This window comes from Bifidobacterium thermophilum (assembly GCF_037482445.1).
Taxonomy (GTDB): domain Bacteria; phylum Actinomycetota; class Actinomycetes; order Actinomycetales; family Bifidobacteriaceae; genus Bifidobacterium; species Bifidobacterium thermophilum_B.
This window is the reverse complement of record NZ_JBBHLY010000003.1, coordinates 173,014-288,356: the sequence shown is the minus strand read 5'-3', so window position 1 is coordinate 288,356 and position 115,343 is coordinate 173,014. Positions and strand designations below refer to the sequence as shown.

At 62.5% G+C, this 115,343-nt stretch carries 89 protein-coding genes, 1 tRNA gene and 2 pseudogenes (1 of these 92 running past the window's edge); 28 read left to right on the top strand and 64 right to left on the bottom strand.

Translation table 11 applies throughout. The features are described 5' to 3' along the window. From WD012_RS03860 to WD012_RS03845, 4 genes are all read right to left on the bottom strand, one after another. Nucleotides 1-1,076, bottom strand: the 5' portion of a protein-coding gene (locus tag WD012_RS03860) for an MFS transporter (protein WP_339562463.1). 427 nt of this gene lie to the left of the window's left edge; the window shows 1,076 of its 1,503 coding nt (coding positions 1-1,076); it begins with the start codon at nt 1,074-1,076; its stop codon lies beyond the left edge, outside the window. A gap of 236 nt (nt 1,077-1,312) precedes the next feature. Further along, nucleotides 1,313-3,385 carry a SpaA isopeptide-forming pilin-related protein gene (locus WD012_RS03855; RefSeq protein ID WP_339562462.1) on the bottom strand — a complete coding sequence of 691 codons (2,073 nt, stop codon included), beginning with the start codon at nt 3,383-3,385 and terminating at the stop codon, nt 1,313-1,315. 456 nt (nt 3,386-3,841) lie between these two features. Then, the gene (locus WD012_RS03850; RefSeq protein ID WP_339562461.1) at nt 3,842-5,680 is read right to left on the bottom strand and encodes a SpaA isopeptide-forming pilin-related protein; all 1,839 of its coding nucleotides are present in this window, start codon (nt 5,678-5,680) and stop codon (nt 3,842-3,844) included. Between the two features lie 225 nt (nt 5,681-5,905). Then, the gene (locus tag WD012_RS03845; RefSeq protein WP_339562460.1) at nt 5,906-8,671 is read right to left on the bottom strand and encodes a SpaA isopeptide-forming pilin-related protein; all 2,766 of its coding nucleotides are present in this window, start codon (nt 8,669-8,671) and stop codon (nt 5,906-5,908) included. Between the two features lie 410 nt (nt 8,672-9,081). Between WD012_RS03845 and WD012_RS03840 the strand changes: the two genes are divergently transcribed. Further along, nucleotides 9,082-9,546: a YbaK/EbsC family protein gene (locus tag WD012_RS03840; RefSeq protein ID WP_339562459.1), complete on the top strand. Its 465-nt coding sequence runs from the start codon at nt 9,082-9,084 to the stop codon at nt 9,544-9,546. 720 nt (nt 9,547-10,266) lie between these two features. Next, complete coding sequence (locus WD012_RS03835) at nt 10,267-11,559, top strand: FAD:protein FMN transferase (RefSeq protein WP_339562458.1); 1,293 nt, start codon at nt 10,267-10,269, stop codon at nt 11,557-11,559. Nucleotides 11,560-12,232: 673 nt separating this feature from the next. Here WD012_RS03835 and WD012_RS03830 read toward each other — a convergent pair. From WD012_RS03830 to WD012_RS03790, 9 genes are all read right to left on the bottom strand, one after another. Continuing rightward, a complete protein-coding gene (locus tag WD012_RS03830) occupies nt 12,233-12,937 on the bottom strand; it encodes an ABC transporter ATP-binding protein (protein ID WP_339562457.1) in 705 nt (234 codons plus the stop codon). Further along, nucleotides 12,930-13,805 (bottom strand): ABC transporter ATP-binding protein, encoded by an 876-nt coding sequence (locus WD012_RS03825; RefSeq protein WP_339562456.1) that lies wholly within the window; start codon nt 13,803-13,805, stop codon nt 12,930-12,932. Before WD012_RS03825 ends, WD012_RS03830 begins: the two co-directional genes overlap by 8 nt. A gap of 1 nt (nt 13,806) precedes the next feature. Next, a complete protein-coding gene (locus tag WD012_RS03820) occupies nt 13,807-14,898 on the bottom strand; it encodes a branched-chain amino acid ABC transporter permease (RefSeq protein WP_339562608.1) in 1,092 nt (363 codons plus the stop codon). Between the two features lie 2 nt (nt 14,899-14,900). Beyond that, a complete protein-coding gene (locus WD012_RS03815) occupies nt 14,901-15,824 on the bottom strand; it encodes a branched-chain amino acid ABC transporter permease (RefSeq protein ID WP_339562455.1) in 924 nt (307 codons plus the stop codon). A gap of 248 nt (nt 15,825-16,072) precedes the next feature. Next, nucleotides 16,073-17,269 carry an ABC transporter substrate-binding protein gene (locus WD012_RS03810; protein WP_339562454.1) on the bottom strand — a complete coding sequence of 399 codons (1,197 nt, stop codon included), beginning with the start codon at nt 17,267-17,269 and terminating at the stop codon, nt 16,073-16,075. 1,885 nt (nt 17,270-19,154) lie between these two features. Further along, nucleotides 19,155-21,029: an ABC transporter ATP-binding protein gene (locus WD012_RS03805; protein WP_339562607.1), complete on the bottom strand. Its 1,875-nt coding sequence runs from the start codon at nt 21,027-21,029 to the stop codon at nt 19,155-19,157. Nucleotides 21,030-21,134: 105 nt separating this feature from the next. After that, on the bottom strand, nt 21,135-23,042 hold the full coding sequence (locus tag WD012_RS03800) for an ABC transporter ATP-binding protein (RefSeq protein WP_339562453.1): 1,908 nt from the start codon (nt 23,040-23,042) through the stop codon (nt 21,135-21,137). A gap of 200 nt (nt 23,043-23,242) precedes the next feature. Beyond that, the gene (locus WD012_RS03795) at nt 23,243-23,863 is read right to left on the bottom strand and encodes a MarR family winged helix-turn-helix transcriptional regulator (protein ID WP_339562452.1); all 621 of its coding nucleotides are present in this window, start codon (nt 23,861-23,863) and stop codon (nt 23,243-23,245) included. A gap of 717 nt (nt 23,864-24,580) precedes the next feature. Next, nucleotides 24,581-25,105 (bottom strand): winged helix-turn-helix transcriptional regulator, encoded by a 525-nt coding sequence (locus WD012_RS03790; RefSeq protein ID WP_339562451.1) that lies wholly within the window; start codon nt 25,103-25,105, stop codon nt 24,581-24,583. A 238-nt stretch (nt 25,106-25,343) separates the two neighbouring features. Here WD012_RS03790 and WD012_RS03785 point away from each other — a divergent pair, with 238 nt between their 5' ends. Continuing rightward, the gene (locus WD012_RS03785) at nt 25,344-25,919 is read left to right on the top strand and encodes an NADPH-dependent F420 reductase (RefSeq protein ID WP_339562450.1); all 576 of its coding nucleotides are present in this window, start codon (nt 25,344-25,346) and stop codon (nt 25,917-25,919) included. Between the two features lie 1,153 nt (nt 25,920-27,072). On the opposite strand, the gene WD012_RS03780 is transcribed toward WD012_RS03785, so the two are convergent. After that, nucleotides 27,073-28,308, bottom strand: a complete 1,236-nt coding sequence (locus tag WD012_RS03780) for an OFA family MFS transporter (RefSeq protein ID WP_339562606.1) — start codon at nt 28,306-28,308, stop codon at nt 27,073-27,075. A 489-nt stretch (nt 28,309-28,797) separates the two neighbouring features. Here WD012_RS03780 and WD012_RS03775 point away from each other — a divergent pair, with 489 nt between their 5' ends. Continuing rightward, nucleotides 28,798-30,006, top strand: a complete 1,209-nt coding sequence (locus WD012_RS03775) for an ATP-binding protein (protein ID WP_339562449.1) — start codon at nt 28,798-28,800, stop codon at nt 30,004-30,006. A gap of 32 nt (nt 30,007-30,038) precedes the next feature. Here the strand turns inward: WD012_RS03775 and WD012_RS03770 are convergent, their stop codons facing one another. Further along, nucleotides 30,039-31,151 (bottom strand): aldo/keto reductase, encoded by a 1,113-nt coding sequence (locus tag WD012_RS03770; protein ID WP_339562605.1) that lies wholly within the window; start codon nt 31,149-31,151, stop codon nt 30,039-30,041. Between the two features lie 83 nt (nt 31,152-31,234). Next, nucleotides 31,235-31,708, bottom strand: coding sequence for a PhzA/PhzB family protein (locus WD012_RS03765; protein WP_339562448.1), 474 nt, complete (start codon nt 31,706-31,708; stop codon nt 31,235-31,237). A 471-nt stretch (nt 31,709-32,179) separates the two neighbouring features. On the opposite strand from WD012_RS03765, the gene thiS reads away from it, so the two are divergent. The 3 genes from thiS to WD012_RS03750 all read left to right on the top strand — a co-directional run bounded on the left by thiS (nt 32,180) and on the right by WD012_RS03750 (nt 34,239). Continuing rightward, entirely contained in the window at nt 32,180-32,374 is a 195-nt protein-coding gene (thiS, locus tag WD012_RS03760; protein ID WP_339562447.1) for a sulfur carrier protein ThiS, read from the top strand. Between the two features lie 158 nt (nt 32,375-32,532). Continuing rightward, nucleotides 32,533-33,246 (top strand): sulfur carrier protein ThiS adenylyltransferase ThiF, encoded by a 714-nt coding sequence (gene thiF / locus WD012_RS03755; RefSeq protein ID WP_339562446.1) that lies wholly within the window; start codon nt 32,533-32,535, stop codon nt 33,244-33,246. A 90-nt stretch (nt 33,247-33,336) separates the two neighbouring features. Next, nucleotides 33,337-34,239, top strand: a complete 903-nt coding sequence (locus tag WD012_RS03750) for a thiazole synthase (protein ID WP_339562445.1) — start codon at nt 33,337-33,339, stop codon at nt 34,237-34,239. Nucleotides 34,240-34,268: 29 nt separating this feature from the next. Here WD012_RS03750 and WD012_RS03745 read toward each other — a convergent pair whose 3' ends face one another. The 8 genes from WD012_RS03745 to WD012_RS03710 form a co-directional block, all read right to left on the bottom strand. Beyond that, a complete protein-coding gene (locus WD012_RS03745) occupies nt 34,269-34,391 on the bottom strand; it encodes a hypothetical protein (RefSeq protein ID WP_339562444.1) in 123 nt (40 codons plus the stop codon). Nucleotides 34,392-35,019: 628 nt separating this feature from the next. After that, nucleotides 35,020-36,570, bottom strand: coding sequence for an amino acid permease (locus WD012_RS03740; RefSeq protein ID WP_339562443.1), 1,551 nt, complete (start codon nt 36,568-36,570; stop codon nt 35,020-35,022). 38 nt (nt 36,571-36,608) lie between these two features. Further along, nucleotides 36,609-37,202: an HTH domain-containing protein gene (locus tag WD012_RS03735; RefSeq protein ID WP_339562442.1), complete on the bottom strand. Its 594-nt coding sequence runs from the start codon at nt 37,200-37,202 to the stop codon at nt 36,609-36,611. Between the two features lie 247 nt (nt 37,203-37,449). After that, the gene (locus WD012_RS03730; protein ID WP_339562441.1) at nt 37,450-38,952 is read right to left on the bottom strand and encodes a SpaA isopeptide-forming pilin-related protein; all 1,503 of its coding nucleotides are present in this window, start codon (nt 38,950-38,952) and stop codon (nt 37,450-37,452) included. Nucleotides 38,953-39,108: 156 nt separating this feature from the next. Beyond that, nucleotides 39,109-41,478 (bottom strand): DUF7604 domain-containing protein, encoded by a 2,370-nt coding sequence (locus tag WD012_RS03725; protein WP_339562440.1) that lies wholly within the window; start codon nt 41,476-41,478, stop codon nt 39,109-39,111. Nucleotides 41,479-41,712: 234 nt separating this feature from the next. Next, entirely contained in the window at nt 41,713-42,654 is a 942-nt protein-coding gene (locus WD012_RS03720) for a class C sortase (RefSeq protein ID WP_339562604.1), read from the bottom strand. A 153-nt stretch (nt 42,655-42,807) separates the two neighbouring features. Beyond that, complete coding sequence (locus WD012_RS03715; protein ID WP_339562439.1) at nt 42,808-43,281, bottom strand: HTH domain-containing protein; 474 nt, start codon at nt 43,279-43,281, stop codon at nt 42,808-42,810. A gap of 569 nt (nt 43,282-43,850) precedes the next feature. Further along, nucleotides 43,851-44,141 carry a DivIVA domain-containing protein gene (locus WD012_RS03710; protein ID WP_339562438.1) on the bottom strand — a complete coding sequence of 97 codons (291 nt, stop codon included), beginning with the start codon at nt 44,139-44,141 and terminating at the stop codon, nt 43,851-43,853. Between the two features lie 205 nt (nt 44,142-44,346). On the opposite strand from WD012_RS03710, the gene WD012_RS03705 reads away from it, so the two are divergent. Both WD012_RS03705 and WD012_RS03700 read left to right on the top strand, forming a co-directional pair. Then, nucleotides 44,347-45,075 carry a helix-turn-helix domain-containing protein gene (locus tag WD012_RS03705; protein ID WP_339562437.1) on the top strand — a complete coding sequence of 243 codons (729 nt, stop codon included), beginning with the start codon at nt 44,347-44,349 and terminating at the stop codon, nt 45,073-45,075. Continuing rightward, nucleotides 45,056-45,856: a hypothetical protein gene (locus WD012_RS03700; protein ID WP_339562436.1), complete on the top strand. Its 801-nt coding sequence runs from the start codon at nt 45,056-45,058 to the stop codon at nt 45,854-45,856. The genes WD012_RS03705 and WD012_RS03700 overlap by 20 nt, the downstream gene beginning before the upstream one ends. Before the next feature lie 446 nt (nt 45,857-46,302). Here WD012_RS03700 and WD012_RS03695 read toward each other — a convergent pair whose 3' ends face one another. Next, nucleotides 46,303-46,980: a TetR/AcrR family transcriptional regulator gene (locus WD012_RS03695; RefSeq protein WP_339562435.1), complete on the bottom strand. Its 678-nt coding sequence runs from the start codon at nt 46,978-46,980 to the stop codon at nt 46,303-46,305. A gap of 272 nt (nt 46,981-47,252) precedes the next feature. Between WD012_RS03695 and WD012_RS03690 the strand changes: the two genes are divergently transcribed. Next, nucleotides 47,253-49,376 carry an efflux RND transporter permease subunit gene (locus WD012_RS03690; protein WP_339562434.1) on the top strand — a complete coding sequence of 708 codons (2,124 nt, stop codon included), beginning with the start codon at nt 47,253-47,255 and terminating at the stop codon, nt 49,374-49,376. Nucleotides 49,377-49,497: 121 nt separating this feature from the next. Next, a complete protein-coding gene (locus WD012_RS03685) occupies nt 49,498-51,891 on the top strand; it encodes a hypothetical protein (RefSeq protein WP_339562433.1) in 2,394 nt (797 codons plus the stop codon). Between the two features lie 554 nt (nt 51,892-52,445). Here the strand turns inward: WD012_RS03685 and WD012_RS03680 are convergent. Continuing rightward, nucleotides 52,446-53,801, bottom strand: coding sequence for an ABC transporter substrate-binding protein (locus WD012_RS03680; RefSeq protein WP_339562432.1), 1,356 nt, complete (start codon nt 53,799-53,801; stop codon nt 52,446-52,448). 242 nt (nt 53,802-54,043) lie between these two features. Next, nucleotides 54,044-55,849 carry a glycoside hydrolase family 13 protein gene (locus WD012_RS03675; RefSeq protein ID WP_339562431.1) on the bottom strand — a complete coding sequence of 602 codons (1,806 nt, stop codon included), beginning with the start codon at nt 55,847-55,849 and terminating at the stop codon, nt 54,044-54,046. A 300-nt stretch (nt 55,850-56,149) separates the two neighbouring features. Between WD012_RS03675 and WD012_RS03670 the strand changes: the two genes are divergently transcribed. Then, nucleotides 56,150-57,193, top strand: a complete 1,044-nt coding sequence (locus WD012_RS03670) for a LacI family DNA-binding transcriptional regulator (protein ID WP_339562430.1) — start codon at nt 56,150-56,152, stop codon at nt 57,191-57,193. A 460-nt stretch (nt 57,194-57,653) separates the two neighbouring features. On the opposite strand, the gene WD012_RS03665 is transcribed toward WD012_RS03670, so the two are convergent. Beyond that, nucleotides 57,654-59,198: a cation:proton antiporter gene (locus WD012_RS03665; protein ID WP_339562429.1), complete on the bottom strand. Its 1,545-nt coding sequence runs from the start codon at nt 59,196-59,198 to the stop codon at nt 57,654-57,656. A 217-nt stretch (nt 59,199-59,415) separates the two neighbouring features. Here WD012_RS03665 and WD012_RS03660 point away from each other — a divergent pair, with 217 nt between their 5' ends. Beyond that, on the top strand, nt 59,416-60,924 hold the full coding sequence (locus WD012_RS03660) for an amino acid permease (protein WP_339562428.1): 1,509 nt from the start codon (nt 59,416-59,418) through the stop codon (nt 60,922-60,924). Between the two features lie 136 nt (nt 60,925-61,060). On the opposite strand, the pseudogene WD012_RS03655 reads toward WD012_RS03660, so the two are convergent. From WD012_RS03655 to WD012_RS03640, 4 genes and pseudogenes are all read right to left on the bottom strand, one after another. Continuing rightward, nucleotides 61,061-62,314, bottom strand: a pseudogene (locus WD012_RS03655) (AGE family epimerase/isomerase). A gap of 118 nt (nt 62,315-62,432) precedes the next feature. Then, nucleotides 62,433-62,684 (bottom strand): hypothetical protein, encoded by a 252-nt coding sequence (locus WD012_RS03650; protein ID WP_339562427.1) that lies wholly within the window; start codon nt 62,682-62,684, stop codon nt 62,433-62,435. Nucleotides 62,685-63,160: 476 nt separating this feature from the next. After that, nucleotides 63,161-64,906: an ABC transporter permease gene (locus WD012_RS03645; protein ID WP_339562426.1), complete on the bottom strand. Its 1,746-nt coding sequence runs from the start codon at nt 64,904-64,906 to the stop codon at nt 63,161-63,163. Beyond that, nucleotides 64,903-65,748, bottom strand: a complete 846-nt coding sequence (locus tag WD012_RS03640; protein WP_422614351.1) for an ABC transporter ATP-binding protein — start codon at nt 65,746-65,748, stop codon at nt 64,903-64,905. The genes WD012_RS03645 and WD012_RS03640 overlap by 4 nt, the downstream gene beginning before the upstream one ends. 245 nt (nt 65,749-65,993) lie before the next feature. Between WD012_RS03640 and WD012_RS03635 the strand changes: the two genes are divergently transcribed. Continuing rightward, nucleotides 65,994-66,653, top strand: coding sequence for a DUF624 domain-containing protein (locus WD012_RS03635; protein WP_339562425.1), 660 nt, complete (start codon nt 65,994-65,996; stop codon nt 66,651-66,653). Between the two features lie 230 nt (nt 66,654-66,883). Here the strand turns inward: WD012_RS03635 and WD012_RS03630 are convergent, their stop codons facing one another. The 4 genes from WD012_RS03630 to WD012_RS03615 all read right to left on the bottom strand — a co-directional run bounded on the left by WD012_RS03630 (nt 66,884) and on the right by WD012_RS03615 (nt 70,638). Further along, complete coding sequence (locus WD012_RS03630; RefSeq protein WP_339562424.1) at nt 66,884-67,918, bottom strand: LacI family DNA-binding transcriptional regulator; 1,035 nt, start codon at nt 67,916-67,918, stop codon at nt 66,884-66,886. 170 nt (nt 67,919-68,088) lie between these two features. Then, entirely contained in the window at nt 68,089-68,382 is a 294-nt protein-coding gene (locus tag WD012_RS03625) for a glycoside hydrolase family 2 protein (protein WP_339562423.1), read from the bottom strand. Beyond that, complete coding sequence (locus WD012_RS03620) at nt 68,322-68,990, bottom strand: hypothetical protein (RefSeq protein WP_339562422.1); 669 nt, start codon at nt 68,988-68,990, stop codon at nt 68,322-68,324. The genes WD012_RS03625 and WD012_RS03620 overlap by 61 nt, the downstream gene beginning before the upstream one ends. Nucleotides 68,991-69,267: 277 nt before the next feature. After that, the gene (locus WD012_RS03615) at nt 69,268-70,638 is read right to left on the bottom strand and encodes a GH1 family beta-glucosidase (protein WP_339562421.1); all 1,371 of its coding nucleotides are present in this window, start codon (nt 70,636-70,638) and stop codon (nt 69,268-69,270) included. Nucleotides 70,639-70,910: 272 nt separating this feature from the next. On the opposite strand from WD012_RS03615, the gene WD012_RS03610 reads away from it, so the two are divergent. Beyond that, nucleotides 70,911-71,669: an SGNH/GDSL hydrolase family protein gene (locus tag WD012_RS03610; protein WP_339562420.1), complete on the top strand. Its 759-nt coding sequence runs from the start codon at nt 70,911-70,913 to the stop codon at nt 71,667-71,669. Between the two features lie 551 nt (nt 71,670-72,220). Here the strand turns inward: WD012_RS03610 and ilvC are convergent. The 21 genes from ilvC to WD012_RS03505 all read right to left on the bottom strand — a co-directional run bounded on the left by ilvC (nt 72,221) and on the right by WD012_RS03505 (nt 99,738). Then, nucleotides 72,221-73,273 (bottom strand): ketol-acid reductoisomerase, encoded by a 1,053-nt coding sequence (gene ilvC / locus WD012_RS03605; RefSeq protein WP_044280421.1) that lies wholly within the window; start codon nt 73,271-73,273, stop codon nt 72,221-72,223. Nucleotides 73,274-73,644: 371 nt separating this feature from the next. Continuing rightward, nucleotides 73,645-75,000, bottom strand: coding sequence for an MFS transporter (locus tag WD012_RS03600; RefSeq protein WP_339562419.1), 1,356 nt, complete (start codon nt 74,998-75,000; stop codon nt 73,645-73,647). 1,318 nt (nt 75,001-76,318) lie between these two features. Next, on the bottom strand, nt 76,319-77,923 hold the full coding sequence (locus tag WD012_RS03595) for an MFS transporter (protein ID WP_339562418.1): 1,605 nt from the start codon (nt 77,921-77,923) through the stop codon (nt 76,319-76,321). Nucleotides 77,924-77,993: 70 nt separating this feature from the next. Then, nucleotides 77,994-79,505 (bottom strand): sucrose phosphorylase, encoded by a 1,512-nt coding sequence (gene gtfA, locus WD012_RS03590; RefSeq protein WP_339562417.1) that lies wholly within the window; start codon nt 79,503-79,505, stop codon nt 77,994-77,996. 185 nt (nt 79,506-79,690) lie between these two features. After that, complete coding sequence (locus WD012_RS03585; RefSeq protein ID WP_339562416.1) at nt 79,691-80,008, bottom strand: DUF1653 domain-containing protein; 318 nt, start codon at nt 80,006-80,008, stop codon at nt 79,691-79,693. A gap of 823 nt (nt 80,009-80,831) precedes the next feature. Next, nucleotides 80,832-82,166: a chloride channel protein gene (locus WD012_RS03580; RefSeq protein ID WP_339562415.1), complete on the bottom strand. Its 1,335-nt coding sequence runs from the start codon at nt 82,164-82,166 to the stop codon at nt 80,832-80,834. 152 nt (nt 82,167-82,318) lie between these two features. Beyond that, nucleotides 82,319-83,422 carry an acetamidase/formamidase family protein gene (locus WD012_RS03575; RefSeq protein WP_339562414.1) on the bottom strand — a complete coding sequence of 368 codons (1,104 nt, stop codon included), beginning with the start codon at nt 83,420-83,422 and terminating at the stop codon, nt 82,319-82,321. Then, nucleotides 83,419-84,222 carry a FadR/GntR family transcriptional regulator gene (locus WD012_RS03570; RefSeq protein WP_339562413.1) on the bottom strand — a complete coding sequence of 268 codons (804 nt, stop codon included), beginning with the start codon at nt 84,220-84,222 and terminating at the stop codon, nt 83,419-83,421. Before WD012_RS03570 ends, WD012_RS03575 begins: the two co-directional genes overlap by 4 nt. Nucleotides 84,223-84,423: 201 nt before the next feature. Beyond that, nucleotides 84,424-85,533, bottom strand: coding sequence for a LacI family DNA-binding transcriptional regulator (locus WD012_RS03565; protein ID WP_339562602.1), 1,110 nt, complete (start codon nt 85,531-85,533; stop codon nt 84,424-84,426). Between the two features lie 183 nt (nt 85,534-85,716). Next, the gene (locus WD012_RS03560; RefSeq protein ID WP_339562601.1) at nt 85,717-86,085 is read right to left on the bottom strand and encodes a fluoride efflux transporter FluC; all 369 of its coding nucleotides are present in this window, start codon (nt 86,083-86,085) and stop codon (nt 85,717-85,719) included. Continuing rightward, a complete protein-coding gene (locus tag WD012_RS03555) occupies nt 86,082-87,014 on the bottom strand; it encodes a fluoride efflux transporter FluC (RefSeq protein ID WP_339562412.1) in 933 nt (310 codons plus the stop codon). Before WD012_RS03555 ends, WD012_RS03560 begins: the two co-directional genes overlap by 4 nt. Nucleotides 87,015-87,312: 298 nt before the next feature. After that, nucleotides 87,313-88,554, bottom strand: coding sequence for an ABC transporter substrate-binding protein (locus tag WD012_RS03550; protein ID WP_339562411.1), 1,242 nt, complete (start codon nt 88,552-88,554; stop codon nt 87,313-87,315). A gap of 1,122 nt (nt 88,555-89,676) precedes the next feature. Next, on the bottom strand, nt 89,677-90,558 hold the full coding sequence (locus WD012_RS03545) for an ABC transporter ATP-binding protein (RefSeq protein WP_339562410.1): 882 nt from the start codon (nt 90,556-90,558) through the stop codon (nt 89,677-89,679). After that, nucleotides 90,551-91,639 (bottom strand): ABC transporter ATP-binding protein, encoded by a 1,089-nt coding sequence (locus WD012_RS03540; protein WP_339562409.1) that lies wholly within the window; start codon nt 91,637-91,639, stop codon nt 90,551-90,553. Before WD012_RS03540 ends, WD012_RS03545 begins: the two co-directional genes overlap by 8 nt. Next, entirely contained in the window at nt 91,632-92,615 is a 984-nt protein-coding gene (locus WD012_RS03535; protein ID WP_339562408.1) for a branched-chain amino acid ABC transporter permease, read from the bottom strand. Before WD012_RS03535 ends, WD012_RS03540 begins: the two co-directional genes overlap by 8 nt. Before the next feature lie 3 nt (nt 92,616-92,618). Then, nucleotides 92,619-94,046, bottom strand: a complete 1,428-nt coding sequence (locus tag WD012_RS03530) for an ABC transporter permease subunit (RefSeq protein WP_422614350.1) — start codon at nt 94,044-94,046, stop codon at nt 92,619-92,621. Between the two features lie 82 nt (nt 94,047-94,128). Next, nucleotides 94,129-95,679, bottom strand: coding sequence for a ClC family H(+)/Cl(-) exchange transporter (locus WD012_RS03525; protein WP_339562599.1), 1,551 nt, complete (start codon nt 95,677-95,679; stop codon nt 94,129-94,131). A 59-nt stretch (nt 95,680-95,738) separates the two neighbouring features. Beyond that, entirely contained in the window at nt 95,739-96,161 is a 423-nt protein-coding gene (locus WD012_RS03520; protein WP_339562407.1) for a fluoride efflux transporter FluC, read from the bottom strand. After that, nucleotides 96,158-96,742 carry a fluoride efflux transporter FluC gene (locus WD012_RS03515; protein WP_339562406.1) on the bottom strand — a complete coding sequence of 195 codons (585 nt, stop codon included), beginning with the start codon at nt 96,740-96,742 and terminating at the stop codon, nt 96,158-96,160. Before WD012_RS03515 ends, WD012_RS03520 begins: the two co-directional genes overlap by 4 nt. Before the next feature lie 172 nt (nt 96,743-96,914). Continuing rightward, nucleotides 96,915-98,216 (bottom strand): adenylosuccinate synthase, encoded by a 1,302-nt coding sequence (locus tag WD012_RS03510; protein ID WP_339562405.1) that lies wholly within the window; start codon nt 98,214-98,216, stop codon nt 96,915-96,917. Between the two features lie 277 nt (nt 98,217-98,493). Continuing rightward, the gene (locus WD012_RS03505; RefSeq protein WP_339562404.1) at nt 98,494-99,738 is read right to left on the bottom strand and encodes a polysaccharide deacetylase family protein; all 1,245 of its coding nucleotides are present in this window, start codon (nt 99,736-99,738) and stop codon (nt 98,494-98,496) included. Between the two features lie 130 nt (nt 99,739-99,868). On the opposite strand from WD012_RS03505, the gene fbaA reads away from it, so the two are divergent. Together fbaA and WD012_RS03495 are read left to right on the top strand one after the other, a co-directional pair. Beyond that, a complete protein-coding gene (gene fbaA / locus WD012_RS03500; RefSeq protein WP_339562403.1) occupies nt 99,869-100,945 on the top strand; it encodes a class II fructose-bisphosphate aldolase in 1,077 nt (358 codons plus the stop codon). Nucleotides 100,946-101,057: 112 nt separating this feature from the next. Further along, nucleotides 101,058-101,831, top strand: a complete 774-nt coding sequence (locus tag WD012_RS03495; RefSeq protein ID WP_339562402.1) for an SDR family NAD(P)-dependent oxidoreductase — start codon at nt 101,058-101,060, stop codon at nt 101,829-101,831. Nucleotides 101,832-102,164: 333 nt separating this feature from the next. Here WD012_RS03495 and WD012_RS03490 read toward each other — a convergent pair whose 3' ends face one another. Further along, nucleotides 102,165-103,028: a hypothetical protein gene (locus WD012_RS03490; protein ID WP_339562401.1), complete on the bottom strand. Its 864-nt coding sequence runs from the start codon at nt 103,026-103,028 to the stop codon at nt 102,165-102,167. A gap of 59 nt (nt 103,029-103,087) precedes the next feature. On the opposite strand from WD012_RS03490, the gene rpmB reads away from it, so the two are divergent. From rpmB to rpmF, 6 genes and pseudogenes are all read left to right on the top strand, one after another. Continuing rightward, complete coding sequence (gene rpmB / locus WD012_RS03485) at nt 103,088-103,327, top strand: 50S ribosomal protein L28 (RefSeq protein WP_339562400.1); 240 nt, start codon at nt 103,088-103,090, stop codon at nt 103,325-103,327. Between the two features lie 86 nt (nt 103,328-103,413). Continuing rightward, nucleotides 103,414-103,581 (top strand): 50S ribosomal protein L33, encoded by a 168-nt coding sequence (gene rpmG / locus WD012_RS03480; RefSeq protein WP_339562399.1) that lies wholly within the window; start codon nt 103,414-103,416, stop codon nt 103,579-103,581. Nucleotide 103,582: 1 nt separating this feature from the next. After that, the gene (rpsN, locus tag WD012_RS03475; protein ID WP_339562398.1) at nt 103,583-103,888 is read left to right on the top strand and encodes a 30S ribosomal protein S14; all 306 of its coding nucleotides are present in this window, start codon (nt 103,583-103,585) and stop codon (nt 103,886-103,888) included. Nucleotides 103,889-103,982: 94 nt separating this feature from the next. After that, nucleotides 103,983-104,234: pseudogene (locus WD012_RS03470) on the top strand (type B 50S ribosomal protein L31); the annotation flags it as partial. Between the two features lie 128 nt (nt 104,235-104,362). After that, entirely contained in the window at nt 104,363-104,485 is a 123-nt protein-coding gene (ykgO, locus tag WD012_RS03465) for a type B 50S ribosomal protein L36 (RefSeq protein ID WP_015449619.1), read from the top strand. After that, nucleotides 104,464-104,652 (top strand): 50S ribosomal protein L32, encoded by a 189-nt coding sequence (gene rpmF / locus WD012_RS03460; protein ID WP_339562397.1) that lies wholly within the window; start codon nt 104,464-104,466, stop codon nt 104,650-104,652. Before ykgO ends, rpmF begins: the two co-directional genes overlap by 22 nt. 135 nt (nt 104,653-104,787) lie before the next feature. Here the strand turns inward: rpmF and WD012_RS03455 are convergent. Continuing rightward, nucleotides 104,788-104,858, bottom strand: a tRNA-Gly gene (locus tag WD012_RS03455). 221 nt (nt 104,859-105,079) lie between these two features. On the opposite strand from WD012_RS03455, the gene WD012_RS03450 reads away from it, so the two are divergent. From WD012_RS03450 to yddG, 4 genes are all read left to right on the top strand, one after another. Continuing rightward, a complete protein-coding gene (locus WD012_RS03450) occupies nt 105,080-105,340 on the top strand; it encodes a type II toxin-antitoxin system Phd/YefM family antitoxin (protein ID WP_339562396.1) in 261 nt (86 codons plus the stop codon). A gap of 3 nt (nt 105,341-105,343) precedes the next feature. Next, on the top strand, nt 105,344-105,604 hold the full coding sequence (locus tag WD012_RS03445; RefSeq protein WP_339562395.1) for a Txe/YoeB family addiction module toxin: 261 nt from the start codon (nt 105,344-105,346) through the stop codon (nt 105,602-105,604). 56 nt (nt 105,605-105,660) lie between these two features. Continuing rightward, nucleotides 105,661-105,819, top strand: coding sequence for a hypothetical protein (locus WD012_RS03440; protein ID WP_339562394.1), 159 nt, complete (start codon nt 105,661-105,663; stop codon nt 105,817-105,819). A 345-nt stretch (nt 105,820-106,164) separates the two neighbouring features. Beyond that, a complete protein-coding gene (gene yddG / locus WD012_RS03435) occupies nt 106,165-107,187 on the top strand; it encodes an aromatic amino acid DMT transporter YddG (RefSeq protein ID WP_339562393.1) in 1,023 nt (340 codons plus the stop codon). 748 nt (nt 107,188-107,935) lie between these two features. Here the strand turns inward: yddG and WD012_RS03430 are convergent. The 5 genes from WD012_RS03430 to WD012_RS03410 form a co-directional block, all read right to left on the bottom strand. Next, nucleotides 107,936-108,346 carry a peptide deformylase gene (locus WD012_RS03430; protein WP_339562392.1) on the bottom strand — a complete coding sequence of 137 codons (411 nt, stop codon included), beginning with the start codon at nt 108,344-108,346 and terminating at the stop codon, nt 107,936-107,938. A gap of 111 nt (nt 108,347-108,457) precedes the next feature. Next, on the bottom strand, nt 108,458-109,468 hold the full coding sequence (locus tag WD012_RS03425) for a phosphatase PAP2 family protein (RefSeq protein WP_339562391.1): 1,011 nt from the start codon (nt 109,466-109,468) through the stop codon (nt 108,458-108,460). A gap of 409 nt (nt 109,469-109,877) precedes the next feature. Next, nucleotides 109,878-110,852 carry a zinc metalloprotease HtpX gene (gene htpX, locus WD012_RS03420; RefSeq protein ID WP_339562390.1) on the bottom strand — a complete coding sequence of 325 codons (975 nt, stop codon included), beginning with the start codon at nt 110,850-110,852 and terminating at the stop codon, nt 109,878-109,880. A gap of 315 nt (nt 110,853-111,167) precedes the next feature. After that, nucleotides 111,168-112,628 carry an FAD-dependent oxidoreductase gene (locus WD012_RS03415; RefSeq protein WP_339562389.1) on the bottom strand — a complete coding sequence of 487 codons (1,461 nt, stop codon included), beginning with the start codon at nt 112,626-112,628 and terminating at the stop codon, nt 111,168-111,170. Nucleotides 112,629-113,151: 523 nt separating this feature from the next. Continuing rightward, a complete protein-coding gene (locus WD012_RS03410; RefSeq protein WP_339562388.1) occupies nt 113,152-114,204 on the bottom strand; it encodes a RelA/SpoT domain-containing protein in 1,053 nt (350 codons plus the stop codon). 148 nt (nt 114,205-114,352) lie between these two features. On the opposite strand from WD012_RS03410, the gene WD012_RS03405 reads away from it, so the two are divergent. Further along, a complete protein-coding gene (locus tag WD012_RS03405; RefSeq protein ID WP_339562387.1) occupies nt 114,353-114,808 on the top strand; it encodes a Panacea domain-containing protein in 456 nt (151 codons plus the stop codon). Nucleotides 114,809-115,343 lie beyond the last annotated feature (535 nt).

Here is a 115,343-nt window from a genome sequence, read left to right as displayed (position 1 = left end):
TTGCCCACCCGGTTCGCGAGCATGTTCACCGGCACGTAGAACAGCACGGATACCGCGGTCATGAGCACGAAGTACACGGTCGTCACGGATTCAGGCAGTTTCAACAGGCTGGTCACGAAGAACGGCAGTCCGGTCTGGAAAGTGGTGATCGCCACCCAGTAGATCACGTCAGACCCTACGAAACGGCGGAATTGCACGTCTCCGAAGGTCTGCTTCAACGATTCCAGCGTCGATTCGCTGGTCGGCTGCGAGCGCACGTAGCGTCTCTCGTCGATGGCGAGCGGCGGGACGAGCATGCAGATGAACGCGACGACCGCCATCAATGTGAAGGTAAGCCGGATGGCGGGCACGCGGCCCATGGACGGCACGAACGCTCCCCAGATGACGGGCGCCACATATGCCAGCGCCGTGCCGGCGACCCATGTGAACGAGATGGCGGTGGAGATGGCGAGCTGTTGCTTGGAGTTGTGGCCGAGTTCGGCGATCAGCGCGTTGTACGGCGTGCAGTAGAAGGTGAGCGCCACGTAGTAGGCGATGACGGCGACGAACAGGAAGGCCGCGTTCAGCCAGCTGGTGCCATTGATCGGGCTCCAGAACACGAGCACGGTGATGATGGCGAGCGGCAGCGCAGCCAAACGCAGGAACGGCATGCGGCGGCCGCGCGGGGACCGGCAGCGGTCGGACAGGCTGGCGACTGCGGGGTCGACGAATGCGTCGAAGAACCGGGCGAAGGCGGTGATGCCGCCAACCACGGTCACGATGCCGAGAATGGCGAGGCCTTGCGGCACGAAGACGGTCTGGCCTTGGCGGATGGTTTCGGCATCCGGCTGGTAGAAGTACACGAGCCAGTTGGAGATGATGCCGGACAGGAGCGCCCAACCGAACTGGCCGATGGCGAATGCGCGGATCTTGGAGCCGGGCAGCGATTCGGGCGCGGTGTTGTGCGAGCCGGCCGCGCCGCCGGCGGCATCGTGCGACGTGCCGCGTGCCGTGCCGCGCGCTATGTCGTGTACCGCGCCATCGTGTGCCGCATCATTGCCGGCTGCCGCGATTGGCGAGAGTGTCGTGTCGTCCATGAACACACCTCCATGACAGATTCCGTCTTCCTGTAGTCTATCGCTGCTTTCGGGGAGCCACCCCGCATACGGACCGGTTACGGTCGGGGAGACGAACACAGCCTTCAACGGCAGGAGCCCCGTAGCCGGGGATGCGGGGATTCCGTATCCCGGGGCTGCAGGGCTCCGTATAAGACGCGGCACGGCTGCCGCCGGCGGTTCAACGCGCCGGACATACCTTTACCGCGCATACGTGGTCAGACCGTGAGCTTGGCGGCCTTACGCGCACGGGACGCGAACACGCCCGCCAACGCGACAACCGCCACACCGATCACACTGAAGAACGCGATACCCAAGGCACCGGTCTTCGGCAGCTCGGTGATGGACTTCACGTTGTCGACGGTCACACTCGAGGTGTTCTTGGCCGCGGTCACCAGACCGTTCGCGCTCGACGTGCCGTACGTATACTCCAGCTCCGTGAGGATGTGATCGCCGGATACGACATCTTCGTTCTCGTCGAACATAGCCTGGCTCCCGTTGCTGTTATCCGGCGTGTACGTGGGCTTGATGGTGATGTCGAACGCAGGCAGCGCATTCTGGAAGTACCCTTGCGGCGCCTTGATCTCGTGGACCGTGTACGTGCCTTCCTTAAGGCCGTTGAAGGCGATTTGGCCGTTGGAGTCGGTCAGGAAGACGCCTTTCGCGGCGAGTGCCACCGCATCAGGCGCAGCATCCGTGGCATAGGCGGTATCCACGGTCGGCTCGTTGTCGACGGTGCCCCACGTGCCGTCTGCCCCTGTCAGCCACTTCCCGTCGGAATTCTTGATGGTGAACTGGGCGTTCGCCAGCTTCGTGGAATCCTTCACGTACTGCTTGACGAGGTTGAATTTGAACGAGTACACGTTCACCGTCGGGCCAAGCACCTCATGATGGCCGGTGGCGGTGTGATCGGAGAAGTCGACCTTCACGCTGTTCGCGTTGCCGTTCGGGTCGACGCCCGTGGTTTCGGCGCCGGCCGTGTCTGTGACGAACGCGTCCTTGTTCAAGGTGGCGGTCAGGGTGATTACCACGCAGTCGTTCGTCTGCCACGCGACGCCTGCCGCAGTGGTACCGCTGCCATTGACCAGCTTGGCCAGGTCGATCTTCATGCCGTTGACCGTGGTATCGGTGTCACTGACCGTGGTGGTCGCCACCGTGTAATCGGTGTTTTCCGCCAATGCGCCATTCTTCAGTTCCTCGTAGACGCCTGTAGTATCGTTCGCCCGATACAGCTTGACACCGGTGACCTTCGGGTTGCTGAACGGGATCTTCTCGTTGGCATTCTTTTCGAAGGTGTCGGTGACGAGCAGCTTGCGCGCGTCCAGCGCCGTCGTATCGGTGTTCTTCGTGTAGCCGGCGTAGTTCGGGATATAGGTCTGCAGCTGGAAGGTCACGGTGTCGCCGATTGAATACGAGGGGGTCAGGTTCGGTGTGGTACCGTCCTTCTTCACCACCTGCTTGAGCACGGTGTTATACGTGCTCTTGACGTCGATGATGCCGTTGACATTGGTGTGGTCGCCATCGGAGAGCCACAGGCCCGGGTACACGGTGTTCGGCGCCTTGTACAGGGTTGAGGAGACGAGCATCGGCACGGAGCGCGTGGACGTCTCCGTGGTGTCCGTGGTGTCCTTCATGGTGTCCCACACGAGGTACAGGCCCGTCTTCGGGACCGCGGTGCCGTTATCGCTTGTCAGCGTGTCGGTGTCCTCCAACGCATCATGCCCGACCGGCGTGATCTTCGTGGATGTGAGACTGTCCAGCTCCGTGGAGCCCATCGCGTCGAGCGCCGAGCCGAGCGCGTCCGCGAACTTGCGTTCGGTCGCCACGCCCTTGCCCGGGTTCGCGGTGTCGGTGTAGCCGTATGGCGCGTCCGGGGATTGGGTGGCCACGGTTTTGAGCGCGGAGTAGATCGCTTCGGTGCTGGTCAGGGTCGAGCTGTCCACACCGGCGGCCGTGAGCGCCGTCTTGAGCATGTCATCGGAAAGGTCGCCCTGCGTGTACTTGAGTGTCTCGATATCGAGATAGCTGGCATTCGCCGCGGCGGGTTTCACGTTGTCCATGTCGTACGCCGCGACCAAGTACGCCTTGTACCGGTCGGCGTGGCTATCGTAGGAATCATCGCGTACGGCGATCCTGGCTGTGGTATCGGTGGTCGTTGACCCGAGGGGATTGTCGTCGGAGCCTCCTTCGCCGATGGCCGCCATCGCCGTACCCGCACCCAATGCGAATCCTCCAACGGTCATGGCCACGGCGGCCACACCCGCGAGGAACTTCTTCCATGAAGCCTTCATGATAGCTCCTTCGTTTTCATCTCTTCCGCACAGCCCAACAAACACCGCTGTGCCCGTCCGAACGTTCATCGTCGCGCGATCGGACAATACCTATTGCACCTGCGCCGCTGCCATCATCGGCACCGCCGTCAGGTATTTCCCATCATATGGGCATAGGGGGGGTATGAAGCATCAACACGCCGGGCGTTGTCTAATAAAGCGACGCTGTTGTCCACCTATGGAGGAAAGTACGTCTGTGTCGCCGGTTTGGGAAGATATTCGACCAGCTACGTTCAGGCCCGTCAGCGTAGCCGGTTCAAGCAAGAGGGCTGCGCAATATGGTTCCGGTCGAGAGAATGCGTGGAGCCCTGCGGCCGGGGGATGCGGGGTTCCGTATCCGGGGCTGCAGGGCTCCACAGGGGGTATGGCACGGGGGCGCTACACGGGCGCCGGGCGCGCCGCTACCGCGTCATACGCTCAGGCCAGACGGGAGGCCTTGCGCGCGCGGACCGCGAACAGGGCGGCCAGCGCGACAATCGCCACGCCGATCACGCTGAAGAACGCGATGCCCGCGGCACCGGTCTTCGGCAGCTGCGTGATCGACTTCACGTTCTTCACCGTCGCGGTCGACGTGTCCGGCGCGGCGGTGGACGTGGTGTCCTTGGTGACCAGCTTGTTCGCGTCCAGCGTCGTGTACGTGTACGTCAGCGTGGTCAGCCAGTCGTCACCGGAGCTGGAATCACGGGTACGGTTCGTCCCGTCGTGCGTGTAGTCCTCGGCGATCGTGACCGTGTAGGACGGCAGCGCGCCCTGGAAGAAGCCCGCCGGCGCCTTCGTCTCCTTGACGACATACGTGCCCGCCTTCAGGCCCTTGACCGCGATGGAGCCGTCCGTACCGGACACCAGGGTTTCGGTCGCGCCGGCGGTGCCGGCCTTGGCGGGCGTGTACGTGCTGCCGGACTTGGTGAAGTACAGCAGGGTACCTGCCTCGTTCGAGATCTGGAACTCGGCGCCGGCCAGCGGCTGGTTGTCCTGGTCGACCTTCTTCACGTTCAGGTTGAACGAGTACACGTTCACGACCGGGCCCGGCACCTTGTTCTGCTGCGAATTGTCCTTCGGGTTGTTCGAATAGTTCAGCGTGACCTTGTTGAAGTTGCCGTTCGCATCCCTGCCGGTCTTGTCGTCCGCGTTGTTCACGGTGTCGGTCGTGGTCGCGTCCGCGGACAGCACGCCCGAGACGACCACGTCGATCACGTCGCCGGCCTTCCAGCCGGTCTTCGCGCCAGCATACCCGTTGACCAGCTTCTTCAGGTCCACGGTCACCGTGTCCGTGCCCTCGCCGGTCGCGTCATAGTCCGTGCCCGGCACCAGGTCGCCGATCGCGGTCGTGGAATCCTTCACGGACACGACCTGCGTATCCGTGAACTTGCCCGCCTGGAACTCGTCGACCAGGTTCAGCAGGCGGGTATTCTGCTTGCTCTCCAGGGTCGGGTCGGCCTCGTAGCCGCTGTAATCCGGGATCTTCGTGGTCAGGTGGAAGTACACGGTATCGCCGATGTTGTACGACGGGGTGTTGTCCGCGGTCGCGCCGGTACCATCCGTCACGACCTCCTTGCCCACCGAGAGCGTCGTGTTCTTCATATCGACCTCGCCCACGCCGTCCGGCTGCGTCTTGATATCGGCGTTCGCGAACTTCGTGCCCACCAGCATCGGCACCGACTGCGTGCTGTTCGAATCGCCGGTCTGCGCATACGTGTCGACCACCAGGTACAGGCCCTCAGGATCCAGGTCCGCGGTGAACTTGCCGTCACCCTCGGTCAGGGTCTGCGCATTGGACGGCGTCCACGAACCGTCCTTGATCTTCGCGGCCAAAGCGTCCGCGAACTTGCGCTCCGCGGCCGAGGCCGTAGCCGTGCCAGCCGTGTAGCCGAACGGCTTGTCGGCGCTCTGGCCGGTCAGCTGCTTGAGGCCCTCCTCCGCGATCGTCGCGGAACCCGACGCCGAAGCCGTCACGCCCGCAGCCGTCAACGCGTCCTCCACGGCCGACTCGTCAGCCGACGGGACCACGTACTTGAACGTATCGAGATCCAGCGAGCCATCGGTCTCCGCCGTGTAATCGCCGTTATACGCGGCCACCAGATACGCCGTCAACGCATGCCCCGCGGTACCGTTCGACGCGCTCACCGTCAGGCTACCCTTCCGGGTCGAGGCCACCGGGCCCGCGGCCTGCGCGGACGTGGCGCCAAGCGCCAGACCGCCAACGGCCACGGCCGCAGCGGCCACACCCGCGAAGAACCTCTTCAAAGAAGTCTTCATGATCTTTCTCCTTCATTAATGTTCGTCTCTTCCACGCGGCCGACGTCCGGCCGCGCCAGTCCGGGCATGCAACTTCACGTGCCCGGGCAAAACCATTACGACTGTTCTGTTATCACCGACAGGGCGGGCGCGCATACACGCATCCCGTATCGGCTGGGGAACGGCAGCGATACGCCTGCAATCAGCGAGTGCCGGCGTGCCGCCCCGTCCTCCAAAGACTTCGGTTCACCAGCGTTTTCGCATAGCGAACCCGTAGGCGACTGCCGCGAGGGCCAACACGGTGGCGCCGATTGCCGCCATGGTGCGGGCGGTCCAGTCGGATCCGGTCTTCGGCAGCGAGGTGACGGATGTCTCGTTCTCGATGCTCCCGAGGTCGACAGCCTGGGAGAGCCCCTTGGATACGTCCACCGTGTCGGCGCTCTTGTCGCGCGCGATGGTGAACGTGTAGGTCTTCGAAGTGAGCACGTGCCCGGCCGGGGCTTTCGTCTCGGTCAGCGTGTACGTGCCCCATTCGAGGCCGGTGAGCGTGATGGTGCCGGAGGTCGGATCGGTGTCGCAGAACGATGTCGAGGTGTCGCAGGCCGGCGTGGCGGACGCGTCGGACCAGTCCACTACGGTCTTGGTGACGGGCGATCCGCCAGCGTCTGATGTGAAGGCCAGCGACCATTCGGATCCGGCCAGAGGGCCTTTCTCATCGGTTTTCTTCCAGGTGACGCTGCCGGTCTTGCGGGTGTCGGCGACCAGGTTGACGCCGTTCGCAGAATCGTACGTGTACGTATTGCCGTCGGCAAGCTGGTTGCCGTCGCCGTCGACGAAGCGGGCCGGGCCGTCGCTCACACCGATGAAGTAGAACGGCGTGGAAACGGTGTCATACCCTGTCGGGGCGTTGGTTTCGATGAGTTTGTATGTAGCGTCCGCAGCGATGCCGGCCACGGTGAACTTGCCGGTTGCTGAAGTCTGTGCGCCCTTATCGGTCCAGGCCGTGCATGCGGCGGGGGTGGCGGGCTTCGTGCTGCACTGGTACAGTTCCCAGACCGAGCCGGTCAGGTCCGCGCCCGCGACTGTGGAATCCTTTTTCGTCCATGCGACGGTACCAGGTTTCTTCGTGTCGAAGATAATGCCGTTGTCGGAGGCAAGGGTGGAGGTGCTGCCGCCAGCGCCCGTGTGAATGGTGTAGACGGTCGAATTCAAGCTGTAGCCGGCTGGCGCTGCGGTTTCGCGAATATAGTACGTGGCGTCCGGGTTCAGACCCGATACGACCAGGATGCCGTTGTCAGAACCGTCTTGGTCAGCTTTGCGCTGGTCGGATTCGCTTTCCGCGCTCGTGTCGCCGTCAGTGACGTAGGCGATGGCGCTGGCATCGCTGTTGGCGTCGGATTCGGACGCGTAGACGCCCCACTTCGAGCCAGGCAGCAGGGTGCTGGCATCGGTGAGCGTCGCGGTGCTTTGCTTCGCCACATCCGCCTTGCCCCACCGGATGGTCGCGCAGGAGCTCAGATACGTGCCGACCCATGGGAAGTTGTGGCGTTCGGAGTCCATGTCGATGATCGAGGTGGAGGGGCCTTCGCTGTATTGCACGGTCTGGTTTCCTAGCTTGACCACATCACTGGCGGAGTTGGTCATCGTGAACGTGTCTTTCACGTAGACGCGGCCGTTCGTGGTCACATGGTCGGTGAAACTGCCGTTGACCATGATGCTGCCGATCATGGCGGCGGCCGGGTCGTCAGTGGAGGATGCGGTGAACTGAGCGCCTTTCTGCCCCCATTTCTGGGCGCCGGACGCCGTCGTGCCGGAGACGTTGCTATCACCCTTGACGGTGGCATTCGTCGCCTTGCCGCCGAGGATGGTGAGGTCGCCTGTCCGGGCGAAGTTCCACATGACCGACTGGGCGGCCGTGGAATATGTTTTGGCGAGCGAGCTGCTCGCGTAGGAGTAGCCGTCGCCGATGTCCGTGCCGTTCCATATGAAGCGCCAGCCGTTGCGGAAGGTGAGGCCGGATGCGTCACCGGTGACGTTCACGACCACCGAGGCGCCATCCGGGATGTCCTCGAAATCCCAGGAGATACCGGTGTAGGAATCACTCACGCCCACTCCGCTGATCAGGCTCGCCGGAAGATCGAAGACCTGCAGGGACGACGTGTTGTCACCGGTGAGCTTGATGACTTTCTCGTTGACCGAGAACGTTGCCGTGTAGCCGCTGGCATTGGGCGATTGGCCGTAATCATACCGGTTGCGCGTGACGCTGCCCGAGTACGAGCCGCCATCGGCCGCCGTGCCATGGTACCTGCCGGTTACAGCGCCGGTGCTCAGCGCGTTCAGCGCGTTCATCATGGAATCGGCGTTCGTGAAGGTGGTGGCGGTGAAATCCGAATAGTCCTTGTTTACCGTGCCGTTGACATCATCTGGATCGGTCGCCTTCACATTGAGCGGGTCTGACCAGTTCCACCATGAGGACTGCGTACTCGGGCTTGAGCTGCCGCTCGTGGTATCGGTCCGCAAAGCGTTCTGGTCGGACGACCCGCCGACCTGCGCCTGGTACTCGTCTTTTGCGATCCATCCGCCATGGGTGCTGCCTTTGGTCACGGTCCCGCCGACCGCGACCGCCGTGGCGCCTTTGTAAGCCACCGGGCGGTACTGGGCGCCGAAGCCGACCGTGCCGAACCGGAAGCCACGGCCGCCCCAGCTGGCCTTCTGTTGGTCGATGACCATGTTGCCCGGCGTGGCCATCAGACCTTCCGATTCGACGACATAGCCGGTCAGGTTGATGTTGCCGCCCGCATAGGTGGCGATGCCGTAATCCGTAGTGGCGTGCGCGGTATCACTGCCCATGGTGATATCGCCAATGGTTTTCGCCGACGACGTACACCAGCCGGCGGCGCCGGCCGCCCGTGCCGATGCCGGCGACATGGCACGCACACCGAACGGAACCACGCAGCACACCAGCGCCAACGCCGCGACAAGACGACGGACAAGCTGGCTGCGCGATGCCACACGTCGCCGCACAACCATGCCGGCACCGTTGCCTGAGGCATGCTGTGCGGAAGCATATCCGCCGCCGTTTCCCCCAGCTACCTCAGCCGAGGCTGAAAGTGAATACCCCCCCCCGTTCGCGTTCAGCAGGCTCGCGCGACCCGCGAACCCGCTGCTATTTGGTGTGGACATCCCAACTCTCCTCAATTCCGTGGTTTTGGCATCACAGCCAACTTCTAGCACCAGTCTACCAGCACGGGAGACCCTCCCCCGCCCGCATACCCTCCACGCCTTGCGCCATCCCCCGAGCGACACCCCCGCGACACAACCAACCGTGCCGTTACATGCGGCGTGTACACCTGACGGAAGGCATCATCGCGATCTGTGCGATGAATGGGCCGGGCAGACCCCACGACGAGAAAGAGGCATACATGTCATTCGCCAACGCGCACGATTTTCTGGAGGCCCGTGGATACGCCGACCGTATCATCGTATTGGAAGCCGCCAGCGGCACTGTCGCGGAAGCGGCCGAGGCGCTCGGCACGCAGCCCGAACGTATCGCCAAATCCCTGTCGTTCCTGCTCGACGGCCAGCCGATCATCATCGTTACCAAAGGCACCGCGCGCGTCGACAACCGCAAGTACAAGGCCACCTTCCACAGCAAGGCGAGCATGATTCCTTTCGGCGAAGTGGACGCGTATATCGGACACGAGCCGGGCGGCGTGTGCCCCTTCGGCATCAAGGACGGCGTGCGCGTCTACCTCGACCGCAGCCTGCGCGAATTCGACACCGTCTACCCTGCGGGCGGCGACGACCATAGCGCGGTCAAGCTCACACCCGACGAGCTCTACGACGTCTCCGGCGCCGACGAGTGGGTCGACGTGTGCAAGGAGTAACACCAACGGCAGTGCTACGCGACCTGCCGACACAAAACAATCCCCAGAGAGGTGTCGGTGTCATCGTGTGAGGATTCGCTCACACACCTAGGCCGAAGCGCAGACGGAATCAGCCGCCTGACCGTCCCAGAGACGTCATCGTGTGAGTATCGGCTCACACACCCACGGTCGAAACGACCGAATCCAGCCACCCGGACCGCCCGACCGGCGACAATGCGAGGATTCGCTCACACAACGCCACCCACAGCTCCCGCGCAAACCCAATCCAGCCCACAAACACCCCACCTTGTGAGCCCACACTCACACAACAACACCGCGTCCACCGAAAGCAATCCGCGGAGAAGGCCACAGGCGCCATCGTGTGAGCAATCGCTCACACACCCACGGTCGGGACGACAGAATCCAGCCTTTCGGATTGCCCGACCGGCGACAATGTGAGCATCAACTCACACAACGACGTCCGCAGCCATAGAAACCCACCCACCGAAAGGTGTCCATGGGCCACCATGTGAGAATCGGCTCACACAACGACGTCCGCACAATCCACGGCTTCGTCACATCCGCCCGCGCCAGTCAGTGCCCACCCGCAACCACCAGCATCCGCCCGCAATCCACTCGTCATCCCCACTCCCGCTGTTACCCACTACCGTCTCCTCCCGTCCCCGCTCACTCCCTATTCCCCCATTCCCATACCCGCGCGCGGCTTGTACGATGGTCGGCATGAGTGAATTGCAGGAGCGGATGCCGCACATCACGGCATTTCCGGAAGCGCTGGGTACCGGCATTATCGTGCGGAGCGCGCAACCGATCGGCACCACGTTGAAGTGCGACCTGCAATCGTTCATCGACGAGTATGGCATCACGCTTTCCCGGTTCCGCGCGGATTCCCTGGTCGGGCGCATGGCAACGGCTGGCCGCGGCGGTTCCTTTGATTTCCCCGACTGGTCACTGCCGCTGTTTGAGCTTTATGATGCGCTGGATTCTGCGAGTCGCGGGGCGATTGATCCTTGCGTGGGTGAGGATCTGATCCGGCTCGGCTACGGTGCCGACCTGACGTTCACCGTCGAACGGGACGCGCGCGAGCATACCGGCAGCATCCACGGTCGACCCACATGGCGAGGCGACGTGGAACGGCACGGTACGACGCTGGTAACGCATCGCGCGGTGCATCTTGATTTCGGGGCGTGCGGGAAAGGCTATCTGGTCGATGTGCTGGCTCGGCGATTGCGCACAATCATCAGTGGTGAATGGCTGATCGACGCCGGCGGCGATATGGCTATCAACATTCCCGATGCCGCACGACCGGTATCGATTGGGCTGGAAGACCCGGCAGATACAGCGAGCGCAATTGGCATTGCACATATGTCAAACGGATCGTTCTGTGCGTCGGCGCCGAGTCGACGGCATTGGGGAGCCGCGTATAAACTGCATCACTTGTTGAACGCCATCGACGGGCAGCCCGCGCATGGCGTGAGCGCAGCATGGGTGGCTGTTCCCGCGCCTGATACCGTGGCGGGGAGACCGGCGGCAACGCCGAAAAACGGTGATGCCATCGAGGCAACAAGAAGCATGATTGCCGTTGATTCCGGCTCCGATGATCACGATTACGCTGTCACCGCCACCACTGCCGAATCTGCTGACACCGTCACTGCCGGACCCGGCGGAATCACCGCCACTGCCGATGCCACCGAAGCCGTCACCACCGCTGGCCCCGCCGACACCACCGCCGCGCCTGCGGCATCGGGCTCGGCGCGGAGCTCAATGACAGACTTGATGCCTGACTCAGCGCCCGGCTTGGCGCCAGACCCGCCGGCCCCTGAACCTGCTTGCACGCCCGGCATCACGACATTTGCCACATGCCCGACCGCCGTTGCCGACGGATTGGCGACCGCCCTGTTCGTCACCGAGCCGGACCGGCTCGCGCAGTACTTCAGTTTCTCCTGCGCGCTCCTCGATGCTGGACGTCATGCCATGATGAGCGAGAAGTTCCCCGGCCGGTTCTTCGTCGCATAACCGGGTCACGGCGCTACCCGCCGGCGGTGCGACTACACAGTCACACCACAGACAGATACCCCGGCCGGCGGGCCGAATCACAACGGTACCTGCCCGCCATGCGCCTACGCCGGCACACCACACGCGGATACCGCACCGACCATGCCAAACCACGACACTATCTGAGCCACCATGCGACCGACCAATCACACAGCGGACAGATACCAAACCCATCAACGGGAAACACAACACTATCTGCCTGTCGTGCGACACGGCAGTCACACTGCTGACGGATATCCCACCCTGCGGGAAGAATCATGACACTACCTGCCTGCCATGCGACAGAGCAGTCACACCACAGGCAGATACCGCACCGACCATGCAGTGCCACGGCACTATCCGGCCGCCGTGCGACCGCATAGTCACACCACCCGCGGATACCACCGTCACCCAACTGAATCATGAAGCTACCCGCCCGCCGTGCGACAACCCGATCACACCACAGGCAGATACCGCGCCCATCAGTCGGAAACACAACGCTACCCGGCCCGCCGTGCGACCGCATAGTCGCACGGCGAGCAGAATCAACGGCCACCAAACAGCCACCAGACACCAAAAAGGGGAGGAACCAGGTTCTCCTGACTTCTCCCCTTCACGCAGCCGCGCCTGGCGCTAGCGCGAGCGCAACCGCAACTCACGCACCGAGATACGCCTTGCGCACCTTCTCGTCATGGAGCAGGTCGCTGGCCTTGCCCTCCATGGTGATGCGGCCGGTTTCCAGCACGTACGCGCGGTCGGCGATCGACAGAGCCATTTTCGCGTTCTGTTCGACCAGCAGCACGGTGATGCCTTCATCGTGCAGCTTTTCGATGATGCGGAAAATCTCCTTGACCAGTTTCGGCGACAAGCCCATCGACGGTTCATCCATCAGAATGGTGTTCGGCCGGCTCATCATCGCCCTGCCCATTGCGACCATCTGCTGTTCGCCGCCGGACAGCGTACCAGCCAGCTGGCGGCGACGCTCCTTGAGCCGCGGGAAATACGTGTACACCTTGTCCAGATCCTCGGTCACATGCGAGGTGTCCTTGAGGCTGTACGCGCCCATCTCCAGGTTCTCCTGCACGCTCATGCGGGTGAACACGTGGCGGCCTTCGGGCACGTGCGCCATGCCGAGGGTCACGATCCGGTTCGCCTTGGTTTTCAGCAGATCCTGGCCGTTGAACATGATGCTGCCGGATTTGGCCGGCACCAGTCCGGTGATGGTGTGCAGGGTCGTGGTCTTGCCGGCGCCGTTCGCACCGATCAGCGACACGATCTCGCCGTCATCCACATGCAGACTGATGCCCTTGACCGCGTCGATGGCACCGTAGGATACGCTCAGGTTCTTGATATCAAGCATCGTGCTCCTCCTTGCCATCAGCCACATTACCGCCCGCAACCGCGTTACCGTCCACAGCAGCGTCGCCCTCAGCCTCATCGGCCTTGTCATCCTCATCCTCGTCACTGCCGAGGTATGCGGAAATCACGCGTGGGTTGTGCGCAATCTCCTCAGGCAGGCCGGACGCGATCGTACGCCCGTAATCAAGCACCTGGATGCGCTGGCACACGTTCATCACGAGACTCATGTCATGCTCGATCAGCAGGATCGCGATACCGAACCGGTCGCGGATTGTGTTGATGCATTCGAGCAGGTCCTCGGTCTCGGTCGGGTTCATGCCAGCAGCCGGCTCGTCAAGCAGCAGCAGCTTCATGCCAGTCGCGAGCGCTCGCGCGATTTCGAGCTTGCGCTGGGCGCCGTACGGCAGGTTCGCCGCCTGCGTCTGGGCGAGGCCTTCGAGCTTGAAAATCCGCAGCAAATCAATGGCTTTCTGGTGCATCTCGCGTTCCTCGCGCCAGAAACGCGGGGTGCGGAAGATTGCACCGCCCATGTGGTAGCTGAAGGATTCGTTGAACGCGACAAGCACGTTCTCCTCGACGGTCATCTGCTTGAACAGGCGGATGTTCTGGAAGGTTCGGGCGATGCCGGCGCGCACGACCTGGTAGGTCTTCTTGCCGTTCATTTTCTCGCCGTCCAGCCAGAATTCGCCGTCGGTGGGCTTGTACACGCCGGTGAGCAGGTTGAACACGGTCGTCTTGCCGGCGCCGTTCGGGCCGATCAGGCCGACGAGCTCACCTTTGTTGATGGTCATGTTGAAATCGTCGACAGCGCGCAGACCACCGAAGGTGATGCCGAGATGCTCGGCGCGCAGGATTGGTTGTTCGGCCATCTCACGCCTCCTTTCCGGCGGATTCCGAGGTCTCTGCCGCGGTTGCAGCGCCTTCCGCCGCGATGGCCGCCTTCGCCGCGCCGCCGCGCCCGTTGCGGTAGACGATGCGGTTGATGAGCTTCGGCAGCGAGAACTCCCACGATCCGAAGATGCCTTGCGGGCGGAAGATCATGAACACGACCAGCACCACCGAGTAGACGAGCATGCGGTAGTCGGAGAACGCGCGCAGCGCCTCCGGCAGAATCGTGAGCACGATGGCCGACAGAATCGAGCCGGTGAGCGAACCCATGCCGCCGAACACGACCATGATCACGTAGTTCGTGGATTGCAGCCAGCCCGCGTACGCCGGGGTGAGCGAACCCATGTACTGCGCGTAAATGCCGCCGGCGAGACCCGCGAAGAACGCGGAAATCGCGAACACAAGCACCTTCAGGTACGTCACGTTCAGGCCGGATGCGCTGGCCGCAATCTCATCGTCACGAATCGCCTTGACCGCGCGACCGTAGCGGGAGCGCGCGAACATGAACAGCAGCACGACGGTGATCACGGTGATCCAGAACACGACATACAGGTTGGCGATACGGTCGATGCCGATAAGCGCCTGACCGGCCTGGCCCTTGTCAAGGCCGACGCCACCGGCGGCAGGAATGTTCTGCAGCACGACGCGAATGATCTCGCCGAAGCCGAGGGTGATAATCGCAAGGTAATCGCCATGCAGACGCAGCGCCGGGATACCGACCAGAATGCCGAAGATGCAGGCGATCACAGCGCCCACGAAAATCGTGAGCAGGAAGCGGGCGGTCGGGTCCATCGCGATGCCCTTGGCGACAATCAGCTTGCTGAGCAGGGCCGCGGAGTAGGCGCCGATCATCTCGAAACCGCAGCAGCCGAGTGTCAGCTGGCCGAGCACGCCGACCGTCAGGTTCAGGGACGTGGTCATGATGACCGCAATGCAGCAGGTCATCAGAATGCCCTTGATATACGTGTTCGCGGCCCCGGATTCGCATACCGCCATGAGCAGGCCGAACAGCACGGCGATACCTACAGCGCACACGATATAGGACTGTTTCATGGAAAGCGCGGATTTCTTCATCGTCACACCTTCTCCGTCTCAGGCTCGCCCATCAGGCCGGACGGGCGTACGAGCAGCACGATGATGAGGATTGCGAACACGATCGCGTCAGAGAACGCCGACGTGATCACGCCGCCGGTAATCGTGCCGATGTAGGCTTTCGTCAGGCTTTCGACCAGGCCGATCGCGAGGCCTCCGACCATGGCGCCAGGAATCGAGCCGATACCGCCGAGCACGGCCGCCACGAAGGCTTTCAGGCCGAGCATCATGCCCATCGTCGGGGAGACCTGCGGGTAGGACACGCAATACATGAGCGCGGCGATGGCGGCGAGACCCGAACCGATGGCGAAGGTCAGGGTAATGGTGCCGTTCACGTTGATGCCCATGAGCAGGGACGCTTCCTTGTCTTCGGACACCGCGCGCATGGCCTTGCCTTGCTTCGTGCGCTTGACGTACAGCTGCATGGCGACCATCATGATGACGCCGAGCACGATGGACACGATGGTCGCGCCGTCGATCTTCAGCCGGCCGATGGTCAGGGTCGGAATGGAGACGATGGTGGGGACGGTCTTGTAGTCGGCGCCGAAAATCGCCTGCGAGCCGTTTTCAAGCAGCAGGCTCATGGCGATGGCGGTGATCAGGGCGGTCATGCTGTTGCCCTTCTCGCGCACCGGCTTGTATGCCAGCCGTTCGACGAGCACGCCGACCAGCGCGCAGACCAGGGTTGCGGGAATGACGGCCGTCCAGGCGGGCATGCCCATGGCGGCGAGTGCCGGAATGCTGAGCATCAGCGTGTAGGCGCCGATCATGATGAAATCGCCGTGGGCGAAGTTCAGCAACCGGATGATGCCGTAGACCATCGTGTAGCCGAGCGCCACGAGCGCGTACACGCTGCCGATCTTCAGACCGTTGAAAATCTGGCTGATGAACATGACGAAACCGCTCATCATTCCTCCTTTCGTGTGTGTGAATGTGAATAGATGTGTGAATGTGTATTCGAATGTGCGCCAATCGTTGACTCAGTCAATCAGCGAATCAGCGAACGTAGGTGTAAAGCTCTATGTATGTAAGCGTGACGTCGCCTGAAAATGCGGCCAGTACGCGAATGGAGAGGGCCGGAAACGACCCTCTCCTTCGGGATTGGTTGTGCTGTCTCACCGCGACGTCGGGTGCCCGTCGCGGACGGCGGCCGGCCTCACTTGGTGGACGGCTGGATGGTGGTGCGATACGTCGGCTTGCCATCCTTGAGCTCAAGGACGATCACGGACTTGTTCGGTGAACCCTTCTTGTCAAGCGTGAACTTGCCGGTCACACCGCTGAAGGACATGCCGGAGATCGCGTTGCGCACCTGCTCGCGGGTCGCGTTCTTGCCGGCCTTCTCGTAAGCCTGCTTGAACATGTACACGGAATCGTACGCGAGTGCGGTGAAGGTGTTCGGTTCCTGGTTGCTGTTGGCCTTCTTGTAGGACTTGATGAAGTCCTGCACCTTGGTGTTCGACGTGTCGTCAGGCGAATAGTGCGTGGTGTACAGCACCTTGTCGTACTGGGACTTGTCGCCGGTGAGCTTCAGGCCGTCGTAGCCGTCGGGGCCCATGACGTAGCCCTTGTAGCCGAGGGCGCGGGCCTGCGGGATGATGTACGGGCCGGCGACCGAATAGTAGTACGGCGCGTACAGGAACTCGGCGCCGGACGCCTGGATCTTCTGCAGCTGCGAGGAGTATTCGGTGTCGTCGGCGCTGGAGGAGTTCTCCTCGTCGACCACGTCGAGGCCGGCCTTCTTGGCCGCGGCGGCGAAGGCCTTGCCCACGCCGGAGGAGTACGGGTCGCCGGTGCCGTAGAGCACGGCGACCTTCTTGACCTTCAGGGTCTCGGCGGCGAACTTGGCCGCGATCTCACCCTGGTAGGAATCCTTGAAGCAGGTGCGGAACAGGTAGCCGCCGGTGGCGATGGAATCGGAGGTTGCGGCCGGCGCGATCGCCGGGAGCTTCGACTGGTCGGCCAGCGGGGCGACGGCCGCGGTGGTCGAGGAGATCGTCGGGCCGAGCACGGCGAGGACATTGCTGTCGCCGGCCAGCTTGTTGAAGGCGTTCGACGCTTCGGTGGCGTCGCCCTTGTCATCCATGCTTTCCAGCTTGATCTTCTTGCCGTTCAGGCCGCCCTTGGCGTTGATCTCGCTGATGGCCAACTTGAAGCCCTTGAGCTCGGCCTCGCCGTACGCTGCGGCGGTGCCGGAATTCGTGGTGATGCTGCCGAGCGTGATCGTGTTGCCGCTGGCAGCGCCAGCGGAGTTGCTGGAATCGTCCATGCTGCCGCCGGAGCAGGCCGCCATGGACATCATCATGGCCGCGGCCGCCGCGATGGCGGTCGTCTTGCCGAAGAACTTTGCGTTCATCAGGAATCTTCCTCTCTACAAAAGATTCTGGGAATAATCGTGAGAATTCGTCAGAATATCGCAAGAAATGCTGATTCTGAATGCCACAGACGTGCGCGACATGTGATCGGGTGAATCCGTCAACCGCCGTCAGGCAAAGGTTCTTCGGGCTTTTGGCCTTACTCGGGTAAACCTCTTCTCATCTATTGCTGGGTTCCCTTTATACGCGAGGATTGCGGATATGTAAATGGCTTGTCCTTATACTGAACTTTTCGATAACCTCATCTTGAGACATTTTATGTCCACAATGTGGACGCCGCGGGGCGAAATCGCCGGAATTGTGCGGGTTTGCTGGGTTGTTTTGAGGAGGGGCTGCGGTTACGGCGTTCTGTTTTTCAGGCAATCATCATGTTGCCGGCGTATTGGCGCGGGGTTACGTGCGGTTGTTGGTAACGCAGGTGATGCGGGGCGCAGGCGCAGGCGGGGCTCAAGGCGGGGTGGTGCGGGGCGAGGCGCGGGCGAGCTCTCACGCACAACAGTATCCAGCCACTCGTGCGACTATTCAGTCGCACCGCAACCAGATACCGCAAGGAAACATCCCGGGGACTGAGATACCGGTCACCCGTGCGACACGCAAGTCGCACGGTGGACAGATACCTCCCGGAACACCTCACCGAAACTGAGCCACCAGCCCGCCGTGCGATCATCCAGATACACCGCAGCCAGACACCACCCAAAACACCCCACCGAGATTGAGGTACCGGTCACCCGTGCAACCGTCCAGTCACACCGCGACGAGATAGCCCAGGGAACCATCCACCGGACCGAGCTACCGGCCACCTGTGCAACCCACCAGTCGCACCGCAGCCAGATACCCGAAAGAAACCGACCCGTCGCCAAGCTACCCGCCCGCTGTGCGAGCCAATCCTCACACAACGCCCCCAACCAAACCAAATCAGCAAACCGGAACCACCCAACCCGTCGCAATACGAGCGAATCCTCACACGATGGCCGCCTCACCGGCCAGACCACACGATCGGAACCACCCAACACGTCACCATGCGAGCCAACCCTCACACAACGACCTCTCAACCCCTACTGCGAACCGAAATTGACCGCCGACACCGTCACCATGTGAGCCAATCCTCACACAACGCCCCCAACCAAACCAAATCAGCAAACCGGAACCGTCCACTCCGCCAGAATGTGAGCCAATCCTCACACACCAACCTCTCCGACAACCCCAACCACCGAACCCGACCACCCCACCCGCCAAAGTGCGAACCAATCCTCCCATACCGCCCCTCGGGCTTCTGCTCCAAGCCGGCATCAATTGCCGGGAGCGCCACCACGTGAGCCAATCCTCACACGATGGCCCTTGAACCCCTACTGCAAGCCGGAATTAATGATCGGGGGTGCCAGAATGTGAGCCAATCCTCACACGATGGCCGCCTCACCGGCCAGACCACACGATCGGAACCACCCAACCCGCCAAAGTGCGAGCCAATCCTCACACAACGACCCCCGACCAAACCAAATCAGCAAACCGGAACCACCCACTCCGCCAGAATGCGAGCGAATCCTCACACAACGACCCTTGGCCCCCTGCTGCGAGCCGGTTTTGACGATTGGGAGTGCCAGTGTGTGAACCAATCCTCACACAACCGCCTGTCCGACAGCCCAAATCGCTATATCCAATCACCGCACCCCTGAACGTGCGAGCCAATCCTCACACGATGACATCCGAGCCGCGCTTATCATCACTTAACCTCTAACTGATATAACATCGCCCCTTATTATCACTTAACAGCTAACTGATAATAAGGGACGATGGAAACAACGCTAAACGTAAGGCACCAGGCGAAACGCCAAACGCAAGGCACCGAACTCAGCGCCCTGCCCAGCCTCACGCGACGAGCGAGGCGAACTGGCTGTTGTACAGGTCGGCGTAGAAGCCGCCCTTGTCGAGCAGTTCCTGATGCGTGCCGCGTTCGATGATGTCGCCGTGGTTCATGACGAGGATCATGTCCGCGTTACGGATCGTGCTCAGGCGGTGCGCAATCACGAAGCTCGTGCGGCCGACGGCCAGCTGATCCATGGCCTTCTGGATGAGCTCCTCGGTGCGCGTATCCACCGACGATGTCGCCTCGTCGAGAATCAGGATCGGCGCATCCTGCACCATCGCGCGCGCAATGGTGAGCAGCTGCTTCTGCCCGGCGGACAGCGCGGCCTTGTCGTCAAGCACGGTGTCGTAGCCTTGCGGCAGCGATTCGATGAACCGGTCGAGGCCCACGGCCTTCGCGGCTGCCCGCACCTGCTCGTCGGTCACGCCCTGCTTGTCGTACACGATGTTCTCGCGCACGGCGCCTTGGAACACCCAGGTGTCTTGCAGCACCATGGAGAACTGGCGGTGCACCTCGGAGCGCGGGATGGACGCCGTCGGCACGCCGTCGATGCGGATTTCGCCACCGTCCAGCTCGTAGAAGCGCATAAGTAGGTTGACCATCGTGGTCTTGCCAGCGCCCGTCGGCCCGACGATTGCGACTTTTTGTCCTGCTTTCACGGACGCGCTGAAATCATGAATGACCGGCTTGCCAGGCTTGTAGCCGAAGCGCACATGGTCGAAGTCCACGTCGCCACGGGCACGGTCACCCAACGAGTCGCTCATATGCGCATGGCCTTGTGCCGCCTCGATTTGGGCACGATGCTCGGCGAAGCTGCCGGTCGCGTCAACGCCCATCTCTGGCTCCTCGAGGAAGCCGAACACGCGCTCGGACGCTGCGGCGCAACGTTGCAGGTTCTGGAACGCCTGCGCGAACTGGGCAAGCGGCTGCGTGAACAGGCGCACATACATGATGAACGCCACAATCACGCCGAATTCGATGCGCCCATCCATCGCGAGCGCAGCACCCACCACGCATACGGCCACATAACCGAGATTGCCGACGAAGTTCATGAGCGGCATCATGAGACCCGACAGGAACTGCGACTTCCAGCCGGATTCATACAGGCTGTCGTTGTAGCGTTCAAACTGCCGGATCGAATCCGCCTCACCCGAATACGCCTTGACGATCACATGGCCGGCATACATTTCCTCCACGTGCCCGTTGGTCTGGCCGAGCGCGAGCTGCTGCTGGGCGAAGAACCGCTGCGAGACCTTCATGATCACCATCATGACAATCAAACCGATGATGCTGACACCCACCGCGGTGAGCGTCATGGTCACGTTATTGGCGAACATCATGATGAGCGCGCCAAAGAACAGCGTGACCGACGTGACAAGCGCGCCAAGGCTCTGCCCCAGCGTCTGGCCGATCGCGTCCACATCGTTGGTGATGCGGCTGAGTACGTCGCCGTAGCTCGTGTTATCGAAGTATCGCAGCGGCAGACGGTTGATTTTCTTGGAAATGTCGTCGCGCAGGCTTTGCGCGGTCCGCTGGCTGATGGTCGCCATAATCCAGCTTTGCACGTAGTTCAACAGCGCATACCCGACATACAGCGCGACCAGCGTAAAGGCGATGCGGTTGACCGCCGTCAGGTCGATGCTGCCGACGACGGGCTTGCCGTGCACGATGGCCGGCATGCCTTTGACGATTTCGTTGGTGATGTCCTTGATTTTGTCCGGCCCGATGATCTGGCAGACCGTGCCGGCCGCGCCCAGAATGAGCGCGATGATCATCGCGGGCAGGTACCGCTTGCAGTACGCGGCGAGTTTGCCCATGATGGCGTTGAAATCCTGCGGTTTCTCAACCGCGCCTCGGGCTCCCGGCCCGTGACCCATTGGTCCTGGCATGTGTGTGTCCTTTCAGGAAAGCAAAGAAAGAAAGCAAAGAAAGATAACGGTTCTGGCGATTCGCGCCGGCTGTACCACGCCCCGCGCCTTGCGTCAGGAGGCGAGTTCGGCTTCGCTCAGCTGGCTTTCGGCGATTTGGCGATAAACCTCACAGTTGTGCAGCAGCTCCTTGTGTGTGCCCTGACCCACAACGCGCCCCTGGTCGAGCACGATGATCCGGTCGGCGTCCATAATCGTGCCAATACGTTGGGCGACAATGAGTTTCGTCGCGTCCCCGGCCTCGCGGGCGAGCGCCTCGCGCACATCGTGGTCGGTGCGGAAGTCAAGCGCGGAGAAGGAATCGTCGAAGACGAGGATCTCGGGGTGGCGCCACACCGCGCGCGCAATCGACAGGCGCTGCTTCTGCCCGCCGGACACGTTGGAGCCGCTTTGCGCGATTGGCGCCTCGTATGTACCCTCCATGCGGGTGACGAACTCGTCGGCCTTCGCTACGGCGGACGCCTTGCGCACGTCCTCCATCTGCGCGTCGGTCAGGCGTCCGATCGCGCCATCGCCGACGGCATCGGCCTGGCGCAGTTCACGCTCATGCTCGCGCCCTTGCGGGGTGGATGTGTCGATGAGCTCGACATCGCCGATCCGCTCGCCTTCCACGGCCTTGCCGCCCTGGCTTTTGTCGCCGAATGCGATATTGGATGCGACCGTGCCCTTGAACATCACGGATTGCTGCGGTACGTAGCCGATCTTGTCACGCAGTGCCTGGAGATTGTAGTCGCGCACGTCCACACCGTCGACCAGCACCTGGCCGTCGGTCGCATCGTAGAATCGCGGCACCAGGTTGACGAGCGTGGTTTTGCCGGAGCCCGTGGACCCGATGAACGCGACCGTCTGGCCTTGTTGTGCGGTGAAGCTCACGTGTTCGAGCATCGGTTCGCGCGAATCCGGGTAGGCGAAGCTCACATCGCGGAATTCGACGCTGCCGCGAACCGGCGTGCCGTCGGCGTTTGTCGCGCCTTCCATACGGTCGCCGTCGGTGACGTGCGGCTCGGTGTCAAGCACTTCAAGGATGCGCTTGGCGGACACGTCCGCTCGCGGCCACAGCACGAATACCATGCTCATCATCAGGAAGCTCATGATGACCTGGACGGCATAGCTGGAGAACACCACCATGTTAGAGAACAGGGTGAGCTTGTCCATCATGCCGGCGTCGCTGATCAGGTAGGCGCCGATCCAGTAGACGGCGAGCATCAGACCGTTCATCACCGTGTTCATGAGCGGCATCATGACGGACATCGCGCGGTTGGTGAACAGCTGGGTTTCGGTCAGGTCGCGGTTCGCCTTGTCGAACTTGCCCTGCTGGTAGTCCTCGGCGTTGTAGGCGCGCACCACGCGCAGGCCGGTCAGGTTCTCGCGGGCGACGCGGTTGATGTTGTCGGTCAGGGCCTGCATGCTGCGGAATTTCGGCATGACCAGCGACATGATCACGGCGACCGCCGACATGACGATCACGACGGCGATGCCTGTGGCGAACGTCCAGTCCACGCCTTTGCCAGCGATCTTGCATACCGCCCACACCGCCATAATCGGCGATTTGACCAGCATGATCAGGCCCATGGTGATGAACATCTGGATCTGGGTGACATCGTTCGTGGAACGCGTGATCAGGCTGGCCGTGGAGAACTTGTTCAGCTCCTCAAGGCCGAAGGATTCCACGCGGCGGAATTCCAGCGAGCGCAGGCGTTGGGTGAAGGATGCGGAGACACGGGCGGTGATGAAGCCGACCGCGATCGTGCACAGGACCGCGCCCAGCGACACGGCGAGCATCTTGCCGCCGGCCACCCAGACGTCGTGCATCTCGCCGCCCGGGGTTTCCACGAGCTTGGTGATGTCGGCCATGTAGTCCGGGAGTTTGAGCTCGAGGAACACGCCGGCCACGATGAACAGCAGGCCGATGAAGAGTTGGAACCACTCGAATTTCGAGAGGTATTTGCAGATTCGTATCACAATGTGTCCTTTCGGGGACGTTGGTTGGAAACGGGTGATGGGGTTGCGGCTGGTACGCCGGTTGGCGGTGTAGCCGGAAAGTGGGAGGCAGTGATGCGGTAGGAGAGCCGGGCTGGACTGAGCTGAGCGGATCTGGCCAGCCGGGGTGGGGCGGGGCGGGCAAGCGGGCCGAGTGCCCCGACGCCCCGATGCCCCGGTGCTTATGCGAAGGCGCAGGCGGTGTTCGTGGGATCGTCGTCTGCGGGGGTATCGCCTGGCTTGCCGCCCGGATGCTGCCCGGCGGCAGCGGTGCGGGCGGCTTGGGCAACGACGTTCACGCGATCCGCCGCAGGGTCGTAGGGAATGCCCGCACGCTCGAAGGCTTTTGCGATGGCGGTCTCGTCGGGGACGGGATCGTCCGGCCCGCACAGGCTCATGTAGGTAATGAACCGTGTCAGCAGGTTAAGGAACTGCTCGGTACGCCGTTCGCCCATCTGCCCGAACACCCAGCGCATGCGATCCTCCATGGCTTGTTTGTGCAGTTTGACGAGCCGTTCGCCTTCCGGCGTGATGCGCACGATGACGTGCCTGCGGTTCTCCGGGTCGATGGTGCGTGTAGCCCAGCCTTTTTTCTCCAGCGCGGACAGAATCGCGGAAATGCGGCCCGGACTGTTGCCGGTCGCGTCGGCGAGCTGGCTGGGCGTGCGCTCCCCTTTGACGGCGAGTTCGCGCATAACTGCCGGTTCACCACGATGGACACGGTTCATGTTTTCCATCATGGCCGATCTGCCGTCGGTCATGATCTTGTGCATTCGCTCGAATGCGTCATCCTCGAATGCCATCCGGTCTCCTTTCTGGCGTTGGTGCGGGTGTCTTAGCATTGACGCGGACACAGTTGCGCGGGCAAGAGCGTCTCGACATCAATCTGCATCGTTTATACTCTTCATCTTTTACGGTGTCAAATATTGACCCCAGCAAATATGCCTTAAGAGAAGCTGAGTGCGCAATTCGGTCGGGACTCAAGCGGGCGAGCGCAGACAGGACAGTGCACGGACGGGACGGATCAACTCCAAGCGGCAGTAGGTGAGGATCTGCTCACACAACGACGGTGCCAACCATCTAAACCAGTCAGCAGAAGGAGCTCGAGGGCCATCGTGCGAGGATTGGCTCACACAACGACGGCACCAGTAACCCCGGGGGGCGATTCGACCGGGAAGACCGTCAACATGTGAGGATTGGCTCACACAACGACACCCCAAACCACCAAAACCAGCCCACAGCAGGAGCACAAGGACCATCGTGCGAGGATTCACTCACACAACGACGGCACCAGTACCCCCGGGGGGCGATTTGACCGGGAAGACCGTCAACATGTGAGGATTGGCTCACACAACGACCTGCCGGACAGCCCAGAGGCAGGGAGTTGTCCACGCTAGAGGCCATCGTGCGAGGATCCGCTCACACAGTGACCGGGAAGTCGGTCCGGAGGAAGAAATCTGACCAGGAAGGTGGTCGTTGTGCGAGGAATTCCTCACACGATGGCGCCGGCAATCATGAAATCAACTAACCACACCAGCGGACGTCGCAGTACCAGCCGACGAACCAGCCACACCAGCTACCCCAGCCACGCCAGCCACGCCCTCCGAGTCAGCCGAGTCAGCCGCCCCATCCGCTCCAGCCGCGCTCTCCGAGTCAGCCACCCCATCCGACGAACCAGCCGCATCATCCCCCGCCTGCTGCCCATTGACGATTTCGTCAAGCGCGAGATACAGACTGTCGAACAATTCCAAGCTCTGCCGGGCAATCTGACGCCCAGGCTCGGTCAGCGCATACGTGCCGGCGGCGTCATCCTTGACAATCAACCGGTCTTCGGCGAGCGCACCCAGCGTCGCGGACAGCATGCGGTCGCTGATGCCGTCGACCCGATCGCGAATCTGCCCGAAGCGCAATGACCCGTCCAGCAGCGCGGCGAGCACGAGGATGCTCCAGCGGCGCGTGACGTCATTCAACAGTTTGCGCGACGGGCATGCCGCGGCGAAAACGTTGAAATGATGCGGGTTTTTCGGGTTTTCGGAAGAAGTCATGTCATCCATTGTACCGACGACACGCCGGATGCGCTAACAAAAAGTTAGTGGTAGCATCGTCTCAGCGCTAACAAATTGTTAGCTGTTCCGCAGCATCACACACACGGACGCGACGGACACAAGCAAACAACAGAAAACGCAGCCAACGCGGCCGACACAGCGGACACAAGACCACCGCGGACACACCGCAGCCGCAAACACAGCGGGCGGCACACCCGCCGACACGAAAGGAACCACCATGGCAACCATCACAATCTTCGGCACCGGCAACATGGGCACCGCGATCAAGAGCGTCTTCGTTGACGCCGGCGCAACCGTCCAGTCGCTCGATTCGCACTCCGAGAACCCGACCATCGAGGGCGACATCGTCGTGCTCGCCGTCCCGTACCCGGCCCTCGCCTCCATCGCCGAGCAGTACGGCGACCAGCTGGAAGGCAAGACCGTCGTCGACATCACCAACCCGCTGGACTTCTCCACCTTCGATTCGCTCGTCGTGCCGGCTGACAGCTCCGCAGCCGCCGAACTGCAGGCCAAGCTCCCCAAGTCGCACGTGCTCAAGGCGTTCAATACCGTGTTCGCCGCGAACATCGCCTCCAAGAAGACCGGCGACGCCCAGTCCACCGTGCTGGTCGCCGGCGATGACGACGCCGCCAAGGCCGCGTTCATCGACCTGGTGAAGGCAGGCGGGCTCGACGCGATCGACGCGGGCGCCCTGAAGCGTGCGCGCGAGCTCGAGTCCTTCGGATTCCTGCAGCTGGTGCTCGCCGTGCAGAAGAAGATCAGCTTCACCGCCGGATTCGCCATCTATCGCTGATTGCACATAGCGGGTCACAGACGGCAACGCACGACCCGCAGCAGAACCATCGGCAGATCCGCTGGGTTCCGGTATTCGAGGAATCCTGCGGGTCTGCCGATTCGTCATTCCCGAGCGGGAACGCGGGACGTCGCAACCCGCAGTTCCACGTCACGCGAGTCAAGCCTCGATTCCCGCCGTATGGAAAAGATACCGAGGCACTGGAGCCGAACAAGGAAATCCCCATTCCTGCAATACCCACAGAATCGGCGGAATCATGCGAATCCTGGCATGCGGCACGAACCGCATCCGCCCGGGTGCCGAACCCGCATCACCACGCTGCGCGAATCGAACCTCGATTCTCACCGTGCGGAAAAGATACCGTAAGATGGTGCGACCCGCGAACGACCTGGAGCGACACCCGGCGAGCCTGTCATGCAAACATCGGCGGAATCGTGCGGCTTTTGGCATCCGATGCAGACCTGTCCCCGATTACACGCCATCCCCGCACCTCCACACCAGCCGAATCGCCCACCGAAGTCCGCGGTGCGGAGAGGTCATCAAGAAACCAGAATCCTCCATAAGCACTGCGACACCCATGAGTTCGGCGGAATCGTGCGGTTTTTGGGCCATGCGACGACGATTCACCCCACTCGCAGGCACCCGGGTACCGGTCTTGCACGCCACACCACGCATGCCGGCCCTCGATTCCCATCGTGCGGAAAAGATACCAAGGAATGATGCAAACCGAGAACAGTCTAAAGCACGAGCCCACCACACCGGCCAGCTAAGGAATGGCGGAATCATGCGGTTCTGATGACACACCCCATCCCGTGCCCGATTGTCAGCGACCCGCCCCACGACCTGACGCCACCAAACCCGCAACATCGTCTATCAATCTTCATCGTGTGGAACGAATACCGAAGACCCGTGCGACTGCGATAGGCGCGACAACAATTCCGGCGCAATCAGCACAATCAGCGCGCTCGCGCATCGTCCATCTCACCGCATATCAGGCGATTCGAGTTCCGGCAGCTCCCGGTCCATCGCCTGCAGCACCCATCGCACCGGCGATCATCACAAATGCCGCCCGGCAGCACAAGCCGCCGGACGGCACTCTCAAGCGGTCGGAAGCGCTCGATCGCCTTGCCTACTCGGGCACAATCAGCCCCGATCAAGCATCCGCGGATTTGCGATTACGCATCACCAGCAGGATCGCCACCAATGCGACCGTGTACAGCACGGCGAGCACCGGAATCAGCCCCGCATACCGGTGCGACTGGTCGGCGGCGTGCGTCACCACGAAGGATGCCAGCTGATTGCCCGACAGTCCGGCGAACGCCCACGCACTCAACGCGAGCCCATGCACCGTCGAAACCGAGGACATGCCGAAATGCTGCTCCAGCAGCACCGGCAGGGTGGAGAAACCGCCGCCGTATCCCGCGTTCACCAGGAACAGCATCACGAGAATCATCCACAATGTACCGTTGTCGATCGAATGGAACACCACCTGCAGCAGGCAGACGGCGATTGACATCACGAAAATCACCACGTAGCTGGTTTCACGGCGGCGGCAGTGGTCGGACAGCGTGGAGAAGCCCAGTCGGCCGGCCGCGTTGAACACCGCGTCAACCGCCAGCACCGTGCTGATCACGCCGGCGGTTGCGGTCGCGAACGTAGCGGCATCAAGCCCGGCGAAGCGCGGCATCACCGCGAGCGCATCATGCAGAATGTCCTTTTCCTGCGAAATCAACGCGAGACCGCACGTGATATTGAGGTAGAAAGCGAGCCAGATTGCCCAGAACACGGGTCGGCGCATGACCGTGCGACGCCTGACGCGCGCGGCGGCGGAGTACACGTAGCCTGCGGGACGGCGAATCAGCAGGAATCCGGCGAACATCATGATCGCGTACACCACGGCAAGCACATAGAACATGTTCACAAGGCCGACGGAGGCGATGAGCCAGGTCATCACCGGGCTGGCGATCGCCTTGGCCAGGCCGAAGCCCGCAACCGCGATGCCCGTGGCCAGGCCTTTGTTGTCGGAGAACCAGAGCATGAGGTTCTTGACCGGCGTGAGATAGCCGACGCCCAGACCGACGCCCATAATCGCGCCATAGCAGATGAACACGCCGGGGAGCCAGCCGGCTGCGATGCTTGCGCCCGTACCGGCGAATCCGGCGACGAAGCAGACCAGGCTGATCAGCGCAGAACGGCGGATGTCCTTCTCCACGACCGGTCCCAAGAACGCGGCGGACATGCCGAGGAAGAAGATCGCAAGCGAGAAACCCCATTCGATGGTGCTTGGCGCGACGTGCATCTGGTCGGCGATGAGCTGTTTGAACACGCTCCAGCAGTAGACGGTGCCGATGGAGATGTGGATGAGCAACGCGGGGACGACCGCGCGCATCCAACGATTGTCGAGACGGCCCGGCGTATGGGCCGCAGGGCTGGGCGCGACAGGTGCGACGCCGGCCGGACGGGTGGATGATGGTGAAATCGGCTGGGTAGTGGTTGCCATAACTTCCTCTCCGCAGCGAGTGCGGAGATGTTCGGTTAACACCTTCGCATCCCTGCCCGCACGACTGTATCAGGCTTTTTCTGCGGGCGCAGGAATGTGAGTGGCGTCACATGCGAACAATGAAAATGTTCGTTTCCGTGATGATTTTCGGGCTGATTGTGCGGTGCTGCGCGGTTCGCGCGAGCGATGATGTTCGGTTGCGAATGAGGGCTGTGTTTCCGGCAAACCGGCGGCCGACAGGCAGAACATCCCGATTTATACGGGCTTATACATCGCTATACATCGCTATACAGCCCTATACTTCACTATACATTGCTATACTTTTCTATATTCGACGTCCGTACCAGCACAGATGGATGCCCAAGGAGAATATGCACGATGACGAAGGACCAAACCCAGTCAATGCTTCAGGCGCTCAATCCATTCATGCCAGGAGCCGGAATGCGCCCGCCAGAACTCGTCGGACGCGAAAAAGACCTCGAAATCATCGACCGCATGATCGCCCGCGTCAAACTGCACGCCATGGACCGCGGCATCATCTTCAGCGGATTGCGAGGCGTAGGAAAAACCGTGCTGCTCGTAGCCTGCCAAGAGCTCGCAGAGCGCCACGGCATGACAACCGCGCGCATCGAGGCAACAGGCGACGCCGACACCGATTACGATGCGATGTTCGCCGCACTCGGCAGAGCCATGATTATGTCTGGGCACGGTTCACTGTTCAGTTCCATCCAGAACAAACTCGCCAATATCGAATCAATTTCATTGAACTTCCATGGTATTGGGGCAAGTATCGACACCAATAGCCCAGACACCCCAGGCACCAATTCCATGCGCCTCGAACTGCTCGTCGAATCAATAGCGCAACAACTACAGAAGAAAGACTCAGGTCTGTTTCTTTTCATTGACGAGTTCCAAGAGATGGCAAGCGAACCACTCGGCACGCTCATATCCCTGCAACATCGCATGGGGCAAGACAGCCTGCCGTTCTACATCATCGGAGCTGGCCTGCCGAATCTCCCGGGTGTACTCAGCAGATCGAAATCCTATGCGGAGCGGCTCTTCGAATACCGCGTTATCGGACAGCTCAGCAAGCAAGACACCGCCGAAGGATTCCAGAAACCTGCGGAGCGCGAAGGCCGGCCGTTCCAACCCGACGCACTTGAGGAACTGGTCAAAGTGAGCCAAGGATACCCCTACTTCATTCAGGCGTACGGCAAAGCCGCGTGGAACGCATCGGACTCGTCCCCCATTGCATTACGCGCAGTCAAGGAAAGCGAAGCCGACGCACGAGCCGAACTCGACGAGGGCCTCTATGCCTCCCGATGGCAACGCGCAACCGTTGCCGGCAGAGAATATCTGGCAGCCATGGCGGCAATCAGCGGGGATGAGCCAAGCTCTACGTCTGACGTGGCCCGCAGACTCGGGAAAAACACGCAGCAGGCTTCATCCGTCAGACAATCGCTTATTGAACTGGGACTCATCTATTCACCGGCTCGCGGCAAAGTCGCCTTTACTGTGCCGGATATGGGCGAATTCATTCTCCGCGTGTCGCCTGCGGCGGGGCAGACATATGACGGGAAGCGATGATTTCGTCACCTTGCCGGTCACACGCTGTAACGCTACAGCGCAGCAGCCATCGTCTGCCGGCGGGCGGCGACGGAGGCGTTGAGGCGGGCGAGGTCACCCGGGGAGAGCGCCAGCCGCGCGGCGGCGAAGGAATCGTGGATTTCCTGCGGATTGCGAGCGCTGGGGATGGTGAACAGGCGCGGGTATTGCGCCAGCTCCCAGGCGAGCGTCACCCGCTGGTGGGAGACACCGAGTTTCGCGGCGACCTCACGGAACGGGTCGTAGGCATGCTGATCAACCGGGTCGAGGAAGCCGCCGAGCGGGCTCCAGCACACGAACGCCAATCCAAGCTGTTCGCAGTATTCCAATGTATGCTCCGGGTCGGGGTGCGAGGGTGAGAACTGGTTCTGCACGGCGATCAGCCTGTCGCCGAGTATGCTCCGCGCGATATCGATCTGTTCGCGGTTCACGCGCGAGATTCCGGCATATCTGATGACGCCCGCGTCCAGCAGGTCACGCAGCGCTCCGACCTGGTCGGTGTACGGCACCGCCGGGTCCGGGCCGTGAGAATACAACAAATCAAGCGCCTCTACCCCGAGATGCGCCGCCGATTCCTTCGCGTCGCGAATCATGGTCTCCGGCCGTGAATCCGCCATCCAGCCGTAGCGACTGCCGACAGCCTGCAAATGCTGGCGGTCCGGCTCTGCAGCGTTCTTCGCGTCGAGTGTTTCACGGGAAACATCAGCCGCGGAGGCCGCAGAATCCCCAGAAGCCCCAGACGCCCCAGAAGTCTCGGCATTCCCGCCGGCTGCAACCGCCTCGCAGGTGCGTCGATACCCGGTTTTCGTGGCGACCAGAACGCGCTCGCGCGGACCATCCCACGAAGCGAGCGCGTCGCGAACCAACCGCTCCCCATAGCCGAGATCCTCGGGCTCGCCGGTTCCCGGACGGCTAGGCAAGTAATACGACCACGCCGTGTCCAGATATCGGACACCTTCGTCAAGCGCCGCATGAATTGTCTCGATGGCGGTCTCGCGATCCGGACGCCCCTCGATCGCGAGCGCCATCGTCCCCATGCCGATGCGCGGAATCCCGAATCCCGCAAGCCGCCCGTCGCGTGCGTCGCACTCACCGCGCCCATTGCGCACGCCGCCCATCACACTCATCTCGTCCATTCACCATCACCCCGTCAAGGCTCGCCGTTTTCAGCCGCCTGCCGCCGCGGCCTGCTGTCTGATTCCCGCCCCGCTCAGTCGCTCGGGAAATCACCGAGCTCAATCGTCGGGGTCTGCATGCCGAGCGCCCGCATCTCGACAATCGGATTCATGAACTCACGCTCGCGGTAAATCAGCCCGTCTCGCATTTCGAACGAATAAATGAAATGGTTGCGGTAGAACACCGGGTCATGGCCGGGCAGGTTGATATTGCCCTCGCCATCGCATTCCGCCCACACGCGATCGGGATCATCGGTTGTCCAAATAGTGATATTGCTCCATGCCCAATCAGGGAAATGCTCCGATGACCACACGTCGTATTTCGCGATATTCTCGCGCCCCTGGGCGAAAACCGGCTCCCCGGAATCCGATGTCCACAATCCGGAAATCCCGTCCTCGCAGAACAGCTCATGCCGGTGCAGCAGCGCATCGCCATGCCCGGAATGCAGGTACTTGTCCACCACCGCGCGGTTACGTTCGCGCCGAGCCTGATCGTCTTCGAAAGTCATACCACCACTGTCCACACTGCGCAGGACAAGCTGTTCCGCCTTGGCCTGCGCCCGGCCCACGCTTGTCCGGGGGCGTTGCCTAGGATGGCCTCACAACCGAACGGGAGCCCGCAAGGGCTGAGAGGAAGCCACGACTTCGACCGTCAACTTGATGCGGGTAATGCCGCCGTAAGTATGCGATTGTTCGTTCCGTGATTTCCCTTGGCGTTTGCCCAATCCCCGATGATTCGACCGACGGCTGGGCGGCGCACATGCGTCCCCTTCCCCGTCGCGAGCGCGGCACCATCATCATCGTGCCGAACGCGAATCAGACGGATCCTGTTCGCGACAATAAACACATAACAGAACAAGCATGACCGGGTCATGAAGGAGCGCACCGCCCAATAGGTACGGTTTCTTCACTGACCCGTTTTTGTTGTGCGGCCCGGCTGCACCGTATGCGGCAGGGCGGCACCGACGGGAAGGACCATCATGATCGTCAACGGACAGCAGGAGACGCTCGAGACGCCAATCAGCGTCACAGAGCTCATCGAGGAGCGCGGGCTGCGCCCCGAGCGCGTGGCCATCGAACTCAACGGCGATATCGTGCCACGCAACAAGCGCAGCGAAGTCATGCTGCATGACGGCGATACCGTCGAAATCGTCACCTTCGTGCAGGGCGGCTGAGCGCAGACGCCAGGCCGCAAGCGCAGGGCGGCGTCAAGCCTGCCGGCGGGCGCGTCCGCGGTCACGGTCACGGCCATCCGTATCCCCACTCGGCATCACCACTGCCCTGAACCCATTCGCAACAACCAACCACCAAACCCCAACCACCAGAGCGCACCATGACATTCACACCATCAGCAACCCCCGAACAGACCGCCGCACGACAGCAAGCCTTCGACAGCCTGCCCGACCCGACCACACTCGTCAGCCGCGAGGAGATCCGCGCGGCCCTGCTCGACCGGCACACCGCCGCCACGCAAGACAAGCTCGACGCCGCACACGTGGCGATTTGCGGGCTCGGCGGGCTCGGCTCGACCATCGCCGTCGCCTTGACGCGCATCGGCGTCGGGCACCTGCACCTCATTGATTTCGACCGTGTCGACATGACCAATCTCAACCGCCAGCAGTACTTCCTCAAGGATCTCGGCCAGTACAAGACCGAGGCGCTGCGGGCGAACCTCAAGCAGATCAACCCGTTCACCGACATCACCATCGACACCGTGAAAGTCACCGACGAGAACGTGCCGACGCTGTTCGAGCATGAGGACATCATCTGCGAGGCGTTCGACGTGCCGGAAAACAAGACCATGCTCGTCAACGCGGTGCTCGAAAACCTGCCGGACAAGAAACTCGTGTCCGCCAGCGGCATGGCGGGCTACCGCAGCTCGAACCTCGTACACACCAAGCGGGTGTCCAGGAACTTCTACTTCTGCGGCGACGGCGAAACCGCGCCCAAGCCGGGAGCCGGGCTCATGGCACCGCGCGTCGGCGTGGTCGCCTGCCATGAAGCCAACATGATCACGCGGCTGATCCTCGGCGAAGAGGACGCATAATCACGGCCTGTACGCGTGCCTGCCGGTTCGTCACAAACGGTGCACCGGCGGGCACGCGTACATCACCAACTCACACACAGGAGCACACTCATGAGTACTGCAACCGACAACACAACAGCGCAAGACAACGTTGAACCAAGCCTCGACGAACTGGTCGGCACCGCGACCAACACCGCGATCCTGCCCGAGCCGGACGCACACGCCTATGATTCCATCGCCACCGGCGAATCCGACCCGCTGATCCTCGGCGGACACAAGTTCACCAGCCGGTTCATCCTAGGATCGGGACGGTACGATCTGAATCTCATCAAGGCGACCATCGAGAACGCGGGCACGCAGATCGTCACCATGGCGTTGCGCCGCTGCCGCACCACCGACAACAACCTGCTCGACTACATTCCTCAGGGCATCACGATGCTGCCGAACACATCCGGCGCGCGCAACGCGAAAGACGCGGTACGCATCGCCCGGCTCGCCCGCGAAGTATGCCAGACGGATTTCGTGAAAATCGAAATCGAGCATGAGACGAAGTACCTGCTGCCGGACAACCGCGAAACCATCAAAGCCACGGAAATCCTCGCCAATGAAGGGTTCGTCGTCATGCCATACATGTTCCCCGACCCGATCGCCGCACGGCAGCTCGAGGAGGCGGGCGCCGCATGCGTCATGCCGCTCGGCTCGCTGATCGGTTCGAACAAAGGGCTGCGGATGCGTGATTTCATCGAGGTGATCATCGCCAACGCGCACGTGCCGGTGATCATCGACGCCGGTATCGGCCGGCCGAGCCAGGCCGCCGAAGCGATGGAAATGGGCGCGGACGCGGTGATGGCGTACACGGCCATCGCGAGCGCGGGTAATATTCCGCTCATGGCGAGGGCGTTCAAGCATGCGATCGAGGCGGGACGCGAAGCGTACCTGTCCGGGCTGGGCACGGTGACCGAAGGCCATGCCGTACCGTCAAGCCCGACGAATGCGGCGGATTACCTGCACTGAGCGCGCCGCCCAGGCTTGTGCGGTGGCGGTCACTCAACGCTGATTGCCGCCACCGCCGCATGCAGAATCATGCCTTTGCCCATCCGGTTCAGGAAGTTGCGTTTCGTAAGGCACCACAGATACGCGAGATACCCGTCGATCACTGAGTGCATTTATGCAAATCGTGGGTTATGGTTAACGCAGATTGCCGGCTGGGACCGCCGACCGCGTACATTCCGCTCGACACGGCCGGTAAGTCGCAGTACGTTTCTCATCGATTGCCGGTTCACAACAGCGAGAACAAACCGGGCTGACAGACGTCAGCAGACAAGAAATTCCCGCACGAAGCATACACGACGTCATCGGGCCACATGCCCGACTGAACTCACACGGACTGCGGGAGAACGTCTACCAGCCTGTCGCCAGAAGAACAACTCCCGGTTTTTCGTGGGAGATTATCACGAATATGCGAATCAGATGATGTTCTCCCAAATAGCTATTTCGGAGCAAATTCAAGAACCGCGGAATTCCAACATTCTCATTTGGGAGATATTACCCAGAAGCACGCAATACTCACAAACTCCCGGATTCGAGTGGGAGAACATCGGCGAATCGCAATATCCGCGACTTCTTCCGGGAGAACACCATCCAAAGGGCTGGATTGGCCTGGACTCCCAGATTCCAACGGAAAACATCATTCAGCCGACCGGTCAGACCAAATCAGCCCACCGCCCGCAAACCACACCGCACCGCCGACGCAACAGCCCACTGCAACACACCAGCCCACAGCACCGCACCGGCCTACTGCAGCGCCTCCTGCAAGTCGCGGTTCTGGTAGCGCTCGTGCAGCAGGCAGTATCCGCCGAACACGAGCAGCCACACCAGTCCGGCGATGGCCGGGCCGCGTGTGTCCGAGGCGAGGAACAATGTCACGTACACGAACACGAAGAACGCGATCGCGAGCGCATCGGTGAACCGGTAGGCGGGCATCAGGAAGCCGTCCGCAATGAAGTCCGGCGAACGGCGGTACCGTTCGTGCGCGATCATCGTGAGAATGTAGATGAAAATGATCACCGCACTGGAGGCGCTGGCAAACAGCACGAACGCACTGGACATCTTCGGGAACGCGTTGATGATCGGCGACAGGAGAATCAGCGCGGCGGATACGAGGATCGCACGGGCGGGCACGCGGCGGCTTGAGACGACACCGAGCTTGTTGAGCTGCGGGGACGGCGAGTCCACGGCGAGCTGGTACAGGTGACGCCCGGCCGAATAGAGCAGCGAGTTGAGGGCGCTGGACGCAGCAGTGATCACAACGAAGAACACGAGCGCGGCTGCCCAGTCGAGGCCCGCATAGCGGAACACCATGATGAACGGCGAGGCGAAGGAGCCGTCGGCGTTGGGCTTGAAACTGCGCCAGGGCACGATGACCATGATCGCCAGCAGCGCGCCCACGTAGAAGATGAGCACGCGCACGATGATCTCGTTGATCGCCTTCGGCAGCACCTTGCGCGGGTTCTGGGTCTCGGAAACGGTGACGCCGACGAATTCGATCATCTCGTAGGCGAAGAACACCATCTGGAAGCTCATGAGGAAGGCCAGCCAGCCGTTGGGCGCGAAGGAGAAGCCGTTCCACAGGTTGTCGAAGCCGGCGTGTCCCGCGGGACTGACCCCGTCCGAGCCGGCGATATGGACGGACGGGTAGTGATAGCCGATGACCACCATGACGACGGCGGTGACGATCATCGCGACAATCAGCGTGATCTTGATCATCGAGAACCAGAATTCCGCTTCGCCGAACGCTTTGACGGCAATGAGGTTGATGGTGGTGAGCGCGGCGAGGAAACACAGCTCGATCAGCCATTTCCAGGCGCCAAGTTCGATGCCGAAGGTGCGGAAGAAGGTGACGAAATACGTGCTGACCGCGGTGATTTCGGTCATGCCGATCAGCACGAGGACGATCCAGTACGACCAGCCGGCGAATCTGCCCCAGCCGTGGCCGAGATACCGGTCGATGAAGTTGATGAAGGTGTGCTGGCTGGGATCGCGGTACATCATTTCGCCGATGGCGCGCATGAGCAGGAACATGATCGCGCCGACGGCGATATACACGAGGACGATGCTCGGGCCGGTGAGCGCGATGGACTTGCCGGAGCCGAGGAACAGGCCCGTGCCGATGGTGCCGCCGATGGCGATGAACTGCACGTGGCGGTTGGTCAGGCCGCGCTCCATCTGATTGCCCTTGTCCAGGCTTTCGATGGATGCGATGCGGGAAGAATCACCGGGGGCGTTGCCGGTCTTCGCATTGCCGGACGCGCTGCCGGCGGAAGAAGAATGTTCACAAGAGGTCATAATATGTTCAACCCTACTCTTGATTGCCGCCCATCGCATCATTGCGGGGCTTGGGCATCCCCTCCGCGTCTGTCGCCATGCATCTTGCTGCGCAGGGCGGCATTCATGCGCTCAAGCTCATTGATGCGGCGAGCCTGCTGTTTGATAATCAGGTTGGAAACGTCGTCGGGCGCCGGATCGCGACTTCCCTCGGTTTGGGTTCCGGGATCGTTCCGTTGCGCCGCTGGCTGCCGGGCCGGCAGTGCAGGTGATGGCGCTTCAAGGCTGCCGGCGATATGGTCAAAGCTCTGGTCGAGGCTCTGCCGCACGACCAGCGCATGCTCATAGCGTTTGACAAGACGCGCGATGACTTCGCTGTCGCTCATGTCTTCGCTGGCTTTCGCGGTTTTCATGGCCGATTCCTTCCATCTGGCCACGCAGCGTTCGATGCGCTTATACCCGATGAGTTCCGGCGGCAGCCCCGCTTCCCTGAATATTTTGGTCGGCGATTCGCCGGTAAGATACCGGATGGTGCACACGTGCCGGAACGTGTCCGAGTAGGTGATGCGATTACGCGTCACATTGGCCACCGCCGGCAGTGCCCTCAGCTGTCTGACTTCCTCGTCGCTGAATCTCCCTCCGCTTCGTGCCATGATCGTTTTCCCCTTCCGTACCATGCCCGCCAAGGCTCCGTGCGTATTGTCCAGCGATTGTAGGGCCGGCCGCTTGGCGCATGCCCCCATCTTCGCCCCCGCGCCGACGGCAGCGGCGTATCCGCAATATACGAATCGAGGCTGCCGGCCCATGGTATGAATCCATGGGCCGGCAGCCTCGGAATACGGGCCCGCGACCTGTACGGCCCGAATGAATCGGACCGTGCACAGTCAGCGGATGCCCGGGTCAGCGGGCATGCCGACGGGATGTCAGGGCAAGGCTCACGCCTGCCGCGGCGACCAGCACCGCCACGAGCGTGAACAGCGCCGTGCCTGCCGCGCCAGTCAACGGCAGTTGCGAGGCGTTCTTCACGTTGAGCACGGTGATATCGCCATTGGTTTCAGTGGCCAGGCCGAAGGTGTCGCCTTCAATGGTCACGGTCGCCGTCTTGTCGCTGTTCTGCGTGATGGTCACCTTGAACGTCGGCAGGAACTGCTGGGAGTACCCGGCGGGAGCCTGGGTCTCCTTGACGGTGTAGGTTCCCGCGGCGAGACCGCTCCATGCGGCCTTGCCGGTGTCACCGGTGGAGACCGGGGAACCGATGGAGCTGTTGCCGGATTCGTCGTACAGCTGGAACACGGCCCCCTTGAGGGTGTCTCCATCCTTGTTCTTCTTGGTCAGGCTGAAACCGTAGTTGTAGACTTTGGTCGTTCCGATACCGGAGGTGCCGTTCTTCGTGGTGATGGTCGCGCTGTTGCACACGCTGCCGTCCGCGATGGCGTCCGCGGTGACCGTGGCGGCATAGGTGATCACGAGATTCTGGCCTGCATAGGCCGGCGTTTTCGTCGGATCGGTGACGGTGAACGTCGTCGTGGTGCCGTGTGCCGTGTCGCCGCTCGGGGTGATGGTGAACAGGCTGGTGATGTCGTTGCCTGCAGCATCGGTGATCTTGTATCCGGCGGAAGTCACCTGCAGACCCTTGGATGCGGTATCGGTGACGGTGAAGGCATATTCGTCGAAGCCGGCGGCGTTTGCAGGGACCGGTGCCGTGATGGTGTACTCGAGGGTGTCTCCCACGCTCGCGCTCTTGCCGTCGACACTGATGCCGGCACGTTTGACTTCCTTGACGGGCGGCTTCGGCGTGTTCTCGTTCTTGGCGTTGAATTCGCCGAGCGCCGTGATATTGCCTTGGCCGGTTCCGGTATCGCCGACGACGGTGAAGGTTCCGGTGCGGCCGTTGAGCTCGGTGGCGACGATCGCATTGGTTCCGGTTGCCGTTGCCCCGTCTTTGGTATAGGTATCGGTGATGAGGTACCAGCCCTCACTTGCAACGGGGATGCTCGCCGAAGTGGCGTCGACCCCGGCAGTGGCGGTACCGTCTACGGATTGGCCGGTAGCCGCGAGTTTGCTGGCGAATGCACGCAGCTGCGCCGCATCGAACGTTGCCACATATGCGGCCGGGTTGCCGGCGTACAGCTTCTTGTCCGCCGCGGACGCGTTGCCGTCGGCGTCGAGCCCTGCCGCGGTCTTGACCGCGTCGGACCATTGCGCAACTGTGGTGACTTCCACCTTGGTGGTGTCGTTCGGGTCAACTGTGAGGTTGGCGAACTTGTATGGCGTGTAGGTGTGGCCGGACTGCGAATTGTTCACGGTGATGGCCACCCCGGCGGCCTGGGCGCCGGAAGCGCCGATAGCCATGCCGCCCAGCATGGTCGCGGTCGCGACGATGCCTGCGAAAAGTGTCCTCATGTTCATGAGAACCTCCTCTCCCTTGTGTGTGTGCTTGTTGTTTGCTATCACGGGAAGCGGGGCACAACATCAACCCGCGATCCGCAACATGTGTCCCGATGCGTACGACCGGCGTCGGCCTGCCGTACGCATCGGAGAATCCTGTAAGGCCGGCCCTCAGATGAGTCGCATCCTGCTGCTCCGTGCACCGCAATAGGCGAGCAGCAGCAATGCCAGGGCGCCTGTGCAGACGGCCGCCAGCAGCCAGTTTCTGGCTGTGGCCCCTCCGGTCAGCGGCAATGCCGAGACCGCGGTGTACCGGTTGGTGAAGGTAATCGGCATCGACGTGCCATCCTGGGTTTGGCTGATGGTGGCGCCGTTGTCGTCACGCGTCTGCTTGTACGCCACCCGGGCCTGCCACGTACCGTCCTGGGATTTCGCGACGGTGACGTCGACCTGGTAACGGGCCTGCGAATAATGCATCGCCGGCGCGGAACCGGATTGTTCGGTCACGCTGTAGCGGTAGGTGCGGGCTCCGGCTTCATAGACAATGTCGCCGAATGCCGCCGTATGGTCGGGACTGTCGGAGTCCACGGTCACCGTACAGGACACCTTGCCGGTGCACCCGGCGGGCATCGGGCTGTCCGGGTTTTCGGCGGACAGGGTGAAGGTGAACGCGTCGGAGCCCGTCCATGCGCGGCCGTCAAGCTGCTTGCGTACGGTGATGGCGTTGCTCAGCACGGTGGTTTCCAAGGTGTTGGTGATCACGGCATGCAGGGTTCCTGCGTCGGTTGAGGTGTCCCAGACCATCCGCTTGGTCAGTTCGGCCCCGTTCGCCGATGAGTCCCCGCCATATTGGTAGGTGACCGCATACCGGTCGTCTCCGGAGGTTTCGACCACGGTGTACGTGTATCCGGGCAGCAGGTCGTCGACTTGGGCGGCCCAGTGGTTGGCCGCGTTGAGCTCGATGGGGCCGCCTATGTTCTGCGCAGGCTCGCCTGCCGCTGCCCGTTGCAGCTGCACGGTCACGGAGTCCTGTGTGTGCTTGTCCGCACCGTCCGACCATTGTTTGGTGATGTCGATGCTGCCGAGTCGGACTTGTACGACCGGATGCCGGTATTCGATGGTTTGCGGTTCGCATGTCGTCGTTCCGTTGACATTCAGCAGGGCGCAGTAGCGCATCTGCGCGTCGCCGTTGGCAAGATACCCTTGCTTGCCGGCCGAGGCCGCTCCGGTGCCGTCATCGCCGGCACTCGGGTAGGTTCCCTTCGCCGCATAGTCCGCGTAGGCGGCGTCACTGGGTTTGATACGGAAGGAGATGTCGATGGTGTCGGATTTGCCCGCCGCCATACCGTCGTTCCCGCTGAAGGTGACCGTCACCGTGCGCGAGCCGTGCGAATCCACGTTGTAGACCGCCTGGTACCCGGTCAGCGCGGTGTCGCCGTTTCGTGCTGTCACGTACGGCGTGATATCCGACCCGTCGGGCTGCCCGGCGAAATCGACCGGGTCGACCCATTCAGAAAGGGTGTCGCTGATGGAGAAGACCTTGATCGTGGCGGTGGAGATGATGCTCGTGTAGATCGCGTCGAACGCGTCGGCGAGATTCTCGGCATTCGTGCCATCGTATTCCCGTCCGGTCACGGCCCCCGCTTGCGCTGCGAGGTCGGACATCCTGTTGGCGTCCGCCGATGTTTTCACCACGTACAGTGCGGCGTTGCCTCGCTGGTTGGCGACGGCGAGCGCAGCGTCATAGTTGAATCCATAGACATCGCTGTTGCCGTGCCCGTGTACGCCGTGTGTGGTGTCATCGGCGTCCGCGATCCACCGGTATTGCTGTCTTCCCGGGGTGTTCTGGGCGAGGCAGGATGCTTCGCTGTCATAGGCTGGTTGGTATTGCCGGCCGTAATAGCATGCGCTGCGTGACGTGGTGCGGAACGTCGGGTTGCCGTCGGACAGGAAGATGATGTACTTGTTCACGCCCTGACGGCCGGTAAGCCGGTTCGCCTGGGCCAATGCCGCTTCCCAGTTGGTTCCGCCGTCAGGGGTTTGCGCCATCGCCGAGGTGATGTCGCCGACTTGGTCGGTGAATCCCTGCCGCAGCGTCGACTGCGTGCTGAAGGTCACGACGGCCATGCGGATTTTCTGGCTGTCGGGAAGTTGCGCGTTCACCGGTGTCAGCAGTTTTTGGGCGAGCTCCTGCACCGCCCGTCGGGAATTGGTGTCACGGTTGTTTTCCCGCATGCTGGCGGATTTGTCCGCGACGATCACGATATCCGCGGGTGTGGCGGTGGTGGTTTGCGATGACGCGTTGTCTCCGGACGCGGTCAGGTGCAGTTCGTACTGGTCTCCGTCGCCACCGGCGATTTTGGTAACGCTTTTGCTGATGGACGGCTTCACCTCCAGGTCTCCTGCCGTCCCGTCGGCGGAGGCGGTGGAGGCGACCGCGTATCCGATGCCGCCGGTCATGGCGACCGTCAGGAGCATGGCCAGGACGCCCCGGACAAGGCCCTTGCGGCGTTTCGCGTCCCGCATATGTATGTGTCTCATCGGCCTGTTCCCTTCAACGCTGCCCGCCAACGCGGCTCTTCCTGCGAATCGACGCCTTGGTCGAAGAGACCAGGGCGCTGTTCCGTCGCTCCTGCATTTGAACGTACGGAATCAGGGCGCGGATTGCTCACCCCCTGCCCGGGGGAATGTCGGGGATATATGGCTTGCAGTACCGGCGTTGCCGTAGGCGGGCGCAGCGACGGACCGCCCTACCGCCCGGTCCGGGAACAGCGATCAGGCATGTTTGGGCCACGGGGCGGCGTGTCTGCGAATACCCCACGTCCGGCGCGAGCGCCGGCGCACATACCCGGTGGCGACGGGCAGCAGGCCGCAGAGCAGCGTCACCGCCCCCGTGCCGACGGCAATCGAACGGGCATCCCTCACGGCATGCTGTTCCAGGGGGATTTCCCCGGGAATGGCGGAACGTCTGGCCGAGACCAGCAGGCGTTGCGTATTGACGCCATACGGCGTGCAGGTCATCAGGGTCACCCGGTCCTCGCCGGGGACGATTCTCAGCTGCGAGGTGTCGTTCGGTTCGATGACGGCGATACGGTCGACTTTGTAGCCCAGGGTGCGCCCCATCACCTCGATGTAGAAGTAGTCGCCGGTCCGCAGTTCGTCGAGCCGGGTGAACATGGCCGCCCCGGGCAGGCCACGATGCCCGGTGATGACGGCATGCGTGCCGTCGCCTCCCACGGGCAGGCTGCTGCCGTAAAGATGGCCGGCTCCCGAAGCCAGCGCCGACTGGGAGGTGCCGTGGTAGATCGGCAGTTCCACCGAGATTTTGGGGATCCGGATTGTTCCCATGACTCCCGCACCGGTATCCAACAATCCCTGGTATTCCTTGTCGTTCGAGCTTGCGCTGTCGGAGCCGCCCGCCTGCGAGGCGCCCGTCGCCGATGAGAACGGGTCCTTGGCCTCGCCGAGGATCGGCTGCCCGGATGTCGCAAGACGCTTGTTGTATGCCCGGGCTGCGGCGAGCGCGTCATCCGCCTTCGGGTACGGCCAGCCTGCGACCGTCATCGCGGACTGGTCGGAGATGCGCGACAGCTCTTTCGCCGACCGGTATTGCATGAGTGTCGGGAACCCACCGATGCATATCGACGCGATGATCAGCAACCCGGCCATCACACGGGTGACCGTCCACCTGGCGTTGTCGCGCCGGATGGAACGCATCTGCCCGGAGATGTCAAGAATCTGCTCGAAAGCCGGCGTCCCGGCGTACGCCGACGCAGCCGGGGCGATCGGCGCACGCCGACCATGGGCCGGCCGCGCATGCCTACCAGCCACGGTTCATCTCCCGTGCCTGCATGGATCCGTCACGGCCTGTCATCGGACGAATTTGCGTAATACCCGTTCCAGCTCATCGATGCGCAACGCCTGCCTGGCAATCAGCAGGTCGCGCTTGCTGATGGCCAGTTGTGCCCGCGCAAGTTTCGATATCGGGTCCTGTGAAGCATCATCGCTCTTCGTTTCCCCGGAATCATCCTGCGTCAGGCTGCCATCCTGCAGCTCGTCGATGTCCTGCAGGTATCGCTGGGGCTGCTTCCCATTGCGCTCTTCGCGTTCCTGCTGTTTCTTCCACCGCGCGATGCACCGCTCGATGCGCTTGTAGCCGATCAGCTTGGGGTCCAGACCGGCTTCGCGGAAAATATCCGAGGGGGATTCGCCGGCATTGTACCGGCACATGACCTCGACGCGGAATTGGTCGGCATAGCGTATGTGAGACGCGCTCACGCTTTTCACAGCCGGCAGGCTTGCTAGATACGCCCGCTCTTTCGTAGTGAATTTTCCGCCACTCATCTCACCTGCCCTCCGCAGAATGAAGGTCAAAGAAGCAACCGGTTCCGCTTGTGAAGTAAGCCTGGAAACTACAGACGGTTGTCTCTCCATCACGACCCCCTCTGCTTGTTTTTCCAAACAAGTGTATTGGCCCCCGGACCGTGGTCCCCTCACCGCACCCCCCGGTGTTTCATCTCACTGGTGAGGCATCAAGGATCACACGATGTCAAACGTTTGCCTTAACATCGTCAGAACGGGCCATTCCGTCGGCCACTTAAGCATTAGGGATACCCCCCCCCCCCCCCGCATTTTGCTGCGCAAATAGTGAAATACAGCATGCCGGGCATGGCGTTCGGCCCCGGACAGTCCGCCACCGAACGGCCGGAAATGTCCAAGGAACGCAGCATCGTTTTGAGGCCCTTATGTCCTGCGTCGCCGAACCGCCGAGCCGCTCGGCAGCAAGGCATGCTTTCCCGTCCCAAGCCGGGCACAAGGGAGTGCCGATGCGGCTGCGGGCATCCCACGCCGAGGGCCACGGCGCCATACGGCACAGCAGGCGACCGGCCAAGCCCCGCCCTCGGCCCGTTCCATCAGCGATATCGGTAGTTTTCGTAAAACGCCAGCGCATCCCTGGCTTCTTCTATGAACGCGTCGACGCCGTCCTTCTTGTACGTCTCCCTGAAGCGCGCGACCGGCAGCTGGGAGGGTACAAGCATGTCAGAGGTCACCGTCACATTCTCGGGGCGGTGCGTCTCCCACGCCGCAAGCGACTCGGCGATTCTGTCAAGCAGGGAATCGACGTCATCGATCCTGTACCCCTCGTTGAAGAAGGTGAGCTTGAAAACCTGGTTGCGGACCTTCTCTGCCGTGAGCGTGTCCATAATCGCCTTTCTGTGGATTCTGCGGGCAATTATCCACCATCATACCCATCGCAGGCGGCTGACTCCGGTGACAGCAGAAGACAGTGGCGATAGTCAAAACTATACGTATTTACGAATAGTTATGACTATCGCTCCGCCCAATCCAGAAATCTTGAGACCCAAATATCATGTATTCTTCCGGAACCGGTATGATTATGTATATACTATGGGTATGAAGCAGATACGAACGGACGGAACATTTGTCACCGTAGCCCAAGCAGCCTCACGCCTTGGCATCAGCCCCAGACGCGTCCGCGCGCTGGCAGAACAGGGCACACTCAGTGTCGCCGACATCGCGCAACACAGTCTGCTTATCAGCAATGAATCAGTACTTGCATACAGGGCACGCCCCAGATCGGCAGGCCGGCCGCTATCCCCACGCATGGCCTTCGCCGCGCTGTACCTTATTGCGGGGCTGCCCGCAACATGGATCACCCCACAAGAACGGTATCGAATCCGCACCATGTTGAAGTCAACTGATGCGCGTCACTTGTCTGAAACCGTGCGAATGCGCGCCGCTCGAACCTGCTTCTGGGCGCATCACTCAGACATCCAGGTAATCCGGCGGTACATCATTCCATCTGGATGCACTGACCAGACCGCCCCAACATTCCAGCTGGAATCACCCTCCATATTGGAAGGCTATCTTTCGGCGGCAATCAGCGCATCCCTGATGAAGCGCACCTTCATTCGCGAAAACACTTCCCCAACGACATTGATCATACACACTGCAAACTTTCTTCCCCCGCACGGCGACGAGATGCCCATGAGCGTCTGCGCCGCCGATTTGGCGCAATCGCCGGGCCCAAGAGAAAGCAACGCCGGGCTCGACATGCTCGACTCGATGTTGCACGATTTCAACAGAGAAGATCATCATGCCGTTACCAGTAGTTGATATCCCGCATTCCACACCGTGGGAAACCGTGTTCCACCTTGCGCAACTCACCGACGACCCACATACGTGGATGCTGACCGGCGGCCTGATGACGCAACTGCATGCGCTGATGCATCACGTCGCCATCCGACCAACCACAGACGCCGATTTCCTCATCAACGTGCTCTCATACGAGCACTCGGTGATGCGCGTACGCAATGACCTCATTACCTTGGGGTTTGCCATCCGACAAGGCAGCCTCAGCCAATACACAACCAGAATGGTCAGGGGCAACCAGACAGTCGACCTGCTAGTTGATAATCATTTATCGCCACGCCAACAACGACGGGCTTTTCTAGGGGCCAGCCGAATGCTTGGGATGCCTGGATCACGCAAAGCACTCCAACGACATATGCAAGTGGCGCTGGCATTCCAAGGCGAAAGCGCCATCATCGAGGTTCCCGATCTCCTCGGGGCGTTATTGATGAAAATCGCATCATGGCGGGAAGCCCCGCAGGGCAATATCGACCGTCACCTTGTCGACGCTGCAACGCTTGCCTCGCTGATTGATTCTCCAGAACAGGAGCTGCTCAGACTCAACAATGCAAGTGATAGTGACAGAAAAAATGTCCGAACACTTCACCAAGTACTGAGCGATCCCACTGACTACTGGTGGCGAAACATGCCAGAAGAGCAGCGTAACAATGGCTTACGCACCGTGGCGATACTGTCATTGCTGATTGAGATGCCGAGGAAAGCCGACATGCGCGCGTGGCTCGATGAACATTACGGACTGTTGTGATTGCCGGCATGCATCGACTCGGCTTTCCATCTCAATGCGCTCCGTGTACACCGGCGCGATGTGACCAGGCAGTCGCACGGTAGGCAGATAGCGCCTGAGCCCATAACCAAACCGGCCATACCCCGCCGCCGTGCGACCAAGGAATCACACAGCAGGCAGATAGCCCCAGAATCCACTACAGACACGCCCGTATCGACCCGCCGTGCGACCCGGCAGTTACACCGCGGCGAGATACCACCAGTGGCCGAGCCGGAACCCAGCCGCATCTGCCCGTGGTGCGACGCGGGAATCGCACCGCGGCGAGATAACCGCGGGGAGCCCACCGGATTCAGCGACATCTGCCAGCCGTGCGACCAGACAGTCACATGGCGGCGAGCTTGGGATGGGTCACAGCGCACATCCTGCGCAGCCCACCACCCCCACATCCACCCCGCGCAGCCGCGACCTCACGCGACGATCGCGGCGAGCATCGCGCGCATGCGCACGGCCCCCTCCTCGGTACAACCGGCCACCCACCATGCGCGGATCATCTTGATAATCCCGCCCGATATGAACGCGGCGATGGTCTCGTCCGGCACCGGGACAGAGCCGGCCGCCTGGCCGACACCAGGCACCCCGGCGCCCGACACCCCAGTACTTGACACTTCTGCCCTAGCCACCCCGGCATCCACCGCGTCAGCACCGGCACCCGCAATCCCGTCCCGGCGCAGAATATGTTCGGCAAGCGCCCGGTCCTGCTTCAGCTCCTCTACAATGTCCCGGTACATGATTTCACTGACGGCCCCGAGCAGCGCGGAGCATGACGCCCCTTTCATCGCGTTGTCGACCAATGCACGATGCCCGAGCAGGAATCCCAGCATTTCGCTGAACATCCACAAGCATCTCGCCTCACCGGTCATCTGCGTGTGCTTGCGCGCCCGCACCTCGAACTCGTCGCATATGCTCTTCGCATAGAAGGCGAAGTAGTCATCCTTGTCGGAGAAATGCTTGTAAAACGTGGTGCGACGAATCATGGCGGCATCACACAAATCAGCGACGGTGATCTGCTCATAGCTGCGCTCTTCGAGCAGCCTGGTGAACGCCTCGCCCAGTGCCCGATACGTTTTCGCAACCCGCAGGTCCATAGATTTCCTTCCTCGCACTATTGCCGCAATCAACATCGTTGCTGCGATACACGGCAAGCCGCCACAGCCGCACAGCCGCCACCCTACGCGACCGACCGCGCACGCGACCGCCACCGGTGCGTCCGGTTGTTGTGGACATCGCCCGCCTAAGTGTCATCTAAGTCACGAACTCCTCAGAGTTGTCTCTTGCATCCCGGCAACGGCAACCATACTATCACGTTATGCAACACATGTTAGTTATCTAACGTACGTCATCTTTATGGCAGGTGATCATGGATTCGCAACAGGACACTTCAACGCAGCCATCATGGAAACGCCGACTGTTCGCCGGCATCGTACGGCAACGCAAACCAATCATTGTGCTGTTCGTCGCCCTGACGGTCGCAGCGGGTTTCGCCAGCCGTTACGTAGGTGTCGACTATGACATCAGCGATTATCTGCCTGCAGATGCCGCCTCATCGCAGGCCCTCGACGTGATGGACTCCGAATTCGGGGACAACATCGCCAACGCGCGCGTCATGGTCAAGAACGTATCTATTTCGCAGGCGCTGGAATACAAGCAACGCATCGAGAAAGTGCACGGCGTCACCAGCGTGACCTGGCTCGACGACGCCGTTTCGTTGTCCGTGCCGCTCGAAGCACAAGACAAGACGACGGTCGAAACATACTACAAGGACCGGGCGGCACTGTTCAGCGTCTCCATCGCCTCATCAGAGCGCGAACAGGCGGTATCCGACATCCGTGCGATTATCGGTGACGGCAACGCGATGACCGGCTCCGCGGTCAGCACCGCCGTGGCCACGATCTCGACCGTCAAACAGGTCGAAATCATCACGGTCATCGCCATCGCGTTCATTCTATTGATTCTCATCGTGACCACCACCACGTGGATCGAACCGCTGATCGTGCTCGTCGGGCTCGGTGTGTCAGTACTGCTCAACCGCGGCAGCAACCTCATCTTCGGCACGGTGTCATTCGTGACGAACGCGGCCGGAACCATTCTCCAAGTCGCCATCGCGCTCGACTTCTGTGTGTTCCTGCTCCACCGGTATGCGGAAACCCGCGGCACGACCGGCAGCGTCGAGGATGATATGGTCGAGGCGATGGACAAAAGCTCCACCGCCATCATCTCCAGCGCATGCACGGTGATCATCGGCTTCCTCGCCTTGTGCGCAATGCGCTTCCGCATCGGACCCGACCTCGGCCTGGTACTAGCGAAAGGCATCCTGATCTCCCTGATCATGGTGTTCACGTTCATGCCCGCACTGTTCGTCAGTGGCAACACGCTGCTCGTGCACACCCCACACCGGCCGTTCATCCCCTCGCCCCGCGGTTTCGCGCGCGTCACTTGCGCGGTGGCGGTACCGCTGGCCGCCGTGTTCCTGCTCCTGCCGGCGCCCGCATATCTGGCGTCCACATCTTCAGACATCAACTACTATTACGGTTCCTCGCAGATTTTCGGCGCGAACACGCAATACGGCAAGGACACGCAGACCATCACCGGCAAATTCGGGCAGACCGACACGTACGCCCTGCTGGTTCCGCGCGGCGACACCGGCAACGAGCAGAAAGTGAGCGCCGAACTGCACAAGCTCAAGCAGGTCCGCTCCGTGATCAGCTACGTGGACAACGCCAATGCCGCCATCCCCACGCAAATGGTCAGCAAGGACACCCTCTCCAAACTGGAATCCGCGAAATACAGCCGCATGGTCATCACGGTGAACGCCGATTACGAGGGTTCGGACACGTTCGCACTCGTGGCGAAAATCCGCGCCATCGCGCAACGATACTATCCGGGAGACTGGTACCTGGCCGGTGAAGGCGTCAGCACCACCGACCTGATGAGCACCATCACCGAAGATAAAGGCAAAGTGGACGCCATCGCCATTATCGCGGTGATCGTCGTGCTGATTTTCGCCACGCAAAGCGTCAGCCTGCCGGTGATTCTGGTGTTCGTCATCGAAACGTCCATCTGGCTGAACTTCTCGGTGCCGTATTTCACCGGGCAAGGCCTGTTCTATATGGCGTACCTCATCGTCAGCACCATCCAGCTGGGCGTCACCGTCGATTACGCGATTCTGCTCACCGACCGGTACAAGGAATTCAGGCAGACGATGGACAAGCGGCGGGCGTTGCGGGAAACCGTCGCCGCGACCGTCATCCCCGCCTCCACCAGTGGCGTCACGATCGTGGTAGTCGGATTCCTGATGTCCGTGTTCTCCACGCACGGCGTGCTCGCGCAGCTCGGACATTACCTCGCCACCGGCGTGCTCATGAGCCTGATCGCGGTACTGCTCGTGCTCCCGGGCTTCCTGTACGTGCTGGACTGGTTGATCGCGCACACCACACGGCACGCGCGATTCACCGGCGTGACGGCCAAGCGGCGAGCGCGGTGACATGCCGGCGCTTCATCGCATACCGTATCAGCAATCGGCATACAAGGCATCGATTTCAACTAGGTATCGAATCCAACAAAACATCATGGCAAATCATCAATCATTACAGAATCGAGTTCTCATGATTATGACATCATCCCCGACATCGGCGGCATTGCCGGCATCGTCTCGTGCTTTCAGCCAAGACCGGTTCACACGCCGGCACGCTCACGCGTTTATGGCGGCGACCGCAGCATTCGCTGGAGGATGCCTGATTCTCACCAGCGCGCTCATTCCCGACACCGCATCAGCGGCCACCACGATGATCAGCGCGAACACCCCGGCGTGCGAGACGGCATCAGCGCAATCTGGCAGCGACACAAGCGACACCGCCGATAACGCGAGCGACACCGCCGCGTCCGACGGCAAGAAAACGCAGGTCGTCTACATCAAAACCAGTGGATCAGGCAAACAGCAGGGCGTCTACGTCATCAACCAGTTCTCCACCGGCGCCACATGCAAAGTGACCGACACGGCCGCATACACCAGCGCAGCCAACCTCACCGACAACCAGCATGTCACCGCAAACGGCAAGAACACGCTCACCGTGACCGCGAAGACACCGTTCATCTACCAAGGCAACATGAAAGCCAGCACCGCCACGCCATGGACCATCAACGTGGCCTACACGCTGGACGGCAAGAAAGTCAGCGCCTCACGGCTCAGCGGGGCCACCGGCAGGCTACGCATGACGCTCACCGTCAAGCCGAACAAGCAGTATGACGGCAACTACGCCGACAACTACCTGCTACAGATCAGCGGATCGCTGAGCAATACGAAAGCGAGCGGCATCGTTGCGGACGGGGCGACCGCCGCCCAATCCAGCGGCTCGACGCAATTGTCCTACATGGTGTTCCCCGGCAAAACACTCAAAGCGACCGTCAGCGCCGATATCACGGATTTCAGCTTTGACGGATGGCGGATCGTCGGCGTTCCCCTGGCAATCGCATTGAACCTCGATGATGCTGATTTCTCCGACGCGACAGCCAGTCTGCGAAAACTCAGTAATGCCACAGCAAGCCTGAACAGCGGGGCCACCACACTCGCCGATGGTGCATCCACACTCGCCAGCGGGGCGACAACCCTGTCCAGCGGCACAGCCTCGCTCTCATCAGGGGCGAACAGCGTCTCCTCCGGAGCATCCTCGCTCACACAAGGCGCCAACAACCTTACCCGCGGGGCCGCGACCCTCGCCCAAGGCACCGCAAGCCTCGCCAGCGGCAGCAGCTCAGTCTCCTCGGGCGCGGCAAACCTGAACTCAGGGCTCAACACCCTCGCCGGCACGAACACCACACTCACCTCCGGGGCGTCCTCGCTCGCGCAAGGGGCCAGCAATCTCAGCAGCGGGGCCGCGACCCTCAACGACGCCATCGGCACCAGCCTCGTCTCCGGCGCCCAACAACTGGCCGCAAGCTCCACGCAATACGCCGACGGGCTCTCCCGGCAAGCGGCAAACCTGACCAGCCAGGCGGCCGCCGTGGACATGGCCGCCGCACAGAACGCCTACACGCAGGCGGCCCAAACCTACACCATCGCCTACGCCACCGCGTACGCGCAATATGTTGCCACCGGATTACCCCAAACACAGGCCGCACAGCAGGCCGCACAAGCCTCCCAGAGTCAGTCGGCAGCCATGCAAAGCGCGTTGACAGCCTTCGTGACCGCGCAAACCAAGCAATCCGCCGCACAATCCGCGGCACAGGCGCTCGCCGGAGCTTCAAGCAGCTATTCGGCAATCAACGCGGGCATTCAATCCATGATTGACCAGTCGAGCTCATCAAGCGTGTACGCGCTCGCATCGGCCGCGCAAACACTCGCTGCCGGCGCCTCGACGGTCAGCAACGGGGCGACCAACCTGTCCCGGGGATTGTCCACCTACACGTCCGGGGTGGCGAGCGCAGCCTCAGGCGCGGGAACTTTGGCCAGCGGCGCCGACAGCCTCGCCATCGGAGCGAATCAGGTGAACACCGGGGCCGCCACGCTCGCCAAGGGCGCGGACACGCTGAATGCGGGGGCCTCGACACTCGCCGATGGCGCGGCGCAAGTCGCATCCGGCGCGTCGGCAGTGAACGCTGGCGCCTCCCAGCTGGCTTCCGGGGCGTCCTCGCTCCGCAGCGGGACAATCACGCTCGCCGACGGGACCAAGACGCTCGCCGACCAGACCGCCGGCCTTGACACCAAGATGATCAACACCGTGCGCGACAAACTGCAGGGGTACCTCAACCCCAAGTTCACGCTCGCCGACTTCGTCAACGGTGATACTTCGGGCATTGCGGACGTGCAGTTCGTGTACATGACCGCATCGGTGCCGAAGAAGAGCGCGGCATCCGGGAATTCCGGCGCGTCGGGGTCTTCTTCTGCGGCGGCGTCATCGTCTTCGGCGGCATCCGGGACTTCCGGGACTTCCGGGAATACTGGAGATACCGGGGCAAGCGCGAAAACCAGCTTCTTCGACAAGCTCAAGGCGCTGTTCTAAGCGACCGCCCTCGCATCTCGCAGGCGGGCGGGTCTCACAAGTTTGAGACCGGTCAATATGTGCCGCGTGACTCGCTACCGCAGGCGGGCGGGTTCAAGGCTGGCGTCGGTCTTGACCCCGCCCGTTTTCGTATCGGTATCTGCCTGCGGTGCGATCTGATAGTCACACCGCAGGCAGATAACCTAGGATTCCACAGCCATATCGCTCGTACCCCGCCGCCATGCAACCGGGCAATCACACCGCGGCGAGATACCACCAATGACCGTGCCGGAACCCAGCCGCATCCGTCTGTGGTGCGACACCGGAATCGCACCACAGAGAGATAGCTGTAAGGAGCCCGCCTGATTCAGCGGTATCGGCCCGCCATGCGACACGTCAGTCGCACCGCGACGAGATAACCGCCCCATAATACGCGGAATCCCGCTCCCGCGGCCATCTCGACGACGGTACGGGAACGGGAGAGGAGAGAGTTGGCCCAACAAGCGGCGGGTTCAGTCGGCCAGCCCTCCACTTCGGAAAGAATGCGGAGCCGGCCGACGCACCTGCCTGGCAAGTCACTCGGAGAATGCCGTGGCTTTCGGCAGCATCCCCAATTCGGCCTTGTTGTTCGCCCATTCGGTTGACCATCCGTTGACAAAGGCGTTGGACACCTTATTCCAATCGCCTGTCCCCTGCGCATACTCAACCAGCGCGTTGGAAATGTCATCCTGCCACTGCTGATCAGGGATCGTGAAGCTGCGAACCTCCTTCTTTCCCTGCTCGCTGTAGGCACGTGCCACCGCGGTGAGCGGATTGTCCGGCTGATCGCTGTCACCGAAGGTGGTGAACGGCACCGAGAATCCCATATCCTTCGCAAAAGTCTTCTTGGCTGTCTTGTCGGTCACCAGCCACGAGATAAAGTCAAGAGTGGCCTTCTTGTCCTGTTCGCTCGCGTTCTTGTTGACCGCCCAGCTCGCGTCATAAACACCTGCGGGGCCGTAATCGCCTTCGCCCTTGATGCCCATGTAGTAGGGAAGCATGCCCAGGTCGTCGTCGGCGACCTTGTTGCCCTTGATCTGTGAGTACGCCCACACGCCATTGGGATAGAACGCGACTTTGCCGAGCGCGAACTCCGACGTGCAGTCGTCATAGGTCTTGGAACTGACCAAGCTAGGTTGCGTCGGGCTGTTCTTGAGTTCAAGGTCGAACAGGTTCTTGTAATTGTCCAGATACGTGCCCTTCAGCGTCGCGGAGAATGTGGTGTCGCGATCGCGATACTCGTAGAACAGCGGCAGTCGCGCCATATGCGCGGTGAAGCGGTAGGTGTCCGAGGAATCGAGACCCGGCGTGGCAATTGCACCGTCGAGCCCGAGATCGCTCTTGTGCTGCTGGATGCTTTCAACCACTTTCTTGAACACGGCATAACTGGTGATATCGTCAGCGGACTTGATAACCGCGTAATCCTTGGCGCAGTAGTCCTTGATGATCTTCTTGTTGTAGATAATCCCATACCACTCTGCAGCATATGGAAGCGTGTACACGTTGGACCCGTCCTTGTATGCGTAAGCACGGCCGTCCTTGCTGAGCAGGCTGTACGCCTTGGACGTCTGCAGCGGTTCCGCGTAACGCTGGTACTTCGCGAACTGGTCATATCCGGAGATATTGAACATGGTAGGAGCGTCAGATTTCGACATCTCCGATGCCATCGTGGTGTCGTACGTACCGGATGCCGCGGTCTGGATGTCCACTTGCACGCCGGTTTGCTTGGTATAGCTGGCCGCAAGCGTTTTCAGTTGGTTGACGATTTCCGGCTTGTTGTTCATGTAGCGCACATGGCCTTTATCGGCCGATGACCCTCCGCATGCGGCGAGGCCGACGCTCATGGCGAGTACCGCAACGGCTGCTGTGAGCTTCGTCAATGTGGTGTTCATGGTGACTCCTTTGTTGCTGATGAACTGCGGTTGACGGCCGCACTTCTGGTGGGCGGATAAAGTAATAACGGCAGATTCGCCCGGCATCGTTGCCGTTGCGGACAGGAAGAGTGACAAATGTTGACGATGGATATCAATTGCGGCCGAAGCGCCGATAATACGACAGCAGGGGCGCAGCGGGGCTGCCGGCCGGAGGAATGCCCTGATATGAGCATCACCCCCAGCCAGCGATGAAAGCGCTATCAGTCCTGGTTCAGCCGCAGCCAAGCGGTGGTGTCTTGCGGCAGCCGTCCGTCGGAGCACAGATCGCCGGAGGTGAGCAGCACCTCGCCCGCCGGCAATGCGACAGGTTCCGCACCGAAATTGGTCACACTCGCCCAGCCATTGGACCGACGGTAGGCAATCACGCCGCCGTGCTGACCGTCAGCGCCATCCGGCACGTCAGACGGGCGGTCCTCATCCAGCCAAGTCAACGTTGTGTCGGCCGGCATCAGCTCGTGCCGCAACGCCAACGCCCTGCGGTACAGGTTCAACATCGACTCCGGCTGCGCGCTCTCACGGTCGGCGGCGAAATCAGCGAACCATGCGGGCTGCGGCAGGTGCGGCGCCTCGGACGGCTTACCGACCTGATCGGCGGAAACGCCGGCACCCACGGATTTCACGCGAGGCGAGAAGCCGAACGATCCTTCGACCCCGTCGGCGGCAATCCACGGCAGAGGGACGCGGCACCCGTCGCGCCCCTTCTCCTTGGCGGCGCGATCACTGTTACGTGCGGTCGGATCCTCGAGCTTGTCCCACGGAATATCGGCGACCTCGAACAGGCCAAGCTCCTCGCCCTGATACAGGTAAGCCGAGCCGGGCAGCGCAAGCTCCATCAAAATCGCGGCCCGCGCGCGGCGCGTGCCGGTCGCACGATCCTCGTGATAGCTGGTCCCGTCGCGCAGCAGCCAATCCTTGGCAAGCTGGTGGTGCACCGTGCTGGGCACTTGCGGCAGCGCATAACGGCTGGCGTGGCGCGGCACATCGTGATTGCTCATCACCCATGTGGCCGTGGAGCCGGAGCGACGAGCCGCCTCGAGACCTTCCTCAATGGCCTTGTGCATGTCGTCGCGCACCCAGTTCTTCTTTGCGAACTCGAAGTTGAACACCTGGCCGAGCTCGTCGTCGGAAGCGTACAGGTACTGCCGTGCGGGGTTGACCCACGCCTCGGCCACGGCGAATGCCGGCGGATCGTACTCGTTGAACACTGTGCGCCACTGGCGGTAGATCTGGTGCACGTCGTCGCGGTCGTACAGCGGGTGGCTGCCGTCGGCCGGAAGGCTTGGCGGGGTGACGCTCCACTGGTCGAGATCCTTGCGGTCGAGATCCTTGCACAGGCCGTGCGCGACATCGACGCGGAAGCCGTCGGCGCCGTGGTCAAGCCAGAAGCGCAGGGTCTTGATGAAATCCGCCTGTACATCCGGATTCTTCCAGTTCCAGTCGGGCTGCTCCACGGTGAACAGGTGCAGATACCACTGACCATCGGGCACGCGCGTCCAGGCGGGCCCGCCGAAGCAGGATACCCAATCGGTTGGCGGCAGTTCGCCGTGTTCGCCGCGACCGTCGCGGAAGATGTACCGTTCGCGTTCCGGCGAGCCTGGACCGGCGGCAAGCGCTGCCTTGAACCAAGGGTGGAGGTTGGAGGAATGATTGGGAACGATGTCGACGACGATCCGGATTCCAGCTGCATGCGCGGTTTCGGCGAGTTTGTCGAAATCGTTCATGGTGCCGAGTTTCGGGTCGACGTTGCGATAGTCGTCGACATCGTACCCGCCGTCAGCAAGCTGGCTCGGGTAGAAGGGGCTAAGCCAGATCGCGTCGACGCCCAGCTGCTTGAGGTAGTCGATACGGCTGGTGACGCCGGCGATGTCGCCGAGGCCGGAACCGGTAGAATCTTTGAACGAACGCGGATAGACCTGATATACCACCGCTTGATGCCACCATGCCGCAGCGGCGCGATCCGAGGTTTCGGGCCCCTGCGGATTCTGCTGGCTGATGCGATTGGCCATGACGCTCTCCTCTCTGCTTGCCACGCCGGAACCCGGACGAGCGGCGGCGCCCGTCGGATGACAGCGGTTTCATTTACCAGATGCCGGTAAAGCATCTGACGATTCGCAGCATTACTGTCGTATTGTCGTGTGGTTCCAGCGAAGCTCGTCGCAACGACTCCGCTGTAAGCCACGTATGTTGTGGTAAGTAAATGATAGCGCTTTCATACATACCGCACAAATACTCGTCCACCTTCCGCGTGTTGCCATGTTTTCCAACGGTTTCGATACTATGGAAGCGGTCAACAAGCAAGGAGCACCATGGCAAGGGCGACAATCAGCGACGTAGCGGCAGCGGCAGGCGTGTCGCAAGCCACCGTATCCCGCGCACTCAGGGGCAGCGCGAACGTAAGCCCCGCGACACGGGCAAAAGTCGAACAGGCGGCAGAAGCCTTGAACTTCACCCTGTCAAAAAGCGCGTCAACCCTCGCCTCCGGCCGGACCATGCGCGTGCTGTTGCTCGTCTCCGGGCAGCTGAACACCTGGTTCAACGCGTCCGTGCTGCAAGGCGTCTACGATGTCCTCGCCCCGGAAGGCTACGACACCATACCGGCTTTCGTCATGAACCGCGAGCAGCTCGACCGCTTCTTCCGCAACCTGCCACGCGACCGCAACGCCGACGCGATCATCATCACATCCTTCGAATTCAACACCGCGTTGCACGACCAGCTTTCCGCGCTCGGCATGCCGGTAGTCGGTCTGAACTCGCCGTCAACCGCCGGATTCGACGCCTCCATCGGCATCGACAACGCCGCCGCCATCACCTCTGGCGTGCAGCTGCTGCGTTCGCTCGGCCACCGTCGTATCGCCTTCGTGCACGACTACATTCCCCACGACATGGTCTACGGCACTTCGACGCGCGTGGCCGCGTTCACGACAGCCGCCGAGCAAGCCGGGTATGACGACGATGACATCGTGATGATCGGGGCTGATCAGCATGACCCCGCCCGGACGACACTGGAGGCGACCGCCGCCGGGATTGTGGCGCGATTACTCTCCTGCCCGCAGCACCCGACCGGCATCATGGGCGAAACCGACGAGTTCACGGCCACGGTGTACAAGGAGCTGCGTCGGCAGCATCTGGCGGCACCACGCGACTTTTCCATCATGGGCTTCGACGACGCGCCCGTCTCACGCACCCTCGACCTGACGACATTGCACCAGAATCCGGTCGAACTCGGCAATGCGGCCGCCCGCAAAGTCCTGGCGCTGCTACGCGGCGAGGACGTCGTGCGCACGCATGAACTTGTGCCGGCGACCCTGGTACTGCGCGAAACCACCGGCCGCGCGGCGAGCGGGCGGTAGGTGCGGGGCGCGCGCAGGGTGCGGGGCACGGTGGGCCCGGCTGATGGTAGGCGCGGCAACCGGACTTTGTGAGGATTGACTCACGCAGTGACGGGCCAGATGGCCCAGACCAAGGTCCCGAACACCACCAAGGGCCACCGTGTGAGAATCCACTCACACGATGACGGGCCAGACGGCCCGGACGACTGCGCCGAACTTCGAGAAGGGCCACCGTGTGAGGATTGACTCACAAAGCCACCTGCCCGACCACGAAATCACCGACCCCAGCCATCACAGACCGCAGGAATGTGAGGATCCACTCACACAACGGAGGTCGAGCAACCCCAGACCAAGGTTCCGGGCACTGCCGAGAGGCGTTATGTGAGGATCCACTCACACAGTGACGGGCCAGACGGCCCAGACCAAGGTCCCGAACACCACCAAGGGCCACCGTGTGAGGTTCCACTCACAAAGTGCCGGATCAGGCGGCACCCCCGGAAGCACCAGCCTCGGACGCACCATCACCAGCCGCGCCAGCCCCACGAGCCCGCCTACTCGCCGCCTGCCGCCAGCGTTTCACCGTGTCCTCCCGGTACTCCTGCGCGGTCTCCGGGTCGATGCCCAGCTCACGCAGGCACCGGTCGCGCTCCCGCTCGGCACGCTGCACCAACTCCGCCCGCAGTTTCGCATCCGCGGCACTCGCAGCCGGCGGCAACGTATCCATGCGCGCAACGAACACGTCCATCCGTTCCGCGTGTCTCAGCAGATGCGCCATTTCGATATGCTCGTGCAGAATCTGCCGGTAGTCGTGCGGGTCGTGCGCAATCTCGCCGAGCGCGGTCACCGGGTGCACATCCGCCACACGGTAGGTCAGTCCCGCGAGCAGCGGCATCAAGAACACCGTCACCGCACCGGCGGCGACCAGCGTGGACGCGGTCATCTGCTGCATCGTACCCGCCTTGACTGCAACGGTCGTCACCGCGACAATCAACGGCAGCGCGGTCGCGCAATACACGGCGACGGTCACACGGTGATGCGACGACATCGGGTTCGCCTTGCGGTCCAAGGACATGGCGATATACACGGGCACCGCGCGAATCAGCATCAGCATGATGATGAACACAATCAGTAATCCCGGATTGCCGCCGACAGCCTTCAAATCAATCGCCGCACCCGAGACAACGAAGAAGATCGGGATGAAGAAGCCGTACGAAATGCCGTCAAGCCGCGTTTCCAGCGTTTGCGAGCCTTCCGGAATCACGTATCGCAGAATGAATCCCGCAGCGAAGGCGCCCAGCACCACGTCAAGGTCGAAGATCGCGGACACCGTCACCAGCGTGATGAGCAGCAGCACCGTCAGCCGCATGAGCACCTGCTCGGAGATGTTCGAATGCTTGGTCACGAGCCGATAGAACCGGTTGCCCGCCTTGCGCGCCTTTGCCGGCACAAGCGCCGCGACCACGCAAATCGCGGCGAACACGGCGAGCGTGAGGAAGGTCTGCCATTGCGATCGCGTGGACAGCAGCACCGCCATCATCAGCACCGGGCACAGCTCGCCCCACGTGCCGTAGGCGACGACCGCGTTGCCGACCGGCGTGCCTTCAAGCCCACGCTCTTTGAGAATCGGCATCAGCGTGCCGAGCGCGGTGGTGGTGAGCGTGATCACCGCCGCCATGCCGGTCATGTCATGCTGTTTGAAATACGGCACGAACATGATCACCGCGAAGGCGAGCACGAAGGTCGCCGCCCATGTGGCGAGCCCTACGCGCCCCTGATGCCCGCCCAGCTGCTTGGGGTCGATCTCGTACCCGGCCAGCAGGAACAGGAACGCGAGCCCGAGCTCGCTGAGCAGCTGCACCGATTCGCTGACCTGGATCACCCCGAACATGTGCGGCCCCAGCAGCGCGCCGGCGAGCAGCAACAGCACGGTCTGCGGCACGGGTTTGCCGGGGATGAGCTGCACGACGACGGGGCACAGCACCGCCACGAGCATGATGATGGTGAGCGAGACAAGATCGACGGTCATACCGCCATTATCGTCGCTTCGGCGGAAAACCGGCGATTTGCGCCGGCAGGCAAGGAGAGGCGCAACGTGACGGCGGCGTGATAATCCGGGTATCGGCACGCCGTCGGGGCCTTGGACGAATCCCCGCCAAACCTGCGCGGCGGCGCTACAATGTCACCGTTCGCCACGTGCACCAACGTCGACAGGCGTGCGAGCAGAGAGGACAGCAGAGCACAGCATGAGCAACCAGAATACCGAGACGCCGCAAGCCCAGCCAGGCGGCGACACCCAACCGCCAAGCCTGCATAAATCATTGAAAAACCGCCATATCCAGCTCATCGCGCTGGGTGGTGCCATCGGCACGGGCCTGTTCTACGGGTCGAGCGAATCCATCAGCCTCGCGGGGCCGAGCATTCTGCTCGCGTATGTGATCGGCGGCCTGGCGATTTTCCTCATCGTGCGCGCGATGTCCGAGATGAGCGTCGAGGAGCCGAAGGCCGGCGCGTTCAGCTACTACGCGACCCGCTACTGGTCGAAGCGGGCGGGCTTCGTGTCCGGATGGAATTACTGGTTCAACTACATTCTCGTGTCGATGGTCGAGCTTGCGGTAGTCGGTTCGTTTGTGAACTACTGGTTCCCGTCCATCCCCCAATGGGCGTCCGCGGCGTTCTTCCTGGTGCTGATCACCGCGATGAACCTGATGGGCGTCTCGAAGTTCGGCGAGTTTGAGTTCTGGTTCGCGATTATCAAGATCGCTGCGGTGTTGGCGATGATTGTCGGCGGCCTTGCGGTGATCATCATGGGGATTCCGGGCGTGTCCGGCGTGCGGGCGTCCTTCGCGAACTGGTTCACGATCGGCGGCGGATTCATGCCGCACGGTCTGCTGTCCCGCGGGGCGGACGGGCAATGGACCGGCCTGCTGATGGCCTTGTGCGTGGTGATGTTCAGCTTCGGCGGCACCGAGCTCATCGGTGTGACGGCGGGCGAGGCGGAGGATCCGCGCACCACCATCCCGAAGGCGACGAACGGCGTTATCTGGCGCATTCTGGTCTTCTATGTCGCCGCGCTCGGCGTGATCATGGCGGTGGTGCCGTGGAACACGATCGACGGCAAGTCCAGCCCGTTCGTGCAGATTTTCGATTCCGTGGGCGTGCACGCGGCCGCAGGCATCCTCAACTTCGTATGCCTGACCGCGGTGATGAGCGTTTACAATTCCGGCTTGTACTCGAATTCGCGCATGCTGTATTCGCTGGCGAAGCAGGGTAATGCGCCCGCGTATCTCGGCCGCCTGAACAAGCGTGGCGTGCCTGCTGCGGCAGTGCTGACCTCGGCGGCGATCACGGTGATCGCCGTGGTCGTGGTGTTCCTGTGGCCGCAGTTCGCGTTCAATTACCTGATGAGTATCGCCACGATTGCCGCGGTGATCAACTGGTCGATGATCATGCTCACTGAAATGCACTTCCGCAAGGCCGTCGCCGCCGGGGACGGGCCGAATGAGCTCGCCGGTCGCAGCGGGCAGGCGGCGCTTGACGCGATCCGCTTCAAACTGCCGTTCGCCAAGGTCACGCCGTGGCTGGTGCTCGCGTTCATGGCGCTCGTGGTCGTGCTCATGTGCTTCTCCCCCAGCTATCGTGTGGCCGTGGTGATCGGCCCGATCTGGCTTGCCGTACTGCTGGTCGCCTACCAGCTGACCGTCCGCCGCCAGCCTGCCACCGCCGGCGATACCATCGGCACGACGCAAGCCTGAGCCCAATGCCCGCCCCTGTCCAGAGGGCGGCAAGGCGCAACAAAAGCGGGCCACTTCCCGGTGAAAGGAAGCGGCCCGCTTTCGGAAAGAAGAAGGAGTTCAAAGAAGAGTAGAAGAATACCGTGTTGGGCTTATATCAGCCTTCTTTCGTCGCGACGGAGATGGACAGGCTCGGGTCGCGCAGCGGAATCATCATCGACTGCGTGGCATGGTACAGGTCGGACTTGCCGGGCCACACGGTGGTCATCAGCTTGTTCTCGCGATCAAGCTGGTGGAACCAGGAGCCGTTCTTGTGGTCGATCACGTCGGCGTCGAGATACTGCAGGAACGTGGAGTACCAGTTGCGGTACACGTCCTTGCCGGTGACGCGGGCGAGCGTGGACGACGTGTTGATCGCCTCGGCGAGCGTCCAGTGCATGCGGTCGTGGACGACCGGCTTGCCTTCCCAATCCGTGGTGTACACGATGCCGGGGGGCGCCGTCGGCATTCCAGCCGTCGGCGACCGCGCGGGCGAACAGGTGCTCGGCGATATCGACCAGGCGCTGCTTCTCGGCCTCGTCGATCTTCGCGCTCAACGCATACTGCGTGATCAGACGCGCCCATTCGATGCCGTGGCCCGGGGTCGCGCCGTACGGCTTGAACTGGTCGTCGGGCTTGTTGCGGTTGAACTCGAGCGCCGGCTCCCAGTCGGAGGTGAAATGCTCGGGGATGCGCCACTCGTTCTCGGCCGCCCACTTGGTCACATGCGCGATGATGCGGCCGGCACGGTCACGCCAGCCTTCGTCGCCGGTCACGTCGGCGACCGCGAGGAACGCCTCGACCGAATGCCTGTTCGCATTCAGGCCGCGATAGGGGTCGAGCTCGGTGAATTCGGTGTTCCACGTGTCCACGGAAAGCCCCTCGCGGGAGTCCCAGAAGCGCTTCAGGAAGACTTCCTGCGCGTTGTCCAGCAGCTCGCGGGCGCCGGGACGGCCCACCAGAGTCGCGGAGGATGCCGCGAGCAGTACGAAGGCGTGGGCGTACGCCTGCTTGTCGAGCGTGTGGCCGCCTTGAGCAGTGACGGCCGGGTACCAGCCGCCGTTCTCCTCGTCGTGGAGCTCGCCGCGCAGGCCCTTGAGCCCGGCGTCCACGAGCGCTTCGGAATCCGGATGCCCGACCAGCACGCCCAGTGAATACACATGGGTCATGCGGCAGGTGATCCAGGTCTCGCGGTTGTGGTCCGTCCACGGGGCGCCGTCGTCGCCCAGCCAGTACGAGCTGCCGCCTGGGGACGGGAACCTGTGGCCGAACGCCATGAGGCTGTCACGCTGTTCGTCCAGGAACTGCTTGTTTTCGGGGGGGGGCCGAGCTGGTATTTCGCTTCTGATGGTGCCGATGGTTGCTGCGTCATCGTTGTGCGCCTTTCTTGTGTAGTGGGGTGTGATTGGTTGGGATGTCAGGCCGGTGATTGTCTTGTGGCTGTCGGCGCTGGCGCCGGGGACCCGTACGGTTCTCGCGCCGTGTCCGCGTTATTTCGCTGCCGGATGGCCCGCGAGGTGGTCCGTGCCGCGCAAGGACGCCAGCATGACCGACGCAAGGACGCATGCCGCGTACCCGATGGCGACGGCACCGAGCGTGATGCCGATGGCCGTGACCACTGCGGATGCCGTGGCGGCGGCGATGTGCGGGGCGACAATCAGCGATACTGCACCGATGAGCAGCACCGCTGCCGGCGCCACAGACCATGAGGCCTTCAACTGTGGAAGCGCGTAGCTGTTCACGGTAAGTCCTTTCGTTCTGCGGTGTCGGCACCTTCACCAGCTGAACCGCTTAAGTTCGGGATACGGCAACTTAATCGGTTACGCAATAGCCGGTGCGTTCCGGTGTTTCGCAATATTTGCAACGATCGCCGCGGACACCCGCCCGGATGGCCGATTCCCACCGACCAACCCACCACTGTGTGAGCCAATCCTCACAAAGTCGCACCCACGAACCCCTCTGACCGGCAGAGCCAAAACACACCAGCCCCACCGTGTGAGCCAATCCTCACACAACAGGCACCAGTACCCGCCCAAACCGGCAATACCCGCCACCCAACCACCCATCGTGCGAGCCAATCCTCACACGACAAATGCCAAGCCCGCCCGGATGTCCGATTCCCACCGACCAACCCGCCACCGTGCGAGCCAATCCTCACAAACCCACACCCACACCCACACCCGCACACGCCCACTGCCCGCGAGCGCAATCCGCGCCGCTACTGCAACGAGGCGAAGTCGCGCAAGGTGGCGAGCACTTTCAGCTGCCGCTCGTCCAACACGATGCCGCCAAGCCACGTGCCCAGCATCAGGACGCCAATGCCGTTCAGCACCGCCGCACCCGCGACCGCCCACATCATCTGCAGGTCGTTGACCCCGGCGGCACCGAGCACCGCCATCACCAGGGAGGTCGGCAGCATCAGCACCACGGACCCCAGCATCTGCGCCAGCGGGAACAGCAGCTGGGTCGCGGCACGCCCTTGGGGCGTGGAGAACGGGCGGTCCGGCGGGGCGATCGGGTACATGAGCACCGGCGAAATCACCTCGGCGACACCCAGCGCGCTGAAACTCAGACCGATGCCGATACCCCAGAACACCAGCGATTCCGCCCATCCGTCGATGCTCTCCCACGATCCGGCGACCAGCGCGCACACCACGGCGAGCACGGTCAGATACGCGGTAACGATCAGAACGTGCACGCGCACGCGACCCCTGCGGTCGTCAATACCGCGCACCCCGCTGATGGCCTCAAGCGTGAAACCGAGCCCGTCGTAGGCGATACCGTCACCTTCCAGCGCGACCAGCATCAGCCCGCCGATCGCGACGGACACCCACACCATGTCACGGGAATCGCCGGGTTCGAACAGCATCACCAGCATGATGAGCACGGGCGAGGCGTACATGACCAGCTGCCGCGGGTCCTTGCGCAGATACGTGGCCAGACGCGCCGAGATCGCACCGGATGCCGTGTCCGGCACTGACGCGAACGCGCCGATGCCTTCGCGCGAGCGCACCTGCGCCCCTTCGCCCCCGCGCTCGCGTTGCCTACGAAGACACCACAGGGACACCCAGTAGCACAGCGCCACCGTCACCGCGGCAATGGCGAGGCGCGCGGCGAAGGCTCCCCACGCCCCGCGCGCCACGTCGAATGGCAGGGCGAATACCGCTCCGAACGGCGTCCAGCCGGCAACGGCGGCGTATCTCGCGTATACCGCCTCATCCGCGCCCGAACCGACCAGGACGCCGGGCAGCTGGCAGGCGAGCACGAACACCGGCATGCTGATGATGTAGATCCGGCCGCGGGCCCGGCGCGAATCCGCCAGTATGGAGAACAGTGCGATCATCGCCTTCGATATCGCCATCATCACCATGACGGCGACGGGCGCGGCGAGCAGCGCGACAGCCACGACCATGCCTCCGGTCCGCCGGTATGCCGAGGCGAAGGCGAGCAGCGCCAACGTCCCGGATATCGCGGGGATGCCGCACAGGCCGGCGGCGAACAGGCCCCGCGTCAGAGCGCGGTCCGGGATGCCGAACAGCTCGAATTTCCGCGGGTCCATGGAGCTGGCCTGCCCGACGTACATGAGCTGGATCAGCAGTACGCCCAGCACGGCACCGGTGCCGCCGAGCACGACGCCGGTGTGCAGGGTGTCCCATGCTGGAGTGCCGGCGTGCATGTCCGGACGGGAGCCAAGCGTGATGCCCCCACCTGCGGCGCATACGACCAGGGATATCGCGCCGAGCACGGCGATCACCATGGCGACGATGCGCTGCGGCGAATGGCGCAGCGCGGCGATGGTCAGGCTCCAGCGCAGGCGGATCAGCAGCAGGGCGGTGCCTGCCGGACGGGCGGATCGGGACGCGCCGGACGCGGACGGGCGTGCCGGCTGCGGGCGTGGCGGCGTGGCGGCGGTCACCGTGGGAGCGGCAGAGCCGGCCGGGCGGGCGGGGACGGCACCGGTCATCGCGCACCACCGTCCAGCCAGTCGATATGCGCGGCGCCGTGCCGGCCACCGACCAGTTCGAGGAACCGGTCCTCGAGGTCCTCGCCCGCGGCGACCTGTTCCACGGTCCCTGCCGCGCACACCATGCCGCGGTTGATGATGGCGACGTGCGTGCACATTTTCTCGACGAGCGCCATCACGTGGGACGAGATGATGACCGTTCCGCCGGTGGCGGCGTATTCGATGAGGATGTCCTTGAGGTTGGCGCTGGAGACCGGGTCGACCGATTCGAAGGGCTCGTCGAGCACCAAGATGCGCGGGCTGTGGATCATTGCACAGGCGAGGCAGATCTTCTTGGTCATGCCGGCGGAGTAATCGGCGACCATGACGTTCCCCGCGGATTCGAGGTCGAAGGCGCGCAGCAGGTCGCCCGCCCGCTGCATCGCCTGGTCGCGGGGCATGCCGCGCAGCATGCCGCAGTAGACCAGCAGCTGCAGGCCGGTCAGCCTGTCGAAGATCTGATTGGGTTGCGGCATGACGCCGATGGCGCGCTTGGAGGCGTTGACGTCGCTCCACACGTCGCGGCCGAGGATCATGGCCATACCGCCGTCCGGTTTGAGCAGACCGGTCACCATGTTGAGCGTGGTGGTCTTGCCGGCGCCGTTGGGGCCGACCAGACCGTAGAAGGAGCCGACGGGGATGTCGAGCGAGAGCCCGTTGACGGCGATGTTGTCGCCGAACCGCTTGGACAGGCCGCGGATGGATACGGCGGCACCGGGGTCCGGCGGCACCGGTGGCGCAGAAAGCGGCCGTGACGTTGGCACCGGCGGGGCGCTTGGGGGTTGGGCCACGGCTTGTGGCATCGTTGCCATGGATATGCCGGACGGGCGGGAACCCGCCGGAGAAAAATGGGCAGGATTTCCCGCTGTGTCTAGACTCATGCGCTCAGACTATCATGCTATCGCCCTCAGCGACACACCTTAATCGGTTAAGACAATGCCGTCGATCCGGCGTATATTGGTCGTACACAGCAATGGGGCATCGGCACGCAGCCGGCCCGGACAATGGAATCCGCGCCTATGCACCGGCACAGAAAGAACGAACCCCGATGCCCATCTTCGAAGACAACCCGTTCAACGATCTCATGTCACACCTCGGCGATATGGCACTGGCGAATATCGCGTGGGCCGTATGCAGCCTGCCGGTCGTGACGATCGGAGCCTCGACGTCCGCACTGTTCGACGTCGCCCGCGCCATCGACGAAGGCGACGACAGCCACGTACTGAAGCGCTTCTGGTCGGCGTTCACCCGGCGGATCGGCACAACGCCGCTGATCGGCATCGTCTATTTGGCGTTCTTCGGGCCCATCGCCTTTGATATGTGGTACACCAGCAGCTCCGGCAACGGCGACCTCAACGCCATCAACTACGGCATCTGCATCGCCATCGGCATCATCGGCGCGATATGCTCCGCCTACGTGCTGCCTTTGGCCTCGCGCAGCAGCCTGCCGGCAACCCGGCAGTTCAGGCGGTCCGCGGCACTGGTCGCCGCCCACCCGGCAGCCGCCCTGGCCGCGTTCGCCCTGGCCGCGATCCCGTGCGCCATCGCCGTATGGGTCCCCGGTGGCCTGTTCTTCGTGATCTTCTTCTGGGGCCTGCTGTTCGCCGGGTGCAGCAGCTGGCTGACCGTCGTGCTCATGCGCCAGCAGCACGTGTTCGCAGACCCACTGGTCACCGTTGACGAGGCACCGGCCGCGGCACGCCGCTGACACGAGTCGCCCGAACCCCGGTAAACTCCCGCGCCGGATATGGGAGAACAGGCGCAAATCAGAACAATCCCGCAGTTCTCCCGCGTTACCCGCACACCGCTGCCCGGACACCGGGTTCTCTGCTTCTGCCGACGCGGAAAACCGCAAACCATCTGGGACTTGCGTCGGGTGCGACTTACGCCAGGCCGACTTGCTGCGTCATCCCGGGTTTGCGCCAAGCTGGGTTTGCGTCAGGCCTCGGCGCGCGGGGCGGCTGTCGAGCCACGGGGAATCAGGTGATAGTTCGGCTCAAGCTGGTTATCCACGTGCTGCCCGTTGATCATCGCGTACAGCATCGGGACGATTTTCGCGCCGAGCTTCGGGATATCGCGGGCCAGCGCGGTCAGTGACGGGCTGGTCGCCGTACACATGTAGGAGTCGTCCCAGGACATGAGCGACAGATCGTCCGGCACGTGCAGGCCCTTGGTGACCGCCGCATGCAGGCCCTCGACCGTCATCACGTCGTTGTCGTACACGATCGCGGTCGGCGCGCTCGGCAGTGACAGCAGGCGTTCCGTGCATTCGCGGCCCTGTTCGGGCGAGTAGTCGGAGTGCAGGCAGTCGTATGCCATCGAGTATTTCGAGGTTTCCTCGTTGAATACGCGGTCGCGGATGTATGTGTGCCCGAACCGTTCGGGACCGGCTACACGGGCGATATGCCGGTGCCCCAGTTCGTGCAGGTACTTGACGATCTGGCGGGCGCCGTCGGCGTCGTTGCTGCTGACGGTCGTCAGCTGGCCGGAGACCGAGGGGTCGGAGAAGACAAGCGCGGGGACTTCGGGATGCTGCTGGTACAGCTCGACGCGGACGTCGCCGATCTCCACGTTGAAGATGAGCACGGCGTCCACGCTGCCTGCCGCGATCCAGTTGCGATGCGCACGAAGCGCTTCAGTCTCGTTGCGGGCGAAGCGCAGCAGCAGCGAATAGTCCTCTTCTTCGAGTTCGACGCCGATGCCGGAGAACAGCTCCATGAAGTAAGGTTCCACACCGAGCAGCTTGCTGCCGGCGGTCATGACCACGCCGATGCTGTGCGTCTTGGCCACTGACAATGCCTTGGCCGCGCTGTTGGGTTTCCAGCCCATCGAATCGGCGACTTCCAGTACTTTTTTACGCGTTTTCTCGGAGACGCCGGGTTTACCGTTTAAGGCATACGAAACCGCGCTGTTGGACACTCCTGCAGCTTTGGCGACATCGGTGATGGTTACCTTGGTTTTCGCGCCTGCCATATCCCGCGTACTCCGTTTCTTGTCGCATCCGACTGAAATCAATGCTGAAATTCATCGTATCCCGATACAACGTCAATATTCGCACCGAACACCAAATATGACAATGCCGGTGCGGCGGGGGACACCCGTGCCCCCTGCCGCACCGGCATGTGATGACGTGGTACCGGACTTTACCGCTTCAAATCGTTGGCGCACCGCAGCACGTTCGGTGCCGCGAAACGCCCGGGCTCGACCTCGGCACCGCTGCTGATCGTCCAGGTCACCGATTCGCCGGGCAGCAGGGTCACCATGCCGCCGTCCGCGGAAGCGTCCGCATCGACCTTGTCGGCCATGCAGAACACGTCACGGGCGTAGGTGTGAGCGATCAGTGTCATGGCGTAGCCATGCTCGGCCTTCTCGACCTTCACGTCAAGCGGATCGGCCTGGAGCTGCTGGTCGATGACCTCGGCACCATTGAACACCACGCGCGCGAAGCCCGACGGCCGGCGGCCGCGACGATGATCTCGTCCGAAGCGTCCGCGAAGGTCGCCACTTCGGGCTCGAGATACACCGTGGCGTGGTCGACAGCGCCAAGCGACACCTCGATGCGTTGGCTTGCCAGGACTTCGCCTTCCAGCGTGCGCCGCCCGACCGTCCACGTGCCGGCCCACGGCTCGCGCGTATCGTTGAGCGCGACAAGCGCGAGCTTGTCAGCGGCAGGGCGCTTGCCCTCCCCGCTGCGGTCCTCCCATTGCTTCTTGGAGATACGCGGCTGGATGGTCGCCGGTCGCGGCGCGAAGAAGTCGCGGGACGCGTACCACAGCGGCTTGCGGTGGCCGTCATAGTCGACCGCGGCCCACGAGACCACGGGCCAGTCATCGTTGAGCTGCCAGATCAGCGCGCCGGCGTTGATCGGCTCGAGTGAGCGCATATGCTCGACACCGAAGCGGATCGTCTGCGCCTGCTGCAGTTGGCAGGCCCAGTGCCAATCCTCGATATCGTCCCAGTTGTCGGTGGGGATCAGCCAGTCGCGGCTGCCGTCGGCTTTGTAGCTCACGTCGTCGATGTCGCCTGGGGCCAGGTGCGAACGCATGCCGCCGCGTACAGGGGTACGAATGGACCGGGCGGCGCGGCAACACACCCCATCTTCCCAACCGTCTGCCTACGCTGAAAGGCACTCAGCGCAGGCAGACGCAGAAGAGAGACGCGGCCGTAGCCCTCGCAACCAGCGAGAACCCGGGGAACCGTCGACCGCGCAGCACGCACCAACGCACCCGCCCCGCGCAACACAGCCGGGTCGAATGCAGCCGGGCGGTCACAACCAGATCGGTCACAGCCGGCCCAGATGCAGTCGGGCCGGATGCGACCGCTTATGCCTCGGGCAGCTCGCGGTCGGCGATCACCTTGCGGTACCAGGCGAAGCTGTCCTTGGGCACGCGACGGCAATCGTGGTCGTAGTCGACGCGCACGATGCCGAAGCGCTTCGTATAGCCATACGCCCACTCGAAGTTGTCCATGAGCGACCACACGAAATACCCTTCGACCGGCACGCCGGCGCGGATCGCCTTGCCGATGGCCGCCAGATGCCGCCGCAGGTAGTCGATGCGGTCGGCGTCGTGCACGGCGAGCGTGCCGTCAGCCTCCTGGGTCTCGACATCATCACATGCCTCGCCGTTTTCCGTGACGACCAGCGGGACCGACGGGTAGTCATTGTGCACGCGAACCAGCAGGTCGGTCAGCCCCTCGGGGTCGATATTCCAGCCCATCGCAGTGTGCTCGCCGGGTGTCGGCAACCAGTCGACGTTCTCGCAGCACGGCCACGCGGTCGCGCCCGTGTCGGTGTGCGGGGTCTTGGCGAGGGCGACAAGGCCGGTGCTGTAGTAGTTCACGCCCAGCAGGTCGATCGGCTGGTTGATGAGCTTCAGGTCGCCGTCTCGTACGAAGCTCCAGTCGCACGCCTTGCGCGTTACGTCAAACAGTTCCGCGGGGTAGTAGCCGCGCAGCATGGGGTCAAGCCACACGCGGTTGCCAATCAGGTCGGTGCGATGCACGGCGTCGGCGTCGCCGCGGTTGAATTGCAGGTTCAAGGTGACGGAGACCTTGCTGGCAGTGCCGACTTCCGCACGAACCGCCTGCGCCATAAGGCCGTGCGCGAGGTTGAGGTGGTGGACGGTCGGGAAGCAGCCGGCGCCAAGGCCGAGACCCGGCGCATGCTCGGTGGCGCCATAGCTCAGGTAGGAGGAGCACCACGGTTCGTTGAGCGTCGTGTAGACGTCCACGCGATCGCCGAGCCGCCGTGCGACGAACCGCGCATAATCCGCCATCCGGTAGGCGGTGTCGCGGTTCAGCCAGCCGCCCTGTTCGCCCATGTACTGCGGCAGATCCCAATGGTAGAGCGTGACGACGGGCCGGATGCCACGGTCGCGCAGCGCGTCGACGATGCGCTCGTAATGGTCGAGCCCGGCCTCGTTCGGCTTGCCGTCGGGCGTGGGGATGATGCGCGGCACGCCGATGGACAGGCGGTAGGAGTCGACGCCGAGGTCGGCGAGCAGGTTGAGGTCGTCTTCCCAGCGCCGGTAGGAGTCGCAGGCGATGTCGCCGGTGTCGCCGTTGACGGTTTTGCCCGGCGTGTGGCTGTAGACGTCCCAGATGGATGGCGTGCGGCCGTCGGCGTCTGGGGCGCCTTCGATCTGGTAGGCCGCGGTGGCGGTGCCGAAGGTGAATTGCTGCGGAGCGTGCATGTGAGGCCTTTCTCTGTTGTGCGCGTGTCGTTGCCGTGCGTCGGTTGCACCGGTGTCGATTCCGCGCTACGATTCTGAATCGGTTAAGTTCAATGATAGAGCAATCGTGGACGCGACACAACGACAATCGCCCAGTCGGCGTTGACGCCTGTGGGGCCATCCAAGGAAGGAACAACGAACATGTCCCGCATCATCTCACCCCGAGACCCGGCACTACGCGTCATGGCTCACGGGAACGCACCAGAGTCCCACAAGCGAAGGATGACATGCATATGACTACCAGAATCGAAACGACACAACCGGCCCGAACAGGGCGATCCCCGCAACCGGCTCAGGCGATTATCACGTATCCTGCCGAACTGCACCCGGGGACCGACGGGCAGCCGGGCAACGCGGCCGCCTATGATTTCAGCGCAATCAAGCCGATTCCGGGGACGCCCTGGGCGGGCAAGACATTGGGGATCCTCGGGTCATCGGTGGCCTACGGAGCGTGTTCGCTGGCCGACGGACCGGGCGAGTATATCGCACGACGGCTGGATATGCGGCTGGCTAAGGAAACCGTGAGCGGCACCACGCTCGCCGACCTCGATGACGGCTCCTACGTGCACCGGCTGGACACCCGGCTTCCCGCGAGCCTGCCGATCGACCTGTTCATTTGCCAGCTATCCACCAACGACGCATCGCATGGCGTGCCGCTGGGAGATGCCGGCGAAACCGACACGCATACCGTGGCCGGCGCGCTTAGGCATATCGTCGAAACCGTACGCGAACGCTGGGATTGCCCGCTCGTGTTCTTCACGGGCGCGCGATTCGACAGCCCGCGGTATCAGAACATGGTGAATCTGTTGTTCGAAATGCAGCGGATCCATGGCTTCGGGATCATCGACCTATGGGATGATGCCGCGTGGAACGCGATTCCCGATGACCGCCGGGCGCTGTGCATGCACGATCCGGTGCACCCGACCAAGGCCGGATACCGCGACTGGTGGGGTCCCGAGATGGTCCGCCAGCTGCTCGATATCACGCGCTGACTGCATGGAATGGCCCCGCCTTCCAAATCCGCCAAGCCGACGGGTGATTCCCATGGTGCGGAAAGGATACCGAGAGGATACAGGGCGAAAGTGACCCGGACGGAGTGAAATCAGGCAAGCCACCACAGACAGGTCAAGGCAAATCGGCGGAATTCCGCGGTTCTCGACTCAACAGAATCCTCTCGGCACCCCAGCCATGATCACACACCCCTCCACACCGGCGAAACCCGCCACCGATTCGTACAGCGCGGAAAGGATACCAAGGGAATGAAGCCGGGGCCGGATACCCCGATGATCAAAGAACGGCGGAATCAAGCCATTCTGATTCATCGGGCGCGTCTCCACAACCACGCCGGGCACCCGCGAGCCCGCCCCATATCAGCCGTATCAGCGGATCCCAGTCGAGCCGTCCCCGGCACACCGTGCGCATCCCCGCATACGATGAGGCCGCCGCCCGGACAAACCGGACAGCGGCCTCATCGATGATACAGACGCTATGCGGAACCCTGGCTAGCCGGCCACTGGCTCAGCCGCCGAAGCACCGCCCACAATCACTGCACCTGGGTACGAGCGATCTTGCCGTTGAAGGACTCGGTCATATCAGCGTCAGCGTCCTTCTGGTTGTTCCAGGAGAACATAGCGCGCAGCTTCGGGCCGACGGTCTCGAGGTGCGGGTGAGAATACTCTTCCTGCAGCTTCTTGAACTTCGGGGCGCCAGCAGCCTGGTCGTCCATGAACTCCTTGGCGAAGGAGCCGTCCTGGATGCGCTTGAGCTGATACTCCATGCGCTTCTTGGTCTCCTCGTTGATCACGGTGGAGGTGTAATCGCCGTACTGGGCGGTGTCGGAGCAGGACCAACGAGCCTTGTTCAGGCCACCCTCGTTAGCCAGGTCGACGAGCATCTTCAGCTCGTGGAACACCTCGAAGTAGGCGATCTCCGGCTGATAGCCAGCCTCGGTCAGCACGTCGAAGCCCATGTCGCACAGGTGGTTGATGCCGCCCATGAGGACATCCTGCTCGCCGAACAGATCGGTCTCGGTCTCTTCCTTGAAGGTGGTCTTGATGGCACCAGCGCGCAGAGCGCCGAGGGCCTTCGCGTAAGCCAGGGTGATGTCCCAGCCGTCGCCGCGAGGATCCTGCTCGACAGCCACAACCACCGGGACGCCACGGCCGTTGGCATACTCACGACGCACAATGTGGCCCGGGCCCTTCGGGGCGACCATGAACACCGGGTGATCCTCGGTCGGCTTGATGTAGCCGTAGTGGATGTTGAAGCCGTGAGCGAAGGCCAGGGCAGCGCCCGGCTTCAGGTTCGGCTCAACCTCTTCCTTGTAGACCTTGGCCTGGTACTGATCAGGAAGCAGGATCATGACGATATCGGCTTCGGCGACCGCGTCACCCACGGACTTGACCTCGAGGCCCTGCTCCTTGGCGTAATCCACTGACTTGGAGGTCGGGCGCAGGCCGACGACGACGTCAACGCCGGAATCGCGCAGGTTCAGCGCGTGGGCGTGGCCCTGGGAGCCGTAACCGAGAATGGCGACCTTCTTGCCATTGAGCACGGAGAGATCCGCATCCTTCTCATACCAGATAGTTGCTGCCATATGTAGCACTCCTTGTTTTGGGAAAATCCCTTGCCGGCTTGCCGCCGGCATTTTGCCTGTAACTTATGCAAAAAGGATTTTGTCCTTGATTGATGCCCATCATACTAGAATCGCTCCCCCGATTCGGGTGCGTTCCATCAGTTGAACATCTCTCGGGAACTTTTTCGCACAACCGCAGGCGGATTGATGGTTGTGCCCCAGGCTGCGGCCCGGAACCGTGGCGCGACGGACGAAACCGGCCATCACACCGCGGAACCGCGCCGCAACCCGGAACGGAATCGATATTCAGTTATGCATTTTCAGTTATGCGGAACGATATGGGGCGCATCCGGCGGAAGCATAACCGCAAAGCCCGCACAGCGCCCGGCACGTCACTTCGTGAAGTCAGTGTCCTTCGTCTCACGGCAGCTGAGCACCGCGACCAGGCAGCACACGGCCATCACGCCAAGATACAGGCCGACCGAACGCACACCCCAATGATGGGACAGCCAGGTGGCGATCGTCGGGACGAACGCGGCACCCACAATCGCGGCGAGATTGTAGCCGATGCCGGAACCCGAGTAGCGCACGTTCGCGTCGAACAGCTCAGGCAGGAACGCGCCAATCGGGCCGAAGGCGATACCCATCAGGGCAAAGCCGACGCACAGGAACAGCTCGACCTGGAAGAAGTTGCGGTGACCCATCAGCAGGTACGGGAACACCAGCGCGAACACCACCAGCGCGACCGAGGAGAACACGAGCACGCGACGACGGCCGATCCGGTCCGCATACACGCAGGACAGCACGATGAACAGCGCGAACACGCAGATGGCGATCATGAGCATAAGCAGATACTCGCGGTTCGTGAAGCCGAGGCCGCCACCGCCCTGTTCAACGGTCTTCGTGCCCCAGGCGAGCGACCAGGTGGCCAGCGTGTAGAACAGCGTGTAGGTCACAGCGACGATGAACGTGGCCTGGATCACCTGGCGCCAGCTCTTGCGGAACACCTCGGTAAGCGGGGACTTGACCACCTTGTGCTGCTGCTGGGCGAGGCGGAAGACCGGGGTCTCCTCCATCTGCACACGCACGACGAGGCCGACGATCACCAGCACGCTCGACAGCAGGAACGGCACACGCCAGCCCCAAGAGACCATCGCGGCGTTGTCGTTGAAGCTTTCCAACAGGAAGTACGTGCCATTCGACAGGAAGAAGCCGATCGGGGCGCCCAACTCCGGGAAGGAGCCGTACAGGGCGCGCTTGCCTTCAGGCGCGTTCTCGGTCGCCACTAACGCGGCGCCGGACCATTCGCCGCCCAGACCGATGCCCTGGACGAAGCGGCACAGGCACAGCAGCGCGACCGCGGCGATGCCCCACATGTCGTAGGTCGGCAGGCAGCCGATCAGGAAGGTGGCGATGCCCATCGTCAGCAGAGAAACGACCAGTGTGGTCTTGCGGCCCATGCGATCGCCGAAATGGCCGAAAATCAGGGAGCCGACCGGGCGTGCGATGAATGCGATGGAGAAGGTGAGCAGCGACATCAGCAGCGCGACCGTCGGATTGGTCGTGTCACTGAAGAACACCTTCGGGAAATAGTTCGCAGCGGCGGTGCCGTATGCGTAGAAATCATAGAACTCAATGGCCGTGCCGACCATGGAAGCGGCAATGACGGTACGCACTGAATCGCGCGTCATCTGCTCTACCTTGCCGGCGGCCTGCTGTAGGCCAGTCGTCTGTTCGACTGCTGTCATGATTGCTCCTGGATCGCTCCTGGGCGTGCCGACGTTGCTCACGTGCGACACGGTTCCATCTGTTATGTTTTGAGCTGGATGCTGGTTGCGAATCTGTGGCGGTCCTTGTGGGATATCACAGCGCAACAAAAAAGCCCCGCGATGTATGCAGGGCGAATGATCTGTCCGGCCCCGCATTCGTCAGCGGGGCTCAGCATGTACCGAATCAGTCCGCCAACGAAGACGGGCTAATAATTCGTGCGGAAACTCGCATGGTACCGGTCATCGTGGCGTCCTCCTTTCGGCTCTCTTGGGATGTCTTCCCAACTGGTTCGTAACCATAGGCGGGTGGGCGCTGATCCGGGAAGTCGTGTCCACTATGTGGACACGGAGGGATGCCTGTAATTTCAATGGGTTGAACGATTGACTTCGATGGGGGTGGGGGTTGTGGGGCAAGGCGGGTTTCTCGGGCTCATGGCCGGCGCATTCCGGACGGGTACTGTACCGGTACAGCCGGCTTGCGGGGGATTGCGACGAATCGGCCGGCAGGCGCATAATCTCCCGGGAGAACAGTGGGATCAGAACGGGTTTTGCCAGAACTCCCGACGGAATCGTTGGAATCATGCGACCCGCAACATCATGCCGCCGGGAGGTTATCGCCGAATCAGCGCAAACGCGATAAACTCCCACGATGGATTTCGTCGGCATGCGTGCAGACCGCGGATTCCCAACATTCTCAATCAGGAGTTGACCCGCAGCATCCAGATCATCAAGATGCCCGAGGAACATCCTGAGGCCTGACTTCGTCACGAATCGTCATCGATCGCGTCCGTCTCACAAATTGGTTACGAGGAGCCGACCGTCAGTTCCCAATGCGCAATCCCAATATCTCAGCGAAACGTCGAAATCGGCGAGATGTTCAGGAAAATCTCTGAAAAACCCTGACGGGAATGCAAATCCGAGAGCTATTGAGACTCAATGGACCAGCCCACACGAACGAGGTATCCCCACATCGTTGATATTCCGCGGTTCTCGAGAATCCACCATCACTGTGGCGACCCGCCAGAATCTGAACATCTCGCGGAAACAGATCCGGACACGAGATATCCAGAACAATCTCTCAATATCCCGCAGCAGAAGGGCGGATCCGAGAGTTTTCCGGACTCCGCCCCGAACATCTCGCCAGATTGGGGCGCTGCGACCGCAGGTATGCCGGGATGCCTTCGCGCCTGCACAGCCAGTGCGAAAACGCAAGCGGCCGGGCGCCCGTTCCGCCCCACAATGAGGACAGGCAGGCATCCGGCCGGTATCATGATTCGCGTTCACGCGACGCGACGCGTCACTTCACTTTCTTGATGCGCATGATCAGGTAGGCGGCGATCAGCACGATCGCTATGGCCACGATGAACACCACGCGGTAGGCGGACGGCGGGGTGGCCGTCACATGATGGACGCTCTTCGACACACTGATGATTGATGAGGTGAACACCGAGCCGATGACCGTGGACAGCGTATTCGCAAGGTTCAGAATGCCCAGATCCTTACCCGCCTCCTCCGGATTCGGCAGCACGGAGACGTTCAGCGCCTGGTCGATCGCGTTGTACACGCCGTAGCCGAGGCCGGCGACCGCGGCAAACAGCAGCATGCCGGTGCGGGTCGGAATCAGCAGCGGCATCAGGATGCCGACGGCGAACAGGCAGCTGGCCAAGGCGACCGGCAGCTTGCGACGGCCGATCTTGTCGGTGATCGGGCCGGCGGTCAGCGCGGCGATCAGCGAAACCACCAGCGTGATCACGCCCATCACGGCGATCAGGGCGTTCGCGGAATCCTTCGCATGCGACTGGCCCGCGTAGATGTAATCCTGCGAAATATAGAACAGGTAGCTGTTGATCATCCAGTAGCCGCCCATCATCAGGGTGCGGCCCACGAGCGCGAAGTAGAAATCAGGAGCATGGCGCGGCGGACGGAAGTTCATGAGCACGGACTTCGCGGTGATTTCCTCGCGCTTCTCGTTCTTGTTGGACCCCTCGCGCGGCCAGATGGCGACCGTGATGATGCCGATCAGCGCGAACACCGCCGCACCGATCAGCCAGCCGAGCGTGACACCGGCGGCGCCATTGTCGTTGAGCTTGGCGCCGACCACGTTGCCGAGCGTCTGGCCGGCGGCGATACCGGCACCATAGAAACCGGAAATCGTACCGCGGACCTTGTCGGGCACACGGTCGGACATGGTCGCCACGAACGGGGCGAGCATCACGTTATAGCCGAGCTGGGCGCAGCACCACAGCACGAGGATCGCCGGGAAACTGTGCTGGGCGAGGGCGATCAGGCCGACGGACAGGCCGGCGATCAGGCCGCCGAGCACGATCCACGGGCTACGCTTGCCGAACCGGCTGCGCGTCATATCGGACAGCGTGCCGAAAATCACGTTCGCCAGCAGCGCGACGATGGAACCGACCGCGTTGATGGTGCCGAGCATGGACTCCTTGGTGGCCGGATCGATGTTCTCCAGCACCTGCGGCAGGATGACCGCGCTCAAGGCGACCCACGGGATGGCGCAGGCGACGGCGCTGAGCGTGAAGCCGACGCCGAGGCGCACGATCTCGGTCTTCGACGGCCGATGCCCATCGGCGCTGACCATCGGGTCGCGCATGTCGTTGAACGCCGAATTCGGGTCGAGCACGGCTGCATCCACGGAACTCGCCATCGCGGCGACCGGACTACCGCTTTCCGCGACCATACGCGTCTCCTGAATACCCACAGACGCTGCGGAATCCTCGCCCTGCGGCTTTTCGGGGAGCGGAACGGCGAGACGGTTCACCGCGTTTTTCTGTTCCGGCGTCAACGCCTTGTCCAGATCAGGACGGTCATCGATACCCGGGCGGACATAACCGTTGCCGGGTTTCTGACCGGCAGCTCCGCCAGCCTCATTGTTGTTGCTCATGGCAACCCCCTTTGGTTATCCGGGGTCTGCCGCCGGCCGGGTTCCCGGTGCCGGCGGCAGGCGCCTTGTTTCAGGCGACTGTCGGCGGGTCCGCCAGCAGATCGTCGGTTTCATGCTCGCCGGCCGCATTCGACCAGCGCAGCGTGCACACGGAAGCCTGGTTGTCAACGCCCAGGCCGCGTTTCGGTTCGAACGTGAGGCTCGCCGATGTGGTCTCGCCCGTCCAGCTGAAGGTCAGCGCATCGCCGTCACGGTTGAAGGTGAATTCGCCGTCGAACGCGTCAAGCTGGTTGCGCATGCGGCACAAGGCGTTGAGTGCCTTGACGACCGGACGTTCGAGATTGCGGTCGATCTCCTCTACGGAATAGTAGTGCCGGTTGATGTCACGGCCGACATTCGTGCGATGCAGCAGATCCATGTCGTTCGCCCCCGCGAGCGCGCCGACATAGTACACCTGCGGCACGCCGGGCAGGAAGAACTGCACGGCACGCGCGGCGAGGTAATGCTGGTCGTTGCAGCCGAGCGCCGAATAGTACGTGGAGTTGACCTGGTAGAGGTCGAGGTTGCTGGCGGCGGCACCGGTCGCGGCGCGGGATTCGCCGTGGGTGTTCTCGTGGATGGTTTCGACGAGCTGGTCGACCTCCTCGTCGGGCACGAGGCCCTTGAGGCTGCGGTCGAGCTGGTCGGAGCCGATGTCGATGACGCCGATGCCGTCGTGCGTGTCGAGCACGGTGACCGCGTTGTTCGGGCGCACGTCGACCCAGTGGGCGATCGGCTCGGTCTTGCCGGTGGTCAGGGCGTGCAGCAGCAGGCCCGGGATCGCGAAGTCGTAGACGCGGTCGACCTTGCTGGCGATGGCGACCTGCTTCTTGTAGTACGAGTGCACTTCGATCAGCGTTTCCAGCCCGCGGGATTCGGCTTCCGCCTTGATCCGGCCGATGAGGTCGAAGGTCTTGGGGGTCATGAAGCAGCTGGTCTTGGCCTGCTTGGCACCGTAGCCGACCGCGTCGAGGCGGATGTAGCTCACGTGGCTGCGCGACAGCTGGTCGAGGATGGACAGCAGGTAATCCCAGCCTTCCTTGGAGTCGGTGTCGATATCGACCTGCTGCGGGGTGAAGGTGGTCCACACGAGGCGGGTCTTGCCGCCCCACGTGTAGTGGGTGAACGGCAGGCCCGGGCGCGGACGGTAGATGCCGGCGAGGTCCTCTTCGGTGGCGCCGTCGGGGAAGACGCTCGACATGGTGAGGAACATCGGGTAGTAGGGGCTGTCTTCGCCGCGCTTCATGACGTCTTGGAACTGCTCGGATTCCCAGGACATGTGGTTGACGATGGTGTCGACCATGATGTCGTGGGTCTTGGACAGTTCGGCGATGTCGTCCCAGGTGCCCAGACGCGGGTCGACCTTGGTGTGATCCACCGGGTCGAAGCCGGCGTCGGCGCCGTCATAGGGGGTGAAGAACGGCAGGATGTGCACGCCTTCATAGACGCCCTTGAAGCGGGTGCGCAGCACGTCGGTCAGGGACGCGATGGTGCCGGCACCCAACCGGTCGGCGTAAGTGATGAGTTGGACCTTGTTCTTCATTGACCCTCCTTTGGTGCCAAACACAGAACACTTTCAGTGTAACGGGTTTTCGGCGGTTTTTGTTGGATTTGGCGATTCGAATCACCGTCCGCACAACACACGCTCGAACACGTATCGAACCGGTTCGATATTGTACACGACGGGATGCCCACAACACCATGCGACACGCGGTCTGCGGCAAGAATTCAGCGATGATTCACGCTGGGGACATCCTCAAGCTCGAACCGGTAACGCTGCCGGACCTCGGGATACTTCGCATGGTCGACCTCGCCGGCGAACATCTCAAGCGGACGTACCCACAGCGAACCATCGCCATACAGCTTGCGATACACCACCACCGGCAGGCCGGACTCGGAATCCGTGGCGAAATCCTCCACAAGATACCGATCGCCCTTGAAATGGCGGTAGATGCGGCCGCGGAGGATGCGACGGCCGGAGTGCGATTGCGCGGGGACGGGCGGGGCGGTTTCGGCTGGGATGCGGGGGACTTGGCTGTTGTTCATGCCTCGCATCGTACACGGGCGGGGCGGTGAGCGTCGCACATCCGTCCTGCTCACGGTTACTTTTCCATACGGTGAATTTCGAGGACCGATTGTGCTGCCGCGGAGAGTCAGGCTGGCAGAGACAGCTGTGACACGGAATCAAAAACCGCAGAATATCAACGATCCTATGGCAGTGAACATTGCACGGCACTCCCCCGTTCCATGGTCGCTTTGCCATACCGTGCGTTTCGACATTCGATTCTGCGGATACGGACACATGATTCCCGAGATAATCGGGACTTTACGCCGAGACGGGCCACAAATGCGCAAAGCCCCGGCCGCCCGTGGGGGATTAGCGCGATTGCGTCTATCTGGCGACAAACTCCCAACGGCATGATTTTGCGAACCGCATGATTCCAACGATGTCGTTGGGAGTTCCCGCAGAACGCGGCCGAACCCGACGATTCTCCCGGGAGATCATCGCCACCCCGACGGATTCGGCGCAATCTCCCACACCCCGCATCCAATCCTCCGCATCCGGCAACACGTCAACGGAAACCAACAATCACGAGCGAACCCAGTCCCGACCGTCATCATCGCGCTCTGCAACCTTCTACCGACACTCACCAGCCAGTCAACGGCGGCAGAAACAGAATCCCAACCCTCCACCGACACTGACGGTAGCTTCAGCGTCGGTAGAAGCGGTGGAGGTGGGCCGCACACCCGGCCATTGCCAAGCTCGTACTTGCGCAACCGACATCATGAATTGTCTACACTCAGACACTGGCAAGCACCAGCCAACACCGGTAAGCGCACACCAGCACAAGCAGCTCGAGAAAAGCGGTCAGCGGTGAGCGCGGGCGGCAATGTCGGCGAGCGGGTGCCACGCGTCGAGGCGCGGCATGAGCGCCTTGCACACCAGCGCGCTCACCGCGACCGCGCACCCCGCAGGCACGAACAGGTTGACCGGCGCGGCGGCGAGCTCCATCACCAGGCAGGTCGCCATGAGCGGCGCCTGCTGGGAGGCGGACAGCAACGCGCACGCGCCGATCAACGCATATACGGCGAGCGCATTCGTATGGAAGCACGTCATCCACAGCACGCCGAGGATCGCGCCCATCGACGCGCCCAGCGCGATGCCCGGCTGCAACACACCGCCCGAAGCGCCGGAACGGATGGTCAGCAGGGTCAGTACGGCTTTCGCCGCGAATCCGATCAGCAGCCCCGGAATGACCGACAGTTCAACCGCGCTCGAGAACCCCAACTGTCCCAAGGCACGGCCGTTACCCATGAGCTGCGGCAGCCAGATGGCGGCGATGCCGGTGAGCGCGCCGGCAAGCGGCATGGTCCACAGCAACGTGGTACCGGTGGATTTATGCGATTCCGCCCATGCGGAGCCGCGGCGGAACAGGGCGCCGCACACTCCGCACACCGCGCCGGCAATCAGCGCGAAGGCGATGAGGTCCGGCGTGAACAGGGCGCTGACATGCCCCAAATCGTAGAACGTGTGCGTGCCTTTAATCAGCGAGGCCGTCCATGCCGCCAGGGCCGAGCCACCGAACGCCAAAGCCACCGTTTCCAGGCTGATCTCATGCAGCAGGATCTCCGCGGCGAAAAAGGTCCCGGCGAGCGGCGCGTTGTAGACGCCGGCGAGGCCTGCGGCGGCGGCGATCGCGACGAGTGTGCGCGTATCCCGCTTGTCCAGGCGGGTCAACGCCGCGAAACGCTGGCCGAGCAGCGCACCCAATTCACGCGGGGCGACTTCGCGGCCAATCGAGGCACCCGAACCGACGATGAAAATCTGCAACGCCACATGCACCACGGTCTGCCACGCGGGCATGCGCGAACCGCCCACCGCCTGTTTGACCGACGGCACTTTGGTGGTGCGTGTGCGCAGCAGCCACCAGATCACCGCCGCAACCGACAGCCCTACGAACACCGACACCGCCCGCCGCCACGCGGGCACCGCGAACGGGCCGGGGGCCGAAACGCCTTCCACATAGCCGAGGAACACGTGCTCCACGCCGTAGAGCATGAGCGTGAGCAGGCCGGCCGCCACGCCGGCGAGCGCGGACGCGATGGCTGTCGCCGCGGCGAGGCGCGCCAGGCGCTGTCTGCCGGTGTCGGTTTGTTCCGCCGGTTCGTTGGTGCGTCCGGTGGTGGTGTCTGCTTGTACCATGTCATCTCTTTCATCTGCTGGGCCGAATCAGGCTGGATTGTGTTCCAACGGTCCCGTACTCATCTTCGGCGTATGCGGCGACGGGAGGGATGCGCCTGCTTCTGCCGGCATCCGGCATCCGCCGACTGCCGTGCTGCCGCTGTCCTGCCTTGCTACCGGCCGATATCGGCCCGTCGGATTGCCGCATGGACGCCGCGTTGGATGTCCACCGCCTCGGAGATATCGAAGTCGGCGGCGGCGCTGAGGTACGCGTAGGCGTGCGCGCGGTCGAAGCCGCAGCCGTCGACCAGCAGGCGCAGGGATTCCTCCACGCAATGTTCCAGCGCGTCATCGAGGCGCAGGGCGCGGCCGGTGGTCACCAGGTAGTCGGGGGTTTCCAGCAGCGGCCCCTGCAACACACCGAAACGCCGCGTGAAATCAGGCCCGGCGATGACCCCGACACGCAGGTCGGCTTCCAGGGACGCTTCGAGCGCGGTCAGCGCGACCTCGCCGTCGCCTTGCGCGAAATGCGGGTCGCCCGCGTACAGGCCGGCGCCGTCTACGAATACCGGCAGGTACAGGCGCGTGCCTTCGACCATGAGGTTGATGTCGAGGTTGCCGCCGAAATCCCCGGGCGGTACGGTGCTCAGATGCTCGCCGGCGTCCGGCGTGACGCCGATGATGCCGAGGAACGGGCGTAGCGGGAAGGCCACCGTATCGGGGTCATCCGGCTCGGGCAGGCTCGCTGGCGCACCACCGGCCAGGTACGTATGGTAGGCGTCGATCGCATCCGGGCCGGTTTTCCGCATGACGCCAACGTCCTTGCCGTGTACGCGCATGCGCCGGGCGAAGATGCTGACCGTCCGCCGCCCGGCTTCGGGCATGGACGGCAGCACGCCTTTGCCGTGACGATTCGAGATGATGCCGTAGTCGACGCGTGGGGAGAGCCGGAGGATATCGATGGCCAGCCAGTCTCCGGGCTTCGCCCCGCGCACCTTGACCGGACCGTTGACCACGTGCGGCCCGGAACCATGCGGATGGTCCGATTCGGTGGCGATGGCGGCCGCGTCCGCGAGGATGTCGGATGCCGCGACGCCCTGCGCTTGGAAGAATCCCAGCGGATCCTTGCCTTGTTCTTCCAGCAGGCCCTCATGGCTGAGCGTGTCGATGCGCAACGTGTCCCCAGCGTCGATGGCGGCGACGGGACGGTCGCCGCGGGCGGGCAGGGTGCCCCACCGCACGGTATCCGGATGGCTTGGCAGGTGGATGATGCTCATCGTTCGCTCCTCGTTGGGCTCGTTGGTGCCGTTGGCCTTGTTGATGTCGTTGATGTCGTTGGGCTCGTTGCTTCCATCGGCCCTGCCGGCCGTTGCGGCTGGATGCCGAGGACGTCCATCCCGCCGATGGCCCGCAGATGGTCAAGCATCGCCTGCTGGGCCCCGGGCGCGTCACCGGCTTGGACGCGCGCGAAGATCGCACGGTGTCCATCCAATGAGACGCGGCGTCTCGTAATCGTGCTGTGCGTACCGGCCCGCGTGGCCTCCGCGGAATCGTTGACAAACCGCAGCAGCGCCGCCAGCAGCGGATTGCCGGTGCTTTCGGCGAGCGCCAGATGGAACGCCATGTCCATTCGCAAGGATTCGCGTGGCGTCATCCGGATGTCGGTGTGGTCGATGATGCCGTGGAGGGTCACTAGGTCCGAGGGCGATGCCCTGCGTGCGGCGAGTGCGGCCATGGCAGGCTCGACCAGGTCCCGCAGCTCGCGGATATTGCCGCGTTCGTGGTCGGCTTGCCTCAATACCGCCTCGATGGCGAGGGACGCCTCGTCGGTATCCAGCACGATGGTGCCGGCACCCCATTTGGTGCGCACCACGTGGCGTTGCGCGAGGATGGCGACGGCATCGCGGACTGTGCCGCGTGAGACATGGAAGGTCGCGGCGAGCTCACGTTCGCCGGGCAGTCGCGTGCCGGGCGGGTATTGTCCTGCTGTGATCCGGCCGGCGAGTATGGAGGCCAGTTCGGCGGGTTTGCCCGCAGCGGATGCGAGGAATGTCCCGTCACTGTCGTTGTCGCCCATGGCCGTCTCCCGGTGTCGTTCCGATGGCGCACGGCCGCGGGTTGGATTGGACCTCTTGGCATGCACCTCATACTGGTGACAGCCAATCATCGCCGTATTTCCGCGGGGTTTCGCAGTGGTCGGCAAGTGGACGACCACTGGACCAATTCCCGGAGAAGACGGGCCCTCCCTGCCCCAGGACCATCCCCGCCCGGCAGGCCGCTAGGCGACAGGCCGGGTGGTGTCGCCGGTACGCAGGGATACCGGCACGATATCGACCGCATGCCCGGCGGGTCCGCCGGCGATATGGCTGTCTTCGGCATGACCGCCGGCGGAAGCGGAATCACCGGTGCGGTCGATGGCGTCGACGATATGGTCGGCGAGCCGCTCGGAGAGCGTGTCGAAATCCTGCCTGACCACGCTCAGGGTCATGCCCGCGCAATCCGCGAGATATGTGCCGTCATAGCCGATAACCTGCAGGTCCTGCGGCACGCGCAGCCCGCGCGACAGCGCCTCCCGCACCGCGCAGGAGGCGACCACGTCGGAGCCGACGATCGCGTCGACCGGCACCGCATCACCGCCGTCGCGAACGCCCCGAATGGCCGGCTCGATGCGGTCGAATAGCGCGTGCACGGCCTGTACGCAGCCTGCAACGTCCGAAACCGCGCCGGATTCCACGTATTCGTGCCGTATGCCGGCGGCATCGCACTGCCGGCCCAGCATCCGGAAGTACCGGACCGTGGGGAAGGTGGTCACGCCGTCGCCGCGGTCGTCGAACTGCTTGCGCGGGCCGCCGACCATCACCACATGCCGGGCACCGGTGCCGACCAGCTGCCGGGCGATCAGCCGCCCGCCCTGCTCATGGTCGGAGCGCACGGTCGCGATGGTGTCGCCCAGCACCCGGTCGAAGGCGACCACGGGCCTGCCGATCGACTCCCAGTAATCCGCTGGATGGTCGGTGTGGGCGGCCATGATGATGCCGTCCATCATATGCCTGCGCAGGCGGCCCACATATTCCGCTTCACCGGTGTCGGCATCATCGGTGGCGCACAGCAGCGTCTGGAGGTTGCGCTGCGACAGCCGCCCCTGGAGCGCGGACACCAGTGTCGCGAAGAACGGGTGGCGCAGTGTCGGCACGATCACGCCGACCAGGCCGGTACGCCCCCGGTACAGGTTGCGCGCCAGCTCGTTGGGGATGTAGTCCAGTTCGCGCATCGCCCGCTCGACCTTGCTGCGCATCTCGTCCGAAACGTAGCCGGAGGCGTTCACCACCAGCGACACCGTGCTTACCGACACCCCGGCCTTTTTGGCCACGTCACGCATCCCGACCATGTCCTGCTCCTCGCGGTTCCTTGCCTGCGGCCGCCCCGCCTTCGGGGTGTCGACGCGCAGACGCGGCATCTGCCATCCTGACACCGGCCATTGTACTATCGAAACGGTTCGATGCCGAACGCGACGCTCCGGATTGCCTCCTCGGCACCCACGCCAACAGGCATGCACCGCCACGCGCGCCCGTCACCGGGCGAGGACCACAAGCGCCCAGCCCGCCGCCGCGCACACCAACGGCACTACCATGCTGATCGCCGCGTATGCGAGCGCCAACCACCAACGGCGATTACGCGCCAGCGACACCATCTCGCTGACCGCAGCCGAGAACGTCGACATTCCGCCCAGGAACCCGGCAACGAACATCAGGCTCGTCGCCTGGTCCACCGTATGGTACGCATACCCGGCGGCCGCCATGCCCGCGCAGAACGAGGCGATCACATTGACCAGCAGAGTCGCCAGGGGGAACGCGTGATGCCACCAGCGGCGGATCGACACGTCGAAAATGTAGCGGACCATCGTCCCCAGCCCGCCGAACACACATACGAGCAGCATCAGTGCACCTCCCCGGTCACGGGATCGGGAACCATCGGGATTTCCGCGGTGATCGGCGTCGGTTCAAACGATGCCGGCATGCCATCGGCCGCGACGACCGCACCCGCGCCCGCACCCGTACCCGTACCCGCGCCCGCCCTATCGCCGGGATGAACGGGTTCGCCGGGACCGACACCGACCGCAACGGCACCCTGGTTCGCTTTCACGGCATAGGCGCCATGCGACGGCGCGCCTTTCGCATGACTGCCGCCATGGGCGGGACCGGACCCCAAAGACATCCTGCGCATCGACTGCGCCGCCCGGGACGCCGTGAACACGTGGGCGAGACACACGCCGGCCACGCAGCACAGCACGCCGCCCACCATGCTCGCAAGCATATACGAGACCGCCATCCACGGGTCATGGCCAAGAATGTCACGCAAGCCTTCCAGCATCACCGTCGACATCGTCGATAATCCGCCGCACAACCCCAACCCAAGCCCACGGCTGGCCAGCTGCCGCACCCGCCGGCGCAGCCACGACGCGGACGCCATCGTCTCGGTCAGCAAGGAAAACAGCAGGCACGCGACCATATTCGCCACGAACGTCGCCACCGGGAATCCCGTATCATGGGTCGGCCACAACGCCGACAGCCCATAGCGTGCGGCAGTGCCGACGAACCCGCCGATAAACACCACCAGATACACCAGGCCGTCAGCCAGCGGGTTGAACTGGGCGCGCAGCTTCTTGATGGGGGCCAGGGAGATCTGCGGGGGATTCGGCGACGCGGCCGCACCGACAGGCTCATCCTCCGGCTCGACCCTCTGCATTGCCAAGGTCTCGGGCTTCGGCTCGTGCGCCGGGGCCGGACCGATCCCATCGGGCGCATCCGCCAGTGGGGTGGCACCACCCACGTCCGGGACCCCGGCGTCCCGCCCCTTATGTTCTGCCATCTGTCACTCCCGAACAATCACGCGGCGAAACACGCCATACTTACTCGCATCACCGCGATATGCGGCAATCCCCCATGGTACCGCAAGCATCAAACGCACGCCGACGCGCCGGCCGCACGCCCCACACATCCTGCGCGACCCGCACGCGCCCGGTCCGGACGGCGCAACGCGCAGCAAACGCCACAACCCACGACAAACGCCACAACCCACGACAAACCGGTGCCGCAAGCGATTGCGCGCTTGCGACACCGGTCATCACAGGCCCGTCATATCAGACGGGACAAGGCGTCCCCGCAGGTCACGACACCTTGCCGGACTGGGCGTGGTCGAACACCGGCTTGTTATCCTCACCGAACTTGTACACGCCGATATTCGCGGAACTCGGATCATGCTTCTTGTTGAACGGCCCGATACCGGTCTGGCCGACATACTCGATATCCTTGCCGTCCTTCAGCAGCGCCACGCACTCCTTGTAGGACTTGCACTTCGTGCCGCCGTTCGCGCCGGACACCGCGAGCAGGTTCTTCTGGATGGTCTCGCCATCGGCCTTGCCGCCCTTCTGCGCGGCGAGCGCGAACAGGATCACGCCGTCATACGTTTCGGCCGCATACGTGTAATCCTTGACACCGCTCGCCATGGACTTGACCCTCTTCTGGAAGTCCGCACTCGCGTGGGCGCCCGGGATCGTGCCGGTCACGCCCTTGAGCGTGCCCTTGTCGAAGGTGCTGGAATAGTCGGAGGTGTTGCCATCGACCAGGTACAGCTTCGTGGTATCGACGCCCTGGGCGATCATCTCCTTGATCAGCGACTTGGTCTGGTCGAACGCGATGACGGCGATGGCATCCGGGTTGGAAGCCTTGATGGTCGACACGAGCGAGGAGAAGTTCGTCTCGGTCGGGTCGAAGGCCTGATCCTTGCCGTACACGACATCCACGCCGGCAGCCTCGGCGGTCTTGGCGATCGTGTCGCGCAGGCCGGTGCCGTAATCATCGTTGAACGAGGCGATGGCGAGCTTCTGCACGCCATCCTGGGCGATCACGCTGCCCAGCACCGCGCCCTGCACGCTATCAGGGGCGACCGTGCGGAAGAAATACGGGTCGACGCCGGACAGGCTTGCGGACGTCGCGCCCATCGAGATCAGCGGGACCTTTGCCGCGGAAATCTCCTTATACACGTTCTTGACGACGGAGCTGGACGCCGGGCCGATGATCGCGGACGGCTTCTTGGACAGCACCGACTGGGTGCCTGACGTGTTCTGGTCAGCATGGTCGGCGTCGGACGTATCGGCGCTCACCGACGTGGCCTTCTTGCCGAGCACGCCGCCGGCATCGTTGATATCCTTGAGCGCGAGCTTGACCGCGCCTTCCTCCTGCGGGGACATGTACGCCAGCGAGCCGGTCTGCGGGAACAGGGCGCCGAGCACGAATCCGCCGCTCGCACTGCTCGAGGCCGAGCCGCTCGACGATGACGAGCCACAACCGGACAATGCCAGGGTCAATGCGGCGACGGCCGCCGTGGCGCACATCAGAGTATGCTTCATGGGTTTGCGTTGCTTGCATGGTGATGATGCCGATGTCGTTGAATATCGCATGATCAGTTTCCTCTCTCCATACTGATGCATTGCTGTTCGTTGCTACGAGGCGGTCCGGTTGGACATTACGGTGATGTGGCCAATCGGCGGACCTTGGTGGTCAATCGCTTCGTTTACCCGAGAATCTAAGCAGGATTTGCAACACGGGCGTGTGCCGGATGTTTCCTGACCGTGACATGCGAAAACAACAGGAAATGTTGGGGAGGGGGTCGGGCGCATGGGCTCGGGGCGTGGGGTGCAAGGAGTCGTCGGCGACGGGCATCAGCATCGGGAATATGAGGAAACGCGGGAGTTCCAAGCGAAAACGCAAGAAAGCGGATAATCTCCCGGGAGTTTATCCATGGAAACGGGATTTGGCGATAATGTGACACGGAAAACGTTGAAATACCAACACACCCAATATCAGTCCGATGGGAGTTTACGAGCCAAACCACGAATCACACGAAAAGTCCCACGATGATAGTCCCACGATGACGGGTTATGTCTTGGAAACTGGGACATGGCAGTGGCATGATTCGGCCACTTGCCAGACCCGATAACGACGCTCGCAGTTCAAATCGAGCACCGAGACCCACGGCGTGGAACAGCAACCGAAGAGAGCGATGACAGGAGCGGAGTCCAAGAATCACCGAACCTTGGAATCATGCGGGTCCGGGAACCAGACCGGCATGACACGATGGGATGGGCGCCACGGAACCAGCCGCACCAGTGGAATCAACACCCAAAACCCACGATATGGAACAGAAACCACGCTCACGGGAAGTGCAGGCAAGATCCGGGAATCACAAGACCGCTGGAATCATGGGGATTCAGGAATCAGAACAGCAGGGCGAGCCGAGGCCGGTCGCCGCCGCGTCGGCCATGCCGGCAGAATCGGGCGTACCAATGCACAGTGTGGAACAGTAACCAGGAAACGTGGGCACGAGAGCGAAATCCACGGGCCACCGGACCGTTGGAATCATACGGTTTTATGATGGCTGACCTCAGAGCGTCCCCCGCTTTGTCCTCATACCGGGTCGGTTACGGTTCCACACTGTTTGAATCGGGCGGCGATTTGCTCGGGCACCACACCTACCGGCCTTCCTCCTCGACTTTCTCCTCGAGGTTGCCCAGGTACAGCGAGATGACCTTCGGATCGTTGAGCAGGTCGCGCCCGCGCCCGGAATAGGCGTTGCGACCCTGGTCGAGCACGTACCCGCGGTCGCAGATCTGCAAGCACCTGCGGGCGTTCTGCTCGACGATCACCACGGAAACCCCGGCCTTGTTGACTTCCTTCACGCGGATGAAGGTCTCGTCCTGCAGCATCGGCGACAGACCGGCGGACGGCTCGTCGAGCAGCAGCACGGACGGTTTCATCATCAGTGCGCGGCCCATCGCGACCATCTGCCGTTCGCCGCCGGACAGCGAACCGGCCAGCTGGTCCTTGCGCGAGGCGAGTTTCGGGAAGATCGAGCTGACGTATTCGAACCGCTCCTTGAACAGTTTCGGCGCCTGGAACGCCCCCATCCGCAGATTCTCCTCGATGGTCAGCGACGGGAACACGTTCTCCGTCTGCGGCACGAAGCCCACGCCGCGCGAGACCAGCTTGTCGGCGCGCATATTCGTGATGTCCTCGCCGCGCAGCAGCAGCTTGCCGGACCGGATGTGCACCAGGCCGAACAGGGATTTGAGCAGGGTCGATTTGCCGGCGCCGTTCGGGCCGATGATGCCGACGATTTCGCCGTCATGCAGGGTCAGCGAAGCGCCGTTGAGGATGTTCACACCGGGCAGGTAGCCGGCGATCAGGTCCTGCGCGTCCATGAGCGGGTCGCCTTCCGGCTCGCCGACGTGCACTTGCGAACGCGGCAGCGTGCCTTGCGTTGGCGTCTCATCAGCGGCCGCCACACCGGAATCCACGCCCACGCCCGTGTCAACAGCAGGTTCTTCGCGCCCATTCACCGTTACGTCACTCATGCTGTTCCTCCTCAAGCTTCTCAAGCGCCGTATCATCGCCCAAATCGATATTCGCGCGAGCGCCCAGGTACGCGTCGATGACCGCCTGGTCAGACATCACGTTCTTCGGCACGCCTTCGGCCACGATCTTGCCTTCCGCCATGACCGTCACCCAATCGGCGATATGCCGGACCATGTTCATGTCGTGCTCGACGAACAGGACGGTGGTGCCGGTTTCGCGTAGGGCCATGATGCAGTCGAGCAGCGATTGCTTGAGCGCGGGGTTCACGCCGGCCATCGGCTCGTCGAGCATGACCAGCTGCGGGTCGCTCATGAGCGCTCTCGCCATTTCGAGCAGTTTGCGCTGGCCACCGGAAAGTGACCCGGCGAAATCGTCCTTCTTCTTCCACAGCAGGAAGCGCTTGAGCAGACGCTCGGCCTTCTCGCGGTTCTTCTCCTCCTGCTTGCGCCAGCGGGCGGGGAACAGGGCGGTGAGCATGCCTTCGCCCGGCTGGACCGGGGCGCCCAGCAGCATATTGTCCATGACGGTCAGGCGGCTCATGACTTTGGTCAGCTGGAAGGTGCGGACCATGCCCATGCGCGCCACCTGCTCCGGGGATTCGGATTTCAGCGGTTTGCCGTCGAATTCCCAGGTGCCGGTGTTCGGGGTGTCGAAACCGGTCATGAGGTTGAAGAAGGTGGTTTTGCCGGCGCCGTTCGGACCGATCAGTGCGGTGATGCCGTGCCGTTCGATCTCGAAATGCTGCACGTCGACGGCAGTCACACCGCCGAATTTACGGGTGATGTTGTCGGCCACGAGGATCGGATCCGGCTTGGCCACGCCGGGAGCGGCTTTCACGAACGACAGATCGTGCTGCACGCGGTCCGCGTATTGCGTGGATTCGAGTTTCTCGCCTTCGGGCGCGCGGGTCGCCCAGCGCGGCAGGTCCGCCTCGGGGGTGAGGGAACCGGGTGCCGCGGCGCCCGGAGCGTCGGATTGCGACACGTACGCCTGCGGTTGGAAGGGCTTGTCGCCGAAGTCCTCGGCTGCGTTCTTCCCGACCTGCTGCGATGTTGCTCGTTGAGATGTTGACTTACGCATTGAACGCCAGCTCCTTTCGGTCGCCGAGAATGCCTTGCGGCCTGAATATCACGATGCACATGAGCGCGATGCCCATAATCACCCAGCCGAGCGCCTCCACCTGGTCGGAGGAGATCACGGTCGTCGGAATCGTGCCGCGCATGAACTCCTTGATCAGCGTGAGCGCCACCCACAGCACGCACGAGCCGATCAGCGGGCCGAATACGGTCGCCGCGCCGCCCATCAGCAGAATCGTCCACGTGTAGAAGGTGACCTGACGGCCCAGGGAATCAGGCTGTACGGAACGCGGCAGCACGAAGATGATGCCGGCGAGCGCACCGAACGCGCCACCCAGGAACAGCGACTGGATCTTGAAGCGGGTCACCGACTTGCCCAGCGAGCGCACCGCGTTCTCATCCTCGCGGATGCCTTTGAGCACGCGGCCCCACGGGGAGTTGAACCAGCGCCAGGTGAGGAACAGGGCGATGCCGACCAGCACCCAGGCGACGATGCGGATCCACCAGGAATTCGCCGTATTGTTCGAGTAGGTCCACAGCAGGAAGGTCGATTGGCCGTCGGGCAGCGGGGAGAGCGCTTCGAACTTCTCCGTGAAATCCTGCGGGGAGATGCCGCCGGAGCCGCCGGTGATCTTGGTCATCGCGGTGGAACGCCCGATAATGCGAACGATTTCAGCGGCCGCAAGCGTGACCATCGACAGGTAGTCGGGCCCGAGTTTGAGTGTCGGGATGCCGAGCAGCAGCGCGAACAGGAACGACAGGAACAGCGCCATGCACAGGGAGCCGAGGATGCTCCAGCCCATGGACTGGGTGATGGCGAACCCGTAGGCGCCGAGCAGCATGAATCCCGCCTGGCCCATGTTGAACAGGCCGGTCATGCCGAAGTGGATGTTCAGGCCGATGGCCGCGAGCGCGTAGGCGGCGGTTGTGGGCGCGATGAGCTCGCCCAGCGAATTGGTAATGATGGTAAGGAAATCCATGTCTCAGCCCACCCTCTGTGCTTTGCCGAAGATGCCCTGCGGACGGAACAGCAGGACGATGATGAGGATCGCGAGCGCCGAAGCGTAGCGCATGTCGTTGGGGATGACGAGCGAGCTCATATCCGCCACGACGCCGATGATGAGCGCGCCGACCAGGGCGCCGGGGGCGGTGCCGAGGCCGCCGAGCGTGACCGCGGAGAACATGAGCAGCAGCAGGACCGCGCCGGTGTTCCATGCGATGCCTTTGAGGTAGATGCCCATGAGCACGCCGGAGAGCGCGGCGAGCGCGCAGGAGAGGATCCATACGATCCGCACCACGTGCTCCACGTTGATGCCTGAGGCGGCGGCGAGCGCGGAATTATCGGAGACCGCTCGCGTGGCCCGGCCGAACCGCGTGTGGTACAGGAAGTAGGTGACAGTCACGATGACCACGATTGCGATGGCCGCGGAGATCAGGGTCGCGCGGTCCGTGGTGATCGGGCCGAGTTGGAAGCCGCGTTCCACGGAGGTGACGATGCCTTTGGTGCTGCCGCCGAAGAAGAACTGGAACAGGTATTGCAGCACCATGGACAGGCCGATGGTGACGATCATCTGCTGGAGCGGGCCGACATGCTTGCGGCGTAGCGGCGCCCAGATGATCTCGTTCTGGATGAGGCCTGTCAGCGCGCCGATCGCGATGGCGAAAATGCCGGAGACGATGAGCGGCCAGTGCAGCATCTGCGTGCCGACGTATGCCATGAGGCCGCCGAGCGTGACCTGCTCGCCGTGGGAGAAGGAGCTCAGTCCGGTGGTGCCGTAGACGAGGTTCATGCCGACGCTCATGAGCGCGAGCATGAGGCCGAAAATCAAGCCAGAGTAAAGCTGTTGCCAGAAGCGCTGGCCGAAATTGCTGGAGCTGCCGGATGTGCTTGACGCCGACGAGCTGTTGGTTGTGGAGCTTGAGCTGCCCGACTTGGCTTTGCTTGACGATGATGCCGAGCCGGAAGCCTTGCCGGAGCTTGAAGAATCCGCCACATTCGCCTTATCGAACCGGACGACCGCGCGCTGCTTGGAGAAATCGCTTTTGTCGATGCTGACGGTTTCCGTGTTGCCGGGCAGGCCGTGGCTTGAGGCGACGGACTTGTCGATGGTGACGGTGTAAGAGCCGTCCGCGGTCACCGAGAACGCCCATTTGCCGGAGGCGTCCGTGGTGGTGGTCGCTGATTCCTTGCCGGACAGGGTGACGGTCACGCCGGAGATCGGCTGTTTGGAGGAATCCTGCAGAATACCGTTCACGCAGCCATTGCTTGCGGTCGGATTGCAGGTCGGTGTCGCTTGGGCCGCGCGGGCGGTTGATGGGAACGCGAGGAATGCCACCGGCACCAGTATGGCGAGCATACAGGCCAGGATCAGGAACCGATGGCGTCGCGCAGTTGATAGTGCGTCTGTCATGAGTTAGTCCTCTCTCGAATACCCCTCACGATAGGTGTTCGAGATTCGACTAGCGGTTGCAATAACGTTTCGCCGCGGTAACTTAGTGTGCTTTCGTGTTAACGTGCGATTCGGCCGGTTCGGCTTCATCCGCGTCGCACAGCTGTCGCAGCGCCGCACGGACGCCCTGCTCCTCCTGGCCGCTGAACAGTACGATCAGATAATCGCCGCCCCGCAGCATGGTGTCGCCACGCGGAACGATCTCATGTTCACCACGCCGAAGTCCGATAATCAGGCATCCTGACGGCCAGGCGATGTCGCGCACGCGATGCCCGTCGGCGGGCGCGCCCATTTCCAGCGGGAAATCCATGATGCCGGAACCCAGGTTGCCGGGCAGTTTCGCCGCCTGACCTTGCGCGCGCATGTAGCGTTCCAGCAGCACGCCGTAAATCGGTTTCGTACGCAACAAGTCGGAAACCAGCAGCGCGATGAACGCGGCTGCGGCGACGGGCAGCATGTGGGTCAGGGTTCCGGACATTTCGACGGTCAGCAGGATCGAGGTGATCGGGGTTTTCACCGATGCCGCCAGCGTACCGGTCATCACGCAGACCGCAAATACGGGGATCGCCTGGGCGGAAAGCCCCCACAGGTCATGCCCGAGTGTGCCGAACGCGCCGCCCGCCAGCGCTCCGACCGCGAGAATCGGCATGAAGATGCCGCCGGGCACGCCGGAACCGAAACTTGTGCTGGTGAACAGGATTTTCACGACCAGCAGAATGCACAGCATCAGGAGCCCCGGATGCCCGCGTTCGGCGGTTTGCACGAGGTTCGCTCCACCGCCGAGCACGTCGGGCAGCCACAGGCCGACCGGCAGGGCGATGGCGATGGCGATCATCGGGCGCAACCAATCGGGCAGTTTGCCGTACAGGGTCTGGAAGCCGAGCAGGGAGCGGTTCATCAGCGAACCGACCAGTCCGGCGATGATGCCGAGCGGAATCAACCACATGTAATCGCCGAGCGGCAACTGCTGGATATCCCCGAAATCAAGGACGGGAGTCAAGCCGAAACAGTATTTCGAAACGAAATCCGCGGTCAGGGAGGCGGCGGTCGCGCCCATGAGGATGGCCGGGGAGAAGCTGCGGTGGATACCTTCCAGCGCGAACATCATGCCGGACAACGGCGCGCTGAACGCCGCGGACAGACCGGCAGCCGCGCCCGCGGTCACCAGATAGTGCTCCTGCACGTCTTCGCGTTTCTCGCCGCGCATGCGATGTGACAGGAATTGCGCGCCGGACGCGCCGATCTGGATGGACGGGCCTTCGCGCCCCAAAGACAGCCCGAACAGGGCGGCAAGCAGGCCGCCGAGGAAGCGCACCGGCAGAATGGTCTGCCATTTCATCTTCAGGCCGCTCAACACCACGCCGTCGGTTTGCGGAATACCGCTGCCGGATGCCATCGGCTCCTTGCGGACCATCCACGCGATAAGCAGGCTGACGAGTATCGCAGCCAACGCCCAGGGGGCGATCAGCCATGGGGTGACGCGGATCTGCGCGTACATCCACCGGGCGAAGCGGATGCTCAGTTCGATGCCCTGCCGGTAGATGACCACGAGCACGCCGGACAGCAGGCCGATGAGCACGCCGGCACCCGCCATACGCCATTTGAGGCGGGCAAATGAGGTGAGCAGACGGTCCGCTGCGGCGTGCAAATCGTTCACAGTGCCGCCGCCAGCCACCAGCCGAGCGCCACGCACAGCAGCGGGACGACATATTCGAGGACGATATTCGTTGCGGCTACCGCACGCTTGCCTTTGCGCAGCAGGGTGACGCTTTCGTTGATGGCGGTCGAGAACGTGGAGAACCCGCCGAGGAAGCCGGTGGCGAGCACCAGACGCCACGGGCTGGCCGGGTCGCCGTGGTAGACGAAGGCCGCCGCGACGATTCCGGCGAGCAGTGAGGCTGCGATATTCACCACGAGCGTGGACAGCGGGAACGAGTGGATGGCGGCGGTACGGTCGTCCGCGTTATCGGGGATGCGGGACCACGGCTGTTTGACCGCGGTATCAAGCACGAACCGGGTGACAGCTCCCAGGCCGCCCATCAGGCACAGGAGCGCGCCGATCAGGAACGATGTCATTGCCGGGCCTCCTGTTCTGCGGAGTTGGCGGGGGTGGCGGGATTGCCGGGGGTGCCGGCAGAGCCGAGATTGTCAGGAACGTTGGAAACGTTGGGATTGCTGAGATTGCGGGACTCGCCAGACTGGGCGTCTGGACCGGCCGCCGCGGTACGTTCCGCGCGATGCCCGGCCGCAAGCCGATCAGCGCACCAGACGCCCGCGAACGCGACCAGCAGGCCACAAACCACGCTGACCAGCAGGTACAGCAACGCCAGCCACGCCTGCCCGCCGAGTATGCCGGTGAAGCCTTCCAGCGCGAGCGTGGACATGGTCGACAATCCGCCGCACACACCCATACCGGCCCCCCGGTTGACCAGTTCGCGCTTGCGCGGGCGAATCCAATCAGCCTGCGCCAGGTATGCGCTCAATCCCGCGTATACGAAGCAGGCCAGCAGGTTCGCGGCGAGCGTGCCGAAGTGGAATCCCGCAGCCGTGGCCGGTATCGCCAGCCCCAGCAGGTAACGCACGCATGTGCCGATCGCGCCGCCGATGAACACCACCACATACAGTTGCGGGTCGGCGAGCGGGGAACGTTTCGTCATATGCCTTTCTTCCCTCTCTTCCTTGCTTTTCTTTACTCTCTGCCGCCTCCGGAACCCTCTCCCCTTCTCTTACCCCGGCAGCTTTTCACGGCCTCTTATGCGGGACCGGAGCCGTGACGCCGCCGCGCCTCGACTCCGGTCCGGTTGGGTTTGCCCCGTAATGCTTAGCCGACTAGTCGATCAGCGAGTGGACGGAGATGATATGGTCACGCTGCGGGCCGGTGCCGATTGCAGAGATCCGGCATCCGGACAGGTCTTCGAGACGCTTGACGTAATCCTGGCAGGTCTTGGGCAGGTCCGCGAAATCATGCACCTGCGAAATATCCTCGTCCCAGCCGGGCATGGTCTCGTAGATCGGCTTCGCCGCGGTGAAGGCTGCCTGGTCGACAGGCATGTCGTCGTAGCGGGTGTGCGTGCCGTCCGGGTTTTCCACGTCGTAGGCGACGCAGATCGGGATTTCCTTGAGGCCGGTGAGCACGTCAAGCTTGGTGAGCACGATATCGGTCAGGCCGTTGACGCGCACCGCGTACCGGTTGACGACCGCATCGAACCAGCCGCAACGGCGGGGACGGCCGGTGGTGACGCCGTACTCGTGGCCCTGCTCGCGCAGCCAATCACCCTGCTCGTCGAACAGTTCCGTTGGGAACGGGCCTTCGCCCACGCGCGTGATATACGCCTTGGACACGCCGATGACGCGGGTGATCTTGGTTGGCCCGACGCCTGTGCCGGTGCAGGCGCCGCCGGCGGTCGGGTTCGAGGAGGTGACGAACGGGTAGGTGCCGTGGTCCACGTCAAGCATGGTGGCCTGGCCGCCTTCGAACAGGACGGTCTTGCCCGCGTCGAGCGCATTGTTGAGCACGAGGGACGTGTTTGCCACGTACGGCTTAAGCCGTTCACCAAGCTTGAGCAGCTCGTCGGTGGTGCGGTCGATGTCGATTGGGCGGCGGTTGTACAGCTTGACCAGCATCTGGTTCTTCTGGTGCAGGCTCGCCTCGACTTTGTCATGCAGGTGCTGCTCATTGAACAGATCGTGCACGCGAATGCCTACGCGGTTGATCTTGTCGGCGTACGCCGGGCCGATACCGCGACCGGTGGTGCCGATCTTGTGCTTGCCCAGGAAGCGTTCGGTCACCTTGTCAATAGTGCGATGGTAGGGGGCGATCACGTGCGCGGACTCGCTGACCAGCAGGCGCGAGCAGTCCACGCCGCGGGCTTCAAGACCGTCAATCTCCTGGAACAGGACTTCAGGATCGACAACCACGCCATTGCCGATGACCGGGGTCACGTTCGGGCTGATAATGCCGCTGGGCAGCAGGTGCAGCGCGTAGGATTCGTCGCCGACGACCACGGTATGGCCCGCGTTGTTGCCGCCGTTGAAGCGGGCGACATAGTCGACATGCGAGCCGATCAGATCGGTCGCCTTGCCTTTGCCTTCATCGCCCCACTGAGCGCCGATAAGAATGATTCCGGGCATGATGCACCTCCGCAAAACGCATGATTCCGCCGCCCACAGGTTACCGTATCCCCTCTACCGGGTGGTGCGGGTGGCTGGTGGAGATGCAGGATGGAGCGGGATGCTGGCCGGGTGTGGACGGATGCCAGCCGGCCGGGCGCCTCCCCCATCTTCTGCCGGCACTGAGAGTACCGTCACCGTCGGCAGAAGCAGAAATCTGACCTTTTGCCGACGCTCAATTGGTCACGCAGTGCGTGACGAATTGGCGGGCAACGTCCACGGGCGCCCACCGAACCGCCTACTTCTTCGCGTCGCCGCCCTCATCGGCCAGCGGGGCGGCGCTGATGCCGGCGAGTTTGAGCAGGCCGCTGATGGTCACGAACTCGTAGCCTTGCGCTTTCAAATCGTCAATAATGCCGGGCAGGGCCTGAATATCCTGGTCGCGGTTGCCGCCGCCGTCGTGCATGAGCACCACCGCGCCGTTGTACGCGTGGTTGAGCACCGCGTCATGGATCGCCTGCGCGCCGGGACGACGCCAATCCTCCGTATCGATGCTCCACAGCACGTTGTAGTCGACCAGATCGTACACGTCCTTCCACTGGTCCACCGTGAACGAACCGTACGGCGAGCGCATCATGCGCGTGCTCACGCCGGATGCTTTCTTCATGTTGGCGAATCCGGCGGTGATTTCCGCCCGCAACGCGTCCCGCTTCATCTTCGGCATATACGGGTGCGTGTTGCTGTGGCTCGCCACCTCATGGCCTTCGGCGACCATCCGCTTCTCCAAAGCCGCGTATTGCACCGAATACTGGCCGACGTCGAAGAATGTCGCCTTCACACCCTTTTGCTTGAGAATGTCGAGAATCGGGGCGGTGTACTGTCCGCTCGGACCGTCATCGAACGTCAACGCGATGACCTTATGGCCTTCGGGGCGTGGCGATACGCCGACGATCTGCGTATCCACCGCCTGTTTGGCCATCCGTTTCGCGATGCGTTTCTTGGACACGTCGCCCACCCACACCTCGCGCTTGCCGTCCTGGCCGCGGGTCTTGACCATCTGGATGACGCCACCGGCGATATTCACCGTGATGCCGTGCGGGACCGTCTCATAGTCGGTCGCATGGCCTTCAGTCACGTTGCCGCCGGACGTGACGCTCACTTCAGCGTTCCCGGGGAATCGCGTGCCCTTCCAATCCGCAGGATCGATATGCTGCCCATCGACCTTCAACGACACCGGATGTCCTCCCGTCGCCTTGATCACACTGCCGTCCACCGCAAGCAGCTTGCCCGGGTGCGCACCGAAATCATCATGGTCGTCCAGCAGCTGTTTCGCCGTGGTGCCGGCGGAAATCTCCACCTGCTGCCCGTTCACGAATACGACGATATGCCGCAGGCGGGTCTCCCACGCCCACGCGCCGCCGCACACGACCAGCAGCACAATCACAACCAGCACCGCGATAAGCCGCCCCAACCATGGCCGCCGCCTGCGCTCGCTTGCGCCGACGGCGCTATCGCCGAATGAGAGCTCTTCTACTTCCTTCATCGCCCGTCCATCCTTACAATCCTGATACGGTATTGTCACACATCGCAGGCCCTTTGTATATCGTTTCTCGCAAAAACAACACACCGTGTTCGAACCATCCTCGCGGCGCCTTGTGCGGGATAATGGAAACATGACAATCGCAACCCCTGAACGCTATGCCGAGATGCTTGATGCAGCGCGTCGCGGCGGCTATGCTTACCCCGCTATCAACGTGACCAGCACGCAGACGTTGAACGCCGCGCTGCAAGGTCTGGCCGACGCCGAGTCTGACGGCATCATCCAAGTGTCCGTAGGCGGGTCCGCCTACTTCTCCGGGCAGCGGGTCAACGACCGGGTCACCGGGTCGCTCGCGTTCGCCGCGTTCGCGCACGAGGTCGCCGCGAAATACCCGAACACGGTCGCCCTGCACACCGACCATTGCGCCAAGCAGTATCTTGACGAGTGGGTGCGGCCGCTGCTCGCCATCGAAGCGGATCAGGTAGCGCACGGCAAAGATCCGTCATTCCAGTCGCATATGTGGGACGGCTCGACGGTCCCGCTCGCCGAAAACCTTGATATCGCCGAGGAACTGCTCGCCAAGTCGGTCGCCGCGCATACGGTGCTGGAAATCGAAATCGGCGCGGTCGGTGGCGAGGAAGACGGACAGCGCGCCGAAATCAACGAGAAACTGTATTCGACGCCAGCAGACGGCGTGACCGTCGCGCAACGACTCGGACTGGGCGAAAACGGGCGTTACATGGCGGCGTTCACCTTCGGCAACGTGCATGGCGCGTACAAGCCGGGCGTCGTCAAACTGCGGCCGGAACTGCTGGGCGATATCCAGAACGAGGTCGCCGCGGCCGTGGCGGACGGTCGGATCGCCGGGCATGCCGCAGGGCGGGGATTCGTCGGGGATGTGCCCGAAAACAAGCCGTTCCCGCTGGTGTTCCACGGTGGCTCCGGATCCAGCGCCGAGGAAATCGCCGAAGCGGTGAGCCACGGCGTCGTCAAGATGAACATCGACACCGACACGCAGTACGCGTTCACGCGGGCGATCGCCGGACACATGTTCGCACACTACGACGGCGTGCTCAAGATCGACGGCGAAGTGGGCGACAAGAAGTTCTACGATCCGCGCTCGTGGGGGCGCGAGGCCGAGGACTCGATGGCGCGGCGCGTGGTCGAAGCGTGCGAACGGCTCGGGTCGGCGGGGCGGCGGCTCAAGTAGGCTGCCGGTTTTGGGATTGCGCGTCGGCAGAGGCGGAATCATTACCTACTGCCGACGCCGAGATAGCTGTCAGCGTCGGCAGATGCAGAAATCAACCAGCAAAGGAGCTGCAATGAAGACAATCGTCACCGGAGCGTCGAGCGGATTGGGCCGCGACATGGCGCTGTACCTCGCCGAACTCGGGTATGATCTCGCGCTCGTGGCACGCAATCAGGCGCGCCTGGATAACGTGGCGCAAGAAGCGCGACGGATCGCCGCCGCGCACGGCAACAACGTCACTGTCGAAACCGTCACACTCGACCTGTCGCAACGCAGCGCCTGCGAGCAACTGTTCGCACGCTACCGCGACGAACGCATCGACCTGCTTGTCAACAACGCCGGATTCGGCCTGTTCGGCGACTTCACCGACACCCCGCTGGACCGCGAGCTCGAAATGATCAACCTCAACGTGGTCTCCTACCACGTGCTCACCAAACTGTTCGTCCGCAAGTTCAGGCGCGACGGGCACTGCCGGCTGCTCAACGTGTGCAGCGCCGCCGGATTCCTCGCCGGACCGCGGCTCGCCACCTACTACGCGACCAAAAACTACACGCTCAAACTCACGCTCGCCGTGGCGCAGGAGCTTCGACGCGACCGCGTTCCCGTCACCGTGAGCGCACTATGCCCCGGACCGGTCGACACGCATTTCAACGCGACCGCGGGCGGGGAATTCCTTACGCCGGGCGCATCCAGCCGCGCGGTTGCGCGATACGCGATCGACAAGACGCTGGCCGGCAAGCTCATCATCGTGCCGACCTGGCAGATGAAAGCCGGGCTGTTCGCCGCTCGGTTCCTGCCGTGGAGCGCGCAACTGCGGATCATGGACCGGTACGATCGCGGGCGGTAAGGACGGAATCAGTGTCAGGTCGCCCAAAGCGTGTCTTTGTGAGGATTGACTCACACAATGACACCCCAAAGACCCGAATCAGCCCGTTTCCCACTCGCCACGGGCCGTTGTGTGAGGATTCGCTCACACAACGACACCCCGGACCACCCAAATCCCAACATTTCCACCCCTCCACAGGCCACAGTGTGAGGGCTCACTCACACACCGACACCCGAGCGGCACCAATCAACCAATCCATTGCACCTCCAGCCTCACCGTGCGAGGATTCGCTCACACAACCAGGCCAGCGCAACGGGCGACAAGCGCCGACAGCCGCCGGCCCCTGTCTGCACATCAAACTCGGACTCGCGACGGCGTGCACACGTCCCCAATCAACGCGTGCAGGTCGGCGCAGTGGGCATCCGGGTGAATGGTGGCGGCCGGGTCGGCGAGCGCGGTGACGACTGCGGACAGCCGTGCGGTTTCGTCGGCACCTTGCCGAGGTGACATAGCCGCACCATCCAGATCCGCCTCGTCCAAGCCCGCACCGCCCAAGGCTGTACCGCCATCCGTCAGGGCAGCGCCGCCATCCGCCGCGAGCATCGGCAGCATGAGTATGTGCGCGGCTTCGCGGATGAGCCGCGTCTGCACAACGCCGGTCGAGCGTGAGTCGAGTACGGCGTCATCGTCTGTCGTTCCGGCGACAACAAGCCGGTCGTCGTCGAAGAGCCTTGATTCGAAGCCGTCCAGACCGACCGCCGTGGCGACGTGGATGGTGTCGATCGCGCACGGCAGGTCGCCCAGCATCGAACTATCCGCAAGATATTGCGCGACCGCGGTTCCCTCGACCCCGACCGGAAGCACGGCCAGCATGGCTCCGGACCATTCGGGGGCAGTGTTCATCACACGTACGAGGTCGTGTTTGCATGCGCAGGTCAGGCAGCAGTCGTCCATGGGGAACACGGTGGTATCGCCGCCAAGCAGGCTGTCGCTGTTTCCAGGCTCGTAGACGGTTCTCACCAGGGACAAACCGGTGGGCGAGGCGGGGTCGGGCGCTACATCGTAGGCGGCGACGCGAATGGCCGGGCGGGAATCCGCCAGGGAGAAGGCGACGGCGTCGATGGCGAGGCGGTCGACTCCAGTCAGCAGGACGAGACTGACACGCGGGGTTCCGGCTTCGGTGTTTCCCCATGATGGCAACGATGGATGGCGTGGCATGGCACGACCTTTCTGCAATCACTTGACGATAATGATTCTCAATATCTATAATGAAGCACATGAGCAAATATTGTCAAGTCCTCGGCGCCCACGCCGGCAAGGGCAACACCGTATCCCATTCGCACCGGAAAACCCGCCGACGCTTCGAACCGAACCTGCAGCGCAAGCGCTATTTCGTGCCGTCGCTCGGCCGGCGCGTCACCCTCACGCTGACACCGCGCGGCATGAAAACCATCGACAGGCACGGCATCGATGCGGTCGTCGCCCGGCTGATCGCTAACGGCGAGATACGCCTGTAGCCCGCGACCCCGCCCAACGCCGCGGAAACGCAACGGCACAGGAACGCGGGAACACGTCAACAACACACCACAGGAAAGGAAGCCCCATGGCCAAAACCACCGACATTCGCCCGGTCATCACCCTGCGATCAACCGCAGGTACCGGTTCGACCTATACGACAACCAAGAACCGCCGCAACACGCCGGATCGTCTCGAACTCCTGAAATTCGACCCCGTACTACGTAGGCGCGTGATGTTCCGGGAGGTCCGCTGACATGGCCAAACGCAGTCTCATCGCCAAACAACGGCAGCGCGAACGCATAGTCGCGGCATACGCCGAACGGCGGGCGGCATACCGGCACGATTCGGTCAACCCGCATCTAAGCCCGGAAGCGCGCGCGGAAGCAATGCGCCGGCTGCACGCGCTCCCCCGTGACGCCAGCCCCACGCGGTTGCGTAACCGTGACGCCATTGACGGCCGGCCTCGCGCATTCAACCGGCGATTCGGCCTGTCACGCATCAATCTGCGCGACAAAGCCCATCGCGGCGAACTGCCCGGCGTCGTGAAATCAAGCTGGTAGAAGCCTTCCGGGCACGCGCCCCGCCCACCGATCCGGCGACCCCAATCAGTCTCCAATCAACCCCAAATAACCCCAAATAACCGACAGGAGAACCATGAAACCAGACATCCACCCGACATACGGGCCGGTCGTATTCCGCGACCAGACCACGGGCGAGACCTTCCTGACCCGCTCCACGCTCGCCGGGCAAGCCGAGCGGCTGCCCTCCATCACCTGGACCGACGGGGCCACCTACCCGCTGGTCAACGCGGATGTGACCAGCGCGTCCCACCCGTTCTACACCGGCAAGGCCGTCGTCCTCGATTCCGCGGGGCAAGTGCAGCGATTCCGCAGACGGTACGGGAAATACGGTCTTGCCGGCGATCGAACCCGCGACGGCATCACGAGCGACGGCGGTGACGCCGACAGCAACGGCAGCAACGGCAGCAACGGCAACGTCAGCGGCAACACCACCAGCGAGAAAGGCGCACGCCCATGAAAGTCAAGTCATCCGTACGTTCCCTCCTGCGCAAAGACGGCTCAACCCTCGTGCGCCGACGCGGGCACATCTATGTCATCAACAAGAAGAACCCCCGATGGAAAGCGAGGCAAGGCTGATGGCCACGCCGAAATACCGCATGTCACGCTCGCGAACCCGTTCACGGCGAGCGCACTGGAAAGCCAAACCCGAACAGCCCATTGAAGTGACGATGCCCGACGGGACCGTACTGCAGGTGCCGCAGCGGCTCGCAGCGGCGGCACGACGCGGGTATCCGCTGCGCTGATTGCGCCCACCCGCCCGTCCGCTCGCCTTCTCGAACCGGTTACGTTTACACCCCGCCCAGCGCAACCGGTTTGAGAAGGCGGGAGTCGCCATGATACGAAAAATCGCGGCACCAAGCCGGTACCGCGATCGCGAGAGCGGATGACGGGAGTCGAACCCGCCTCTGAAGCTTGGGAAGCTTCCATTCTACCGATGAACTACATCCGCAGTTGCACAGCAAAGCCGCACATACAAGTAAGCACTCTACCACAGCGCGCCGATTTGCGCATCCTGCCCGCGCGGGACCATGTCAGCCGGCATTTCATCATCGACGCTTCACCAGCCGGCACCACGCGGTCAATCCAAGACTTGCTGTGAACCGACCTCACTGCTATGCTGTACAGTATTCTGTACAGCACCTGATGCAGGAACGCCAGGAAAGGACGAAGATGGTCACCGCAGTCGCCTACACGAACTTCCGCAAAGATCTGAAATCCTACATGCGCCGGGTCAACGATGACGCGGATATGCTGCTGGTGACGAACAAGGATGAACATGACAACGTTGTCGTCATGAGCGCTTCCGATTACGATTCCCTCATGGAAACGCTCCGGGTGTACCAGAATCAGTATCTGCGCAACAAAGTTCAACGCGGCATGGAGCAAATCCGCAACGGGGCAGCCGTCCAGCACGACATCACTGAGGATTGACCCATGCTCCGTTGGACGGATGACGCCTGGGAAGATTACCTGTATTGGCAGTCCCACGACAAGCGCACGCTGAAGCGAATCAACGCCCTCATCCGGGACGCGCAACGCTCGCCGTTCGAGGGCATCGGCAAGCCGGAGCCGCTGAAATCCGGCCTCGAAAGCATATGGAGCAGACGTATCGATTCAGCGAATCGACTGATTTACATGGTCGCGGACGGCGACCTGTGCATCCTGTCCGCGCGGGACCACTACCCGGAACGCTGACGGCGCCGCCGAACCCCTGAGATTAGCGTTGAAACAACACGACATCTGGAGGGACTATGAACAAAGGCCTGTTCATCGCGCAAATTGCGCTCAGCGCACTGCTGATTGTCTTCGGCGTCAGGGACCACGACGTTCTGATTATCATCATCGCGGCAGCCGGCATGGTTCTTGACATCGTCGGTTGGTGGTGGCAATCCCGTACGAAACGGCAGTAGCCAACTCCCCGCCCACACCGCAGGCAAACCACAAGGCAATCCCGTACGAAACGGCAGTAGCACGGTACGGCTCGTCCGACTGGTCGCCTTCGCGCTCACTTGGTCGGCCGTCTGACAGCTCGCACGGCAGTTTCGGGCGGCAGTTTCGCCTGATTGTTCGTCTGCCGGTCGAGTGGCCGTCACCCGGCGTGCACACCCAGGCGGTACAGTGTTTCTAGCGATATGCGCTCTCTCGTTCCGCTCCAACGCACTTTCCGCACACCTGTCCAGACCGAGTACCGGACAACGGACAACGTGCGTCGAACAAGACCGCGCGCCCAGCAACCCTAGAGGAGAGCCCAAGCCATGCCGAACCGCACCACCGACGCCGCCGCCAACCCGCTCCTCGGCCACGCGATTTCGCATGGCGGCACGGTAATCGGCCTACTCGCGATTGTGCTGTGGGGCTTCATGGCAGGTCTGGTGCGACTCGTCGCAGACGCGTTCGGCGCGACCCTCGGATCGGCCCTGATTTACACGGTCGGCGGCATTCTGCTCATGCTCACCCGACACCCGAAACCACTCTCCCAAGCGCCCCGACGCTATCTGCTGCTCGGCGGCCTCATGTTCGTCACATACGAAGCCTCGATTTCGCTGTCCATCGGACTCGCCACCACCGCCGAACAATCCGTTGAAGTCAGCCTCGTCAACTACCTGTGGCCGACCCTGCTGGTCCTGTTCACGGCGGCGCTGTCCAAACGGCAAGGCGCGGTCTGGCAGGCCTTGCCGGGAGCCATCATCGCGACCGTCGGCGTGGCAATGGCGGTGGGCGGCAACAGTCTGGACGTGCAGTCGGCGCTGCGCAATATCGCGTCGAATCCGCTGCCGTTCGCGCTTGCCTTCGCCGGGGCGCTGATCTGGTCGGTGTACGCGGCCATCTCGCCGACGATGTCCGACGGGTATGACGGCACGACGATTTTCTTCTGCTGCGTGGCCGTCGCGCTGTGGGTCATCCATTTTGCGTCCAGTGACGGGCTTCCCCCGCAGGCTCCCGGACTCGGCGGGTATCTGGCGCTGATTGCATGCGCGGTGTCGATTGCCGGCGGATACGCGTGCTGGGGGTATGGCATGCTGCACGGCAATATGGAAACACTGGCGATCGGATCCTATGCGACGCCGGTGTTCTCGACCGCGTCCAGCACCCTGCTGTTGGGAGTCGCGCTTGGGCTGCCGTTCTGGATTGGCGTGGTGCTTGTGGTCACTGGCTCGCTGCTCAACGTGTGGTTCTCGCGACGGGCGCGAGCGCGGGCGGAACGGGTGCCGGGGACGACGAACGCTGCTGACGCGACGGATTCGGCTGGCGCGGCGAGCACGGCTGACCGGCAGTGAGTGAGGATTTGCTCACACAACGGCACCTGGGCGAACCCAAATCAGCCAGCCCCCGGCAGCTGCAGGTCATCATGTGAAGATTGATTCACACAACGACACCCCGAACAGCCAAAATCAATTCGCCTGTGACCTCCGACCGCCACCGTGCGAGGACCGGCTCACACACCGGACTGCACAACCACTCAAAGCAGCGAATCCGACGACACCGACCGCACCCATGTGAGGATTGACTCACACAACAGCACCTGGGCGGCCTAAATCCCCCGACATTCCGTCCTTCACGCGTCATCATGCGAAGATTGACTCACACAACGACACCTGACAGACAAAAATCAGCTAGCCCCCACACCCTCCTCCGGCATTGTGTGAGGATCCACTCACACAATGGCCGACGCAACCACTTGAATCAGCCAATCCAACGGCCCCAACCGCCACCGTGTGAGCATCGGCTCACATACTGACACCCATCCCACCCAAATCAACAAGTCACCAATAGACCGCAGGTCATCGTGTGAGGATCAGCTCACACAACGACACCCGACAGACCAACATCAGCCAGATCCACGACCTCCGACCGTCACCGTGTGAGGATCCGCTCACATTCTGGCGCCCGTGCCATTCCAATCAGCCCGATTCCAGTTGGCCGCAGGTCATCGTGCGAGGATTCGCTCACTATTGGCTGCAGACGGCAACAACCGCAACCACAACCGGCCGCAATCGCCGCAGCCGACCACAATCACCGCCAAACTCACACCAGAATGCCGTCAAGGTGGTCGACCTCGTGCTGGATGATCTGCGCAACCCACCCGGCGTAGCTGGTCACATGCCTGTGGAAGGCGTCATCCTGCCAGGCGACGGTGATGTTCTCGTACCGCTTGACCCGCGTCACGCCCTCCAGCGACAGGCACCTCTCCTTCGTGAGGTACATGCCGGAACGCTTGATAATCACCGGGTTGACCATGATGACGTCTTTCTCGCCCATCGTGACGATGATGATGCGCGTCAAACTGCCGATCATGTTGCCGGCCATGCCGACGCAATCGTCATGATGCGCGGCGAGGGTATCGCGCAGGTCCGCGATCACCGCCGCATCGTCCGCCGTCGCGGGCGCTGATTTCCGGGCGAGGAACGTCCTGTCCTTCACGATGTCACGCTGCATGATATCTCCTGTCCAAAGCCTTGTGCCGATTGGCGTTTGCCATCATACCGGCAGCCGCCGATGCGATTCGCGCGCCGACGCAACCAACCGCGCCCGACGCACTCGCGCCACTCACCGCGCGGGATCGCACAACCGGTACACGCACCACACGAGAACGGGTGTCAGAACGAGCGATGTGCACACGTCGGTCGGGTAATGCACGCCGTAAATCACGCGGGACAGCGCGACAACGAACGGCACGATGACCAGGATGACCGTCAGCACGGTCCGCAGAACACGCCAGATGAGCGGCGTTTGCAACGGTTGCGGCGATCGCGGTGATGATGCGTCGGCCCCTGCGGTCGCGCGGGTTCCGGCAGTTGCGGAAGTCGCGCCTTTCGCAGCGGTTTCGACAGTTGCAGAAGTCGCGGCAGTCTGATTGGTGGCATCGATCTGGCCGGTCTGGCTGGGAATCCGGGATTTACCCGTGGCCGAGTCGGCCAATCGGCGGGAATCCTTGATTCGCACATCGATGACATGCAAGGCGAACAGCGCGAGCGACACGACCACCACCGAGCAGGCAGTGTGTCCGCTGGGGAAGCTCGGGTCGGGCATCAATGCGCCTCGAGCGGTGCTCGGCCGCGGCCTGTCGACGATGGTTTTGATGAGACCGACGACCGCCATCGGCAACGCGGCCATGGCCAGCCCCCGCAACATCTGCCCGGCGCTGCGCGTTACCGCCCAAATCACGCCAAGCAGCACGACAATCACCGGCACGGCCACCACCGCGGAGAAGCATACGGCGATGGTGTGCGCGGCCGGAACGAACGCCGCCCAACGTGCGCCTGCGGCAAGAATCAGCCGCATTTCGGCAACGTGATCTGCCGTATTGGACCGCAAAATCAAGCCTTCGATGATAGCGAGCGCGACGACCGCAAGCGCGAGCGATACGATGCCGATTGACGTGCGATGCCGCGAAATCGCACGCGTGGCGGACTGTACTGTGGCCTGCCCGGTCGCGACACCGATAGCGGCGTCATCAATCGCAACATCATTGACCGCAACGTCATTGATCGCAACGTCGCCGGGAAGTCCTTGGATGTCTTGGGATTCTTGAACTTCCTGTCGCCAAGTTTGTGCCACGGCCGAATCCTTTCATCCACATTCGCTGTCATCGCGCGCGTCTGCCGGTCAAGATGGCGGCGGCACGAACACGAGCCATCCAGCCTACCATCGAAGAAATCGCCGGAACGCGATAATCGACTCGCCGGCACCAAGCCGTCACAACCGCCCGATTCTCAGCGTCGGTACAAGCTTCTGCCGACGGTGGGATAGGTTTCAGTGTCGGTATCGGCTTCTACCGACGCTCAGCACACCATCAGCGTCGGCAGAAGGTTCTGACGACGCCCAGCACGCTGCCAGCGTCCACAAAAGACTCTACCGACACTCAGCACACCGTCACCGTCGGTATCGGCTTCTACCGACACTCGCAGCCACCTCACCGTCGGCAGAAGGTTCTGACGACACCCGGCAACCGCCTCACCGTCAATAGTCAGCGGCCGTACTGGGAGTAAGCGGGCTGGGCGGTCTGCTGGTAGGGCACCTGCGGGGTCTCGCCCGGCATGGTGACGGCGGCGCCGTGCATTTCGTGGGCCATCTGCATCAGCCGGTTGATGCGGTCGGCGGTCGGCGGATGGGTGGAAAAGAGCTTCTGGAAGCCTTCCTCGCTGAACGGGCTTTCGATCATCATGGCTGCGGTGCTTTGATTTCCAGCGGTCGCGGCCATCGGATGTTCCTTGACGCCGTACGAAATCTTGTACAGCGCGGATGCGAGCGCCTCAGGGTCTCCGGTCAGCTTGCTGCCGTCCTCGTCGGCGTCGTACTCACGCGTCCGAGAAATCGCAAGCTGGATCAGCGACGCCCCAATCGGCGCGAGAATAGCACTCAATATGACCCCCAGGAAGCCCAGCGGCCCGGAATCGCGGTCATCATCATCGCCACCGCCGAAATACATAAGCGCATAGCCGAGATACGTGATGACCGTCGCCATGGCGGATGCGATAGCGGACGTGAGGATGTCGTGGTTGTACACGTGCATGAGCTCGTGGCCGAGCACGCCGCGCAATTCGCGCTCATTGAGAATCTGCAGGATGCCTTGCGTGCAGCAGACGGCGGCGTGATGCTCGTTGCGGCCGGTCGCGAAAGCGTTTGGGCTCATGGTCGGCGCGATGTAGATGCGCGGCATGGGCTTGCCGGCGCGGGCGGACAGTTCGCGCACAATCCGGTACAGTTCAGGCGCTTCCTGCTCGGAGACATGACGCGCGCCCATCGATGCGATGGAGATGCGATCCGAAAACCAGTATGAGATGAATGTGCTGGCCACGCCGATGATGAGATACACCACCAGCGTGTCCTGACTCGCGCCGGTCAGCCACCAAATCAGCATGATGATAGCCCACATCAGCCCGAACAGAAAGACTGTTTTCAAGCCGTTGCAGTGACCATGCACCTTCATGTTGCCGTTCATGGTGTTCACACTAAAAGCCGCTTCTGAGTTTTTTCTGAATACGCGCTTGATGAATGGCACGTCATGCCTGCGGATAGCGCGGCGGCGGTGTCGCAACATACGAAAAACGTTGCGACACCACCGTTTCTTGGCTTCGCTGATTGGGCTGCGCGATGCTACGCCTTCAGCTCAGCGTGCAGCATACCGGACTGCCGGCGTTACCGGCAACGTTGCTCAGCCAGCGATACCCAATCCGGGTAACTTGACAACCTTACTCAGCAACGCTGCCCGCCAGCGCTGCCCGGCAACACTACTCAGCAGCGCCAACCAGCAACGCTACTCAGCGTGAGCGAGCGCGCGCATCTGCTCAGGCTCGATGACCTTCTTGTGTTCGCGGCCTTCCTTCGCGCCTTCGGAGCGTTCGAACGCGTCGATCCGCTTCCAGCCGGCGAAATCAATCGGCTTGACACCGCGCTCGGCAAGCAGGCGGTCGATGGATTCGGGGTCACGGTCGGGGGCGATACGGCCACCCTCGGCGGCCTTCGACAGGTCCTCGAGCATATTGGTGACGATCATCAGGGCGTCGGACTTCGTAGAGCCAATCAGGCCCACCGGTCCGCGCTTCGCCCAGCCGGTCGCGTACAGGCGGTCGCGCACGTCGCCGCCATCGGCCTCGGTGGTGATACGGCCGTCGCCGCCCGCGTTCGCCAAGTGCGCGTGACGCTCGTCATACGCAATACCGGGCGCAGTGGCCGGCTGATAGCCGATGGCATGGTACACGGCCTGTACGGGGTAGTCGGTGAACTCGCCGGTGCGGTGCATCACGCCGTCGGCACCGGTTTCCGTGCGTTCCACGCGAATCGCCTTGACCTTGCCGTCCTCGCCGAGCACCTCGGTCGGCGCAGAATTGAAGTGCACGTAGTACTTGCGGTCCGCCGGGTTGCCTTCGAAATCGACGTCGCCGTCATCTTCCATGTCTTCAGCCATTTCGCGGATCGCGTACAGCTCCTCGACCATCTGACGGGTCAGCTTGTTCTTGCCGGCTTCCTCAATGGTGTCGTCGTCAAGCTCGAAATCGTCCTCGTTGATAATCAGCTGGACGCCCGGCAGCTTCTCCATCTCGCGCAACTCCTGCACGGAGAACTTCGCCTGTGCAACGCCACGACGGATGAACAGGTGCAGTTCGCGCGCCTTGTTGCCCTTGATGCCCTCGTACACGTTGTCGGGGATGTCGGTGCGGGCCTTGAGGTCGTCGGCGTTGCGCATGAGCTCGCGGGCGACGTCCATTGCCACGTTGCCGCCGCCGATTACGGCGACCTGCTGCGCGTCCAGCGGCCACGTGCGGGCGCCTGTTGGGTAGCCGTCATACCATTCGACGAATTTCGCAGCGCCGTACACGCCGTCCAAGTCCGCGCCGGGCAGATTCAGCGGCTTGTCCTTGACTGCGCCGGTTGCGAAAAGCACGGCGTCGTAGCGCTGCAGCAGATCGTCCAGCGTGACGTCCTTGCCGAACTCCACGTCGCAGTACAGGTGGATGTCAGGGTTGTCGAGGGTTTTCTCGAGTGCGTCCGCAATGAATTTGATGCTCGGATGGTCCGGGGCGACACCGTAGCGCACCAGGCCGAAAGGCACCGGCAGCTTCTCGAACAGGTCGATGCGGGCGACCGTGCCCACGCCGAGCTTCTCGCCTTCCTTGCGCAGCTGGCGCAGGAAGATATCCGACGAGTAGACGCCTGCCGGGCCGGCGCCGATCACTGCAATCCGCAGTCCGTTCTTGTCATCATGTTCGTCAACCATGCATTCCAGCCTAACGCAACCTCGGTAATTGCGGAAGATGTACGAGTGCCGTGCGACCGGGCAGTCGCACCGCAGGCCGATAGCTGCTGTTGGCCCCAAATCCCGCCGCCTACCCACCCGCCGTGCGATCAGCCGGTTACACCACGGGCAGGTAGCAGACAATCAAACAGAATCCTCCGACGCATCGGCCTGCCGTGTAACCAAGCAGTCGCACAACAGGCAAATAGCCGACACTGGCACCGGATTCCACAACACACCCACCCGCCGTGCGACCAGCGAATCACACAACAAGCAGATAGAAAGGCAACAAGGAAGGATTCCCAAATAACCCGTCACCATGCGACTCAACAATCGCACCAAGCACTCATCACGACATGAGGAAACCAAATCCAACTCGATCAAATCCGACTCGATGTCGTGCACTCACCAAATGAGGAACAATGAACATTAACTGGCACACTTCACGGAATTCACAACCGCCCAGGAATCGTAATATCAACATGAAATCCGGCGAAGTGGTCTGTCATTGAATGAAATCCTTCACTCGCATGACAAATTCCTGCACATTGGATGAGTAGTTTGGATAGGCGAGTTTCAACTGGTCGGGATTCTGCGCATAGACAAGGACCACGTTGTCGAACAGAGTCGACTCATTGGCCTTACTGGCGTTTTCGGCATTCTGATATGCGCGGATTGCAGTATCAAGTGCACCCGCAGAAAACACGCTCATGTTGAGGATTTGCTCGGCACGAGAGAACTCCAGCAGATACAGTCCTGCCCCTTCAGTATGCACTTTCTCGGACCACGGCACCGGAAAAACCGTGTCGCTTGATGCTTCAAGGTCATCCAACAATGCCATGAAACCGGGTGTTGAACGGATTGTCTTGGCAATTGTGTCTCTGTCCATGCCTTCGAACCCTGCCGGTATCGATGTCCCCTCCTCTATTGCAAAGGCTGTGGATGCAATACGGAGGAAGTCGCGCATGCGTTTCTCTGTTTCGGAGAGACTCTCCTCAGGCTTTGGCGTCTTGAGATCGAGACTGTATATTTCTCCGGTGGCTTCAACAGTCGTCGCCCAGTAGTGCTGAAGCTTTGTACGAATCTGTATCTCAACACGGTAGAGAAGAGGGTTCTTTCCTTCACCGGCGTGGATTTGAACGACATCGTGGTAGCTGCGATAGCCACTGGATTCCGGACGATCGATATAGTTCTTAGGTTGCTTGGCGTTCGGGAATAAGTCATGCATCCGCTGGCAAGCATCCTCCAGCTGACGCATGTCATCGACGATGAGCCTGCAACCGCCAATGTCATCAATGGCACCAAGCTCGAAGGCATTTCCGTGACGTTTCAGCTTGGATAGGATTGACGGCTGACGCTTTAATCGATATGTCGCCACGCTGCCTGGAAATTCCTTGGAAATCTTGAGAAGACGCCGGAAGCTCTCCTGGGTCGGAACAATGTGCTGCTCCCTCCACTGGAGCATGACTGCCAGCGCGTTCTGATACTCTTGCGACTCCGGTGAGCAGTCGCGCAAAGCGTTTCCCGCAACTGTCGCTTTCCTGCGACTTACGTCCATCTTCACCTCCGGCTCAACAACTTGCCTTGTCCATTTCCACGCGTATCATGGATGTCTCAAAGATTCCGGATAATGGCAATCGTAACGCACCGCAGAAAACATTACAGAGGACAACATCGCAGAGAAAAGCATCAGAGGGGAGGGTGGCATGACAACGATAACCGATGTCGCAGCATACATACTCCAGAACAACGGCACGATGAGCACCATGAAGCTCGAGAAACTGTGTTTCTATTCCCAAGCCCAATCATTATCGAAACGCGGCATTCCACTTTTTGACGAAGACTTCCAGGCATGGCGTAATGGGCCTGTGTCGCCGACACTGTTCAATCTTCACCGTCATCTGTTCCTCATCCACGCTGGCGAGCTTGACCCGTTCCTTCCTGATGGCGCACCACGCCTGACGGACGAGGAGAAAACGCTTATCGACATGGTATGCGGGCAGCTCGCGTCAAAGACCGGCAATCAGCTTAGCGAGCGCACACACGCTGAGACACCTTGGCGGGACGCACGTGCCGGGCTTTCGCCGGCCGACCCCTGCAATCGGACAATCGGCAAGGATTCCATCGCGCGATTCTATGCAGCAAACCCTGTCGTCCGATAGGGTGCGGTATAACGCCATTCATGCCTGGCGCAACGCATTCATGTCCGGCACATCAATGACCGGTGCATTATGCTGAAAACGCTGAAAGCCGGTGGAACGACAGAAACCACGAGAGTACCTGCCCATGGTGTGACTGGGTAGTCGCACCACGTCAAAGTATCAGCCACCACAACCAAATTTCATGGCATATCCGGCTGTTGTGCGACCAATCAATCACACGGCGGGCGGATAGCAGACGCTGATGCCAAATCCCGCAACGTATTGGCCCGTCGTGCGACTGGGTAATCACACCGCGGACAGATATCGAAACAAAGCAAGAGAATTCCCTAGGCAACCCGCCCGCCGTGCGACCGGCCAGTTACACCACGGACAGATAGAAGACAATCAAACAGAATCCTCCGACGCATCTGCCTGCCGCGTAACCCAGCAGTCGCACAACAGGCAAATAGCGAGCGCCGGAACCGGATTCCACGATGCATCTGCCAACCATGCGACTTGGCAATCGCACCGCAGACAGATAGCGGCCATCCAAGCG

Coding starts and splice junctions, on each gene's coding strand:
- WD012_RS03740 (WP_339562443.1), bottom strand. CDS start 36,570: ATGACCTCTTGTGAACATTCTTCTTCCGCCGGCAGCGCGTCCGGCAAT.
- WD012_RS03495 (WP_339562402.1), top strand. CDS start 101,058: ATGAAGACAATCGTCACCGGAGCGTCGAGCGGATTGGGCCGCGACATG.
- WD012_RS03775 (WP_339562449.1), top strand. CDS start 28,798: ATGACGAAGGACCAAACCCAGTCAATGCTTCAGGCGCTCAATCCATTC.
- thiF (WP_339562446.1), top strand. CDS start 32,533: ATGACATTCACACCATCAGCAACCCCCGAACAGACCGCCGCACGACAG.
- rpmB (WP_339562400.1), top strand. CDS start 103,088: ATGAGCAAATATTGTCAAGTCCTCGGCGCCCACGCCGGCAAGGGCAAC.
- rpsN (WP_339562398.1), top strand. CDS start 103,583: ATGGCCAAACGCAGTCTCATCGCCAAACAACGGCAGCGCGAACGCATA.
- WD012_RS03685 (WP_339562433.1), top strand. CDS start 49,498: ATGATTATGACATCATCCCCGACATCGGCGGCATTGCCGGCATCGTCT.
- WD012_RS03535 (WP_339562408.1), bottom strand. CDS start 92,615: ATGGATTTCCTTACCATCATTACCAATTCGCTGGGCGAGCTCATCGCG.
- WD012_RS03415 (WP_339562389.1), bottom strand. CDS start 112,628: ATGGTTGACGAACATGATGACAAGAACGGACTGCGGATTGCAGTGATC.
- WD012_RS03750 (WP_339562445.1), top strand. CDS start 33,337: ATGAGTACTGCAACCGACAACACAACAGCGCAAGACAACGTTGAACCA.
- WD012_RS03580 (WP_339562415.1), bottom strand. CDS start 82,166: ATGGTACAAGCAGACACCACCACCGGACGCACCAACGAACCGGCGGAA.
- WD012_RS03790 (WP_339562451.1), bottom strand. CDS start 25,105: ATGACTTCTTCCGAAAACCCGAAAAACCCGCATCATTTCAACGTTTTC.
- WD012_RS03840 (WP_339562459.1), top strand. CDS start 9,082: ATGTCATTCGCCAACGCGCACGATTTTCTGGAGGCCCGTGGATACGCC.
- WD012_RS03665 (WP_339562429.1), bottom strand. CDS start 59,198: ATGACCGTCGATCTTGTCTCGCTCACCATCATCATGCTCGTGGCGGTG.
- WD012_RS03805 (WP_339562607.1), bottom strand. CDS start 21,029: ATGGGTCACGGGCCGGGAGCCCGAGGCGCGGTTGAGAAACCGCAGGAT.
- WD012_RS03440 (WP_339562394.1), top strand. CDS start 105,661: ATGAACAAAGGCCTGTTCATCGCGCAAATTGCGCTCAGCGCACTGCTG.
- WD012_RS03555 (WP_339562412.1), bottom strand. CDS start 87,014: ATGGCAGAACATAAGGGGCGGGACGCCGGGGTCCCGGACGTGGGTGGT.
- WD012_RS03815 (WP_339562455.1), bottom strand. CDS start 15,824: ATGAGCGGTTTCGTCATGTTCATCAGCCAGATTTTCAACGGTCTGAAG.
- ilvC (WP_044280421.1), bottom strand. CDS start 73,273: ATGGCAGCAACTATCTGGTATGAGAAGGATGCGGATCTCTCCGTGCTC.
- WD012_RS03520 (WP_339562407.1), bottom strand. CDS start 96,161: ATGACATCGTTCCTGATCGGCGCGCTCCTGTGCCTGATGGGCGGCCTG.
- WD012_RS03595 (WP_339562418.1), bottom strand. CDS start 77,923: ATGAGCAACAACAATGAGGCTGGCGGAGCTGCCGGTCAGAAACCCGGC.
- WD012_RS03670 (WP_339562430.1), top strand. CDS start 56,150: ATGGCAAGGGCGACAATCAGCGACGTAGCGGCAGCGGCAGGCGTGTCG.
- WD012_RS03680 (WP_339562432.1), bottom strand. CDS start 53,801: ATGAACACCACATTGACGAAGCTCACAGCAGCCGTTGCGGTACTCGCC.
- WD012_RS03510 (WP_339562405.1), bottom strand. CDS start 98,216: ATGCCCGGAATCATTCTTATCGGCGCTCAGTGGGGCGATGAAGGCAAA.
- WD012_RS03705 (WP_339562437.1), top strand. CDS start 44,347: ATGGGTATGAAGCAGATACGAACGGACGGAACATTTGTCACCGTAGCC.
- WD012_RS03570 (WP_339562413.1), bottom strand. CDS start 84,222: ATGGGCGACAACGACAGTGACGGGACATTCCTCGCATCCGCTGCGGGC.
- WD012_RS03585 (WP_339562416.1), bottom strand. CDS start 80,008: ATGAACAACAGCCAAGTCCCCCGCATCCCAGCCGAAACCGCCCCGCCC.
- WD012_RS03820 (WP_339562608.1), bottom strand. CDS start 14,898: ATGAAGAAATCCGCGCTTTCCATGAAACAGTCCTATATCGTGTGCGCT.
- WD012_RS03410 (WP_339562388.1), bottom strand. CDS start 114,204: ATGGACGTAAGTCGCAGGAAAGCGACAGTTGCGGGAAACGCTTTGCGC.
- WD012_RS03575 (WP_339562414.1), bottom strand. CDS start 83,422: ATGAGCATCATCCACCTGCCAAGCCATCCGGATACCGTGCGGTGGGGC.
- yddG (WP_339562393.1), top strand. CDS start 106,165: ATGCCGAACCGCACCACCGACGCCGCCGCCAACCCGCTCCTCGGCCAC.
- WD012_RS03715 (WP_339562439.1), bottom strand. CDS start 43,281: ATGAGTGGCGGAAAATTCACTACGAAAGAGCGGGCGTATCTAGCAAGC.
- WD012_RS03525 (WP_339562599.1), bottom strand. CDS start 95,679: ATGGCGGGTGCCGGCGTGCTCATCGGCCTGCTGTCCGGCGTGCTCGTG.
- WD012_RS03635 (WP_339562425.1), top strand. CDS start 65,994: ATGCCCATCTTCGAAGACAACCCGTTCAACGATCTCATGTCACACCTC.
- WD012_RS03505 (WP_339562404.1), bottom strand. CDS start 99,738: ATGAAGGAAGTAGAAGAGCTCTCATTCGGCGATAGCGCCGTCGGCGCA.
- WD012_RS03730 (WP_339562441.1), bottom strand. CDS start 38,952: ATGAGGACACTTTTCGCAGGCATCGTCGCGACCGCGACCATGCTGGGC.
- WD012_RS03565 (WP_339562602.1), bottom strand. CDS start 85,533: ATGGTCGGGATGCGTGACGTGGCCAAAAAGGCCGGGGTGTCGGTAAGC.
- gtfA (WP_339562417.1), bottom strand. CDS start 79,505: ATGAAGAACAAGGTCCAACTCATCACTTACGCCGACCGGTTGGGTGCC.
- WD012_RS03445 (WP_339562395.1), top strand. CDS start 105,344: ATGCTCCGTTGGACGGATGACGCCTGGGAAGATTACCTGTATTGGCAG.
- WD012_RS03695 (WP_339562435.1), bottom strand. CDS start 46,980: ATGGACCTGCGGGTTGCGAAAACGTATCGGGCACTGGGCGAGGCGTTC.
- WD012_RS03640 (WP_422614351.1), bottom strand. CDS start 65,748: ATGCCACAAGCCGTGGCCCAACCCCCAAGCGCCCCGCCGGTGCCAACG.
- WD012_RS03735 (WP_339562442.1), bottom strand. CDS start 37,202: ATGGCACGAAGCGGAGGGAGATTCAGCGACGAGGAAGTCAGACAGCTG.
- WD012_RS03850 (WP_339562461.1), bottom strand. CDS start 5,680: ATGAAGACTTCTTTGAAGAGGTTCTTCGCGGGTGTGGCCGCTGCGGCC.
- WD012_RS03600 (WP_339562419.1), bottom strand. CDS start 75,000: ATGACAGCAGTCGAACAGACGACTGGCCTACAGCAGGCCGCCGGCAAG.
- fbaA (WP_339562403.1), top strand. CDS start 99,869: ATGACAATCGCAACCCCTGAACGCTATGCCGAGATGCTTGATGCAGCG.
- WD012_RS03545 (WP_339562410.1), bottom strand. CDS start 90,558: ATGAGTGACGTAACGGTGAATGGGCGCGAAGAACCTGCTGTTGACACG.
- WD012_RS03490 (WP_339562401.1), bottom strand. CDS start 103,028: ATGCCACGCCATCCATCGTTGCCATCATGGGGAAACACCGAAGCCGGA.
- WD012_RS03855 (WP_339562462.1), bottom strand. CDS start 3,385: ATGAAGGCTTCATGGAAGAAGTTCCTCGCGGGTGTGGCCGCCGTGGCC.
- WD012_RS03690 (WP_339562434.1), top strand. CDS start 47,253: ATGGATTCGCAACAGGACACTTCAACGCAGCCATCATGGAAACGCCGA.
- WD012_RS03550 (WP_339562411.1), bottom strand. CDS start 88,554: ATGAAGCATACTCTGATGTGCGCCACGGCGGCCGTCGCCGCATTGACC.
- WD012_RS03785 (WP_339562450.1), top strand. CDS start 25,344: ATGGCAACCATCACAATCTTCGGCACCGGCAACATGGGCACCGCGATC.
- WD012_RS03660 (WP_339562428.1), top strand. CDS start 59,416: ATGAGCAACCAGAATACCGAGACGCCGCAAGCCCAGCCAGGCGGCGAC.
- WD012_RS03710 (WP_339562438.1), bottom strand. CDS start 44,141: ATGGACACGCTCACGGCAGAGAAGGTCCGCAACCAGGTTTTCAAGCTC.
- WD012_RS03830 (WP_339562457.1), bottom strand. CDS start 12,937: ATGCTTGATATCAAGAACCTGAGCGTATCCTACGGTGCCATCGACGCG.
- WD012_RS03540 (WP_339562409.1), bottom strand. CDS start 91,639: ATGCGTAAGTCAACATCTCAACGAGCAACATCGCAGCAGGTCGGGAAG.
- WD012_RS03630 (WP_339562424.1), bottom strand. CDS start 67,918: ATGGCAGGCGCGAAAACCAAGGTAACCATCACCGATGTCGCCAAAGCT.
- htpX (WP_339562390.1), bottom strand. CDS start 110,852: ATGAACGGCAACATGAAGGTGCATGGTCACTGCAACGGCTTGAAAACA.
- WD012_RS03780 (WP_339562606.1), bottom strand. CDS start 28,308: ATGCGCGCGGTCGTCCCCGCGTTGCTCATCCACATCTCCATCGGCACC.
- WD012_RS03615 (WP_339562421.1), bottom strand. CDS start 70,638: ATGCACGCTCCGCAGCAATTCACCTTCGGCACCGCCACCGCGGCCTAC.
- WD012_RS03720 (WP_339562604.1), bottom strand. CDS start 42,654: ATGCGTTCCATCCGGCGCGACAACGCCAGGTGGACGGTCACCCGTGTG.
- WD012_RS03645 (WP_339562426.1), bottom strand. CDS start 64,906: ATGACCGGTGCCGTCCCCGCCCGCCCGGCCGGCTCTGCCGCTCCCACG.
- WD012_RS03745 (WP_339562444.1), bottom strand. CDS start 34,391: ATGCACTCAGTGATCGACGGGTATCTCGCGTATCTGTGGTGCCTTACG.
- WD012_RS03770 (WP_339562605.1), bottom strand. CDS start 31,151: ATGAGTGTGATGGGCGGCGTGCGCAATGGGCGCGGTGAGTGCGACGCA.
- WD012_RS03430 (WP_339562392.1), bottom strand. CDS start 108,346: ATGCAGCGTGACATCGTGAAGGACAGGACGTTCCTCGCCCGGAAATCA.
- WD012_RS03810 (WP_339562454.1), bottom strand. CDS start 17,269: ATGAACGCAAAGTTCTTCGGCAAGACGACCGCCATCGCGGCGGCCGCG.
- WD012_RS03700 (WP_339562436.1), top strand. CDS start 45,056: ATGCCGTTACCAGTAGTTGATATCCCGCATTCCACACCGTGGGAAACC.
- WD012_RS03835 (WP_339562458.1), top strand. CDS start 10,267: ATGAGTGAATTGCAGGAGCGGATGCCGCACATCACGGCATTTCCGGAA.
- WD012_RS03795 (WP_339562452.1), bottom strand. CDS start 23,863: ATGGCATTCGAGGATGACGCATTCGAGCGAATGCACAAGATCATGACC.
- WD012_RS03405 (WP_339562387.1), top strand. CDS start 114,353: ATGACAACGATAACCGATGTCGCAGCATACATACTCCAGAACAACGGC.
- WD012_RS03725 (WP_339562440.1), bottom strand. CDS start 41,478: ATGAGACACATACATATGCGGGACGCGAAACGCCGCAAGGGCCTTGTC.
- thiS (WP_339562447.1), top strand. CDS start 32,180: ATGATCGTCAACGGACAGCAGGAGACGCTCGAGACGCCAATCAGCGTC.
- WD012_RS03515 (WP_339562406.1), bottom strand. CDS start 96,742: ATGACGAAACGTTCCCCGCTCGCCGACCCGCAACTGTATGTGGTGGTG.
- WD012_RS03610 (WP_339562420.1), top strand. CDS start 70,911: ATGACTACCAGAATCGAAACGACACAACCGGCCCGAACAGGGCGATCC.
- rpmG (WP_339562399.1), top strand. CDS start 103,414: ATGGCCAAAACCACCGACATTCGCCCGGTCATCACCCTGCGATCAACC.
- WD012_RS03825 (WP_339562456.1), bottom strand. CDS start 13,805: ATGGCCGAACAACCAATCCTGCGCGCCGAGCATCTCGGCATCACCTTC.
- WD012_RS03765 (WP_339562448.1), bottom strand. CDS start 31,708: ATGACTTTCGAAGACGATCAGGCTCGGCGCGAACGTAACCGCGCGGTG.
- WD012_RS03530 (WP_422614350.1), bottom strand. CDS start 94,046: ATGACAGACGCACTATCAACTGCGCGACGCCATCGGTTCCTGATCCTG.
- WD012_RS03620 (WP_339562422.1), bottom strand. CDS start 68,990: ATGCGTTCGCACCTGGCCCCAGGCGACATCGACGACGTGAGCTACAAA.
- ykgO (WP_015449619.1), top strand. CDS start 104,363: ATGAAAGTCAAGTCATCCGTACGTTCCCTCCTGCGCAAAGACGGCTCA.
- rpmF (WP_339562397.1), top strand. CDS start 104,464: ATGGAAAGCGAGGCAAGGCTGATGGCCACGCCGAAATACCGCATGTCA.
- WD012_RS03675 (WP_339562431.1), bottom strand. CDS start 55,849: ATGGCCAATCGCATCAGCCAGCAGAATCCGCAGGGGCCCGAAACCTCG.
- WD012_RS03450 (WP_339562396.1), top strand. CDS start 105,080: ATGGTCACCGCAGTCGCCTACACGAACTTCCGCAAAGATCTGAAATCC.